The 115343-nt window shown below is 59.8% G+C and carries 105 protein-coding genes, 1 pseudogene and 1 riboswitch (2 of these 107 only partly in view); of the genes and pseudogenes, 49 read left to right on the top strand and 57 right to left on the bottom strand.

The features are described from left to right. The 12 genes from ACOI7Z_RS02150 to ACOI7Z_RS02095 all read right to left on the bottom strand — a co-directional run. Positions 1-982, bottom strand: partial view of a sensor histidine kinase gene (locus ACOI7Z_RS02150; protein WP_048334568.1) — the 5' portion only. The gene continues 491 nt to the left of window position 1, outside the view; the window shows 982 of its 1473 coding nt (coding positions 1-982); its start codon is at positions 980-982; its stop codon lies beyond the left edge, outside the window. Further along, positions 979-1695 carry a response regulator transcription factor gene (locus ACOI7Z_RS02145; RefSeq protein WP_023288987.1) on the bottom strand — a complete coding sequence of 239 codons (717 nt, stop codon included), beginning with the start codon at positions 1693-1695 and terminating at the stop codon, positions 979-981. Before ACOI7Z_RS02145 ends, ACOI7Z_RS02150 begins: the two co-directional genes overlap by 4 nt. A 78-nt stretch (positions 1696-1773) precedes the next feature. Continuing rightward, positions 1774-2901 (bottom strand): 23S rRNA (uracil(747)-C(5))-methyltransferase RlmC, encoded by a 1128-nt coding sequence (rlmC, locus tag ACOI7Z_RS02140; protein ID WP_048297139.1) that lies wholly within the window; start codon positions 2899-2901, stop codon positions 1774-1776. A gap of 41 nt (positions 2902-2942) precedes the next feature. Further along, positions 2943-3431: a YbjO family protein gene (locus ACOI7Z_RS02135; protein ID WP_023288985.1), complete on the bottom strand. Its 489-nt coding sequence runs from the start codon at positions 3429-3431 to the stop codon at positions 2943-2945. Between the two features lie 57 nt (positions 3432-3488). Continuing rightward, positions 3489-4334, bottom strand: coding sequence for a putrescine ABC transporter permease PotI (gene potI, locus ACOI7Z_RS02130; protein WP_023288984.1), 846 nt, complete (start codon positions 4332-4334; stop codon positions 3489-3491). Further along, positions 4331-5284 carry a putrescine ABC transporter permease PotH gene (gene potH, locus ACOI7Z_RS02125; RefSeq protein ID WP_004201331.1) on the bottom strand — a complete coding sequence of 318 codons (954 nt, stop codon included), beginning with the start codon at positions 5282-5284 and terminating at the stop codon, positions 4331-4333. The genes potI and potH overlap by 4 nt, the downstream gene beginning before the upstream one ends. A gap of 10 nt (positions 5285-5294) precedes the next feature. Beyond that, the gene (potG, locus tag ACOI7Z_RS02120; RefSeq protein ID WP_044521950.1) at positions 5295-6428 is read right to left on the bottom strand and encodes a putrescine ABC transporter ATP-binding subunit PotG; all 1134 of its coding nucleotides are present in this window, start codon (positions 6426-6428) and stop codon (positions 5295-5297) included. A 161-nt stretch (positions 6429-6589) separates the two neighbouring features. Then, positions 6590-7702, bottom strand: coding sequence for a spermidine/putrescine ABC transporter substrate-binding protein PotF (gene potF / locus ACOI7Z_RS02115; protein ID WP_023288982.1), 1113 nt, complete (start codon positions 7700-7702; stop codon positions 6590-6592). A 348-nt stretch (positions 7703-8050) separates the two neighbouring features. After that, entirely contained in the window at positions 8051-8530 is a 480-nt protein-coding gene (locus ACOI7Z_RS02110) for a YbjN domain-containing protein (RefSeq protein WP_002896365.1), read from the bottom strand. 88 nt (positions 8531-8618) lie between these two features. Continuing rightward, positions 8619-9521, bottom strand: coding sequence for a 30S ribosomal protein S6--L-glutamate ligase (gene rimK / locus ACOI7Z_RS02105; RefSeq protein WP_087849045.1), 903 nt, complete (start codon positions 9519-9521; stop codon positions 8619-8621). 114 nt (positions 9522-9635) lie between these two features. Then, the gene (gene nfsA, locus ACOI7Z_RS02100) at positions 9636-10358 is read right to left on the bottom strand and encodes a nitroreductase NfsA (RefSeq protein WP_032455244.1); all 723 of its coding nucleotides are present in this window, start codon (positions 10356-10358) and stop codon (positions 9636-9638) included. Continuing rightward, positions 10342-10629 carry a YbjC family protein gene (locus ACOI7Z_RS02095; RefSeq protein ID WP_004201326.1) on the bottom strand — a complete coding sequence of 96 codons (288 nt, stop codon included), beginning with the start codon at positions 10627-10629 and terminating at the stop codon, positions 10342-10344. Before ACOI7Z_RS02095 ends, nfsA begins: the two co-directional genes overlap by 17 nt. Positions 10630-10831: 202 nt before the next feature. On the opposite strand from ACOI7Z_RS02095, the gene ACOI7Z_RS02090 reads away from it, so the two are divergent. Next, positions 10832-11095, top strand: coding sequence for a GrxA family glutaredoxin (locus ACOI7Z_RS02090; protein ID WP_002896352.1), 264 nt, complete (start codon positions 10832-10834; stop codon positions 11093-11095). A gap of 6 nt (positions 11096-11101) precedes the next feature. Here ACOI7Z_RS02090 and ybjM read toward each other — a convergent pair whose 3' ends face one another. Next, on the bottom strand, positions 11102-11485 hold the full coding sequence (gene ybjM, locus ACOI7Z_RS02085) for an inner membrane protein YbjM (protein WP_002896351.1): 384 nt from the start codon (positions 11483-11485) through the stop codon (positions 11102-11104). A 267-nt stretch (positions 11486-11752) separates the two neighbouring features. On the opposite strand from ybjM, the gene ACOI7Z_RS02080 reads away from it, so the two are divergent. Then, positions 11753-13438, top strand: coding sequence for an aspartate:alanine antiporter (locus ACOI7Z_RS02080; protein ID WP_004179131.1), 1686 nt, complete (start codon positions 11753-11755; stop codon positions 13436-13438). A gap of 178 nt (positions 13439-13616) precedes the next feature. Here the strand turns inward: ACOI7Z_RS02080 and ACOI7Z_RS02075 are convergent, their stop codons facing one another. Then, positions 13617-14180 carry a TetR/AcrR family transcriptional regulator gene (locus ACOI7Z_RS02075; protein ID WP_048334559.1) on the bottom strand — a complete coding sequence of 188 codons (564 nt, stop codon included), beginning with the start codon at positions 14178-14180 and terminating at the stop codon, positions 13617-13619. An 82-nt stretch (positions 14181-14262) separates the two neighbouring features. On the opposite strand from ACOI7Z_RS02075, the gene ACOI7Z_RS02070 reads away from it, so the two are divergent. Together ACOI7Z_RS02070 and ACOI7Z_RS02065 are read left to right on the top strand one after the other, a co-directional pair. Beyond that, on the top strand, positions 14263-15465 hold the full coding sequence (locus ACOI7Z_RS02070; RefSeq protein ID WP_044521889.1) for an MFS transporter: 1203 nt from the start codon (positions 14263-14265) through the stop codon (positions 15463-15465). After that, entirely contained in the window at positions 15465-16277 is an 813-nt protein-coding gene (locus ACOI7Z_RS02065; protein ID WP_023288977.1) for a Cof-type HAD-IIB family hydrolase, read from the top strand. Before ACOI7Z_RS02070 ends, ACOI7Z_RS02065 begins: the two co-directional genes overlap by 1 nt. A gap of 38 nt (positions 16278-16315) precedes the next feature. On the opposite strand, the gene kdeA is transcribed toward ACOI7Z_RS02065, so the two are convergent. Further along, complete coding sequence (kdeA, locus tag ACOI7Z_RS02060) at positions 16316-17548, bottom strand: multidrug efflux MFS transporter KdeA (protein WP_004201293.1); 1233 nt, start codon at positions 17546-17548, stop codon at positions 16316-16318. A gap of 326 nt (positions 17549-17874) precedes the next feature. Here kdeA and ybjG point away from each other — a divergent pair, with 326 nt between their 5' ends. Continuing rightward, positions 17875-18468 (top strand): undecaprenyl-diphosphate phosphatase, encoded by a 594-nt coding sequence (ybjG, locus tag ACOI7Z_RS02055; RefSeq protein WP_032455240.1) that lies wholly within the window; start codon positions 17875-17877, stop codon positions 18466-18468. A gap of 102 nt (positions 18469-18570) precedes the next feature. Beyond that, positions 18571-19329: a DNA-binding transcriptional repressor DeoR gene (deoR, locus tag ACOI7Z_RS02050; RefSeq protein WP_023288975.1), complete on the top strand. Its 759-nt coding sequence runs from the start codon at positions 18571-18573 to the stop codon at positions 19327-19329. Between the two features lie 53 nt (positions 19330-19382). Here the strand turns inward: deoR and dacC are convergent, their stop codons facing one another. After that, on the bottom strand, positions 19383-20585 hold the full coding sequence (dacC, locus tag ACOI7Z_RS02045; protein WP_004201290.1) for a serine-type D-Ala-D-Ala carboxypeptidase: 1203 nt from the start codon (positions 20583-20585) through the stop codon (positions 19383-19385). Positions 20586-20840: 255 nt separating this feature from the next. Between dacC and ACOI7Z_RS02040 the strand changes: the two genes are divergently transcribed. Then, a complete protein-coding gene (locus ACOI7Z_RS02040) occupies positions 20841-21467 on the top strand; it encodes a glutathione S-transferase family protein (protein ID WP_087849210.1) in 627 nt (208 codons plus the stop codon). A gap of 2 nt (positions 21468-21469) precedes the next feature. Here the strand turns inward: ACOI7Z_RS02040 and ACOI7Z_RS02035 are convergent, their stop codons facing one another. After that, on the bottom strand, positions 21470-22579 hold the full coding sequence (locus ACOI7Z_RS02035; protein ID WP_065881877.1) for a PQQ-dependent sugar dehydrogenase: 1110 nt from the start codon (positions 22577-22579) through the stop codon (positions 21470-21472). A gap of 115 nt (positions 22580-22694) precedes the next feature. Next, a complete protein-coding gene (bssR, locus tag ACOI7Z_RS02030) occupies positions 22695-23078 on the bottom strand; it encodes a biofilm formation regulator BssR (protein WP_065881878.1) in 384 nt (127 codons plus the stop codon). 371 nt (positions 23079-23449) lie between these two features. Between bssR and ACOI7Z_RS02025 the strand changes: the two genes are divergently transcribed. Together ACOI7Z_RS02025 and rimO are read left to right on the top strand one after the other, a co-directional pair. Further along, positions 23450-24691, top strand: a complete 1242-nt coding sequence (locus tag ACOI7Z_RS02025; RefSeq protein ID WP_087849209.1) for an oligosaccharide MFS transporter — start codon at positions 23450-23452, stop codon at positions 24689-24691. Between the two features lie 235 nt (positions 24692-24926). Beyond that, entirely contained in the window at positions 24927-26252 is a 1326-nt protein-coding gene (gene rimO, locus ACOI7Z_RS02020) for a 30S ribosomal protein S12 methylthiotransferase RimO (RefSeq protein ID WP_023288970.1), read from the top strand. Positions 26253-27018: 766 nt separating this feature from the next. On the opposite strand, the gene gsiD is transcribed toward rimO, so the two are convergent. The 5 genes from gsiD to iaaA all read right to left on the bottom strand — a co-directional run bounded on the left by gsiD (position 27019) and on the right by iaaA (position 33316). Continuing rightward, complete coding sequence (gene gsiD, locus ACOI7Z_RS02015; protein ID WP_023288969.1) at positions 27019-27930, bottom strand: glutathione ABC transporter permease GsiD; 912 nt, start codon at positions 27928-27930, stop codon at positions 27019-27021. Position 27931: 1 nt separating this feature from the next. Then, positions 27932-28852 (bottom strand): glutathione ABC transporter permease GsiC, encoded by a 921-nt coding sequence (gene gsiC / locus ACOI7Z_RS02010; protein ID WP_004886274.1) that lies wholly within the window; start codon positions 28850-28852, stop codon positions 27932-27934. Positions 28853-28924: 72 nt separating this feature from the next. Continuing rightward, positions 28925-30466 carry a glutathione ABC transporter substrate-binding protein GsiB gene (gene gsiB, locus ACOI7Z_RS02005; RefSeq protein ID WP_137916354.1) on the bottom strand — a complete coding sequence of 514 codons (1542 nt, stop codon included), beginning with the start codon at positions 30464-30466 and terminating at the stop codon, positions 28925-28927. A 32-nt stretch (positions 30467-30498) separates the two neighbouring features. Beyond that, the gene (gene gsiA, locus ACOI7Z_RS02000; protein ID WP_023288967.1) at positions 30499-32358 is read right to left on the bottom strand and encodes a glutathione ABC transporter ATP-binding protein GsiA; all 1860 of its coding nucleotides are present in this window, start codon (positions 32356-32358) and stop codon (positions 30499-30501) included. A 16-nt stretch (positions 32359-32374) separates the two neighbouring features. Further along, on the bottom strand, positions 32375-33316 hold the full coding sequence (iaaA, locus tag ACOI7Z_RS01995; protein WP_023288966.1) for a beta-aspartyl-peptidase: 942 nt from the start codon (positions 33314-33316) through the stop codon (positions 32375-32377). 234 nt (positions 33317-33550) lie between these two features. On the opposite strand from iaaA, the gene moeA reads away from it, so the two are divergent. From moeA to ACOI7Z_RS01965, 6 genes are all read left to right on the top strand, one after another. After that, positions 33551-34786: a molybdopterin molybdotransferase MoeA gene (gene moeA, locus ACOI7Z_RS01990; protein WP_023288965.1), complete on the top strand. Its 1236-nt coding sequence runs from the start codon at positions 33551-33553 to the stop codon at positions 34784-34786. Continuing rightward, a complete protein-coding gene (gene moeB / locus ACOI7Z_RS01985) occupies positions 34786-35541 on the top strand; it encodes a molybdopterin-synthase adenylyltransferase MoeB (RefSeq protein WP_086075811.1) in 756 nt (251 codons plus the stop codon). Before moeA ends, moeB begins: the two co-directional genes overlap by 1 nt. A gap of 156 nt (positions 35542-35697) precedes the next feature. Further along, positions 35698-36597 carry a glycyl-radical enzyme activating protein gene (locus ACOI7Z_RS01980; protein ID WP_032455231.1) on the top strand — a complete coding sequence of 300 codons (900 nt, stop codon included), beginning with the start codon at positions 35698-35700 and terminating at the stop codon, positions 36595-36597. A gap of 5 nt (positions 36598-36602) precedes the next feature. Then, the gene (locus ACOI7Z_RS01975) at positions 36603-39035 is read left to right on the top strand and encodes a formate C-acetyltransferase/glycerol dehydratase family glycyl radical enzyme (RefSeq protein ID WP_064155149.1); all 2433 of its coding nucleotides are present in this window, start codon (positions 36603-36605) and stop codon (positions 39033-39035) included. A gap of 179 nt (positions 39036-39214) precedes the next feature. Next, on the top strand, positions 39215-40030 hold the full coding sequence (locus ACOI7Z_RS01970; RefSeq protein WP_087849207.1) for a Cof-type HAD-IIB family hydrolase: 816 nt from the start codon (positions 39215-39217) through the stop codon (positions 40028-40030). Positions 40031-40170: 140 nt separating this feature from the next. Then, complete coding sequence (locus ACOI7Z_RS01965) at positions 40171-41436, top strand: DUF1479 domain-containing protein (protein ID WP_087849206.1); 1266 nt, start codon at positions 40171-40173, stop codon at positions 41434-41436. Here the strand turns inward: ACOI7Z_RS01965 and ACOI7Z_RS01960 are convergent. Beyond that, positions 41433-42506 (bottom strand): LacI family DNA-binding transcriptional regulator, encoded by a 1074-nt coding sequence (locus tag ACOI7Z_RS01960; RefSeq protein WP_087849220.1) that lies wholly within the window; start codon positions 42504-42506, stop codon positions 41433-41435. The genes ACOI7Z_RS01965 and ACOI7Z_RS01960 overlap by 4 nt on opposite strands. Before the next feature lie 300 nt (positions 42507-42806). Between ACOI7Z_RS01960 and ACOI7Z_RS01955 the strand changes: the two genes are divergently transcribed. After that, a complete protein-coding gene (locus ACOI7Z_RS01955; protein ID WP_004886240.1) occupies positions 42807-44108 on the top strand; it encodes an MFS transporter in 1302 nt (433 codons plus the stop codon). A 15-nt stretch (positions 44109-44123) separates the two neighbouring features. After that, entirely contained in the window at positions 44124-46487 is a 2364-nt protein-coding gene (locus ACOI7Z_RS01950) for a glycoside hydrolase family 31 protein (protein ID WP_087849205.1), read from the top strand. 375 nt (positions 46488-46862) lie between these two features. On the opposite strand, the gene ACOI7Z_RS01945 is transcribed toward ACOI7Z_RS01950, so the two are convergent. Then, entirely contained in the window at positions 46863-48455 is a 1593-nt protein-coding gene (locus tag ACOI7Z_RS01945) for an ABC-F family ATPase (protein WP_023288955.1), read from the bottom strand. A 48-nt stretch (positions 48456-48503) separates the two neighbouring features. Here ACOI7Z_RS01945 and ACOI7Z_RS01940 point away from each other — a divergent pair. Beyond that, positions 48504-49419: pseudogene (locus ACOI7Z_RS01940) on the top strand (tyrosine-protein phosphatase). Positions 49420-49596: 177 nt separating this feature from the next. Continuing rightward, the gene (ldtB, locus tag ACOI7Z_RS01935; protein WP_032428696.1) at positions 49597-50511 is read left to right on the top strand and encodes a L,D-transpeptidase; all 915 of its coding nucleotides are present in this window, start codon (positions 49597-49599) and stop codon (positions 50509-50511) included. Positions 50512-50657: 146 nt separating this feature from the next. Here the strand turns inward: ldtB and ACOI7Z_RS01930 are convergent, their stop codons facing one another. From ACOI7Z_RS01930 to mntR, 4 genes are all read right to left on the bottom strand, one after another. After that, a complete protein-coding gene (locus ACOI7Z_RS01930) occupies positions 50658-51374 on the bottom strand; it encodes a GntR family transcriptional regulator (protein WP_044521840.1) in 717 nt (238 codons plus the stop codon). A gap of 68 nt (positions 51375-51442) precedes the next feature. Continuing rightward, positions 51443-52819, bottom strand: a complete 1377-nt coding sequence (locus ACOI7Z_RS01925) for a glycoside hydrolase family 1 protein (RefSeq protein ID WP_044521837.1) — start codon at positions 52817-52819, stop codon at positions 51443-51445. A 170-nt stretch (positions 52820-52989) separates the two neighbouring features. Continuing rightward, the gene (locus tag ACOI7Z_RS01920; RefSeq protein WP_032455222.1) at positions 52990-54102 is read right to left on the bottom strand and encodes an anion transporter; all 1113 of its coding nucleotides are present in this window, start codon (positions 54100-54102) and stop codon (positions 52990-52992) included. Continuing rightward, positions 54099-54572, bottom strand: coding sequence for a manganese-binding transcriptional regulator MntR (gene mntR, locus ACOI7Z_RS01915; protein ID WP_004886216.1), 474 nt, complete (start codon positions 54570-54572; stop codon positions 54099-54101). The genes ACOI7Z_RS01920 and mntR overlap by 4 nt, the downstream gene beginning before the upstream one ends. A gap of 185 nt (positions 54573-54757) precedes the next feature. Between mntR and mntS the strand changes: the two genes are divergently transcribed. Together mntS and ACOI7Z_RS01905 are read left to right on the top strand one after the other, a co-directional pair. Further along, positions 54758-54883, top strand: a complete 126-nt coding sequence (mntS, locus tag ACOI7Z_RS01910; RefSeq protein ID WP_023288948.1) for a manganase accumulation protein MntS — start codon at positions 54758-54760, stop codon at positions 54881-54883. A 268-nt stretch (positions 54884-55151) separates the two neighbouring features. Then, positions 55152-56732 (top strand): phosphoethanolamine transferase, encoded by a 1581-nt coding sequence (locus ACOI7Z_RS01905; RefSeq protein ID WP_023288947.1) that lies wholly within the window; start codon positions 55152-55154, stop codon positions 56730-56732. Positions 56733-56828: 96 nt separating this feature from the next. Here the strand turns inward: ACOI7Z_RS01905 and ompX are convergent, their stop codons facing one another. Then, positions 56829-57341, bottom strand: a complete 513-nt coding sequence (gene ompX, locus ACOI7Z_RS01900; protein WP_004886207.1) for an outer membrane protein OmpX — start codon at positions 57339-57341, stop codon at positions 56829-56831. Between the two features lie 351 nt (positions 57342-57692). Here ompX and rhtA point away from each other — a divergent pair, with 351 nt between their 5' ends. The 6 genes from rhtA (at position 57693) to ybiO (ending at position 64294) form a co-directional block, all read left to right on the top strand. Beyond that, positions 57693-58580: a threonine/homoserine exporter RhtA gene (rhtA, locus tag ACOI7Z_RS01895; protein WP_023288946.1), complete on the top strand. Its 888-nt coding sequence runs from the start codon at positions 57693-57695 to the stop codon at positions 58578-58580. A 237-nt stretch (positions 58581-58817) separates the two neighbouring features. Continuing rightward, positions 58818-59321, top strand: a complete 504-nt coding sequence (gene dps / locus ACOI7Z_RS01890; protein ID WP_004886200.1) for a DNA starvation/stationary phase protection protein Dps — start codon at positions 58818-58820, stop codon at positions 59319-59321. Between the two features lie 416 nt (positions 59322-59737). Further along, complete coding sequence (gene glnH, locus ACOI7Z_RS01885; RefSeq protein WP_004886198.1) at positions 59738-60484, top strand: glutamine ABC transporter substrate-binding protein GlnH; 747 nt, start codon at positions 59738-59740, stop codon at positions 60482-60484. Between the two features lie 125 nt (positions 60485-60609). After that, entirely contained in the window at positions 60610-61269 is a 660-nt protein-coding gene (gene glnP, locus ACOI7Z_RS01880) for a glutamine ABC transporter permease GlnP (RefSeq protein ID WP_002895837.1), read from the top strand. Then, positions 61266-61988, top strand: a complete 723-nt coding sequence (gene glnQ / locus ACOI7Z_RS01875) for a glutamine ABC transporter ATP-binding protein GlnQ (RefSeq protein ID WP_004212183.1) — start codon at positions 61266-61268, stop codon at positions 61986-61988. The genes glnP and glnQ overlap by 4 nt, the downstream gene beginning before the upstream one ends. 110 nt (positions 61989-62098) lie before the next feature. Further along, entirely contained in the window at positions 62099-64294 is a 2196-nt protein-coding gene (gene ybiO / locus ACOI7Z_RS01870; RefSeq protein ID WP_087849203.1) for a mechanosensitive channel protein, read from the top strand. Between the two features lie 2 nt (positions 64295-64296). On the opposite strand, the gene rlmF is transcribed toward ybiO, so the two are convergent. Next, positions 64297-65211 (bottom strand): 23S rRNA (adenine(1618)-N(6))-methyltransferase RlmF, encoded by a 915-nt coding sequence (gene rlmF / locus ACOI7Z_RS01865; protein ID WP_044521825.1) that lies wholly within the window; start codon positions 65209-65211, stop codon positions 64297-64299. 96 nt (positions 65212-65307) lie between these two features. Here rlmF and ACOI7Z_RS01860 point away from each other — a divergent pair, with 96 nt between their 5' ends. From ACOI7Z_RS01860 to ybiJ, 4 genes are all read left to right on the top strand, one after another. Next, entirely contained in the window at positions 65308-65922 is a 615-nt protein-coding gene (locus ACOI7Z_RS01860) for a flavin reductase family protein (protein WP_023288943.1), read from the top strand. A 141-nt stretch (positions 65923-66063) separates the two neighbouring features. After that, positions 66064-66324 (top strand): DUF1471 domain-containing protein, encoded by a 261-nt coding sequence (locus tag ACOI7Z_RS01855; protein ID WP_032455234.1) that lies wholly within the window; start codon positions 66064-66066, stop codon positions 66322-66324. Positions 66325-66347: 23 nt separating this feature from the next. Continuing rightward, positions 66348-66614: a DksA/TraR family C4-type zinc finger protein gene (locus ACOI7Z_RS01850; RefSeq protein ID WP_087849202.1), complete on the top strand. Its 267-nt coding sequence runs from the start codon at positions 66348-66350 to the stop codon at positions 66612-66614. Positions 66615-66899: 285 nt separating this feature from the next. Continuing rightward, positions 66900-67160, top strand: coding sequence for a DUF1471 family protein YbiJ (gene ybiJ / locus ACOI7Z_RS01845; protein ID WP_004176772.1), 261 nt, complete (start codon positions 66900-66902; stop codon positions 67158-67160). 110 nt (positions 67161-67270) lie between these two features. Here ybiJ and ybiB read toward each other — a convergent pair whose 3' ends face one another. From ybiB to ACOI7Z_RS01805, 8 genes are all read right to left on the bottom strand, one after another. After that, positions 67271-68239 (bottom strand): DNA-binding protein YbiB, encoded by a 969-nt coding sequence (gene ybiB / locus ACOI7Z_RS01840; RefSeq protein ID WP_048334492.1) that lies wholly within the window; start codon positions 68237-68239, stop codon positions 67271-67273. A gap of 29 nt (positions 68240-68268) precedes the next feature. Beyond that, positions 68269-70425, bottom strand: coding sequence for an ATP-dependent DNA helicase DinG (gene dinG, locus ACOI7Z_RS01835; protein ID WP_072421345.1), 2157 nt, complete (start codon positions 70423-70425; stop codon positions 68269-68271). Positions 70426-70617: 192 nt separating this feature from the next. Continuing rightward, positions 70618-71973: an ATP-dependent RNA helicase RhlE gene (rhlE, locus tag ACOI7Z_RS01830; protein ID WP_044521817.1), complete on the bottom strand. Its 1356-nt coding sequence runs from the start codon at positions 71971-71973 to the stop codon at positions 70618-70620. Positions 71974-72188: 215 nt separating this feature from the next. Beyond that, positions 72189-73181: a transketolase family protein gene (locus tag ACOI7Z_RS01825; protein WP_420701918.1), complete on the bottom strand. Its 993-nt coding sequence runs from the start codon at positions 73179-73181 to the stop codon at positions 72189-72191. Next, positions 73181-74026: a transketolase gene (locus tag ACOI7Z_RS01820; RefSeq protein ID WP_087849201.1), complete on the bottom strand. Its 846-nt coding sequence runs from the start codon at positions 74024-74026 to the stop codon at positions 73181-73183. Before ACOI7Z_RS01820 ends, ACOI7Z_RS01825 begins: the two co-directional genes overlap by 1 nt. A 13-nt stretch (positions 74027-74039) precedes the next feature. Beyond that, positions 74040-74789, bottom strand: a complete 750-nt coding sequence (locus tag ACOI7Z_RS01815; protein WP_072421942.1) for an SDR family NAD(P)-dependent oxidoreductase — start codon at positions 74787-74789, stop codon at positions 74040-74042. Positions 74790-74839: 50 nt separating this feature from the next. Then, positions 74840-76174: an MFS transporter gene (locus ACOI7Z_RS01810; RefSeq protein WP_087849200.1), complete on the bottom strand. Its 1335-nt coding sequence runs from the start codon at positions 76172-76174 to the stop codon at positions 74840-74842. Positions 76175-76462: 288 nt separating this feature from the next. Further along, positions 76463-76600, bottom strand: a complete 138-nt coding sequence (locus ACOI7Z_RS01805) for a hypothetical protein (RefSeq protein WP_170927835.1) — start codon at positions 76598-76600, stop codon at positions 76463-76465. Between ACOI7Z_RS01805 and ACOI7Z_RS01800 the strand changes: the two genes are divergently transcribed. From ACOI7Z_RS01800 to ACOI7Z_RS01775, 6 genes are all read left to right on the top strand, one after another. Further along, positions 76592-77515 (top strand): LysR substrate-binding domain-containing protein, encoded by a 924-nt coding sequence (locus tag ACOI7Z_RS01800; RefSeq protein WP_044521808.1) that lies wholly within the window; start codon positions 76592-76594, stop codon positions 77513-77515. The two genes, ACOI7Z_RS01805 and ACOI7Z_RS01800, sit on opposite strands and share 9 nt — an antisense overlap. A 73-nt stretch (positions 77516-77588) precedes the next feature. Beyond that, positions 77589-78248 (top strand): transcriptional regulator CecR, encoded by a 660-nt coding sequence (cecR, locus tag ACOI7Z_RS01795; protein ID WP_086075802.1) that lies wholly within the window; start codon positions 77589-77591, stop codon positions 78246-78248. Then, a complete protein-coding gene (gene hlyD / locus ACOI7Z_RS01790; RefSeq protein ID WP_023288931.1) occupies positions 78248-79243 on the top strand; it encodes a secretion protein HlyD in 996 nt (331 codons plus the stop codon). Before cecR ends, hlyD begins: the two co-directional genes overlap by 1 nt. After that, positions 79236-80975, top strand: coding sequence for an ATP-binding cassette domain-containing protein (locus ACOI7Z_RS01785; protein WP_086075801.1), 1740 nt, complete (start codon positions 79236-79238; stop codon positions 80973-80975). Before hlyD ends, ACOI7Z_RS01785 begins: the two co-directional genes overlap by 8 nt. Further along, positions 80965-82098 carry an ABC transporter permease gene (locus ACOI7Z_RS01780; protein ID WP_023288929.1) on the top strand — a complete coding sequence of 378 codons (1134 nt, stop codon included), beginning with the start codon at positions 80965-80967 and terminating at the stop codon, positions 82096-82098. The genes ACOI7Z_RS01785 and ACOI7Z_RS01780 overlap by 11 nt, the downstream gene beginning before the upstream one ends. 129 nt (positions 82099-82227) lie before the next feature. Beyond that, entirely contained in the window at positions 82228-83334 is a 1107-nt protein-coding gene (locus ACOI7Z_RS01775; protein WP_023288928.1) for an ABC transporter permease, read from the top strand. On the opposite strand, the gene ACOI7Z_RS01770 is transcribed toward ACOI7Z_RS01775, so the two are convergent. Further along, on the bottom strand, positions 83296-83706 hold the full coding sequence (locus ACOI7Z_RS01770) for a YbhQ family protein (protein ID WP_012542390.1): 411 nt from the start codon (positions 83704-83706) through the stop codon (positions 83296-83298). The genes ACOI7Z_RS01775 and ACOI7Z_RS01770 overlap by 39 nt on opposite strands. A 131-nt stretch (positions 83707-83837) precedes the next feature. On the opposite strand from ACOI7Z_RS01770, the gene ACOI7Z_RS01765 reads away from it, so the two are divergent. The 3 genes from ACOI7Z_RS01765 to ACOI7Z_RS01755 are packed head-to-tail and all read left to right on the top strand — an operon-like array spanning position 83838 to position 86802. Then, the gene (locus ACOI7Z_RS01765) at positions 83838-84599 is read left to right on the top strand and encodes an endonuclease/exonuclease/phosphatase family protein (protein ID WP_023288927.1); all 762 of its coding nucleotides are present in this window, start codon (positions 83838-83840) and stop codon (positions 84597-84599) included. Next, the gene (gene clsB / locus ACOI7Z_RS01760) at positions 84596-85840 is read left to right on the top strand and encodes a cardiolipin synthase ClsB (RefSeq protein ID WP_023288926.1); all 1245 of its coding nucleotides are present in this window, start codon (positions 84596-84598) and stop codon (positions 85838-85840) included. Before ACOI7Z_RS01765 ends, clsB begins: the two co-directional genes overlap by 4 nt. After that, positions 85837-86802 carry a lysylphosphatidylglycerol synthase domain-containing protein gene (locus ACOI7Z_RS01755; protein ID WP_023288925.1) on the top strand — a complete coding sequence of 322 codons (966 nt, stop codon included), beginning with the start codon at positions 85837-85839 and terminating at the stop codon, positions 86800-86802. The genes clsB and ACOI7Z_RS01755 overlap by 4 nt, the downstream gene beginning before the upstream one ends. Positions 86803-87196: 394 nt before the next feature. On the opposite strand, the gene ACOI7Z_RS01750 is transcribed toward ACOI7Z_RS01755, so the two are convergent. The 6 genes from ACOI7Z_RS01750 to moaA form a co-directional block, all read right to left on the bottom strand. Beyond that, on the bottom strand, positions 87197-87901 hold the full coding sequence (locus tag ACOI7Z_RS01750; RefSeq protein ID WP_032455204.1) for a Bax inhibitor-1 family protein: 705 nt from the start codon (positions 87899-87901) through the stop codon (positions 87197-87199). A gap of 45 nt (positions 87902-87946) precedes the next feature. Beyond that, the gene (gene moaE / locus ACOI7Z_RS01745; RefSeq protein ID WP_087849172.1) at positions 87947-88399 is read right to left on the bottom strand and encodes a molybdopterin synthase catalytic subunit MoaE; all 453 of its coding nucleotides are present in this window, start codon (positions 88397-88399) and stop codon (positions 87947-87949) included. 1 nt (position 88400) lies between these two features. Next, entirely contained in the window at positions 88401-88649 is a 249-nt protein-coding gene (moaD, locus tag ACOI7Z_RS01740) for a molybdopterin synthase sulfur carrier subunit (protein ID WP_023288922.1), read from the bottom strand. Next, positions 88642-89130: a cyclic pyranopterin monophosphate synthase MoaC gene (gene moaC, locus ACOI7Z_RS01735; RefSeq protein ID WP_004886142.1), complete on the bottom strand. Its 489-nt coding sequence runs from the start codon at positions 89128-89130 to the stop codon at positions 88642-88644. Before moaC ends, moaD begins: the two co-directional genes overlap by 8 nt. Before the next feature lie 3 nt (positions 89131-89133). Next, positions 89134-89646 carry a molybdenum cofactor biosynthesis protein B gene (gene moaB / locus ACOI7Z_RS01730; RefSeq protein ID WP_065881914.1) on the bottom strand — a complete coding sequence of 171 codons (513 nt, stop codon included), beginning with the start codon at positions 89644-89646 and terminating at the stop codon, positions 89134-89136. A gap of 23 nt (positions 89647-89669) precedes the next feature. After that, positions 89670-90659: a GTP 3',8-cyclase MoaA gene (gene moaA, locus ACOI7Z_RS01725; RefSeq protein ID WP_017900173.1), complete on the bottom strand. Its 990-nt coding sequence runs from the start codon at positions 90657-90659 to the stop codon at positions 89670-89672. Then, positions 90647-90785: riboswitch (molybdenum cofactor riboswitch) on the bottom strand. Its footprint overlaps the gene before it by 13 nt. 208 nt (positions 90786-90993) lie before the next feature. On the opposite strand from moaA, the gene yvcK reads away from it, so the two are divergent. The 4 genes from yvcK (at position 90994) to pmrB (ending at position 95415) form a co-directional block, all read left to right on the top strand. Continuing rightward, a complete protein-coding gene (yvcK, locus tag ACOI7Z_RS01720) occupies positions 90994-91899 on the top strand; it encodes a uridine diphosphate-N-acetylglucosamine-binding protein YvcK (RefSeq protein WP_086075797.1) in 906 nt (301 codons plus the stop codon). Positions 91900-92002: 103 nt separating this feature from the next. Further along, the gene (gene eptA, locus ACOI7Z_RS01715; RefSeq protein WP_087849171.1) at positions 92003-93643 is read left to right on the top strand and encodes a phosphoethanolamine transferase EptA; all 1641 of its coding nucleotides are present in this window, start codon (positions 92003-92005) and stop codon (positions 93641-93643) included. Continuing rightward, a complete protein-coding gene (gene pmrA / locus ACOI7Z_RS01710) occupies positions 93643-94314 on the top strand; it encodes a two-component system response regulator PmrA (RefSeq protein ID WP_087776108.1) in 672 nt (223 codons plus the stop codon). Before eptA ends, pmrA begins: the two co-directional genes overlap by 1 nt. Positions 94315-94317: 3 nt before the next feature. After that, the gene (gene pmrB, locus ACOI7Z_RS01705) at positions 94318-95415 is read left to right on the top strand and encodes a two-component system sensor histidine kinase PmrB (RefSeq protein WP_023288917.1); all 1098 of its coding nucleotides are present in this window, start codon (positions 94318-94320) and stop codon (positions 95413-95415) included. Between the two features lie 252 nt (positions 95416-95667). Here pmrB and uvrB read toward each other — a convergent pair whose 3' ends face one another. After that, positions 95668-97689, bottom strand: coding sequence for an excinuclease ABC subunit UvrB (gene uvrB / locus ACOI7Z_RS01700; protein ID WP_087849170.1), 2022 nt, complete (start codon positions 97687-97689; stop codon positions 95668-95670). Between the two features lie 410 nt (positions 97690-98099). Between uvrB and ACOI7Z_RS01695 the strand changes: the two genes are divergently transcribed. Together ACOI7Z_RS01695 and ACOI7Z_RS01690 are read left to right on the top strand one after the other, a co-directional pair. Further along, on the top strand, positions 98100-98312 hold the full coding sequence (locus ACOI7Z_RS01695) for a dTDP-4-dehydrorhamnose reductase (protein WP_087849169.1): 213 nt from the start codon (positions 98100-98102) through the stop codon (positions 98310-98312). Between the two features lie 86 nt (positions 98313-98398). Further along, positions 98399-99121, top strand: a complete 723-nt coding sequence (locus ACOI7Z_RS01690) for an ABC transporter ATP-binding protein (protein WP_017900923.1) — start codon at positions 98399-98401, stop codon at positions 99119-99121. Here the strand turns inward: ACOI7Z_RS01690 and bioD are convergent. Genes bioD through bioB form a run of 4 tightly spaced genes read right to left on the bottom strand, consistent with a single transcriptional unit; the run spans position 99063 to position 102711 of the window. Next, positions 99063-99785, bottom strand: coding sequence for a dethiobiotin synthase (gene bioD / locus ACOI7Z_RS01685; protein ID WP_087849168.1), 723 nt, complete (start codon positions 99783-99785; stop codon positions 99063-99065). The two genes, ACOI7Z_RS01690 and bioD, sit on opposite strands and share 59 nt — an antisense overlap. Further along, on the bottom strand, positions 99778-100533 hold the full coding sequence (gene bioC, locus ACOI7Z_RS01680) for a malonyl-ACP O-methyltransferase BioC (RefSeq protein ID WP_087849167.1): 756 nt from the start codon (positions 100531-100533) through the stop codon (positions 99778-99780). Before bioC ends, bioD begins: the two co-directional genes overlap by 8 nt. Next, entirely contained in the window at positions 100517-101674 is a 1158-nt protein-coding gene (gene bioF, locus ACOI7Z_RS01675; protein WP_087849166.1) for an 8-amino-7-oxononanoate synthase, read from the bottom strand. The genes bioC and bioF overlap by 17 nt, the downstream gene beginning before the upstream one ends. Beyond that, complete coding sequence (gene bioB, locus ACOI7Z_RS01670) at positions 101671-102711, bottom strand: biotin synthase BioB (protein ID WP_049014538.1); 1041 nt, start codon at positions 102709-102711, stop codon at positions 101671-101673. The genes bioF and bioB overlap by 4 nt, the downstream gene beginning before the upstream one ends. 213 nt (positions 102712-102924) lie before the next feature. Here bioB and bioA point away from each other — a divergent pair, with 213 nt between their 5' ends. Together bioA and ACOI7Z_RS01660 are read left to right on the top strand one after the other, a co-directional pair. Continuing rightward, positions 102925-104214, top strand: coding sequence for an adenosylmethionine--8-amino-7-oxononanoate transaminase (bioA, locus tag ACOI7Z_RS01665; RefSeq protein WP_087849174.1), 1290 nt, complete (start codon positions 102925-102927; stop codon positions 104212-104214). Between the two features lie 70 nt (positions 104215-104284). Beyond that, positions 104285-104761, top strand: coding sequence for a kinase inhibitor (locus tag ACOI7Z_RS01660; RefSeq protein ID WP_002895575.1), 477 nt, complete (start codon positions 104285-104287; stop codon positions 104759-104761). A gap of 1363 nt (positions 104762-106124) precedes the next feature. On the opposite strand, the gene ACOI7Z_RS01655 is transcribed toward ACOI7Z_RS01660, so the two are convergent. The 6 genes from ACOI7Z_RS01655 to hutI all read right to left on the bottom strand — a co-directional run bounded on the left by ACOI7Z_RS01655 (position 106125) and on the right by hutI (position 113964). Then, positions 106125-107507: an amino acid permease gene (locus ACOI7Z_RS01655; RefSeq protein ID WP_023288910.1), complete on the bottom strand. Its 1383-nt coding sequence runs from the start codon at positions 107505-107507 to the stop codon at positions 106125-106127. 98 nt (positions 107508-107605) lie between these two features. Next, on the bottom strand, positions 107606-109141 hold the full coding sequence (hutH, locus tag ACOI7Z_RS01650) for a histidine ammonia-lyase (protein WP_023288909.1): 1536 nt from the start codon (positions 109139-109141) through the stop codon (positions 107606-107608). After that, positions 109138-110826, bottom strand: coding sequence for a urocanate hydratase (gene hutU / locus ACOI7Z_RS01645; protein ID WP_023288908.1), 1689 nt, complete (start codon positions 110824-110826; stop codon positions 109138-109140). The genes hutH and hutU overlap by 4 nt, the downstream gene beginning before the upstream one ends. 142 nt (positions 110827-110968) lie before the next feature. After that, positions 110969-111694: a histidine utilization repressor gene (locus ACOI7Z_RS01640; protein WP_023288907.1), complete on the bottom strand. Its 726-nt coding sequence runs from the start codon at positions 111692-111694 to the stop codon at positions 110969-110971. 57 nt (positions 111695-111751) lie between these two features. Beyond that, on the bottom strand, positions 111752-112708 hold the full coding sequence (hutG, locus tag ACOI7Z_RS01635) for a formimidoylglutamase (protein ID WP_023288906.1): 957 nt from the start codon (positions 112706-112708) through the stop codon (positions 111752-111754). After that, positions 112705-113964, bottom strand: a complete 1260-nt coding sequence (hutI, locus tag ACOI7Z_RS01630) for an imidazolonepropionase (protein WP_170927834.1) — start codon at positions 113962-113964, stop codon at positions 112705-112707. The genes hutG and hutI overlap by 4 nt, the downstream gene beginning before the upstream one ends. A 214-nt stretch (positions 113965-114178) precedes the next feature. Here hutI and ACOI7Z_RS01625 point away from each other — a divergent pair, with 214 nt between their 5' ends. Beyond that, positions 114179-115343 carry the 5' portion of a putative acyl-CoA thioester hydrolase gene (locus tag ACOI7Z_RS01625; RefSeq protein ID WP_048334461.1) on the top strand. 119 nt of this gene lie beyond the right edge of the window, so only the first 1165 of its 1284 coding nucleotides appear in the window; it begins with the start codon at positions 114179-114181; its stop codon lies beyond the right edge, outside the window.

Here is a 115343-nt window from a genome sequence, read left to right as displayed (position 1 = left end):
ACAGCTGCTGTGAAAGATGGCGCACCTTGTTGCCCTGGCGCAGGGCGATGGTGAGATACTGCCTGCGCTCCTCGGCGGTCAGCCGTTCGTCCTTCAGGGTCAGCGTTTCCAGATACCCCAGCAGCGAAGTCAGCGGTGTGCGCAAATCGTGGGAAATATTGGCCACAAATTCGCGGCGCTGGCGGTCGCTGTCGGCCAGCCGATCCCACTGACCGGCTATCTGCCGGGCAAGGTCAATAAAGCGGTTCTCAAGGACCGCTACCTCGTTACCGGGCTGTGGCTCCGGCGTGCGGGCCGCCAGGGTTTTGATGGCGCTGATGCTGTCCCGATCGTTCGCCGCCACCTGGGCGGTGAGCTGGCGGACAGGCCGGGTAACCCAGAACCATGCCAGGCCTCCCGCCAGCAGACCAAACAGGGCCACCAGCAGCAGGGTCCACAGAACAATGCTCCACAGCGTTTTTTGCCAGGCGTCGGCCGCCAGCTGATTAAAGGTCTCCCCCTGCAAAATGATATACAGGTAGCCGCGCAGCTGGCCGTCGACGCGCAGCGGGGCGGCGCTGAAGACTTTTCGCCCGTCAAGGCTGCGGGGATCGTCGCCATACACCGGCGACGTACTGCCGGTGAGAAAAACCTGTACCGGCGCCATGTCGATCCGCTGGCGCTGGATATGGCCCGGCGGCGCCGCATCGGCCAGCAGGTCGCCATCAGGCGACAGCAGATAGAGCTCCACGCTGGGATTAAAGGTCATCAGGCGGTCAAACAGCGACTTCAGGGTTTGCCGGTTGACCTCGCCGTGGGCGTCCAGCAGCGGTTCGCGGGCCACAATTTGCTGAGCCAGTCCGGCGGAGAGGCGCTGCACCATGGCGTTGCCATACTGCGCGCTGCTGTGTAACTGAACGGCGCACACCGCCGCCGCGCACAGCATCAGCAGGGAGACCACCACCAGCGCCAGCCGCTGGCTGAGGCTCAGGCGGCGGATCACGGGGCGGCCTCCTGGGTCACCGGGGCGAACTTATAGCCTTTTCCCCAGACGGTCAGAATGATGTCCGGCTCGGCCGGGTCACGTTCGATTTTACTGCGCAGGCGGTTGATATGGGTATTGACCGTGTGCTCATAGCCCTCATGCTGATATCCCCAGACCTGCTCCAGCAGCGCCAGCCGGGAAAACACCTCCCCGGGATGGCGGGCAAAGTAATACAGAAGCTCGAATTCGCGCGGCGTGAGGTCCACCATCTCGCCGCGCAGCCTCACTTCGCGGGACAGCGGATCGATGCTCAGACCATGGCAGGACAGGCGCCCGGCGTCCATCAGCAGGTTCTGCCCCATCGCCTCCTGGCGACGAAACAGCGCTTTAACGCGGGCGATAAGCTCCAGTAACGAAAAGGGTTTCGCCAGATAGTCGTCGGCGCCCATCTCCAGGCCCAGCACACGGTGCATTTCGCTGGTGCGAGCGCTGATGATGATCACCGGCAGATAGCGGGTCATCTGGCGGATGCGCCGGCAGATCTCCAGGCCATCGACGCCGGGCAGCATCAAATCGAGGATCACCGCATCCCAGACCCGCGTTTCCAGTCGGGCGAGGGCCTGGCCGCCATCGGCCTCATGCACAATCTGATAGCCCTCATCCTGCAGATTGAGCCGCAGCAGCGTGGCTATATCCTCATCATCTTCCACCAGCAGAATGGTTTTGGCCATTAGATTCCCCCCACCAATAACAAAACATGCTGCGTCAAGCTTACCCGATTTCGGCGGCGCAAAGCCTTCACATTTTGTTTAAACTTCGCGGACCAGCAGGGTCAGCACTTCGTAGTGGGCGGTATGAGGGAACATATCAAACAGCTGGACCCGCTCGACGCGATAGCCGCTAAGACGGGCAATGTCGGTCGCCATGGTGCGGGCGTTACAGCTGGAATAGATAATGTAGGGCGGCGCCATGCGGCTTAAATAGTCGCACAGTTCAGCGCCAATGCCGCGTCGCGGCGGGTTGACCAGCACCAGCTGCGGGATATCCGCTTCATGCGTGGCGAACCGCGTGGAGTCCAGCGCCTGAAAATGCAGATTGCCGAGCCCCAGCTGCGCGGCAGACTGCCTGGCGCAGGCGATCGCTTCCGGGGCTATCTCTATCCCGGTCAGGCGCATCGCCGGCGTCGCGCAGTGCAGGCCAAAACCGCCGACGCCGCAAAACAGATCCCACATATGCTGGACCGGCAGCGCGCGCACCCAGTCGCGGGCGGTGGCGTACAGCCGGCTGGCTACCGTCGGGTTAGTCTGAAAGAAGCTTTGCGGACGGATCCACAGCGGCACCTCATTAAAGACCTCGCCCAGCGCCTGCTGTTCGGTGAAGAAGATCTCCTGCTCGCCTTCCATGATTGCCATATGCACCGGCTGGATATTCGCCGTGATCACCTTGAGCTGTGGGAGCTGTGCCTGCAGCCAGGGCAGCGCGGCGCGCAGCTGGGCCACCTTGGCCTCTGAGCGCAGCACGAAGCGCAGCATCATCTCCCCCTGCTGGCTGGCGGTCAGCAGCAGATATTTCAGCTCCCCGCGCTTGCGCGCGACGTTGTAGGGAGTTAACCCGGCGCGGGCGATAAAGGGCTTCAGGCCGGCAAACACCGGCGCAAACTCGGCGGGATAGAGCGGGCAGTCGGTGAGGTCCACCGGGGTGCCATCGCGGTGCAGCATCCCCAGCAGCGGACGCTCCACGCTGCCGCTGACCACCATTTTGGCCTTGTTACGGAAAGCCGCCTCCGGCCCGCTGACCGGCTCGCCCCAGTCGGCGACGGGGATTGCCGCCAGCAGCGTGCGCAGGTCGGCCATTTTATCGGCGAGCTGTTGCGGAACCGACCGTTCCAGCCATTGACAGGAACGGCAGCGGCCGGCGTCGTAGAGTGCGCAATGCATAATTGACCTTCAAAATTCCAGGGGCGGGGATTGTATCACCGTTATTGCAGGCGGAAAAACCGACGGCAGGTCGCTGGCACAAACAGCAGCGTCAGGACCAGTAGATCCGGCAGTTTTTGCATCACCAGCGAGTGGAAGATCTCCCGTTTGGATTCGCCGGGAATACTGAACAGCTCCGGATACCCGTAGCCCAGCGACGCCGCCCACAGGTAGCCGGCGGCTATCATCTGCGTCAGCAGATAAACCCAGCGCGCCCAGTTGCGCCCTTTCACCAGCGAGAAGGCGCACCAGATTTCGATAAACACCAGCGCCAGGCTGCCGAGGAAGACCAGCGTCAGGTTCCAGGTCTGGACGCTACGGTGTATGAATTCGTTCAGCCCCTGCAGGCCCAACAGATTGAGGATCATCAGCAGATCCAGACCGCGAATCAAAATAATCGCAAAGGCCGCCACCTGCACCAGCGCAGGGACGTTAAGGCGGGCATGCGATGAGCGAGTTTTCGTAAACAATCCCAACGTAATGTCTTCCATGAAAACGGCGCCACAGAGTGGCGCCGACCGGAGGCTGCTGTACCGATTTTAGGTGGTTCAGCCTTGTCTTGCACGCTGGATATCGCGCACTCGCTGCTTTTCTGCGCGGGCCATCAAATACCAGGCGATAAAACCAACAACGCCGACCACGCCGAGGATGAGCGTCGCCAGTGCGTTAATCTCCGGGTTGACCCCCATGCGCACGCTGGAGAAGACCAGCATCGGCAAGGTCGTGGCCCCGGGACCGGAGACAAAGCTGGCGATCACCAGGTCATCCAGCGACAGCGTGAAGGCCAGCAGCCAGCCGGAGATCACCGCTGGCATAATCATCGGCAGCGTGATGACGAAGAAGACCTTCAGCGGCGCGGCGCCCAGATCCATCGCCGCCTCTTCGATCGAGTGGTCCAGCTCACGCAGGCGCGAGGAGATCACCACCGCCACGTAGGCGGTACAGAAGGTGACGTGCGCCAGCCAGATGGTCAGCATCCCGCGATCCGACGGCCAGCCGATGGCATGTCCCAGCGCCACGAACAGCAGCAGCAGCGAGAGCCCGGTGATCACGTCCGGCATGACCAGCGGCGCGGTGATCATGAACGCGAAGCCGTTGGAGCCGCGAAAACGTCCAAAGCGCACCATCACCACCGCGGCGATGGTGCCAAGGATCGCCGCCGCCGTCGCCGCGCAGGCGGCGATAGTCAGGCTGAGCCCCACCGCGCTCATCATCGCGTCATCGTGGAACAGCTCGCTATACCAGCGCGTTGACCACCCGGCCCAGACCGTCACCAGCTTTGAGCTATTGAAGGAGTAGATCACCAGCATCAGCATCGGGGCATAGAGGAAGGTGAACCCGAGCACGAGGATCAGAATGCGCCACGGCGAGCGTACTACCGGCAAGTCGTTCATCCCTGCTCTCCCATCTGTTTTTGCTGGTGCTTATGGAACCACATGATCGGCACGATCAGCAGCAGCAGCATGACAATCGCCACCGCCGAAGCCACCGGCCAGTCACGGTTGTTAAAGAACTCCTGCCACAGCACGCGGCCAATCATAATGCTGTCCGGCCCGCCCAGCAGCTCCGGGATCACGAACTCCCCCACCGCCGGGATAAACACCAGCATGGAGCCAGCGATAATCCCCCCTTTGGTGAGCGGAACGATCACCTGAAAGAAGGTCTTCAGCGGCCGGGCGCCGAGATCCAGCGAGGCCTCCACCAGCGAATAGTCGATGCGGGTCAGCGCGGTGTAGATAGGCAGCACCATAAACGGCAGATAGGCATAGACGATACCGATATATACCGCCAGGTTGGTGTGCAGGATCTCCAGCGGCTGATCGATAACCCCTAGCCACAGCAGGAAGTTATTCAACACCCCGTTGCTTTTCAGCAGTCCCATCCAGGCATAGACGCGGATCAAAAACGACGTCCACGACGGGAGGATCACCAGCAACAGCAGAATATTGCGCGTCGACGGCTTGCTGTGCGCCACCGCCCAGGCCAGCGGATAGCCCAGCAGCAGGCAGCAGAGCGTCGAGATGCCCGCCACCTGCAGCGACTGCAGATAAGCCTCAAAATAGAGCGGATCGTCGGTCAGCTGCAGGAAGTTGGCAAAGTTAAGGGTCAGCGTCAGCTGACCATCCGCCCACTCCATCAGATCGGTGTAGGGAGGGATCGCCCGCGCCATCTCGGCAAGACTTATCTTGAACACGATCAGGAACGGCAGCATAAACAACAGGATCAGCCACAGATAGGGCAGCGCGATCACCAGCTTGCGGCCATGCGCCATCTGCAGGCGCGCCGCCCACAGCGCGAAGCCGCCCGGTTTTTTCGCCCCTGACGGGGATTCAACGGTACTCATCGCCCTCTCCTTACACCGTCAGTACAACGCAGCTGTCCGCATCCCAGCATAAACGCACCTCGTCACCCCAGGTGGGCGTCCCTTTCCGATGGCGGTGCTCATTCTGCAGCTGGGCGCTGATCATCTGCCCGCTTTGCAGGCGCACATGGTAGATGGAGAGATCCCCCAGATAGGCGATATGAATCACCTCGCCGACGGCAAAATTGTAGCCATCCGCCGGCGGCTCATCGCACAGCATGATCTTCTCCGGACGCAGCGCCACCCACACCGGCACGTTGTCCACCACCGAGGCGTCGGGGTCGACCTTCAGCGGATGCACCAGTCCCGGCGAGCGCAGCACCAGGCCATCTTCCAGACGCTCTTTCACCAGCCCTTCAAAGACGTTCACCGAGCCGATGAACTCGGCGCTGTAGCGGGTGGTCGGGTGCTCGTAAATCTCTTCCGGTTCGCCAATCTGCACAAACTTGCCGCGGTTCATGATGGCGATACGGCCCGCCATGGTCATGGCCTCTTCCTGATCGTGAGTCACCATCACGCAGGTCACGCCAACGCGCTCAAGAATATCCACCACCTCCAGCTGCATGCGATCGCGCAGCTTTTTATCCAGCGCCCCCATCGGCTCGTCGAGCAGCAGCAGCTTTGGTCGTTTCGCCAGGCTGCGCGCCAACGCGACGCGCTGGCGCTGACCGCCAGAGAGCTGGTGCGGCTTACGTTTAGCGAACTCCTGCATGTGCACCAGAGCCAGCATCTCCTGCACCCGGGCGGTGATTTCCGCCTTAGGCAGACGATCCTGCTTCAGACCGAAAGCGATATTCTGCTCAACGGTCATATGGGGAAATAGGGCGTAGGACTGGAACATCATATTGATAGGCCGCTGATAGGGCGGTACGCGCGCCAGATCCACGCCGTCGAGCATAATCTGTCCGGCGGTCGGTTGCTCAAAGCCCGCCAGCATGCGCAGCAGGGTCGATTTCCCGCAGCCTGATGCGCCGAGCAGAGCAAAAATTTCGCCTTTATAAATAGTGAGACTGACATCGTCGACAGCGTGCTGGCCATCAAACGACTTGGTTAAGTTACGGATTTCCAGCAGCGGGGTCAGCGCTTTGGGGGCTTTCGCCTGTGGGCGGGGCATTACGTCGTTCAATCGGGTGCTCTCCGGCAAAAAAACGATCACCATATGGTCCGGTGCCATACTTCGTGCTTAACAGTGCAGGTGCACCATCCTGGTGCTTCTGCTCGCCGGGCGCGCTGCCATTTCCCGGCGAGTGCCGTTCTGATACGGCCCGCTTACCGGGCCGTCAGAGTTTATTTACCGCTCTTCACTTTGGTCCACGCGCGGGTCCGCACGCGGTCGATCTTCGGATCCTGCACCTTCAGCGTGAACAGTTTGGCGAACACATCCGCTGGCGGATAAATCGCCGGGTTGTTACGGATAGTCTCGCTGACCAGCGGCGTAGAGGCCTTGTTGCCGTTGGCGTAGAACACCTGGTCGCTGATTTTGGCGATCACATCCGGGCGCATCAGATAGTTAAGGAACTGATAGGCCTCATCTTTATTCTTAGCGTCGGCCGGCATCGCAAAGACGTCAAAGAACGCCAGGGCGCCTTCCTTCGGAATAAAGTAGGAGACGTTGACGCCGTTCTTCGCCTCTTTCGCGCGGTTCGCCGCCTGCCAGACGTCCCCTGCCCAGCCGATCGCCACGCAGATGTCGCCATTGGCGAGGTCGTTAATATATTGCGAAGAGTGGAAGTAGCGGATGTTCGGCCGCAGCTTCAGCAGCAGATCGGTGGCCGGACCGGTGTAATCATTCGCTTTGCTGCTGTTCGGATCCTTGCCAAGGTAGTTCAGCACGGTGGCGAAAATCTCTTCCGGCGCGTCGAGGAAGGAGACGCCGCAGCTTTTCAGTTTTTCAAGGTTCTCCGGCTTCAGCACCAGATCCCAGCTGTCCACCGGCGCATCTTTGCCGAGGACGGCTTTCACCTTATCCACGTTGTAGCCAATGCCCGTCGTCGCCCACAGGTAAGGCATGGCGTATTTATTCTCCGGGTCATGCTTGGCGACCAGCTTCAGCACTTCGGGGTCGAGATTCTTCCAGTTAGGCAGTTTGCTCTTATCCAGCGGCTGGAACACGCCCGCCGCCAGCTGGCGCTCAAGGAAGCTGGCCGATGGCACCACCAGATCGAAACCGGTGCTGCCGGCCATTAATTTACCTTCCAGCACTTCATTGGAATCAAAAACGTCATACACGACTTTAATCCCGGTCTCTTTTTCGAAATTGGCCACGGTGTCCGGCGCAATATAATCAGACCAGTTATAGACATGCAGGGTTTTTTGTTCGGCGGCGAGCGAACCGGCAGAGACGGCCATCAGCGCACCCGTAACCAGACCTGTTAACCATTTTTTACCAAAGGCGGTCATATCTCTTTTCCTTCTCAACGCCCGTTAACTTACGGGCTCAAATATACGCATTTCTACGCATGCAAAAATCATGCATATTTTTTCATTGCCTGAGAAAAGGAGAGCGGATCTCTCCCGGAGTGGTTGCTCGCAACTGGAAGCATCGCCAGAATAACTGTAGCCAGAATAAGAGGCTATAGCCCAGGTAAAAAAACGCCTTTTATCAAATTTTTATGCAATAACGGTCTACGTGATAAGCCAAAACGGCCTGAATGGCGGTGAATAATGCTTTAAAGAAAGGTTAAATGCAGAATAAAAGCGGGTAATACGCAGCCGCTGCGGTAGTGGCTGCGCTAATTTTAGGCAGGTTTAGTGAAGAAAATGGTATTGCACGTTTTCCGCGGCCGGCTCTTCTTCTTCGCCTTTGTACAGCAGCTGATTGGCGCCGGCTTCGAGGATCACCATCGAGATCTGCTCCTCGCTTTGGCGGAAGAACCAGGCGAACTGCTCCATCGTCACCCCGGGGCCGATAGACAGCGACTGGCAGACCACCAGCTTGGGCAAATTATCGTCCTGAATGTCGATAAACGCCTTCACGGTTAACGAACTGGCGTTGATGGCCGAGAGATCCGCCGACAGCGCCAGTAAAGCAGACGGCTTCACCTCCGCCAGGGCGGAAAAGAGCACCACGTTATCCACCAGGTCAATTTTGGCATCAAAAATACCGTCGAAATTCTGCATATGCGGCAGGTGCAATGCCTGACAGGAATCGCACTCAAAAAAGCTGATGCCGATCTCATCCAGCCAGCGACGTAGCGTATCCAGACCTGGAACGACCAGTGAATCCATAGTGCCTGTGACCTCTTACAGTGGAAAAACGACGCCATAGCTTACGCAAAAAAAGCGCCGCATACCATGACAGTCTTGCATCCGGCGGTTAGCCGCCTATTTTCAAACAGAATTCCGGTGTCGCCTGGCGCTCGATCCAGGCGATCATCCTGCTGGCGATGTCCACGCCGGAGGTGGTTTCCACGCCTTCCAGTCCGGGCGAGGCATTCACCTCCATCACCAGCGGCCCGCGGCTGGCGCGTAAAATATCGACACCGGCGACGTCCAGGCCCAGGGTTTGCGTCGCCTTGATGGCAATGGCGCGCTCCTCATCGCTAATCTGCGCCACCGTCGCCATGCCGCCACGGTGCAGGTTAGAGCGAAAATCGCCCTCTTTCGCCCGCCGTTCGATCGCCGCCACCACCTCATTGCCGACCACCAGGCAGCGAATATCGCAGCCTTTCGCCTCGGCAATGTACTCCTGCACCAGGATGTGGGCGTTCAGCCCGCGAAAGGCGTCGATCACGCTCTCCGCCGCCTGGCGGGTCTCCGCCAGCACCACGCCGATCCCCTGGCTGCCCTCCACCAGCTTCACCACCAGCGGCGCGCCGCCGACCATGGCGATCAGATCGCTGGTGTCATCGGGGGAATGAGCGATGCCGGTCAGCGGCAGATCGATGCCCTGGCGCGCCAGCAGCTGCAGCGAGCGCAGCTTATCGCGAGCGCGGGTGATGGCGACCGATTCGTTCAGCGGATAGCTTCCCAGGAGCTCAAACTGACGCAGGGCCGCGGTGCCATAGTAGGTAATCGCCGAGCCAATGCGCGGGATCACCGCATCAAAGTGCGGCAGCTGGCGCCCTTTATAGTGGATCGAAGAGGCCACCGGGCTGACGTTCATATAACAGGAAAGCGGATCGAGGATCTCGACCTGATGCCCGCGCTGTTGCGCCGCTTCGCGCAGGCGTCGACATGAATAAAGCGTTCCATCCCGGGATAATATGGCAATTTTCATCCTGCACCTCTGCAAAAAGACCCGCACTGGCGGGCCTCAGCTATCGAACACACTTCCACCTTTCCTGCCGCCAGCGTCGGATACCGCCTGGCCGGAGCAGCAGTGTACACGTAATCAGCGCGTTGCCCACCCCTGCTTATGCAGATAGTCGAGAATAAACGGACGACTCTCTTTCACGATAGTGCGACGGATATGATCGCTCCAGGTATCGCGGCGGGCGTTGCTGCCGCGCGACAGATAATAGTGCGCCAGCTGTTCGTCATACTCCGCCAGCAGCGCGTTATCCAGCGGCTGATAGCGGTTCTCATGCACCAGCATGGCGGCCGGCATCCGCGGCTTGATGTCCGGGTTATCCGCCGGCCAGCCAAGGCAAAGACCGAACAGCGGCAGGACGTGCTGCGGCAGCTCCAGCAGCTCGGTCACCGCCTCGATGCTGTTGCGCAACCCGCCGATATAGACGCCACCCAGCCCGAGGGACTCGGCGGCGGTCAGCGCGTTTTGCGCCAGCAGCGCCGTATCGACAACGCCGATCAGCAGCTGTTCCGCCAGCCCCAGCTCCGCCTGCGGGCAGATCTGCAGGTGGCGGTTAAAGTCGGCGCAGAAGACCCAAAACTCCGCCGCCTGGGCGACGTGCTGCTGGCCGCCGGTCAGCGGGACCAGACGTTCACGCAGGGCCGGGTCGGTAATACGGATGATGGAGGTGCACTGTAAAAAACTCGAGGTAGATGCCGCTTGCGCGCTGGCGATAATCGCCGCGCGCTGTTCGTCGCTCACGGGCGCATCGGTGAAGTGGCGGATAGAACGGTGGCTGCGCAGCAGCTCAATGGTCGGCGTCATTTCGTTTTTCTCTGTCAGACAAGGATTCAGGCTCAGGAGAGTGAGTTAACTGCGGGGCCACGATCTGCGCCATCCGCCACATCACGACGATGGCGGCGGGGATCATCAGCACGATCCCGGCAAAGAGCATCACCAGCGCCGCGGTCGGGCTGGCAATGGGCGCAGGCAGCTGGACATACTGGTTAAGCGAGAGCCAGGCGAGGGTTAACAGCCCCATCCCGAGGATCTCAACCAGCAGTATGCTTTTTGGCAACGGGGCAAATTTTCGCATCACGCCTCTCCGGTTGATAAACGCGGCGCGCCAGCCAATGCCACCGCGCCGCCGGGTCAGTATACGGGTTTTGATAGTACGACATTTATCAAACATAGCCGTAAACCATCGAAGCAAAAGGCAGAACCTTCTTTCCCTCACCGGCCAATGCAGGCATCATAAGCGCCATTCGCCATCCGGCTGAGGTTTAAGGAGAGAAGCAATGTTTACCGTTATTTTTGGTCGTCCAGGCTGCCCTTACTGCGTTCGCGCCAAAGAGCTGGCAGAAAAACTGACCAACGAGCGTGATGACTTTAACTACCGTTACGTGGATATTCACGCCGAAGGCATCAGCAAAGCTGATCTGGAAAAAACCGTCGGCAAACCGGTTGAAACCGTACCGCAGATTTTCGTCGACCAGAAACACATCGGCGGTTGCACCGATTTCGAAGCCTGGGCGAAAGAGAACCTTGGCCTGTTTGCCTGAGTAAATTTATTTACTCGATGAATGACTGCGCCAGGTATCAAGCCAGGCGCAGATAAACAAAAAGCACAACGCCCCGAGCGCACACCAGAACACCGCGCTCAGTACCCACGCCATCTCCTGCCAGAACGTCCGGTGCGTGACGAAAAACAGCCGCATCGTCACCATACAGACCGGCGCCGCCAGTATCGCGCCGAGCAAAGGACGCAGCACCCGCCGTCCGGGAGAGAGACAGCTCGCCGCCGCCCCTGGCAGCAAAAAGAAGAGCAGGCCCAGCTCCGGGTTGCCGCTGGCGCGAAAGGCCCCTTTCATATGTAACAACAACGATAAGCACACCACAATGAACAGAACGAAGCCACAGATAATGCCGGCCCAACTACGCTCAGATTTCACCGTATCCTCCTGATGTTGCCTCTAACTCACGTCCACGTCGCCCAGTCAGATAAAGCATTTCGGCAATCCATGCCAATAACTCCCCTACCAGCCTAAAAACGATTGTCACTAGCCGCCGCATCCAGGAAGGATTAAACTAGCGGGTATATTTTTGCTGGTTATAACAGGGTGCCAGAATAGGTTCGCGACAACGCGAACGCCTGAGCAACCTTAGACCAAATAACCATTTCCTTCAACAACTTACTAGTAAACGAGAAGTTGGCTTTCGTGAATATAAACGTCGCAGATTTGTTAAACGGGAATTACATCCTGTTATTATTCGTTGTACTTGCATTAGGACTATGCTTGGGAAAACTGCGTCTCGGCTCAGTACAACTTGGTAATTCCATTGGCGTTTTAGTCGTTTCTCTATTATTAGGTCAGCAGCATTTCGCGATTAACACCGATGCCCTTAATCTCGGCTTTATGTTGTTTATTTTTTGCGTCGGCGTGGAAGCCGGTCCTAACTTTTTTTCGATTTTTTTCCGCGACGGGAAAAACTATCTGATGCTGGCCCTGGTGATGGTCGGCAGCGCGATGCTGATCGCCATGGTGCTGGGTAAAGTGTTCGGCTGGGATATCGGGCTCACCGCCGGTATGCTGGCGGGGGCGATGACCTCCACCCCGGTGCTGGTGGGCGCGGGGGACACCCTGCGCCATTTCGGCCTGCCCAGCGATCAGCTGGCGCAGTCGCTTGACCACCTGAGCCTCGGCTATGCCCTGACCTACCTGGTTGGTCTGGTGAGCCTGATCGTCGGCGCCCGCTATATGCCCAAGCTGCAGCATCAGGATCTGCAGACCAGCGCCCAGCAAATCGCCCGCGAGCGCGGCCTCGATACCGATTCCAAACGTAAAGTCTACCTGCCGGTGATCCGCGCCTATCGCGTCGGCCCGGAGCTGGTGGCATGGGCGGATGGCAAAAATCTGCGCGAGCTGGGCATTTATCGCCAGACCGGCTGCTATATCGAACGCATCCGCCGCAACGGCATTCTGGCCAACCCGGACGGCGACGCGGTGCTGCAGATGGGCGACGATATTGCGCTGGTGGGCTACCCGGACGCGCACGCCCGCCTCGACCCGAGCTTCCGCAACGGTAAAGAGGTTTTCGACCGCGACCTGCTCGACATGCGCATCGTCACCGAAGAGATTGTGGTCAAAAACCACAACGCCGTCGGCCGCCGCCTGGCGCAGCTCAAGCTTACCGATCACGGCTGCTTCCTGAACCGGGTCATTCGCAGCCAGATCGAGATGCCTATCGACGACAACGTGGTGCTGAACAAAGGCGACGTGCTGCAGGTCAGCGGCGACGCCCGCCGCGTGAAGACCGTAGCCGACCGCATCGGCTTTATCTCCATTCACAGCCAGGTGACCGACCTCCTCGCCTTCTGCGCCTTCTTTATCGTCGGCCTGATGATCGGCATGATCACCTTCCAGTTCAGCTCCTTCAGCTTCGGCATCGGCAACGCCGCCGGCCTGCTGTTCGCCGGCATCATGCTTGGCTTCCTACGCGCCAACCACCCAACCTTCGGCTATATCCCGCAGGGGGCGCTGAACATGGTGAAAGAGTTTGGCCTGATGGTGTTTATGGCCGGGGTCGGGCTCAGCGCCGGGGCCGGGATCAATAACGGGCTGGGCGCCGTCGGCGGCCAGATGCTGGCGGCCGGGCTTATCGTCAGCCTGGTGCCGGTGGTGATCTGCTTCCTGTTCGGCGCCTACGTGCTGCGCATGAACCGGGCGATGCTGTTCGGCGCCATGATGGGGGCCCGCACCTGCGCCCCGGCGATGGAGATCATCAGCGATACCGCGCGCAGCAACATCCCGGCGCTCGGCTATGCGGGCACCTACGCCATCGCCAACGTGCTGCTCACCCTCGCCGGGACGCTCATCGTGATCATCTGGCCAGGGCTACAATAAATTTTTTGCGAAAAAAGCCGCCACAGGCAGAACTTTTTCTCAGGGCATCAGTCATAAGTAATGCCACTGCTTTTCTTTGATGTCCCCATTTTGTGGAGCCCATCAACCCCGCCACTTCGGTTCAAGGTTGATGGGTTTTTTGTTGCCTGCGTTTAGCCATTCCGGCTGAAACGCCGCCTCAGCGCCCCTCTTCCTGCGCCCTCTCCCCTGCCAGCTGCCCGACCAACATGCGGATCGCCGCCTTCGACAGCGGCGCGCGGTCGGTGACAAAGTGCAGGGTCATCCCTTCAATAAAGGCGTCAAGGCCGCGGGCGGTGTCGGGGGCAAACCACTGCTCCAGCGTCTGCTGGCTGCGCCGCATCCAGTTCTGCATCACCGCCTTCAGCGCTGGCTGGCTGCTGCAGAACGCGTACAGCTGGTACATCAGCTCCATATTGCGCGCCGTGGTCACCTGGGCGCTGAAGATCAGCTCCGCGATGGCATCGCAGGCTTGTTGCCGGTTCGTTACTCCGGCGAAGCTTTGCTGATACTGCGCCGACATCTCGGCGGTAAACAGGTTGAACGCCTCCGCGATCAGCGCCTCGATGCCGCTGAAATAGTAGGTCAGCGACCCCAGCGGCACATTCGCGCAGGTGGCGATTTTACGGTGCGTCACCGCATGGACGCCGTGCGCCGCGATGGTGTCCAGCGTCGCCTGCAGGATGCGCTCGCGGCGCTGCGGATCGTTCGGTCTACGGGCCATGATTTTCCTCTTCCGGTTTATGTACAAATGTACACATGCTTGCTACTGTTGTCTTCACTCTTCTCCTTTAAGGCGTTTACGGATGACGACGCAATCTTCGCGCAGAGCGCTCCAGCTTCGACTGTGGGCGCTGTTTATGTTCTTTTTCATCCCCGGCTTATTAATGGCTTCCTGGGCCACCCGCACGCCGGCGATCCGCGATCTGCTGGCGCTTTCTACCGCAGAGATGGGCGTCGTGCTGTTTGGCCTGTCGGTGGGATCGATGAGCGGTATTCTCTGCTCGGCGTGGCTGGTGAAGCGCTTTGGCACCCGCAAGGTCATCCGCACCACCATGTCCTTCGCCGTACTCGGCATGCTGGTGCTCAGCCTGGCGCTGTGGGTCACCTCCGCCCCGCTGTTCGCCTTCGGTCTGGCCATCTTTGGCGCCAGCTTTGGCTCGGCAGAGGTCGCCATTAACGTCGAGGGCGCGGCGGTTGAGCGGGAGATGAATAAAACGGTGCTGCCGATGATGCACGGCTTCTACAGCTTTGGCACCCTGTTCGGCGCCGGGGTGGGCATGGCGGTGACCGGGTTCGGCCTGCCCGCCGCTCCGCATATTCTGGCGGCCGCGCTGGTGGCCATTCTGCCCATCGCCATTGCCATCCGCGCCATTCCGGAGGGTACCGGTAAAAATGCCGCCGAAGCCGCCCACGGCGAGGCGAAAGGTCTGCCGGTATGGCGCGACGCGCAGTTGCTGCTTATCGGGGTCATCGTCCTGGCGATGGCCTTTGCCGAAGGCTCGGCCAATGACTGGCTGCCGCTGCTGATGGTGGACGGCCACGGCTTTAGCCCCACCTCCGGCTCGCTGATCTATGCCGGCTTCACCCTCGGCATGACGCTGGGCCGCTTTACCGGCGGCTGGTTTATCGATCGCTACAGCCGGGTGACGGTGGTTCGCGGCAGCGCGGTGATGGGCGCCCTGGGTATCGGCCTGATTATCTTCGTCGATAACCCCTGGGTGGCGGGCATCTCGGTGCTGCTGTGGGGCATCGGCGCCTCGCTCGGCTTCCCGCTGACTATTTCCGCCGCCAGCGATACCGGTCCGGATGCCCCTAAGCGCGTCAGCGTGGTGGCGATTACCGGGTATCTTGCTTTCCTCGTCGGGCCGCCGCTGTTGGGCTTCCTCGGCGAGCACTTCGGCCTGCGCAGCGCGATGCTGGTGGTGCTGGGCCTGGTGATGGTGGCGGCGCTGGTCGCCCGCGCGGTGGCTAAGCCACAGTCTGAACCCGTTATGGAGAACAGCTAATGAGCATCAAACTGATTGCGGTGGATATGGACGGCACCTTTTTAAGCGATGCCAAAACCTACAACCGGCCGCGCTTCCTCGCCCAGTATCAACGAATGCGCGAGCAGAACATTCGCTTCGTGGTCGCCAGCGGCAACCAGTACTACCAGTTGATCTCCTTCTTTCCGGAGATCGCCCACCAGATCGCCTTCGTGGCGGAAAACGGCGGCTGGGTAGTGAGCGGCAATGAAGATGTCTTCAACTGCCAGCTGCCGGTTCACCATTTCAACGCCGTGGTCGATCATCTGCAGACGCTGCCGAATATCGAAATCATCGCCTGCGGGAAGCGCAGCGCCTACACCCTCAACCGCTACAACGACGCGCTGAAGACGGTGGCGGCGAAGTATTATCACCGCCTTGAACTGGTGGATGATTTTAACCATCTCGATGACACCATCCTCAAATTTGGTCTCAACGTGCCGGACCGCCTGATCCCGGAAATTCAGCCGAGGCTGCACGCGGCGCTGGGGGACATGGTGACCGCAGTGGCCACCGGCTACGGCAGCATCGACTTAATTATCCCGGGGGTGCACAAAGCCAACGGCCTGCGTATTTTGCAGCAGCGCTGGGGCATCGAGGATCATGAGGTGGTGGCGTTCGGCGACAGCGGCAACGATATCGAAATGCTGCAGCACGCCGGGTTTGGCTTCGCCATGGCCAACGCCCGGGAAGACGTCAAAGCCGTCGCCCGCTATCATGCGCCGCACAACAACGAAGAGGGGGTTCTGCAGATTATCGATAAGGTGTTGGATCGCGAAGCGCCGTTCGCCTGATAAGACCCGGATGCAAGCGCATCCGGGTTGAAAACCGGTTACCCCTGCTGCGAATTGCCGACGCTTTTATCTTTCAGGAAGTAGATCATCAGCCCCAGCCACAGCACCCCGCCCAGCAGGTTAAACAGGCTGAACAGCCCATTGCCGCCCAGCTCGTAAGCATGTTTGCTGAGCTCGATGCCGACGGTGAAGATCAGCATCTGCAGCATTCCCATCGCCGCCGAAACCGTGCCTTTGCTCATCTCGCTGGCGAACAGGGTTAAGCGCACCAGGCCGGCGTTCGCCAGGCCAATCCCGAAGGCGTAGAAGCTCAGGCCGGCGGTCATCCACAGATAGGCGTGGGAAGAGACCACCGTCGCCGCCGCGGAGAGGAGCAGGCCAAACACGATCGGCCAGCCGCCCATGATAATCAGCGAGCGCACGGTACGGCGCGAAGTCAGGCGCGCCAGCACCAGGTTGCCGGCAATCAGCGCGCCGAAAATCGGCACCTGCAGCATGCCATACTCATAGCTGGTGGCTTGTTCGCCGCTGATAATAATGACCGGCGACTGGGCAATCCACGCCAGCAGCGGCAGGCTGACAAAGCCGGTGGCCAGCGCGCCGGCGACGAAGCGCAGGTTTTTCAGCACCAGGCGATAATCGCGGCCCAGCTCTTTGACCGACAGCTTTTCACCCAGCCGCGTCGCGGTCTCCGGCATCGCCCGCTGCAGGCCGACAAACGAGATGGCCGCCAGCACGGCGAACAGCACGAACATCATCTCCCACGGCAGGATATGCACCCAGGCGGCGCCCACCAGCGGCCCCAGCAGCGGAGCAATCAGCGCCACGTTGGCCATCAGGGCAGTGATTTTAATACACACCGCCTCCTCAAAGGACTCCTGGATCGCCGCGTAGCCGACCGCGCCGATAAAGCACAGGCTGATCCCCTGCAGGAAGCGCAGCAGGGTGAACTGCTCAATGGTCTGCGCCAGCAGCGTCGCCAGGCAGGTGACGATAAACCACACCACCCCGGTCAACATCACCGGACGGCGGCCAATACGGTCCGACAGCGGCCCCAGCAGCCACTGTAAAAACATGCCGCCGGCCAGATAGGCGGTCATCGAGGTGGGTACCCACTCGTTGCCCACCTGGAATTCCTGAACCACGGCCAGCATACCCGGCTGGATCATATCGTTGCCGATATAGGTGGAAAACTCGTACAGCACCAGACATAGCGGGAACAGCAGCGCCTGCCTTCCGAGGCGGCGGCCTGAAAGCGAATAATTTTGCATGAAATCTCTTATCTATCAAAAATCGCGCAAAGTGTAATGAAACTCCCGGCGCGGAGATAGTGAATTGTGGGTGACACCGCACAATATTGCGAGTTGCGCGCCACCGTCAGGCTTCTTCTTTGCAATTCACTCGGCGTATATATTCCGTTTATGTTTCAGCAATGTGACAAAGGATATACTGACGCTTTTCAGGGGGTTAGCGCCGCGCCTCAGGAGTCGACATTTCATAACAACCTGATCTTTAAGACAATACTGCTTTATCTCCGCACCGCTTTTATTTAGGGTAGGCGGCTTATTTGCTATCGGACCAACGAGCCTGGAAGTCTATGCTGGAAAATATTAACTACGCGCTGTTCGCCCTGCTCAACGCAACCCCGGCCTCGCCGCAGTGGGCCATTGAGGTGGCGATTTTCATCGCTAAAGATCTGATTCTGATCGTGCCCCTGCTGGTGGTGGCCTTGTGGCTGTGGGGGCCTGCCCAGCGGCAGATGGTGTTTAAGCTGATGCTGGCGCTGACGATCAGCCTGACCGTCTCATGGGCGATCGGCCACCTCTATCCGCACGATCGGCCATTTGTCGCCGGCGTGGGCTATAACTTCCTGCACCATGCGGCGGACGACTCCTTCCCCAGCGACCATGGCACCGTCAGTTTTACCTTTGCCCTGGCCTTCCTGTTCTGGCATCGCCTGTGGTCCGGCGCCCTGCTGATGGCCCTTGCCGCCGCCATCGCCTGGTCCCGCGTCTATCTCGGCGTCCACTGGCCGCTGGACATGGTTGGCGGCCTGCTGGCCGGGATGTGCGGCTGCCTTGGCGCGGCGCTAATCTGGCATACTGTCGGCCCGGCGCTGTACCGTCAGCTGCAGCGCCTCTATCGCCTCTGCTTCTCCCTGCCGATCCGCAAAGGCTGGGTGCGAGGCTAAACGCCGACCGTCGCGGCGGCCACCGCGTGACTAACCCGCAAGCGACAGGTAAAATCCCGCTAACGCCCTGCCTCCGCAGGGCGATTTTAGCGCAGAGGGAATATGGAAACTCGCCGTGACGAACGCATCAGTCAGCTCATTCAGGCACTCAAGCGCAGCGATAAGCTGCATCTGAAAGAAGCGGCCTCCCTGCTTGGGGTGTCGGAAATGACCATTCGTCGCGACCTCAACGGCCACAGCGGTCCGGTCGTGCTGCTCGGCGGATACATTGTGCTGGAGCCGCGCAGCGCCACCCATTACCTGCTCAGCGACCAAAAGACCCGGCTGGTCGAGGAGAAACGCCGCGCCGCCCGCCATGCGGCCGCGCTGCTGGAGCCCCATCAGATGGCCTTCTTCGACTGCGGGACCACCACCCCGTGGATCATCGACGCCATTGACGATGCCCTGCCCTTCACCGGCGTCTGCTACTCCCTGAACACCTTTCTGGCCCTGCAGGAAAAGCCCCAGTGCCGCGCGGTCCTGTGTGGTGGAGAATTTCATGCCAGCAACGCGATTTTTATGCCGCTGAGCCTTGAGGATACCCTCAGCCATCTGAGCCCTGACATCGCCTTTTACTCGGCGGCGGGCATTGACTGCGAACAGGGGGCGACCTGCTATAACCTGGAGGAGCTGCCGGTCAAACACTGGGCGATGCGACACGCGCGCTACCACGTGCTGGTGGTCGACCACAGCAAGTTTGGCAAAGTGCGTCCGGCGCGCATGGGGGCGTTAGCGAAGTTTGACGTGATCGCCAGCGATATCTGCCCGGATGATGAGCTGGTGGCGCTGGCGAAGGCACAGCAGATCTCCCTGCTGTATTGAAGCGTCACTATTGAAGCGTAACTGACCGCGCCCCGCCGGGCGCGGTCATGGCATCAGGAGAACCAGCTGCCGAACCAGCCGTGCAGTTTCATCAGTACGAAGTCGATCATCCGGCTGAAGAAGCCGCCCTCTTTAACCGGCTCCATGACGATCAGCGGGCGCTGCTCGATGGTTTTATCATTCAGCTTAAAGTCGATAGTCCCGACCACCTGCCCCTTCTCCAGCGGCGCGGTAAGCTGCGGCTGGTTTAAGGTGTAGCTGGCTTTCAGGTTTTTCAGCTGGCCCTTCGGCAGGGTGATAGAGCCCGCTTCGCCGGCCCCCAGTTTCGCTTCGCTGCTATCGCCAAACCACACGCGCTGGGTGACGAAGGTGGCATCCGGTTTAATCGGCGTCACGGTTTCATAGAAGCGGAAGCCCCAGGTCAGCAGTTTTTCCGACTCGTTAAAGCGAATGCGGTCGGTTTTGGTCCCCAGCACCACGGCAATCAGACGCATATCGCCCTGAGTAGCCGAAGAAACCAGGTTATAGCCGGCCCCGGCGGTGGTCCCGGTTTTCACGCCATCGGCGTTGAGGTTGGTGCTCCACAGCAGGCGGTTACGGTTTGGCTGGCGAATTTTATTAAAGGTAAACTCTTTCTCTTTATGTACCGCGTACTCTTCCGGTACGTCGTGGATCATCGCTTTGGTCAGTAACGCCATATCGCGGGCGGTACTGAACTGCCCCGGCGCATCGAGGCCGTGGACGGTCATAAAGGTGGTGTTGGTCAGCCCCATTTTTTTGGCGTAGCCGTTCATCAGGCTGACGAAAGCGTCCTGGCTGCCCGCCACGTAGTCCGCAATGGCAATGCTGGCGTCGTTACCGGACTGAATGATGACCCCTTTGTTCAGATCTTCTACTGAAACCTGCATGCCGGGCTTGAGGAACATCACCGATGAACCGCGCAGCGCCGGGTTGCCGGTCGCCCAGGCATCGCGCCCGACGGTCACCATATCGGTCAGTTTAATTTTTCCCGCTTTTATCGCCTGCCCCACCACGTAGCTGGTCATAATCTTCGTCAGACTGGCCGGGTCGAGTTTTTCATCGGCATTGCCTTCGCTCAGCACCTTCCCGCTGGCGTAGTCCATCAGGATCCAGGCGCGAGCGTCAATCGAAGGGGCGTCGGGGAGTTGTTCTGCAGCCTGCACCGCAGGTGCGACAAGAAATAACAGCGCGCAACCTGCCGCGAGGCCGCGAAGGGAAAAAGCGTCATGCATCATAAGAGCCACCCAAGTATCCTTTCCAAACAAAATATGCCGCGCCACTCTGACCGCGCCGCAGCAACCGGTGAGTAAAGCGTACAAATGACCTTAAAGAAACAGCGAGTTGGTAAAGTTTTTAAAGTTTACGCAATAACATGCCGCTGTGCTTTAATCAGAACAATTTTTTTGATCGTGATTGCCTAAATATTAACTTTATCCCAACATGATCGCCGATCGCGCTGCAACGGCAGTGAAACAAACTCAGGAGCGAAAATGATTACACTGTGGGGACGTAATAACTCGACCAACGTGAAGAAAGTGCGCTGGGTGCTGGAGGAGCTGGATCTGCCGTATGAGCAGATCCTCGCCGGGCTGGAGTTTGGTCTCAATCGTGACCCGGAATATCTGGCGATGAACCCCAACGGGCTGGTGCCGCTGTTAAAGGACGATGCCGCCGGGGTGGTGTTGTGGGAATCAAATACGATTATTCGCTACCTTGCCGCCCAGTATGGCGCTGACCGTCTGTGGCTGGCCGCGCCGGCGCAGCGCGCGCAAGGCGATAAGTGGATGGACTGGTCCAACGGCACGCTCTCTCCCGCCCATCGCCCGGTGTTAATGGGTCTGGTGAGGACGCCGCCGGAGCAACGCGACCCGGCGGCCATCGCCGCGGGGATCAGCGCCTGCGAAGCGCTGTTCGCCATGCTGGATGACGAGCTGGCGAAAACGCCGTGGCTCTCCGGCGAGCAGTTCGGCCTTGGCGATATTGCCGTCGCCCCCTTCGTCTACAACCTGCTGTCGATCCTCGACAGCTGGCAACCGCGTCCCCATCTGCAGCGCTGGTATCAGCAGATTAGCCAGCGTCCGGCCTGGCGCGAAGTGGTGCAGATCCCGGTCACCTGAAATTAACTCTCCGGACTCAGCCGCAATAGCTCGCCGTTAGACTCGTCGGTTAACACATACAGATAGCCGTCGGGTCCCACGCGGACGTCGCGGATCCGTTTCCCGCGCGCCTCCAGCAGGCGCCCCTCCTCATGGACCTGATTGCCGTCCACCGCCAGAACAATCAGCGATGTCTCCTTCAGCGCGCCGATAAACAGCTTATGTTGCCACTGGGGAAAGGTCTGCGCCGCGTAAAAGGCCATCCCGCTCACTCCCGGTGAGACCGGCCAGACATACAGGGGAGGCTCGGTCCCCGGCACCGTCTTGCCCCTGGCCTCCGGAATGGGCAGGCCGCTGTAGTTAATGCCGTGCGTCGCCAGCGGCCAGCCGTAGTTTTTTCCCGCCTGCGGGATATTAATTTCATCCCCGCCGCGCGGGCCATGCTCGTTCAGCCACAGCGCCCCGCTCCACGGATTCATCGCCATACCCTGCGGATTGCGGATGCCGTATGCCCAGATCTCCGGCCTCACGTCGGCCCGGCCAACAAAGGGATTATCCGGCGGAACGCCCCCGGTCTCCGTCAGACGGACCACTTTTCCCTGCAGCTTGCCGAGATCCTGAGCGGTGGGACGCTGATTGTTCTCCCCGAGGCCGATAAACAGATGCCCTTTGCCGTCGAACACCAGCCGGCCGCCAAAATGATTGCCGACGGAGAGTTTCGGCTGCTGGCGAAACACCACGGTGAAGTTCGTCAGCTGCGTGGCATCCTGGCTCAACTGCCCGTAGCCCACCGCAGTGCCCGCTTTGCCGCTGGCGTCGCTCTCCGCATAGCTTAGCCACACCCGCCGAGACTGCGCGAAATCCGGGGCCAGCGCCACGTCCAGTAAGCCTCCCTGGCCGTTGGCCCACACCTGCGGCACGCCGGCTATCGGCGCCGACAAGCCTTTACCCGGCTGCCAGCGCTTGAGCTCGCCGCCGCGCAGAGTAATCAACATGCCCTGGTCGCCGGGGAGAAACGCCAGGCTCCACGGATGGGCCAGCCGGTTCTGCAATACTTCCACCCGCACCGCGGCCTGGCTCAGGGCCGGCAGCGACAGGGCGCTTAATAGCAACAGCAGCGGGATCGGACGCATGGCATTCTCCTTTCGTCAGCTCTGCGCTAAAGGGTAGCCAGCGGGGAAATTTGCGCGGGGATTTTTACATAACCTTTAACAGGGGAAGCGTCCACTTCCCCTGGGTTTCAGCCGATCAGGCATGAGGGATTGGCGACAATTTATTCAATTTATGAATATTTGAAGTCAATCCTGTCAGACAGCGTTCTAGCTTCTCTACGTTAACAGCGATGTACAGCGGACAATCATGATGTCCGCTCATCAGGCATACTGCAGCGGCGGCGACGGACTCGCCGGCCAAACGAAGGGCATCCCTCTCCTCCGGTGAAATGACATTCTGCAGGCGCGGCGCCTGGGCACGCATTTCACGGCAAAGCTCAAACAAGTTTTCACGCAGATGGTCATTTTCGCTGACTGACATGTAGCCTTTGGCCTTTCGCAGCTGCAGATAGGCGTCAATATCGATATTGGCGTTAATGAGCTTCTGCAAAAGGTGGCGGTATAGTCTGTCAACGCTCATCACGGTTCCTCCTCTGTCGTCCTTTACCTCATTCATAATACGGTTATTTTTTGTACAAAATGATGCGCCAGGTCAATTATTCCCAAGCCTTTAACACCCTTTACAATGTAACAACCTTGCCGCTTTGTCAGGTATATAACAAAGATAATGTTATACGATCACATTTGATTTCATAAAGAAATCAATTCGCATTCGCCGCTATAAAAAGGCCAAAATAGTGCTGCAATGATCACATTATATTGCTGGCGCTATTGCGCGATCGCCAGTCAGGATGCCATAACAAATCATTAATGTAATACGTATAACATTTAATAAAAACAGCGACCGCGGTTCGCTGATAATCTCTCTGCCCATTTGCAAGGAACTGAACCATGACGCCCGGTAAAAGAAACTACCTTCTGTTGAGTCTTTTCGATTTCCTCTACCTGTTCGCCTGGTCGTCGACCATGGCTTTCTTTGTCATCTGGACCACCCAGCACCTTGGCATCAGCGCCACGAAAACCGGCCTGCTCTATTCGGTCAACGCCTTTATCGCCCTGCTGATGCAGCCTTTCTTCGGCTTTATCTCCGACAAGTTCGGCCTGAAAAAACGCCTTATCTGGCTGCTGGTGGCGCTGCTCCTGCCGGTAGGCCCCTTCTTTATCTACGTTTACGCGCCGCTGCTGATGCACAGCTTCTGGATTGGCGCGCTGCTGGGGGGGATCTATCTGGGGATCATCTTTAACTCCGGCTGCGGGGTAATCGACTCTTATATCGATAAGATTTCCCGCCGCTACCAGTTCGAATACGGTCGGGTGCGGATGTGGGGCTCGTTAGGCTGGGCGGCCGCGGCCTGGATCGTCGGTAAATATATCGACAGCAATCCCAATCTGGCCTTCTGGCTCGCCAGCCTCGCCATCGTCATCGCCGCCGTCTGCTTTATGCTGACCAAAATCGAATTAACTGACGCCGATGTGGCGCGAAGCGAATCGCTGAAGGTCTCCCATGCCCTTGAGCTGGCGAAGAACCGCCAGTTCTGGATGCTGCTGATCTTTACCCTGTTCGTCACGCAGATTTATGACACCTACGATCAGCAGTTTGCCCAGTATTTCTCGCTGCAGTTCCCGACGCCGGAGGAAGGCAACCGCTGGTATGGGATCCTCGCCTCCATTCAGGTGTGCGGCGAAACGCTGTTCTTATGCCTGATGCCGTGGTTTGTTAACCGGACCGGCGCCAAGTGGGCGCTGATCATTGCCGGGCTGATCATGTCGGTACGTATTGTTGGTTCGGCGGTGCCTCTCGGACCGGTGTGGATTGGCGCAGTAAAAATGATGCATGCCCTGGAGAAACCGTTAATTCTGGTGTCGGTCTTTAAATTCATCGCCGCCAACTTCGACCACAAGCTCTCTTCAACAGTCTATTTACTGGTGCTGTTTGTCGCCTCGATCGCCACCGCCATCTACTCGCCGCTGGCAGGCTATCTGTACGATACCATTGGCTTCGCCGACACCTATCTGATCCTCGGCGGCATCGCCGGGCTCTTTACTCTGATCTCTGTCTTCACGCTGCAGGATAAGCGCGAGCCGAAAAAGCCCGGCGTCGCCCCCTCCGGAGCCGTCACCCCGGCGCAATAAGTCTCTGCCCGGCAGCAACGCCGGGCATGAGTCGCCGCCCGCGCGCACGGCGTGCCGGAAGCGTTTCCCGCCCCTCTGCCCCGGGGCGTGCGGGATCCGCTGTAGCGGCAGGGTCGTGAAAGGTAGGGTTGGGTGCGCTTTTTCACCATTAACCGTGACGGAGCTATACTCTTTTTCGCAAAGATCTGTAGAATTCCTGCCCTGACCATTCCAATAATTGAACACTTTTTAAGCTATGAGCAATGTCACGCACCAGCCGAAAATCGGCTTCGTCTCCCTGGGCTGCCCGAAAAACCTCGTGGACTCAGAGCGTATCCTGACCGAACTGCGCACCGAAGGTTATGACGTCGTACCTACCTACGACAACGCCGATATGGTGATCGTTAACACCTGCGGCTTTATCGACAGCGCTGTGCAGGAATCGCTGGAAGCGATCGGCGAAGCGTTGAAAGAGAACGGTAAGGTGATCGTCACCGGCTGTCTCGGCGCAAAAGAGGATCAGATCCGCGAAGTGCACCCGAAGGTGCTGGAGATCACTGGTCCGCACAGCTATGAGCAGGTGCTGGAGCACGTCCACCACTATACGCCAAAGCCGAAGCACAACCCGTTCCTGAGCCTGGTGCCGGAACAGGGCGTTAAGCTGACGCCGCGCCACTACGCCTACTTAAAAATTTCCGAAGGCTGCAACCATCGCTGCACCTTCTGCATTATTCCGTCCATGCGCGGCGATCTGGTGAGCCGTCCGATTGGCGAAGTGCTGGCGGAAGCCAAACGCCTCGCTGACGCTGGCGTGAAAGAGCTGCTGGTGATTTCGCAGGACACCTCCGCCTACGGCGTCGACGTCAAGCACCGCACCGGTTTCCACAACGGTATGCCGGTGAAGACCAGCATGGTCAGCCTGTGCGAAGAGCTGGCGAAGCTCGGCATCTGGGTGCGCCTGCACTATGTCTACCCGTACCCGCACGTCGACGATGTGATCCCGCTGATGGCGGAAGGCAAAATTCTGCCGTACCTCGATATTCCGCTGCAGCACGCCAGCCCGCGTATCCTGAAGCTGATGAAGCGTCCAGGATCCGCGGACCGTCAGCTGGCGCGCATCAAGCAGTGGCGTGAAATCTGCCCGGATCTGACCCTGCGCTCCACCTTTATCGTGGGCTTCCCGGGCGAAACGGAAGAAGATTTCCAGATGCTGCTCGACTTCCTGAAAGAGGCGCGTCTCGACCGCGTCGGCTGCTTCAAGTACAGCCCGGTTGAAGGCGCCACCGCCAATGAGCTGGCGGACCAGGTGCCGGAAGAGGTGAAAGAGGAGCGCTGGAACCGCTTTATGCAGCTTCAGCAGCAGATCTCTGCCGAGCGTCTGCAGGAAAAAGTGGGCCGCGAAATCCTGGTGCTGGTGGATGAAGTGGATGAAGAAGGCGCCATTGGCCGCAGCATGGCCGACGCCCCGGAAATCGACGGCGCGGTCTACCTGAACGGCGAAACCCGCGTTAAGCCGGGCGACGTGGTGCGGGTGAAAGTCGAGCACGCCGACGAATACGATCTGTGGGGAACCCGGATCTAGTCCAGCTTCCCGCATTCCCCTGCCTGGGGGGGCCTCCCGTAGGCTCCCCCCCAGGCCCGGCAAGCGCAGCGCCGATTACCTTCCAGGCAATCCTGTTGCGCCGTTATTTTGCCGGGTGGCGGCTACGCCTTACCCGGCCTGGAGGGTCCTCTCACAGGCTGACACATCGTAGGCCCGGCGATGACAGCAGGCACGGAGCCACTTTTATGCCGGGTGGCGGCTCCGCCTTACCCGGCCTACAGTTCCCTCTCACAGGCTCATACCTCGTAGGCCCGGTAAGCGCAGCGCCACCGGGCGATGACATCAGGCACGGAGCCACTTTTATGCCGGGTGGCGGCTACGCCTGACCCGGCCTACGTTCTTACGACCTGTCGTTAATTTATTCACCAGCCTTGCTGAAACTGCCGGTGCTGGCGGCCTCAAAATCGCTGAGACGTTCCCGGAAGGCCGGGGCAGCCCGCATGGATGCGGGCTGAGGGCCGTGTTTTGCACGGACGCTGCCTCGGCCCGACCCGAAGCCTGCAGGGATAAGTCGAAGGCACCACGCAGTGGCGATTTTGCTGGCCGGAGCCCGGGGGTACAGGGGGCGGCGGCGACTGGCCGCCCCCTGTGCACTCCCTGCGCCGTAAGAGACATAACGCAGAAAATTAACCGGGAGCGCAATATGCGCTGACGCCACACGTGATAAACGCTTTTCCCGGATGAGAAAGTGGCAACCGATGCAGCTTATCCCCCCGTCGTGCGCCAGACCGTCCCCCGACGTCCCCTACCCCTTTAACTTCGGATCCAGCGCATCGCGCAGGCCATCTCCCAGCAGATTAAACGCCAGCACGGTCAAGAAAATCGCCACCGCCGGAAACAGCGCCACGTGCGGAGACATCACCATATCCGCCCGCGCCTCGTTGAGCATGGCACCCCACTCCGGCGTGGGCGGCTGCGCGCCGAGGCCGAGAAACGACAGACTGGCCGCCGAAATAATCGATACCCCAATGCGCATGGTGAAATAAACCACGATTGACGACACCGTCCCCGGCAGGATGTGGTGGAAGAGGATGGTGGCATCGCTGGCGCCAATACTGCGCGCCGATTCAATAAAAGTCTGCTGCTTTAATACCAGAGTATTGCCGCGCACCAGCCGGGCGAACGCCGGGATCGAGAAGATCGCCACGGCGATAATCACGTTGGCCATCCCGCTGCCCATGACGGCGACCACCGCGATCGCCAGCAGGATCCCCGGAAAGGCGAACAGCACGTCGCACAGACGCATAATCAGCCGGTCCCACCAGCCCTCATAGTACCCGGCCAGCAGCCCAAGCACCGTGCCGATGGCCGCGCCAATCAGCACCGCCAGCACCCCGGCAGCCAGCGAGATCTGCGCGCCCACCAGCACCCGGCTGAAAATATCGCGCCCCAGCGAGTCGACGCCGAACCAGTGCACCAGCGAAGGCCCCTCGTTAAGCCGGTCATAGTCAAAATAATTTTCCGCATCGTACGGCGCTATCCATGGGGCGACGATGGCCACCGCAATCAGCAACAGCACAAAAATACCGGCGCCCATGGCCACCGGCTGACGCCGAAAGCGCCGCCAGAACTCATGCCAGGGGGTATGGATCTCACCGGGCCTGATGCCCGGCATGGCGTTCAGCGCCGCCTGCCTTCTCCAGTTAAGCAATCGCACCTTACTTATACCTGATAGCCGGGTTTATGGCCGCGTACAGCACATCCACCACTAAATTGATAAGAATAAACTCCAGCGAAAAGAGCAGCACTTCCGCCTGAATCACCGGGTAATCGCGCATTTCTACCGAATCGACCAGCAGTCGCCCCAGCCCCGGCCAGTTGAAGACCTTCTCCACGACGATCGAGCCGCCGAGCAGAAAACCGAACTGCAGCCCCATCATGGTGACGACCGGGATCATCGCATTGCGCAGACCATGCTTGAGCACCACCCGCGTTTCGCTCACCCCTTTCGCCCGGGCGGTACGCATATAGTCTTCATGCAGCACATCGACGAACGACGCGCGGGTAAAGCGCGCCATCACCGCCGCCACCGCCGCGCCAAGGGTCAGCGAAGGCAAAATATAGTGCCGCCAGCTGTCGGCGCCCACCGTCGGCAACCAGCCCAGCTCAACCGAAAACACCTGCATCAGCAGCATGCCGAGGGCAAAGGCCGGAAACGAAATGCCGCTCACCGCCAGCGCCATTCCCAGACGGTCAGGCCAGCGATTGCGCCACACCGCCGCCGCGATCCCCGCCGCCATGCCAAACAGCACCGCCCAGCTCATGCTGGCCAGCGTCAGCCACAGGGTGGGCATAAAGCGGCTGGCTATCTCACTGGCAACGGGACGCCGCGAGGCCATGGACATGCCAAAATCGCCGCGCAGCACGTTGGTGATGTAGTGCCAAAACTGGACATGCAGCGGCTGGTCAAGCCCCAGCTGCTGGCGCACCATCGCCACCACCTGGGCGTCGGCTTCCGGTCCGGCAATCAGCCGCGCCGGATCGCCGGGCAGCATATGGACGAAGAGAAACACCAGCACCGCGACGATTAGCAGGGTGGGGATCAGCCCCAGCAGGCGCTTAATCACATAGTTGAGCATCGTACCTCCACCACCCGCCCCGCGGAAAAACCGCCCCCCTCCCACCCGTGCCGGAGGGCATCATCTCGACCTTCACGGTGTTAAATCTGCCTGTTCGAAGCTGAAGCCGGTGTCCGGCTGGATATAGAAGCCGGTGAGATTCTTGCTGTGGGCAGAGACCAGTTTCTCCACCACCAGCGGCACCCACGGCGACTCTTTCCAGATAATATCCTGCGCCGCTTTATAGAGTTTGGTTTTCTCTTGCGGATCGGTGGTTTTCAGCGCCTCGCTCAGCGCGCTATCCACCTGCGGGTTGCTGTAAAAGGCGGTGTTGAACAGGGTCGGCGGCCAGTTTTGGGAAGCAAACAGCGGCGACAGCGCCCAGTCGGCTTCGCCAGTGGAGGCGGACCAGCCGGTATAGAACATCCGTACCCCGCTCTCTTTCTGCCCTTTACCTTCCACTTCCGCCGCCCGCTGACCGGCGTCCATCGCCGTCACCTGCGCCTTAATGCCCACCTGCGCCAGCTGCTGCTGGGTAAACTGCAGCACTTTCTGCGCGGTGCTGTGGTTATGTGACGACCACAGCGTCGTGCTAAACCCGTTGGGGTAGCCGGCCTCTTTCAGCAGCTGGCGCGCTTTCGCCGGATCGTAAGGCCACGCGGGGTAGCTCTGGGCGTAGGCAATCGACGGCGGCACCACGCCGGTCGCCGGGGTGGCATAGCCGGCAAACGCCACCTTGACCAGCGCCTGGCGGTTGATGGCGTAGTTGATCGCTTCGCGCACCTTCGGATTATCGAACGGCTTCTGCGTCACGTTCATGCTGATGTAACGCTGCATGATCGACGGACTGGCCACCAGCTCCAGTTTGCTGTTTTTCGCCAGCAGCGGCGCCTGCTCATAGGGGATCGGGAAGGCGAACTGCGCCTCGCCGGTCTGCAGCATCGCCGCCCGGGTATTGTTATCGACCACCGGTCGCCAGGTAATGGAATCCAGCTTCGGCAGCCCCGGCTGCCAGTAGCCATCGAACTTGCTGACCTTCACGAAGTCGGTCTGGTTCCAGGTATCGAGCTTATACGGCCCGGTGCCCACCGGGTGGAAGCCGATATCTTTGCCATATTTTTTCAGCGCCGCCGGCGAAATCATCGCCGTCGCCGGATGGGCGAGAATATTAATAAACGCCGAGAACGGCTGCTTGAGGGTAATTTTCACCGTGGTTGGATCGACCGCCTCGATGCTGGCGATATTTTTATACAGGTTATAGCGCTTAAGATGGTTTTCCGGGTTGCTGGCGCGGTCGAGGTTAGCCTTGACCGCCTCGGCGTTAAAGTCGGTGCCATCCTGGAATTTCACCCCGCTGTGCAGCTTGATGGTGTACACCAGGCCATCCGGCGACACGGTGTAGCTCTCGGCAAGGACATTTTGCAGCTTCATCTCTTTATCAAGGCCGAACAGGCCTTGATAAAAGGACTTCGCCACCGCCTGCGACAGGGTATCGTTGGCATCATAGGGGTCGAGCGTCGTGAAGTTAGACCCGACCGCCACCACCACATCTTTGGCGGCAAAAGCGGGGGCGCTCGCCAGGGCCGCCGCGATACTCAGCGCCAGCCACCATTTGCGTGAAACAGGTTGTGTCATCGTGTTCTCCTGAAAAGGTGCGTTATGTGTTGTTATGCTCTGCCCAGCACATCGGCGGCGTCGCGGGCGACGAAGTGGCCCGGCCCAACCTGCTGCAATGGCGGGCTGGCGATCTCCTCGCCCCGCTTATAAATATTGCCCGGAACGTCATCTGACAGCAGGACCCGTTGCGGATGACGGTAGGCCGGGTCGGCCACCGGTACGGCGGCCATGAGCTTACGGGTATAGGGGTGCTGCGGGTTTTCAAACACCGCGCGGCGCGGGCCGATTTCGACAATCCGGCCGCGATACATCACCGCCACGCGGTGGCTGATGCGCTCCACCACCGCCATATCATGGGAAATAAACAGAAACGCGATGCCCATTTCGCGCTGCAGGTCGAGCATCAGATTGATAATCTGCGCCCGAATGGAGACATCCAGGGCCGACACCGACTCATCGGCAATCACCACCTTCGGATTAAGCGCCAGCGCGCGGGCAATGCAGATCCGCTGCCGTTGGCCGCCGGAAAAGGCGTGGGGGTAGCGCCAGGCATGCTCCGGCTGCAGCCCCACGCGCTTTAGCAGCCAGGCGACCCGCTCGCGCGCCGCCTCCCTGTCCAGCAGGCCATGCACCCGCAGCGGCTCCATAATCGAATCGCCGACCGTCTGGCGCGGATCGAGCGAGGCGTAAGGGTCCTGAAAAATAAACTGAATATTGCGCCGCAGGGACTGCAGCTTGCTGCCGGAGAGGGTATCGATCCGCTGACCATCGAAGGTAATGGTCCCCCCCTGGGTCTCAACCAGCCTCAGCAGCGCCCGGCCGGTAGTCGACTTGCCGCAGCCGGACTCCCCCACCAGCGACAGGGTCTCTCCCGGCCAGAGATCAAAACTCACCTTCTCCACCGCATGCACTTCGCGCGTCACGCGATTGAGCAGTCCGCCGCGCACCGGGAAACGGGCCACCAGATCGCGCACCTGCAGAATAGGCTCCCCCGCCACCACCGTGTCTGGCGTGTCTGTCTCCGCCAGCGGCTGCCCCGGTAGCGGAAAGCGGCGCGGCAGATCCTGACCGCGCATCTCCCCCAGCCGGGGGACCGCCGCCAACAGCGACTGCGTATAAGGATGCTGCGGGGAACGGAAAATCTCCTCGACGCTGCCGGTCTCCACCGCCTCGCCGCGATACATGACCAGCACCCGATCGGCGATATCGGCCACCACCCCCATGTCGTGGGTGATAAAGATCACCCCCATCGCCATCTCCTTTTGCAGGACGGCGATAAGTTGCAAAATTTGCGCCTGAATGGTGACATCCAGCGCCGTGGTCGGCTCGTCGGCAATCAGCACCGCCGGCCGACAGGAGAGCGCCATGGCGATCATCACCCGCTGGCGCATGCCGCCGGAGAGCTGGTGCGGATAGCGTGAGAGCATCTCTTCCGCCTGAGGAATACGCACCTGGTCGAGCATCTTTTTCGCCGCGCGCAGCGCCTCTTCGCGCCCCAGCCCCTGGTGCAGGCGCAGGGATTCGGCGATCTGCTCGCCGATGGTGAATACCGGGTTCAGCGAGGTCATCGGCTCCTGAAAAATCATCGCCAGATCCGCGCCGCGTACCCGGCGCATTTCGGCCTCCGATTGCTCATTGAGCGCGATCACCTGCCGGTTGCGCCGTCGCAGCCACAGCCCCTCGCTGCTCACCTCGCTGCTGGCGGCGTCAAGCAGACGCATCAGCGCCAGCGCGGTGACCGATTTTCCCGAACCGGACTCCCCGACAATCGCCAGCGTCTCGCCGCGGCGCAGGCTGAAGGAAAGCTGACGCACGGCCTGCACCTCTGGCGCATCCTGCTGGCGGAACGCCACGTTCAGGTTGCGCACCACCAGTACTTCGCAGGTATCCGTTTCGTGAGTTTGCGGCACTCTCCTCTCCCTTGTTCTATTCGCGATAAATGCCAATGGTCGGCGTATCGCCGGCATAGCACCAGGCGCGGTACATGCCTTCGCTGTTAAACGGTAAAACGACGTTGCCTTCGCGATCGACGGCAATCAGCCCGCCGCTGCCGCCGAGGGCCGGCAGCTTCTCCATCACCACCCGCTCGCAGGCGGAATAGAGACTGAGCTGACCGTACTCCATCAGGGCGGCGATATCGTAGGCCGCCAGGGTACGCATAAAGACTTCGCCGGTGCCGGTGCAGGAGACCGCCACGCTGGCGTTGTTGGCGTAGCACCCCGCGCCCGGCAGCGGGCTGTCGCCGACGCGTCCGGGCAGTTTGTTGGTCATGCCGCCGGTGGAGGTCGCCGCCGCCAGATTGCCGGCCAGATCGAGCGCCACCGCCCCGACGGTGCCCATTTTCTGCCGTTCGTCGAGCGGAGCGGCGTGATGGTCAAGGATGATCTCCCCGCCCGCTTTCGCCTCCTGCAGCTGCAACAGACGCTCGGGGGTGGAAAAGAGATCGTTATCGACGCGCGCCATTCCGTGGGAGAAGGCGAAATTTTCCGCCCCCTCGCCGATCAGCAGCACGTGCGGGCTCTCCTCCAGCACCAGACGCGCCGCCAGCACCGGATTACGTAGATGTTTGACCCCGGCCACCGCCCCCGCCTGCAGGCTGTAGCCGTCCATCACGCAGGCGTCCAGCTCGTGGGTTTGATCGTGGGTAAATACCGAGCCCATCCCGGCGTTAAACAGCGGACACTCCTCCAGCAGACGGACGGCCTCGGTCACGGCATCCAGCGCACTGGCGCCCGCAGCCAACATTTTCTGCCCGCTTTCGACGATAGCCGACAGCGCCGCCACGTACTCCCGCTCCCGCTCCGGCGTCATCTGCGCGCGAGAAATCGCCCCTGCGCCGCCGTGAATTGCTATAACCGCCTTGCCCATTTCGCCAGTCCTTAACGATGAAGTGGATAGCCCCCGCCCTGTCGTACCGCGTCGCGGCGCCGGTCACGTCAGGAATAAGGGTATTGATATCATTATATTGCTGAATGTCTTATACAATTTTTGAATATAGAAAGAGCGGCGGGCGATGTAAAGCTCGTACCCAGGTGGCATACAGCCCGCGCCGCTTTTCTGCCATAATAGGCGTTTTCGCCGTTTTGCCCGCAGGAGTGACCCATGGATTTTACCGCCGGACTGATGCCGCTCGACACAGCCCTCACCCAGATGCTCGATCGTATTACGCCGCTGAGCGCGACGGAAACTGTACCGCTGTTGCAGGCCTTCGCGCGCGTCACCGCCCATGACATTATCTCCCCGCTGGATGTCCCCGGCTTTGATAACGCGGCGATGGATGGCTATGCCGTCCGGTTGAGCGACCTCAACGACGGCGCGGCCCTGCCGGTCGCCGGGAAGGCCTTTGCCGGCCAGCCGTTTCACGACGCCTGGCCCACCGGCACCTGTATCCGCATCATGACCGGCGCGCCGGTGCCTGCGGGCTGCGACGCGGTGGTCATGCAGGAAGAGACCGAACAGACCGACGCCGGCGTGCGCTTTACCGCGCCGGTTAAAGCCGGGCAGCATATTCGCCGCCGCGGGGAAGATATCGCCCACGGCGCGGTGGTCTTCCCGGCGGGAACGCCGCTGACGGTAGCCGAGCTGCCGGTGCTGGCCTCGCTGGGCATTGCTGACGTCGAGGTGGTGCGCAAGGTTCGCGTCGCGGTCTTCTCGACCGGCGATGAGCTGCAGCTGCCGGGTCAACCGCTCGGCGACGGCCAGATTTACGATACCAACCGCCTGGCGGTGCATCTGATGCTCGAACAGCTGGGCTGCGAGGTCATTAACCTCGGCATTATTCCTGACGATCCGACGCAACTGCGTGAGGCCTTTATCGCCGCCGACCAGCAGGCCGACGTGGTCATCAGCTCCGGTGGCGTCTCGGTGGGCGAAGCCGACTACACCAAAACCATTCTTGAAGAGCTGGGGGAGATCGGCTTCTGGAAGCTGGCGATCAAGCCGGGCAAACCCTTCGCCTTCGGCAAGCTCAGCAGCAGCTGGTTCTGCGGCCTGCCGGGCAACCCGGTTTCCGCCACCGTCACCTTCTGTCAGCTGGTACAGCCGCTGCTGGCGAAGCTCTCCGGTAAGCACGGTCCGCTTCAGGCGACCCGCCTGCGGGTGCGGGCCGCCGCGCGGCTGAAAAAGTCCCCGGGCCGCCTCGATTTTCAGCGCGGTATTCTGCAGCGCAACCCGGACGGCGAGCTGGTGGTGACCACCACCGGTCATCAGGGCTCGCACATTTTCAGCTCTTTCAGCCTCGGCAACTGCTTTATCGTGCTGGAGCGCGAGCGCGGTCACGTTGAAGCGGGCGAATGGGTCGACGTCGAACCGTTCAGCCATCTGTTTGGGGGGCTGTAATGGCCGTGGAGCTGAGCGATGAAGAGATGCTGCGCTATAACCGGCAGATTGTTTTGCGCGGTTTTGATTTTGACGGCCAGGAGCGGCTAAAGGCCGCTCGCGTGCTGGTGGTCGGCCTCGGCGGACTTGGCTGCGCCGCCGCGCAGTATCTGGCCGCCGCCGGGGTGGGACAGCTCACCCTGCTCGATTTCGACACCGTCTCGCTCTCTAATCTGCAGCGCCAGACGCTGCACAGCGACGCCGCCATCGGCCAGCCGAAGGTGGACTCCGCCCGCGAGGCGCTGGCGCGCATTAATCCGCACGTTCATCTGACGCCGCTCAATGCCTTACTGGACGAAGCGGCGCTGGCGGGGCAGATTGCCGGGCACGATCTGGTGCTCGACTGCACCGACAACGTCGCCATTCGTAACCAGCTCAACGCCGGCTGCTTCCGCCACCAAACCCCGCTGGTTTCCGGGGCGGCGATCCGTATGGAGGGGCAGATCAGCGTCTTCACGTATCAGGAGGGCGAACCCTGCTACCGCTGCCTGAGCCGCCTGTTTGGCGAAAACGCCCTCACCTGCGTCGAAGCCGGCGTGATGGCCCCGCTGGTGGGCACTATCGGTTCCCTGCAGGCGATGGAGGCCATTAAGCTGTTGACCGGCTACGGCACGCCCGCCAGCGGGAAAATCGTGATGTACGACGCCATGACCTGCCAGTTTCGTGAAATGAAGCTGATGCGCCACCCGCAGTGCGAGGTATGCGGTAGGCGCTAACGTTCAGCCGCCGGCGAGGGTCGTCGCCGGTGAAGTTGTGACCTCTGCCGTTATTCTATCCCCTGGCGATTATCGCCATCCCGCTTGTTGATTTGCGTCAATATAACTTTCATTCGAAAGTGTTTTTATATTCATACGCAAACAAGAGGGTAAGCCATGATCTTCAATATCCAGCGCTATTCCACCCATGACGGCCCAGGGATCCGCACCGTCGTCTTCCTGAAAGGCTGCTCGCTGGGCTGCCGCTGGTGCCAGAACCCGGAGAGCCGCGCCCGCAGCGAAGACCTGCTGTATGACCCGCGCCTGTGCCTGGCCGGCTGCGAGCTGTGCCAGCAGGCGGCGCCGGCGGTTATCACCCGCACCCTCGAAGGTCTGATCATTCACCGGCAACACGTTAACGACAGCCATATCGCCGCGCTGCGCGACTGCTGCCCCACCACCGCGCTCACGGTGTGCGGCGAGGAGAAGAGCGTCGAGGAGATCATGGCGACGGTGCTGCGCGACAAACCCTTTTACGATCGCAGCGGCGGCGGCATCACCCTTTCCGGCGGCGAACCCTTTATGAACCCGGCCCTGGCGCAGGCGCTGTTGGAGGCCAGCCATCAGGCGGGTATCCATACCGCGGTGGAAACCTGCCTGCACGTCCCGTGGAAATACATTGAGCCGGCTTTACCCTTCATCGATCTGTTTCTCGCCGACCTGAAGCACGTCGACGAGGCCGTTTTCCGGCAGTGGACCGACGGCAGCGCCCGCCGGGTGCTGGACAACCTGCAGCGCCTGGCGCAGGCGGGGAAAAACATCATTATTCGCGTGCCGTTAATCCAGGGATTCAACGCCAGCGAAGCCGACATTACCGCCATCACTGATTTTGCCGCCGACCGCCTGCGGGTCAGCGAAATCCATTTCCTGCCCTACCACACGCTGGGAATGAATAAATACCAGTTACTCAGTCAGCCCTACACCGCACCGGACAAACCGCTGGATGCTCCCGAGCTGCTCGCCTTTGCGCAGGATTATGCGCGGAGCAAGGGGCTAACGGCGATCTTACGAGGATAACCCCTATGACTACCCTGAAACTCAACACCCTCAGCGCCCGTATCCAGGCCCATAAAATGGCGCTGGTGCATATCGTCAAGCCGCCGGTCTGTACCGAACGCGCCCGCCACTATACCGAGATGTATCAGCAGCATCTTGATAAGCCGATCCCGGTGCGCCGCGCCCTGGCCCTCGCTCACCACCTGGCCGAGCGCACCATCTGGATCAAGCACGATGAGCTGATCGTCGGCAACCAGGCCAGCGAAGTGCGCGCCGCGCCAATCTTCCCGGAATACACCGTCAGCTGGATCGAGAAAGAGATCGACGATCTCGCCGACCGCCCCGGCGCCGGCTTCGCGGTCAGCGAAGAGAACAAGCGCGTACTGCACGAAGTGTGCCCGTGGTGGCGCGGCCAGACCGTGCAGGACCGCTGCTACGGCATGTTTACCGATGAGCAGAAAGCGCTCCTCGCCACCGGCATTATTAAGGCCGAGGGCAACATGACCTCCGGCGACGCCCACCTGGCGGTCAACTACCCGCTGCTGCTGGAGAAAGGACTGGACGGCATGCGCGCGAAAGTCGCCGAACGCCGGTCGCGCATCAACCTGACGGTGCTGGAAGACCTGCACGGCGAACAGTTCCTGAAAGCGATTGATATTGTGCTGGCGGCGGTCAGCGACCACAGCAAACGCTTTGCCGCGCTGGCGCGCGAGATGGCGACGGCAGAATCCCGTGACGCACGCCGCGATGAGCTGCTGGCGATTGCCGAAAACTGCGACATCATCGCCCATGAGCCGCCGAAGACCTTCTGGCAGGCGCTGCAGCTGTGCTACTTCATTCAGCTGATCCTGCAGATTGAATCCAATGGCCACTCGGTCTCCTTTGGCCGCATGGACCAGTACCTCTATCCGTACTACCGCCGCGACGTTGAGCTGCAGCAATCGTTGGATCGCGAACAGGCCATTGAGCTGCTGCACAGCTGCTGGCTGAAGCTGCTCGAGGTCAACAAGATCCGCTCCGGCTCGCACTCCAAGGCCTCGGCCGGCAGCCCGCTGTACCAGAACGTCACCATCGGCGGCCAGAACCTGGTGGACGGCCAGCCGCAGGACGCGGTCAACCCGCTGTCGTACGCCATTCTGGAATCCTGCGGTCGTCTGCGCTCCACCCAGCCGAACCTCAGCGTGCGCTACCACGCCGGAATGAGCAACGACTTCCTCGACGCCTGCGTCCAGGTGATCCGCTGCGGCTTCGGCATGCCGGCGTTTAATAACGACGAGATCGTGATCCCGGAATTTATCAAGCTGGGAATCGAGCCGCAGGATGCCTACGATTATGCGGCCATCGGCTGCATCGAAACCGCGGTCGGCGGCAAATGGGGTTATCGCTGCACCGGCATGAGCTTTATCAACTTCGCGCGGGTGATGCTGGCGACGCTGGAAGGCGGCCGCGATGCCACCAGCGGCCAGGTGTTCCTGCCGCAGGAGCACGCCCTGTCGAAAGGCAACTTCACTAACTTCGACGAGGTGCTGGCCGACTGGGACCGCCAGATCCGCTACTACACCCGTAAGTCGATTGAGATTGAGTATGTGGTCGATACTATGCTGGAAGAGAACGTCCACGATATTCTCTGTTCGGCGCTGGTGGACGACTGCATCGAACGGGCGAAGAGCATTAAGCAGGGCGGCGCTAAGTATGACTGGGTGTCCGGCCTGCAGGTGGGCATCGCCAACCTCGGCAACAGCCTGGCGGCGGTGAAAAAGCTGGTCTTCGATCAGGGCGTTATCGGCCAGCAGGAACTGGCGAAGGCGCTGGCGGAAGATTTTGACGGCCTGACCCACGAGCAGCTGCGCCAGCGGTTGATCAATGGCGCGCCGAAGTACGGTAACGATGATGACAGCGTGGACGCGTTGCTGGCGCGGGCCTACCAGACCTATATCGACGAGCTGAAGCAGTATCACAACCCGCGCTATGGCCGCGGCCCGATCGGCGGCAACTATTACGCCGGCACGTCCTCTATCTCCGCCAACGTTCCGTTCGGCGCGCAGACCATGGCGACGCCGGATGGCCGTAAAGCGCACACTCCGCTGGCGGAAGGGGCCAGCCCGGCCTCCGGAACCGACCATCTGGGGCCGACGGCGGTCATCAGTTCGGTAGGTAAACTGCCCACCGGGGCGATCCTCGGCGGCGTGCTGCTAAACCAGAAGCTGAATCCGTCCACCCTAGAAAACGCGTCCGACAAGCAGAAGCTGATGGTGCTGCTGCGCACCTTCTTCGAGGTGCATAAAGGCTGGCATATCCAGTACAACATTGTCTCGCGCGACACGCTGCTGGAGGCGAAGAAACATCCTGATCAGTACCGCGATTTGGTGGTGCGCGTCGCCGGGTACTCGGCGTTCTTTACCGCTCTGTCGCCGGATACCCAGGACGATATCATCGCCCGTACCGAGCATACGCTGTAGCCCTTCAGGCCCGCTGGCGCGACGCTTAGCGGGCCTCCCCTGTCCTGCTGGCCGGGAAAGGCAAGGCCGCCTCCCGGCATTTTCTGAATGCGTGAACTTTCATTCGAAATAAATTTGTGCTCCCCATCACATTGTAATTAGAATGTTACTGGTCGAAGTTAAGCCAGGAGCATCCCCTTATGACCGTTAAAGTTATCGTCACCGATATGGACGGAACTTTTCTCAATGACGCCAAAACCTACGACCGCTCGCGGTTTCTGGCGCAATTCGCCCAGCTGCAGCAGCGCGGCATTGAATTCGTTGTCGCCAGCGGCAACCAGTACTATCAGCTGATCTCCTTCTTCCCGGAGATCCGCGAGCAAATCTCGTTCGTCGCCGAAAACGGCGCGCTGGTCTTTGAGCATGGTAAGCAGCTGTTCCACGGCGAACTGACCCGCCACGAATCGCAGGTAGTGATTGGCGAATTACTCAAAGATCCGCAGCTGAACTTCGTCGCCTGCGGCCTGCACAGCGCCTACGTGAGCGATAACGCCCCGGACGCCTTCGTCGACCTGATGTCAAAGCACTACCACCGTCTGCAGCGGGTAAGCGACTATCACGCCATCGACGATACGCTGTTCAAATTTTCTCTGAACCTGCCGGACAGCGAGATCCCGCAGCTGATCGATAAACTGCACGTCTCGCTCGACGGCATTATGAAGCCGGTCACCAGCGGCTTTGGCTTTGTCGATTTGATTATTCCCGGTCTGCATAAAGCCAACGGCATCAGCCGCCTGCTCAAGCGCTGGAACCTGTCGCCGCAGCAGTGCGTGGCCATCGGCGACAGCGGCAACGACGCTGAAATGCTGAAGCTGGTGAAATACGCTTTCGCCATGGGTAACGCCGCCGACAGCATCAAAGATATCGCCGGATACGCGACCGACGATAATAATCATGACGGCGCGCTGAACGTCATTCAGGCCGTCCTCGATAACCGCGCTCCCTTCAACGCCTGACCGCTCTCCGGGGCTGCGCGCCCCGGCTTGTCCATTTTGTGCGCCGCAGCAAGATTTTAAACTTGCATTAACTCCATTTTAACTTAAATTAACGTTTGTAAGATTTAACACTTTCGAATGAAAGATACAGCGAGGTTATTATGGCTGCTCTCCCGACCCACGAAACACTCCCCGCCGACCACAAAGCGGCGATTCGCCAGATGAAGCAGGCGCTGCGGGCGCAAATCGGCGACGTCCAGACGGTGTTCGATAAGCTCTCAGCGCGCATCAGCGAGCGCCTGCAGGAGATTGAGACGCTGAAAGCCGCAGGCCAGGAGGTCTGGCCAACCATTCCGTTCCGCGATATCGCCGAGGGAACCGTGAGCGATGCCCAGCGCGCGGCCATTAAGCGCCGGGGCTGCGCGGTGATCAAAGGCCACTTTCCGCGCGAACAGGCGCTGGCCTGGGATACCGCGATGCTGGAATATCTGGATCTGAACCATTTCGACGAGGTCTACAAAGGGCCAGGCGACAGCTTCTTCGGTACGCTTGAGGCTTCGCGGCCGGAAATCTATCCCATCTACTGGTCGCCCTCGCAAATGCAGGCCCGCCAGAGCGATGAAATGGCGGCGACGCAGTCCTTCCTTAACCGCCTGTGGCGCTTTGAGCAGGACGGCAAGCGCTGGTTCGATCCGGACGTCAGCGTCATTTACCCCGACCGCATTCGCCGCCGTCCGCCGGGAACCACCTCGAAAGGGCTGGGCGCGCATACCGATTCCGGTGCGCTGGAGCGCTGGCTGCTCCCCGCCTACCAGCAGGTCTTCGCCAACGTCTTTAACGGTCATGTCGACGCTTACGATCCGTGGGACGCCGCGCACCGTACTGAAGTGGAAGAATACACTGTCGACAACACCACCAAGTGCTCGGTGTTCCGCACTTTCCAGGGCTGGACCGCGCTGTCGGATATGATCCCGGGTCAGGGACTGCTGCACGTGGTGCCAATCCCCGAGGCGATGGCCTATGTGCTGCTGCGCCCGCTGCTTGACGATGTGCCGGAGGATGAGCTGTGCGGCGTCGCGCCGGGCAGAGTGCTGCCGATCTCTGAGCAGTGGCACCCGCTGCTGATCAAAGCCCTCAGTTCGATCCCGGCGCTGAACGCTGGCGATTCCGTCTGGTGGCACTGCGACGTCATTCACTCGGTGGCGCCGGTGGAAAATCAGCAGGGCTGGGGCAATGTGATGTACATTCCGGCGGCGCCGATGTGCGAGAAGAACCTCGCCTACGCGCAGAAAGTGAAAATCGCTCTGGAAAAAGGGGCCTCGCCGGGTGATTTCCCGCGCGAGGACTATGAGGCCAGCTGGCAGGGGCGCTTCACCCTGGAGGATCTGAACATCCACGGCAAACGGGCGCTGGGTATCCCGGTTTAATCGTCATACAGCCCCTGCGGCTCCACGGCGGTATGGCCTTTGCCCGGCCGGATCCGCCGTACCGAATCGCGCACCACCAGCGTGCCGTGCAGCAGCAGCGAACCGTGCGGCGCCTCCGGGCGCAGCAGGCGCTGCTGCAGGAGGTGCACCGCCTCGCTGCCCAGCTCATCCCGCGGCACATGCACTGCGGTCAGCGGCACCTCCTGGATCGCCGCCAGATTAAACCCGTCGATGCTCATCACCGAGACATCCTGCGGCACCCGCAGGCCGCGCTTTTGCAATGCGCTGACCGTGCCGGCGGCCATAAAATCGCCGCCCACCAGGAAAGCGGTGGGCAACGGCCTGCCCTGTAAGCCATCAAGCCAGGCCCCCACCTGCTCTTCGGTCTCTCTGGCGCTAAAGTTGGCGACGCTGATGAGATCCCGGCTGGCGGTAAAGCGCAAATTGCGCGCGCGCCACGCCTCCTGGATCCCCCCCAGCCGCAGCTCCATGGTATAGCGGCGCAGGCACATGACGTTCATCACCACGCGATGCCCCATATCAAACAGATAGCGGGCGGCGCACAGGCCAATCAGACGATGATCGGGGGCAATGGACGGCAGCCGCATCCCTTCATCCCGACAGTTGATCAATACGCAGGGTTTGCCCAGGTCCGCCGCCAGGCCATGAATATGCGGATCGTCGATCCCCAGCAGCACCGCGGCCTGGGTCTCCGCTTCGTTCATGCGGGCAAGAAACAGATTGGCGTCGCTGTCGTTCTCGTCCAGCGCGCAGTAGCGCAGGCGCACTTCATGCGCCGCCAGCGCGTTATTGATGCTCAGGATCACCCGGTAGTAGAAGATATCCGACCGCTCATCGAAGGCGCGCTGTGGGGCAAACACCAGCAGATTATTGAGCAACAGACGTCCGGCGGCCAGTCCCTGCATGACCCCCAGCTCGCGGGCGCACTCCAGCACCGCCCGGCGCGCCTTGTCGCTGGTATTCGCCTTCCCGGCCAGGACGCGCGAAACGGTACTGGCCGACAGCCCGGTGCGGGCGGCGATTTCGGCGACGCGCAGCTTTTTATCCATTTTGTGATCCAGCTCCGATTGGAAAATGAAAGAATTTTCATAATCGCCAAAGTGCTCCCAGTAAGCAAATGACAGCGCAAAATTTGAGATCCCGGTCATTTCATGAAAAAACTTGCATAAATAGCGCTTTGCCCGACGTTTTTTCTCCCTTAGCCTGAATTGGTCCAACATCTCCCATACTAGTTATACCAATGGTGTTGAGATAAAAAAATAGACTATTCAAATAGTTAACAACACTACGTGACCGCTCACGGATTGAGATCGTCACTTTCCCCCTACTAACGTCATGTGGAGTGTGCTATGAGTCAAGGCCTCAACAATGATATCGCGGTCAGCAAAACGCGCCGGGTGGTAAAAAACCTGCGCTGGTGGGTGCTGGTCCTGTTTTTACTTGGCGTCACCGTCAACTACATCACACGCAACTCGCTGGGGATTATCGCCCCGGAACTGAAAGCGACGCTCGGTATCACCACCGAACAATATTCCTGGATCGTCGGCGCGTTTCAGTTGGCTTACACGATTTTCCAACCGCTCTGTGGCTGGCTTATCGACGTCATCGGCCTGAAGCTCGGGTTTATGATCTGCGCCACCCTGTGGGCGCTGGCCTGCATCGCCCACGCCGGGGCCGGCAGCTGGCTGCACCTGGCTATATTGCGCTTCTTTATGGGCGGGGCCGAGGCGGCCGCCACCCCGGCCAACGCCAAGACCATCGGCGAGTGGTTCCCGAAGTCTGAACGGCCAATCGCCGCCGGCTGGGCTGGCGTCGGGTTCTCCATCGGCGCCATGCTCGCTCCGCCGATCATCTACTTCGCCCATGCCTCCTTCGGCTGGCAGGGGGCGTTTATGTTTACCGGCGCGCTGGCCCTGCTGTGGGTGGTGCTGTGGTGGGCCTTCTATCAGAACCCGGAAAAGCACCCCAATCTCAGCAAAAGCGAGCTCGAGTACATCAAGCAGGATAACGAAGCGCCGCCGGTGAAACAGCCCTTCTTTACCGCACTCAAAACCGTCTCGAAGAATAAACGTTTCTACGGGATCGCCATTCCCGCATTTATGGCCGAGCCCGCCTGGGCGGTGCTGAGCTTCTGGGTACCGCTGTACCTGGCCAAAGAGCACGGCATGGATCTCAAGCAGATTGCCATGTTCGCCTGGCTGCCGTTCCTTGCCGCCGACCTCGGCAGCGTGGTCAGCGGCTACCTCACCCGCCTGTACGTTCGCTGGTTCGGCTGTACGCGAGTCAACTCGGTGATCGCCAGCTCGGTGACCGGCGCGTTTCTGATGATCTCCCTGGCCCTCGTCGCTATCACCCGCGATCCCTATATCACCATCGTCCTGATCTCCATTGGCGGCTTCGGGCATCAGATCATCTCCTGCATGCTCAGCGCGCTGGTGGTGGAGTCGTTCGACAAGGGACAAATGGCGACGGTGAACGGTATGCGCGGATCCGCGGCGTGGATCGCCAGCTTCCTGTTCTCGTTATTAATCGGGGTGACCGCCGACAAAATTGGCTTCAACCCGTTGTTCATCGCCATGGGTTTCTTTGACCTGATTGGCGCCGTTTTCCTGGTGGCATTTATTGCTGAACGTCGCGCCAAGCGCGCCTGAGAGTGGATGTAAGATATGAAGACGTTGAAACACTGGAGTTTGCATCAACAGCTGGAGCATCACGTTGAACTGACGGTCGATGGCCAGCACACCCTGTGCCTGTACGTACTGGAAGAGAATCTATTCCGCGTGCTGCTGAAACGCCAGGGCCAGCTGGCGCTGGATCGCACCTGGAGCATCGCTCCGCAGCAGGATGTGCCGTGGGAAGGCCGCGCCCGGGATGACCTCAGCGGTTTTAGTCTCCCGGCCTGGCAGCTGACCCAGGAGGGCGATACGCTAACCATCGCCACCCGCCAGCTGCGCGTCACCGTCCATCAGCCGCTGTGGCTGGAGTGGAGCTATCGCGACGATGCCGGGGAATGGCAGCAACTTGCCAACGACCGCCCCACCAGCGCCTATCTGGCCAATGCCCACGGCGACGGCGTCGCCCACTATCTGAGCCGCCGCAAAGACGAGCGTTTCTATGGCCTGGGCGAAAAGGCCGGCGACCTGCAGCGCACCGGTAAGCGTTATGAAATGCGCAACCTTGATGCCATGGGCTACAACGCCGCCAGCACCGACCCGCTGTATAAACATATTCCGTTCACCATCACGCAACGCAGCGACGTTAGCTATGGCCTGTTTTACGACAACCTGAGCAGCTGCTGGCTGGATTTGGGTAACGAAATCGACAACTATCATACCGCCTATCGCCGCTGGCAGGCGGAAGCCGGCGATATCGATTATTACCTGTTCACCGGTAAACAGGTGCTGGATGTGACCAAATCCTTCGTCCGTCTGACCGGTAAAACCCTGTTCGGGCCCAAATGGAGCCTCGGCTACAGCGGCTCGACCATGCACTATACCGACGCGCCGGATGCGCAAAATCAGCTGATGAACTTCATCCGCCTGTGCGATGAGCACGCTATTCCGTGCGATTCGTTCCAGCTCTCTTCCGGCTATACGTCGATTAACGGCAAGCGCTACGTCTTTAACTGGAACCACGACAAGGTGCCGCAGCCGAAAGCGATGAGCCAGTCGTTCCACGACGCCGGGCTGAAGCTGGCCGCCAATATCAAACCCTGCCTGCTGCAGGACCATCCGCGCTATGGCGAGGTGGCGGAGCGCGGTCTCTTCGTTCGCGATTCGCAAACCGACGCTCCGGAGCGCTCCAGCTTCTGGGACGATGAAGGATCGCATCTAGACTTTACCAATCCGCAAACCGTGGCCTGGTGGCAGGAAGGGGTCACCAGCCAGCTGCTGGAGATGGGCATTGATTCGACCTGGAACGATAATAACGAGTATGAGGTGTGGGACGGCGAAGCGCGCTGCTACGGCTTTGGCCGTGAAATCGCCATCAAGCATATTCGCCCGGTGATGCCGCTGCTGATGATGCGCGCCTCGATGGAGGCCCAGCAGCGCTTTGCGCCGCAAAAGCGTCCGTATCTCATCTCCCGCTCCGGCTGCGCCGGGATGCAGCGCTACGTCCAGACCTGGAGCGGCGATAACCGCACCAACTGGGATACGCTGCGCTATAACATCCGCATGGGGCTGGGCATGAGCCTTTCCGGGCTGTTTAACGTCGGCCACGACGTCGGCGGTTTCTCCGGCGATAAACCTGAGCCGGAGCTGTTCGTGCGCTGGGTACAAAACGGCGTGATGCACCCGCGCTTTACTATTCATTCGTGGAATGACGACCAGACGGTCAACGAAGCCTGGATGTATCCGGCCGTCACCCCGGCCATTCGTTCCGCTATTGAGCTGCGCTACCGCCTGCTGCCCTATCTGTACACCCTGCTGTGGCAGGCGCATGCTGACGACGAGCCGATGCTGCGCCCGACCTTCCTCGATCATCAGCACGACGCGCAGACCTTCGCCGAATGCGATGACTTCCTGCTGGGCCGCGATCTGCTGGTGGCCAGCGTGGTCGAGCCTGGCGCCCGCCAGCGTGAGGTGTGGCTGCCGGATAATCAGGCCGGATGGTACGATTTCTACAGCCACCAGTGGTTCACCGGCGGCCAGTGGGTCACCCTCGACGCGCCGCTGGAAACACTGCCGCTGCTGGTGCGCGCCGGGGCCGGACTGCCGCTTAGCGAGCGCATCCGCCATGTTGCTGCGCAACAGGACGATCGCCGCGAACTGCAGCTGTTCCCGCTGAAAGGCGTCGGAACCACTTCGGGTCTGCTGTTTGAGGATGACGGCGAAAGCTGGGGCTATAAACAGGGCGATGCGCTGTGGCTGGAGTGGGAAATGGCGTGCGACAGCAGCACTATCAACCTGAAGGTCAACGCCCGCGGCAATTATCGCCCGGTGTGGAAAGCGCTGAAGCTGTCATTACCGGCGGGAGAAAAACGCAAACTGCTGGTGAATGGCGTCGAAGGAACGGAGTGGAGGCTCTGAGCATATGCCGGGCGGCGGCTTACGCCTCGCCCGGCCTGGATTTAATAATGTTCCCGGATGGCGCTACGCTAATCCGGGCTACAAACTGGTGGCCTCAAAATCCCCGGTGGCGCTACCGCTTACCGGGGCTACAACACTGTGCGGTTTGGTAGCCCGGGTAACGGACAGTTTCAGTAACCATGGGTACAAGATAGAGCTCTTAAGCTCACAATGGCACGGACCGTAGGCCGGATAAGGCGCAGCCACCATCCGGCGCGAAAGTGGCTCTTTACACGCGGTTATTGCCCGGCGGCGCTACGCTTGCGCGGGCCTACAGGTCACATGCCAGGCGTAGCCCGGGTAAGGCGTAGCCGCAACCCGGGTAACGAAGCGGGATTACTCGATACCTTTACTGCGCAGGTAGTCTTCGTAGTTGCCGCTGAAGTCGATCACCCGTTCCGGGGTAATCTCCAGCACGCGGGTGGCCAGCGAGCTGACGAACTCACGGTCGTGGGAGACGAAGATCAGGGTACCCTGATACATCTCCAGCGCCATGTTCAGCGATTCGATGGATTCCATATCCAGGTGGTTGGTCGGTTCATCCATTATCAGGATGTTTGGCTTCTGCATCATCAGCTTACCAAACAGCATGCGGCCCTTCTCACCACCGGACAATACTTTCGCCGGCTTCTTGATGTCATCCTGGCTAAACAGCAGTCGACCAAGGATACTGCGCACAGCCTGCTCGTCGTCGCCTTCCTGTTTCCACTGGCTCATCCACTCGAAGACCGTCAGGTCGTTTTCGAACTCGTACTCATGATCCTGCGCATAGTAGCCGAGTTGCGCGTTTTCAGACCATTTCACGGTGCCGTTGTCCGGCTGCAGTTCACCCACCAGGGTTTTCAGCATCGTGGATTTACCCACGCCGTTGGCGCCCAGAATGGCAATCTTCTCGCCCACTTCCAGCAGCAGGTTGACGTTTTTGAACAGCGGACCGTCTTCAAAGCCTTTGGTGAGGGCTTCCACTTCCAGCGCGTTACGGAACAGTTTCTTATCCTGCTCGAAGCGGATAAACGGGTTCTGACGGCTGGAGGCTTTAACCTCTTCCAGCTTGATTTTGTCAATCTGACGCGCGCGCGAGGTGGCCTGACGCGATTTAGAGGCGTTGGCGCTGAAGCGGCTAACGAAGGACTGCAGGTCGGCAATCTGCGCTTTTTTCTTGGCGTTGTCCGCCAGCAGACGTTCACGCGCCTGGGTGGCCGCCGTCATGTATTCGTCGTAGTTGCCCGGATAGACGCGCAGCTCGCCGTAGTCCAGATCCGCCATGTGGGTGCAAACCATGTTCAGGAAGTGACGGTCGTGCGAGATGATAATCATGGTGCTGTCGCGGTCGTTCAGCGTCTGCTCCAGCCAGCGAATGGTGTCGATGTCCAGGTTGTTGGTCGGTTCATCGAGCAGCAGAATGTCCGGGTTAGAGAACAGCGCCTGCGCCAGCAGGACGCGCAGCTTCCAGCCTGGGGCGACTTCGCTCATCGGGCCGTAATGCTGTTCAACCGGAATGCCCACGCCCAGCAGCAGTTCGCCCGCGCGCGCTTCAGCAGAGTAGCCATCCATTTCGCCATATTTCACTTCCAGGTCGGCCACTTTATAGCCATCTTCTTCGCTCATCTCGGCGAGGGAGTAGATGCGATCGCGCTCCTGCTTCACTTCCCACAGCTCGCCGTGGCCCATAATGACCGTATCCAGCACGGTGAACGCTTCAAAGGCGAACTGATCCTGACGCAGCTTACCGATGCGCTCGTTCGGGTCGAGAGAAACGTTGCCCAGCGTCGGTTCGAGATCGCCGCCGAGGATCTTCATAAAGGTCGATTTACCGCTGCCGTTGGCGCCGATCAGACCATAACGGTTGCCGCCGCCAAATTTAACGGAGATATTTTCGAACAGCGGCTTACTGCCAAACTGCATGGTAACGTTGCTGGATACTAGCACGGGGATATCCTGAAAAAAGAGTATGAGGGGTGTGATACAGCAGACATTATGCCAGTAAATGACGCACTTTTCACGGTCTGCGGTAAATTCCGCCGCGGCGCTTGTGCTAAGGTCTTTGTCAGATGCGCCAGAGACCTGCGCGCAAACCGTTATTCTGTACGTGATGATGAGGAGCCCCATGACCACCAGCCAACCGCGACATCCGGCCTTTTTATCCCTGCAGGGCGGCATTAATTTTCGCGACCTGGGCGGCCAGCGCGCCGCCGACGGACGCCGGGTACGCAGCGGCAAGCTGCTACGCTCCGGTGCGCTAAACCGGCTAACGGCAGAGGATCTCGACCACCTGGATACCCTGCCGCTCAGCCGGGTGCTCGACTACCGCGACCCCGGTGAAGTACAGCGCACGCCGGACAAACTGAGCCCGCTCACCCACTATCTCAACGCGCCGGCCAATCCGCCGATCGGCGAGGTCAACGCGAAGGTCACCGAGCTGAATGCCGCCACCCTTAATGCGCTGAACGGCGAGCAGTTTATGCTGCAACTCTATCGCCAGCTGCCGTTTAACAATCCGGCCTATCGCCAGCTCGCCGCATGGCTGACGACCCCTTTCGACGGCGCCTTGCTGCAACACTGCGCGGTCGGTAAAGATCGCACCGGCGTCGGCTGCGCGTTAACCCTGTTCGCCGTCGGATGCGACAGCGAGACGGTGATGGAGGAGTATCTCCTTACCCATGGCATGCTGACGCAGGTGGAGGCCTGGATGCTGGAGATGCTCGGCAACGACCTGACGGCCCAGGGGCGCCAGAGCCTGGCGGACATCCTGACGGTGAAAGAGTCCTATCTCGCCGCCGCGCTGTCGGCTATTCAGCAGCGCTATGGCAATGTCGACGCCTGGCTGGCAGAAGAGTACCAGCTTACCGCCCCGGTCCGCGCGGCGCTGCAGGCCCGGCTGCTGGAAGACTAACCCTCGTCGCCCCGAACGCCAGGGCGCGGCAGCCGAGGCGACAGGGAAAAAAATGTGATTTCGTACACATCTGATTTACCTGTTCAGCGGAATGCACATATAATGCGCTCCCATCTACTGTCTCAATCATTAACAAAGGCCTGTGTGGCGTTGATTTCGCACACGACATTAAAAACTATGAAATTATCTACACTCTTAGCGGCAGCCTTCGCCATCGTAGGCTTTTGCAATACAGCGTCTGCTGTCACCTATCCTTTGCCAACCGATGGCAGCCGTTTGGTTGGTCAGAACCAGGTCATCACCATTCCGGATGATAACAAGCAGCCGCTGGAATACTTCGCGGCGAAATATCAGATGGGGCTTTCCAACATGCTGGAAGCCAACCCGGGGGTGGATACCTATCTGCCGAAGGGCGGTAGCGTCCTGAACATCCCTCAGCAGCTGATCCTGCCGGATACCGTCCATGAAGGGATCATCATCAACAGCGCCGAAATGCGTCTGTACTACTACCCGAAAGGCACTAACACCGTGATTGTTCTGCCGATCGGTATCGGCCAGTTAGGCAAAGACACGCCAATCAACTGGACCACCAAAGTCGAACGTAAGAAGGCTGGCCCGACCTGGACGCCGACCGCCAAGATGCATGCAGAATACGCTGCCGCCGGCAACCCGCTGCCAGCCGTCGTACCGGCCGGTCCGGATAACCCGATGGGCCTGTACGCGCTGTATATCGGCCGTCTGTACGCCATCCACGGTACCAACGCTAACTTCGGTATCGGCCTGCGCGTGAGCCATGGCTGCGTACGTCTGCGCAACGATGACATCAAATTCCTGTTTGAGAACGTGCCGGTCGGCACCCGCGTGCAGTTTATCGATGAGCCGGTAAAAGCCACCACCGAGCCGGACGGCAGCCGTTACATCGAGGTTCACAACCCGCTGTCGACCACCGAAGCGCAGTTCCAGGGCGGCGAGATCGTGCCGATCACCCTGACTCAGCCGGTACAGGCGATCACCAGCCAGTCTGATGTCGATCAGAACGTGGTCGAGCAGGCTATCCAGAACCGCTCCGGTATGCCGGTGCGTCTGAACTAAGTTCTGCATGACAAGAAAAACGGCGGGCCTGATGCCCGCCGTTTTTTTATCGGTGTTGTGCCGGGCTGCGGCTGACGCCTTGCCTGGCGACTGAACCTGACAACACCCTGGCCCTGCTAAGCGCTGCGCCAACCGGGGCCCCCGGTCTAGCCGTTATTCACCAGAATAATCCCGCCGTGGTCGTAGCGATAGTGGCAGTGGGCGTACTCCAGCGGCGTGCCGTCTTCCAGATAGATAACCTGCTCCACCTCCAGCACCGGATCGGTGGGCTCGCAGTGAAGATGCTGTTTATCCAGTTCATCCGGCTTCATCGCCCGCACCACGCGGTAAGATCCCATCAGCTTCAGCCCCAGCGTCTCCTGGATATAGCGAAACACCGAGCTTTCCAGATGGCTTTTATTGAGCCCCGGCACCAGCCCCACCGGCATGACCGTCAGATCCAGCGACACCGGTTCCCCGTTGAGCAACCGCAGGCGAACAAAGTCATACACCGGGGCATCAGCGTCGATCAGCAGCGAACTCTGCTCCTTGTCAGTGGGAAAACGCACCTCAAAGCGCACCACTTCGCTTTGTACCTCGCCAAGATGCTCCCAGGTTTTGGTGGCACCGAAATAGTCGCTGCCGGGCAGCTCCCACTGCGACAGCTGAAGGAAATTTTTCCGCACAAAGGTGCCCTGCCCTTTGCGGGTATAGATCAGCCCTTCGACGATTAACTGGCGCATCGCCTGCTGGATGGTCATCCGGCTGGTGCTGAACTCTGCCGCCAGCGCAAACTGGTCAGGTAACGGCGCGCTGGCAGGATACTGCTGGCTGATGATCCGTTTTTTTATTTCCCGCGCGATTTGCAGATACTTCGCCGTCATTCCCCGGTCCTTATACATTCAGTGAGTGGCTGGCGGGCAGGATCCACGGTCTGACCGCCAGAACACCATTACATCACGTCGCCATTGCTGTGGATCACCTGCTTCAGCCACGCATAGCTCTTCTTCGGCACCCGCCGCAGATCCTTGAGGTCATGGTTCTCGCGATTGACGTAGACCACGCCGTAGCGCTTACGCATATCGCCCTGCGAGCTGAGGATGTCGATTAATCCCCACCCGAGATAGCCGATCACCTGCGCCCCATCCTCAAACATGGCCGCTTTCATGGCGTTGATATGGTCGCGATGGTAGGCGATGCGGTAATCGTCGGCAACCGGATGTTCACCGTCCCACGACTCAATCACCCCGATGCCGTTTTCAATCGGGAAAACCGGCAGGCGCCAGTCGTTATAATAGCGGGTGATGATGGTCCGGAAGCCCAGCGGATCGATCTGCCAGTTCCATTCTGTCGCGTTCAGGAACGGGTTATCCTGATTGCCAAACAGCATATAGTTGTTGACCGCCGTTCCCGGCGGGATCGCGTCGCTGTTCAGCGTCCGGCTGGCGTAATAGCTGAACGCCAGATAATCGACCTTCACCGTCGCCATCAGCGCGAGATCCTCCGGACGATAGATATCATCGAACCCTTCTGTGGCGACAAAATGCATCACCTCCGGGCTGTAGCCCTCCCCGGCGTAAGCCCGCAGCAGGTTCTGGTTTAAAAACTCGTCCAGCTGCTGGGCGCACAGGATATCGCGTGGTTTGCAGGTCGCCGGATAAACCAGGGCGTGGGCCAGCATCCCGCCCATCAGACACTGCGGCTTCGTCTGATGCAGGTGATCGGTCAGATGGACGTGCGCCATCATCACATGATGCTGGATCAGGTACAGCTCGCGCAGGGTCTTCTCCCCCTGCAGGTAGCCGGAAATCAGAAACGCTTCCGGCGAATGGTACAGATTCTGTTCATTAAAGGTGAGCCAGTATTTCACCTTGTCGCCATAGCAGGCGATCATCTTCTGGCCATAGCGAATAAAGGCGTCCATCACCCGGCGGTCGGTAAATCCGTTGTAGCGCTCCGCCAGCGAGAGCGGCATATCGAAGTGGTACAGGCAGATCATCGGCTCGATGCCGCGGGCGATCAGTTCATCAATAAACTGATGGTAGAAGGCGATGCCCTCTTCATTGAACTCGCCGTCTCCCTCAGGGCACACCCGGCTCCAGGCGATCTGAAAACGGTAGCAGTTCATGCCCAGATCCTGCATCAGATCGAAATCTTCCCTAAAGCGATGATAGGAGTCGGTCGCCACCTTCCAGTCGGAAGCGAATTCTGCCGGTTGCCGGATATCGTACACCGACATCCCCTTGCCGCCCTCGTTCCACGCCCCCTCCGTCTGCATGCTGGAGACGGAATTACCCCATAAGAAATCTGCCGGTAGTCTGTTGTTCATCCTGCGCCTCGATATATGACTAGTCATTTAAATTTCATGACTAGTCATATATCGAAAAGCGAACGGATGCGCAAAGCCAGGGATCGTTTTCTGTGAGCCGGGCAAAAAAAAGATCGCCCCGGAGGGCGATCCTGTCGAACGACGTGGAGGGCGGCAGACTGCTGCGGAAATCAGGCGCAGAGTTTGAAGAGCCAATAGCCGGTGAGAGCCGCCCACAGCAGCATGGGAATGGAGTAGAGATGGAAACGCCACCAGATCCGCCGATCGCCAGCCATGCGCAGGGCGATGATATTGGCCAGCGAGCCCGGCAGCAGACCAAAGCCCCCCACGTTAACCGCCCAGGCGAGCAGGATCGACGGTGGGACATAGTTGAGCAGGAGAATGGTCGAGGGCACATTGCTGATCACCTGCGACAGGCCGATGGCGGTCAGCCACAGCCCACCGCCGGAGAGCGTCCCGACCCCGCTCAGCACCTGGTGCAGCGCCGGAAGCTGGGTCAGCAGATGGACGTCGATAAACATCACCATAAACACCAGCAGCAGCGACCAGTCAACATGGACGATCACCGCCCGGGCCAGCGCCAGAAAGCCCAGCAGCACCAGCGCCAGTCCCCACAGCGCCTGATCCATCTCCAGCGCCGTCAGGAACACCAGATAGAGCCCCAGACAGCTCCAGACGAGCTTAGGCTGCCACGATGGTGCCATATCGCTGCTCTGGTAGGTAAGCCGCTTTGCCGGGAAACAGAACCAGCACAGCGCCAGCAGGGTCAGCATCATTGCCGCCGCCAGGGGCAGCATCTGGCCGATAAACCCAGGGAAAGAGAGACCGGAGCGTCCCCACAGCAAGATGTTCTGCGGGTTGCCGATCGGCGTCAGCAGCGACCCGGCGTTCACCGCCAGCGCTTCGAAAATAATCAGCCGGTTTACCGGGATGGCGCACCACTTCTTCAGGGTCAGGGTCAGGGGCACCACAATAAACAGCGCGACGTCGTTGGTGAGGAAGGTGGACAGCAGCGCCGCCGCCAGCACCATAAACATAGCCAGCTGACGCTCGGTGACAAAGCGGCGGGCCATTTTACGCCCCAGCACGTCAAAATAGCCGCTCAGTTCAATCCCCTTGGTCAACAGCATCAGGCCGCTGAGGGTAATGATGGTATGCCAGTCAATGGCCGCCGGCCAGCTTGCCGGGACAAACGGCACCATCACGCTGAGCACGCAGGCGATAATCAGCAGCAGATGGAGAAAACGATCGCGCAGCAGCGACTGGACGAAGGGAAGAGTCATGCTTCCTGAGATCCCTGTGTTTGGGTAAATTTCAGGAACATCGCCAGCGTCTCTTCGCTCACGTGATGCTCCATCCCTTCGGCATCACGACGGGCGATCTCCGGACTGACGCCGATCGCCAGCAGGAAGTTCTCCACGATTTGATGGCGCTCGCGGCTCTCCTGGGCCAGCTTCTCACCCTCCGCGGTTAAGAATATGCCGCGCCACGGGATCTGTTCGATAAGGCCGACGCTGGCCAGCCGTTTGAGCATCTTGGCGACGGTGGGCTGCGAGACCCCCAGCCGGGCGGCCATATCCACCTGACGCGCCTCGCCCACCTCGCGGATGAGGTCGGAAATCAGTTCAACATAGTCGTCAATCAGCTCGCGCCGATGCGCTTCCCGCACCTGGCGGAACCCTTCAACGTGCTCTTCAACATTTACTAACTGCGTCACTTTTTTTGTTATTGGCTTACCTGCGCGACGGTTCATTGTGCTTCCTCATTCGTGTGACGCGTCAAGCATCATATAAAAAGATCCACATTGTAATGGATTGCGCCAAGAGCACAAAAATTTAACGTTTTAGCCATAGCTATAAAATATAGCCTGTGCTATATCTGTATATAATGCAAACATCCATCAGGGAATGATGGAGCGAACAGGCAGGAGGAGAGCAGATGAACGAATTCAAGAGGTGCTTAAACGTGTTCAGCCATTCACCCTTTAAAGTACGCTTAATGCTGCTCGGTATGCTGTGCGAGATGATCAACGGTAAACCGCAGCAGGACAAACCCCATCGCTAAGGCGGCGTCGCGGTACGCCGCTTCATTTTTCCGTCATCATCTGCCGCTAAACTGACCGGTTTATCCCGTTTCCCCCACCTTTTTTCAAGTTTTGTAAGCGTCCTCGCAAAACAATCTGTTATGTCTGGTTGACCTTACCATTTACAAGCCCTATCTTTGCACAGCCCTGCCACATTCGCGGCTCGCAGAGACCCTCTTCACGCACTGTCCAGCAGGTTTTACCCCTTGAAGCCAGGGGATGCGCATGGCCTCTTTTTGATTGTTTACTATGAATGTCACCACTCTGAAAGATACGCTGGTCGCCCGCCGACTGGCACTGAACCCATGGACAGGATTCTACTTTTTACAATCGCTGTTGATTAACCTGGCGCTGGGCTATGAATTTAGCCTGCTCTATACCGTGGCATTTACCTGCGTATTACATCTTCTGTGGCGTGCCTTTCCGCGCGTGCAGAAAGGAGTGGTCGGCGCTTATTCTCTGTTGGCGGCCCTCTACTACCCGTTTGGCCAGGCTTACGGCGCGCCCAACTTCAATACCTTGCTGGCGCTGCACGCCACCAACGTGGAAGAGTCCACGGAAATCCTCACCATTTTCCCGTGGTACAACTATCTGCTGGCGGTATTTATCTTCGCGCTGGGGATCATCGCGGTCCGCCGCAGGATCGTCGAGCAGACCCGCTGGGGAAAAATGGAGACCCTGGGCCTGCTGTTCAGCATCGGGATCTTCTTTCTTCAGCCGGTGCAAAATCTCGCCTGGGGCGGTGTATTCAAGGTGATCGATACTGGATACCCGGCCTTCCGTTTTGTCAAAGACGTGGTGGTGAATAATAACGAGGTGCTGGACGAGCAGGCGCGGATGGCGCAGCTGGCCGGCATGAAAGATAGCTGGCACGTGCTGGCGGTGAAGCCGAAGTACCATCTCTATGTGGTGGTGATCGGTGAAAGCGCCCGCCGCGACGCCCTCGGCGCCTTCGGTGGCCACTGGGACAACACGCCGTTTGCCAGCTCGGTGAACGGGTATCTGTTTAACAACTACGTCGCCGCCAGCGGCTCGACGCAAAAATCCCTCGGCCTGACCCTTAACCGGGTGGTCGATGGCAAACCGCAGTTTCAGGATAACTTTGTCACCCTCGCCAACCGCGCCGGTTTCCAGACCTGGTGGTTCTCCAACCAGGGGCAGATCGGCGAGTACGACACCGCTATCGCCAGTATCGCCAAACGGGCGGATGAAGTGCAGTTCCTGAAAAACGGCGATTTCGAAGCCAATAAAAACACCCAGGACGAGCAGTTACTGAAGCTGACCGAGCAGGTGCTCTCCACCCAGCGCACCCAGCCGCAGCTGATTGTTCTGCATCTGATGGGCTCGCACCCGCAGGCCTGCGACCGGACCAAAGGCAAATATACGGTTTTCGTCCAGTCGAAAGAGACCTCCTGCTATCTCTACAGCATGACGCAAACCGATACCCTGCTGGCTAAGCTCTACAGCCAGTTGCAAAATTCCGGCGACACCTTTTCCCTGACCTACTTTTCCGATCATGGTCTGGCGTTCAAGGAGCGAGGCAAAGAGGTGCAGTATCTGGCGCACGACGATAAGTTCCAGCAGAACTTCCAGGTGCCGTTTATGGTGCTCTCCAGCGATGACAAAGCGCATAAAGTCATTAAGGCGCAGCGCTCGGCGAATGATTTCCTCAGCTTCTTCTCGCAATGGACCGGCATCAAGGCGGCGGAAATCGCCCCGCGCTATCGGTTTATCTCTGAGCAGAAGGCCGGCCCGGTGTATATCACCAACTTCCAGCTGCAGAAGGTGGACTATTCACACCTCGGCAGCGATGAGTTCACCATCAACTAAAACGACGCGGTCAGCGCCGGCCAACCGGCCGGGCTGGCGGTCAGCAGGCAAAAAAAATCCGCCCCAGGAGGCGGATTTTTTATATCACCGGAGTGATTAGAAGCGGTAACCCACGCCAGCGATCCAGGTGCCGACGTCAACGTTACGAATACGAGACTGCTCGTAGGAGAAGTCCAGGGCAACGTTTTCGATCGGGTTGAACTGCAGACCAGCACCGTAGGAGAAACCGTAGTCGCTCATATCGGATTTATTAGGGAAGTTGTTGTTCTGGAATTTACCGTAACCAACACCCACTACGCCGTAGATGCTTGCCCAGTCGTTCAGACGGTAAGCCGGACCAGCGGTGATGCCGTAGTACTGACCTTTGTTGTAAGTACCGTTGCTGTTATTATCCTTTTCGGTGTAGGTGAAGGAACCGATAACGCCCAGCGGGTTGTTATCTTGCTCGTAACGGTATTTCAGGTTGAAACCGCCAGCTTTGTTCGCTTTACCCTGCATGTCGCTCTGCGCGTAACCGCCGGTTACGGTAGAAGTTGCAGCAAATGCAGTGGTACCTACGGATGCAGCCAGAACAACGGCCAGTGCTGAAAGACGTGCAATTTTATTCATAACCACCTCAAATGTGTTTCTAATAAGTCCTAAGCCTTAAATATATCAAAAACTTTTGGGAAACTCTTTGGAGTTTACATTGTCTAACATACTTTTTCATGTAACCAAAAGTTTCCATATTTCTATAACAATATGGAAAACAAGAGTTTTTGGCGTTAACTTACAGTTTAACGCTCATTAAGAAATTCGCAAGCATCCAGATTAATCCTAATCACCTGGTGAATTTCTCAGCAACTTTCGCCATTGTACTGTTTTTGCCCCTGTTTTTTTCAACATTAGCTCAACCGCCAGCAGCTAATTCCAGTACACTGGAACTTTTACCCCTTTTGACAAAAATTGACAGGAGAAAGGATGCCCGGTCCATCCCGAAAAGCGGCGGCATGGTTGCCGATAGTGGTGATTTTAATCGCTATGACCTCGATTCAGAGCGGCGCATCGCTCGCCAAATCGCTGTTCCCGGTGGTCGGCGCCCCGGGGGTTACCGCCCTGCGCCTGGCGCTCGGGACGCTGATCCTGGTGGTGGTGTTCAAGCCCTGGCGGCTACGTTTCTCTCCGGCGCAGCGCGTGCCGCTGCTGCTGTACGGCCTGGCGCTCGGGGCGATGAACTATCTGTTTTATTTATCCCTGCAGCGTATTCCGCTCGGCGTGGCGGTGGCCCTCGAGTTTACCGGCCCGCTGGCGGTGGCGCTTTTCGGCTCGCGCCGCCCCCTGGATTTTGTCTGGGTGGCGCTGGCGATCCTCGGGCTGTGGTATCTCCTGCCGCTGGGGCAGAACGTGGCGCAGGTGGATTTAACCGGCGCGCTGTTCGCTCTCGGCGCCGGGGCCTGTTGGGCGGTCTATATTCTGACCGGCCAGCGCGCGGGCGAGGAGCATGGTCCAGCCACGGTGGCGATGGGGTCGCTTATCGCCTCGCTGGTCTTTGTCCCGTTAGGTATGGCGCAAGCCACCGATACGCTGTGGCAATGGTCGCTGCTGCCCCTGGGGCTGGGGATTGCCATTCTCTCCACCGCACTCCCCTACTCTCTGGAGATGATGGCCCTGACGCGCCTGCCGACGCGCACCTTCGGTACGCTGATGAGCCTCGAGCCGGCGCTAGCCGCCCTGTCCGGTATGATCTTCCTTGGCGAAACCCTGAACCTCTCCCAGACCCTGGCGCTGGGCGCCATTATCATCGCCTCAATGGGCGCCACGCTGACCATGCAGCGGCAGAGCAAAATCAAGCAAGTCGATATCAATTAACATTCTGTTACGGCGGCGGCCCGCGCCAGTTGCGGGCCTGCCAGCCTTCGCTAACCTTCTGATTGGACTTGTTTTTTCAAATAGCCAACCACTTTGCGCTATCGGAGTGATATGGCTTGCCGATGCCTCATACTTTAAAACCCTTGCTATACTTAGTCCCGAAGTTACCTGGGACAACGCTCCACATCATTCAGTTTTGAAGTGTGACGAGCATCAATATCAAGAGGATATGAAACGATGAGTACCGCTAAACTGGTTAAATCAAAAGCATCTAATCTGGTCTATACCCGCAACGATGTCGCTGACAGCGAAAAGAAAGCGACCATTGAGCTGTTGAATCGCCAGGTGATCCAGTTCATTGACCTGTCCCTTATCACCAAGCAGGCACACTGGAATATGCGCGGTGCGAACTTTATCGCCGTGCACGAAATGCTGGACGGTTTCCGTACTGCGCTCACTGAGCATCTGGATACCATGGCGGAGCGCGCCGTGCAGCTGGGCGGCGTCGCCCTGGGCACCACTCAGGTGATCAACAGCAAAACCCCGCTGCAGAGCTACCCACTGGATATCCATCATGTTCAGGATCACCTGAAAGCGCTGGCTGACCGCTACGCAGTAGTGGCTAACGATGTGCGCAAAGCGATCGGCGAAGCTAAAGACGAAGATACCGCAGATATCTTCACCGCCGCTTCCCGCGACCTGGATAAATTCCTGTGGTTTATTGAAGCGAATATCGAGTAAGGCTTTGCCGTCGGCCGCAGCGCGGTCGACGGCGCCTTTGCTTTCCCCACCCAGCCCTTGTTGTTTTTCCCTCCTCCTTTTTCCCTCACCCGCTGGCCTTGCACCATTTCAGGGCGTCAAATTGATGAAAATGCGCACAAAAGTAAAACAATTGTAATAATCACCTCACACAATCGTTACGGCGAGATTGTTTTCCCATCAGGGTTTGCGCTAAAAATGGGCTCGTAATTCAGCGACCTCAGGATGCACCAAAATAACGCCCCGTTATGGTGCACTCTTTGCCTGAAACGATCGATATTGTGCAACGGCTACCGCTTCGTTTGTTGAAAAACAACAGCTTGTAAAAGTGGCACGATTTTTTCATTAGGCTAGTCGTTCTCGCAGGGGATCGTCCCGTGGATATAAAAGGAAATGCTATGAAGTCTGTATTTAAAGTTTCACTGGCTGCACTGACCCTGGCTTTTGCGGTTTCTTCCCATGCCGCCAATAAGACCCTGGTTGTCGCCACCGATACGGCGTTCGTCCCGTTCGAATTTAAGCAAGGCGATAAGTATGTGGGTTTTGACGTTGACCTGTGGGCGGCCATCGCCAAAGAGCTGAAGCTCGACTACACCCTGAAGCCAATGGACTTCAGCGGCATTATCCCGGCGCTGCAAACCAAAAATATCGATCTGGCGCTGGCGGGGATCACCATTACCGACGAGCGTAAAAAAGCCATCGACTTCTCTGACGGCTACTACAAGAGCGGCCTGCTGGTGATGGTCAACGCCAATAATAACGACATCAAAGATGTGAAAGATCTGAACGGCAAAGTGGTCGCGGTGAAGAGCGGCACCGGCTCCGTTGACTACGCGAAAGCCAATATCAAAACCAAAGATCTGCGTCAGTTCCCGAATATCGATAACGCCTACATGGAGCTGGGTACCGGCCGCGCGGATGCCGTCCTGCACGATACGCCGAACATCCTCTACTTCATCAAAACCGCGGGCAACGGCAAATTCAAAGCGGTAGGTGAATCACTGGAAGCGCAAAACTACGGTATCGCCTTCCCGAAAGGCAGCGACGAGCTGCGTGAGAAAGTGAACGGTGCGCTGAAAACGCTGCGCGAGAACGGCACCTACAACGAAATTTATAAAAAATGGTTCGGCACTGAACCAAAATAATAAAAACGTACATCGCCGGGCGCAGTCCCGGCGACTTCACAACGGTCTTCCGGCACAGACGTTGCGGGAGACAGTATTTTGGCGGAGGCTTTCCTCTGCTCTCGACACGGTAACAGGAACGTATTATGCAGTTTGACTGGAGTGCCATCTGGCCTGCCATTCCGATTTTGTTGGAAGGCGCCAAAATGACGCTGTGGATTTCCGTCCTCGGCCTGGCCGGCGGCCTGATCATCGGTCTGGTGGCCGGTTTCGCCCGCTGCTTCGGCGGCTGGATCGCCAACCACATCGCGCTGGTGTTTATTGAAATCATTCGCGGCACCCCGATTGTGGTGCAGGTTATGTTCATCTACTTTGCGCTGCCGATGGCCTTTAGCGATCTGCGCATTGACCCCTTCTCCGCGGCGGTAGTGACCATCATGATTAACTCGGGCGCCTATATCGCGGAAATTACCCGCGGCGCGGTGCTCTCCATTCATAAAGGCTTCCGCGAAGCGGGCCTGGCGCTGGGCCTGTCGCGTCGCGAAACCATTCGCCACGTGATCCTGCCGCTGGCGCTGCGCCGCATGCTGCCGCCGCTGGGCAACCAGTGGATCATCAGCATCAAGGACACTTCGCTGTTCATCGTCATCGGCGTCGCCGAACTGACCCGTCAGGGACAGGAGATCATCGCCGGCAACTTCCGCGCACTGGAAATCTGGAGCGCCGTTGCCGTGATCTACCTGATCATCACCCTGGTCCTGAGCTTTATTCTGCGTCGTCTTGAAAGAAGGATGAAAATCCTGTGATTGAATTTAAAAACGTCTCCAAGCACTTTGGCCCGACCCAGGTACTGCACGATATCTCTCTGAAAATCAATCAGGGTGAAGTGGTGGTCATTATCGGCCCGTCCGGCTCCGGTAAATCGACGATGCTGCGCTGCATCAATAAACTGGAAGAGATCACCAGCGGCGATCTGATTGTCGATGGCCTGAAGGTCAACGATCCGAAGGTGGACGAACGTCTGATTCGTCAGGAAGCCGGGATGGTGTTCCAGCAGTTTTACCTGTTCCCGCACCTCACGGCGCTGGAAAACGTGATGTTTGGCCCGCTGCGGGTACGCGGCGCCAGCAAGCAGGCGGCGGAAAAGCTGGCGAAAGATCTGCTGGCGAAAGTCGGTCTGGCAGAGCGCGCGCATCACTATCCGTCTGAACTCTCCGGCGGCCAGCAGCAGCGTGTGGCCATCGCCCGCGCGCTGGCGGTGAAGCCGAAGATGATGCTGTTTGATGAGCCCACCTCCGCGCTCGACCCGGAACTGCGTCATGAAGTGCTCAAGGTGATGCAGGATCTGGCGGAAGAGGGCATGACGATGGTGATTGTGACCCACGAAATCGGCTTTGCCGAAAAAGTGGCCTCGCGACTGATCTTTATCGACAAGGGACGAATTGCCGAAGACGGCAACCCACAGGAGCTGGTGAACAACCCGCCAAGCCCGCGTCTGCGGGAATTCCTGCAGCACGTCGCCTGACCCACAACGGCTCTCTCCGTCGCGGAGAGAGCCGCTTTCCAGATTCCTCTTCCCTCCCCTTCCGCCATCGGCTTCTATACTTACCCGTTTACGTTGCAACGGAGGTGCCCATGCCGTGGATCCTGCTTTTGCTCGCTGCGCTGTTTACTCCCCCGCTTTCCGCCGCCGCCCTGCCCGGCGTGCCGACCGCTAATGCCGATAAAACCAGCGCCAGCGAACCCGATGTAGAACAGAAAAGAGCGGCCTATGCCGCGCTGGCCGACGTGCTGGCCAACGACTCCGCCCGCCAGGAGCTCATTGACCAGCTGCGTAAAGCGGCCGCCACGCCGCCGCCCGACAGCACCCCGACGCTAACGCCGCCGGCGGTGAAAGAAGAGACCACGGTGCTGGAGAACGTCACGCAGATCAGCCGGGAATATGGCGATGCGCTCTCATCGCGCTTCTCCCAGCTGTGGCGCAATATTACCGGCTCGCCGCATAAGCCCTTTAATCCGCAAACCTTTACCAACGCCGCCTGGCATTTTTTACTGCTGGCCGGGCTGGTGTTTGCCTTCTGGTGGCTGGTACGCCTCGCGGCGCTGCCGCTGTATCGTAAAATGGGCGAATGGGGACGGCATAAAAACCGCGATCGCGGAAACTGGCTCCAGCTGCCGTTGACCATCGCCGGGGCGTTTATCATCGATCTGCTGCTGCTGGCGCTGACCCTGTTTGTCGGTCAGCTGTTGAGCGATCGCCTGAATGGCGACAACCCTACTATCGCCTTCCAGCAGAGTCTTTTCCTCAACGCCTTCGCGCTGATCGAATTCTTTAAAGCCATCCTGCGGCTCATTTTCTGCCCGCGCATCCCGGCGCTCAGGCCCTTTAACCTCAGCGACGCGGCCGCCTCCTACTGGAGCCTGCGCCTGAGCGCCCTCAGCAGCCTGATCGGCTACGGCCTGATCGTCGCGGTGCCGATTATCTCCAACCAGGTGAATGTTCAGGTCGGCGCGCTGGCTAACGTCGTCATCATGTTGTGCATTACGCTGTGGGCGCTGTATCTGATTTTCCATAATAAAGCGGTGATTACGCAGGGGCTGATCCATCTGGCTGACCGCTCGCTCTCCTTCTTTAGCCTGTTTATCCGCGCCTTCGCTCTGATCTGGCACTGGCTGGCCTGCGCCTACTTTGTAGTGCTCTTTTTCTTTTCCCTGTTCGACCCGGGCAACAGCCTGAAATTTATGATGGGCGCCACCCTGCGCAGCCTGGCGATTATCGGCGGCGCGGCGCTGGTGTCCGGCATCCTGTCGCGCTGGATAGCCAAAACCATCACCCTCTCCCCTGCCACTCAGCGCAACTATCCTGAGCTGCAAAAGCGGTTGAACGGCTGGATCTCCGCGTCGCTGAAGGCAGCGCGTATTCTCACCGTCTGCGTCGCCATCATGCTGCTCCTGAGCGCCTGGGGGCTGTTTGACTTCCGCGAATGGCTGCACAACGATGCCGGGCAAAAAACGGTGGATGTGCTGATCCGTATCGCCCTTATCCTCTTCTTCTCCGCTATCGGCTGGACGGTGCTGGCCAGCCTGATCGAAAACCGGCTGGCCTCGGATATCCATGGCCGCCCGCTGCCCAGCGCACGGGCCCGGACGCTGCTGACGCTGTTTCGCAACGCGCTGGCGGTGGTGATCAGCACCATCACGGTGATGATTTTGCTCTCGGAGATTGGGGTCAATATCGCGCCGCTGCTGGCCGGCGCCGGGGCGTTGGGGCTGGCCATCTCGTTTGGCGCGCAAACCCTGGTTAAAGACATTATCACCGGCATTTTTATCCAGTTTGAGAACGGGATGAATACCGGCGACCTGGTCACCATCGGTCCCTTGACCGGCACGGTGGAACGGATGTCGATTCGCTCAGTGGGGGTGCGCCAGGATACCGGCGCTTATCACATTATCCCCTGGTCCTCGATCACCACCTTTGCCAACTTCGTGCGCGGCATTGGCTCGGTGGTGGCCAACTATGACGTCGACCGCCATGAGGATCTGGATAAAGCCAGTCAGGCGCTGAAGGCGGCGGTGGACGATCTGCTGGCCCAGGAGGAGATCCGCGGCCTGATCATTGGCGAACCGTCGTTCGCCGGGCTGGTGGGGCTGAGCAATACCGCCTTTACGCTGCGCGTCAACTTCACCACCCTGCCGCTGAAGCAGTGGACGGTGCGTTTTGCCCTCGACACCCAGGTGAAAAAGCACTTCGACCGCGCCGGGGTTCGCGCCCCGGTACAAACCTGGCAGCAGCTGCCGATGCCGGGCGCCGACAGCCCGGCCGCGGAGTAGCGTTAGAACGGACGGCGGCGTTTGGCGTCGTCCATAAAGCTCCAGGCGATAAAGCGGCTCTGCTTTTGCCCCTGGGCCATCTCTTTTTTCACCACTTTCACGGCCCCAACCTCGGTCAGCAGGCGGTAGAGCGGCGGCAGATTGTCGCCGCGCGACACCAGCGAGGTAAACCATTTCACCTGACGGGCGAAGGCCTGACTTTCGCGGATCATCTGCGAGATAAAGGCCACTTCGCCTCCTTCGCACCACAGCTCCTGCTGCTGACCGCCAAAGTTAAGCCCGCTGTCGGCGCCGAGTCCGAGATTGCGGCGCTTGCGCTCACCGCCCGCCCGGGCGCTCTCTGCGGAGTCATGGAACGGCGGATTACACAGCGTGGCGTCATAGGTCTCGTTTTTGTGGATCACGCCGTGGAAGATAGCCTGGCTCTCTTTTTGCCGACGCAGACGGATCTGCCGGGTCAACCCCGGGTTGCCATTGACAATCGCCTGCGCGCTGGCGAAGGCTTCCGGACTGATTTCGCTGCCGGTAAAGCGCCAGCCGTACTCGTGAACGCCGATCAGGGGATAAATGAGGTTGGCGCCGGTGCCAATATCAAGGATCGTGGCTTGCTTCGGCACTTCGCCGCTATCCCCGGCCAGCAGATCCGCCAGATGATGAATATAATCGGCCCGCCCGGGCACCGGCGGACAGAGAAAACCATCAGGAATGTCCCAGTGTTTGACCGCGTAGAAATGCGCCAGCAGCGCTTTATTCAACGCCTTTACCGCCTGCGGATTGGCAAAATCAATGGTCTGCTCACCCAGCGGATTGAGCGTAATGTATCCCTGCAGGTCAGGATGCGCCTGGCAGAGCGCGGGCAGGTCGTAGCGTTGATGGTGGCGGTTACGCGGATGTAACCCCGGTTTCTGGGCTTTCATGACAATCTCCTTTGAACAGCCGCGTAAGATACCCGTTGACGGCCGCTCGGTAAATAAGGGAGTCTGGATATCTCCTTTATCCGTGACAGGTGCAGCATGTACTTTTATCAACCTTCGCAGGGCCACGGCCTGCCGCATGACCCGCTCAACGCAATAATCGGGCCTCGCCCGATTGGCTGGATCGCCTCGCAGGACGCCGAGGGCCAGCGTAATCTGGCGCCATACAGCTTTTTTAACTGCTTTAACTATCGCCCGCCGATCATTGGTTTCGCCAGTAGCGGCTGGAAAGACAGCGTGCGAAATATCGTCGAAACGAAGGAGTTCGTCTGGAACCTGGCGACGCGCCCGCTGGCCGCCGCGATGAACGAAACCTCCGCCTCGATCCCGCACCATGAGGATGAATTCGTGCGCGCCGGACTCACCGCCGCCGCCAGCCGCCTGGTCAAGGCCCCCCGGGTGGCGGAGAGCCCGGTGAACTTTGAGTGCCGCCTGTCGCAATGTATTCAGCTCACCACCGCCGACGGCAACCTTGTCGATACATGGCTGGTGCTCGGCGAAGTGGTCGCCGTGCATATCGATGAATCACTGCTGGAGAACGGCATCTATCAAACCGCCCGCGCTCAGCCGATCCTGCGTGCCGGGGGGCCGAGCGCCTATTACAGTATTGATGACAGCCTGCGTTTTGACATGATCCGCCCGGATGCCCGCTAAATAATATCCCTGGCGCGGGGACCGCTACCCTGCGCCGGTTGCGGGCGAAACGCCTTGTTTTTGCATAAAAAATTCCCTACCGCGCGGGCTGGAAAGGCCTACACTTAAGCTATGTCCCATGCTGTTTATGAGGATATGCTGATGAAAATCACCTCGCTGCTGTTCGCCGCTGCGCTTGCCGCTCAGGCCGACGCGGCCTCTTCCCTGCCGCCGCCCCCCGTACTGCCCTATGACGGGCCGCTGCGTCCTGTCGGCACCGTCTCCGCCTCCGGCGCCCGTACCCTTGACGACCTGGTGGCCGCCCTCGCGGATAAGGCCCACCGTCGTGGGGCGATAGCCTGGCGGGTCAATGCCGCCAGCAGCGGTAACCGGCTGTACGGTTCAGCTATAATTTATCAATAACCCTTTTTTACAGGAGGCAGACAATGGCATCAGGTTGGGCAGGCGACGGAGCCGTACAGGATCAGATCGACAGCACCATTGACGATGCGGTGGCGCGCGCCCGCCGCGAGCTTCCGCACGGCGAAAGCAACAAATTATGTGATGAATGCGGAGAGCCGATTCCGGAGGCGCGTCGACAGGCGATACCCGGGGTGAGATACTGCGTGAAGTGCCAGCAGGAGAAAGATTTACATAACAATACATTTTCAGGATATAATCGCCGTGGTTCCAAGGATAGCCAGCTACGCTGACTTTCCTTTACCGTTCATGACAGCCTTTCGCATTATCTTTTCGCGCACACTTTTTGGCGATAAATGTCGCAATATGTGCCCTTAAGCGTGCCGGTCCCCCTCGCTCCGCCATCAGACGAAAAGAATGAGAAATAATTTATTAATAATCAGTAAATTATTAATCATTCAAAAAATTAGATGAAGACTGTGAATTTCCTTCGATTTTATCTCCCGCAAAAAAGCGTGATACTTATCACATCGACGGAACATCGTCCCCTGAACAGAACAACCTGCGAGAGATTAACTATGAAAAACATCAAATATGCTGCCGCTGCCATCGCTCTGACCGCCCTTTCCTTCGGCGCCTTTGCCGCCGAGCCGGTTACCCCCGCTCAGGCTGAAAGCATGAATAAGATCGGCGTGGTGTCTGCGCAAGGCGCAACCACGTTAGATGGTCTGGAAGCGAAACTGGCTGCTAAAGCCGAAGCTGCTGGCGCAACCGGCTATAGCATCACTTCCGCTAACACCAACAACAAACTGAGCGGTACCGCGGTTATCTATAAATAATCGCAGCTCAACCCTGTAAGCCACTGAATTAACCCTGAAAAGACCTTTAATACCCTTGCCTTGCCCGTCCGAGCCACCGGACGGGCTTTTTTTTTATCCTGCCGATCCGATCACCAGCAGTCGTTGACGCGGCTGAGCCCCTGCTCCAGGGTTGAGACCTCCCCGCAGGCCAGCAGACAGCAGGCAAGCTGGATCTTCAGCGAGTGGGGTACCGGTTCGACGCCGGCGACGCAGCGCTCGATCCAGCGCGCGGTCACTTCGGGATCTTTCGAGGCCGGCAGAATGACTTCCTCCGCCGCTGCCTCGGTCTGACGGTCGCACAGCGCCCGCACGCCCTGGTCATCGATCAGGCTGATCTGCGGGCAGCGCTGCGGGTTGGCGTACACTTCGCCTTCGGTACCGTGCATCAGCAGCGCGCGGCCACCGGTCTCGCGAAAGAAACCCGCCACCCTGGGAACATATTCCGGATGCGATACGCTGGAGAGACGTAACGCCTCCCCTTCGCCAAACGGCGTGGCCAGTTTGGCCAACGTATGGGCGCTGTTGCGCACGCCCATCCGCCAGCGCATCGCCAGCTGTTTCTCCAGCGGCGGGCAGAAGGCCCCCACCGGGATATACACCGGTTCATGCCCCTCCAGCTGCGCCTGAGCCTGGCCGGCATGCCGGGTAGCCGGAATGTCCAGCAGGGTAAAAATGGTCTCGGTCAGCACCCGGGTCGGATCGTGACTGACGCCGTGAACCACGACCGGAAACCCCAGCTTGTGCAGGAGCATCGCCAGCAGCGGCGTCAGGTTCGCCTGCTTGCGCGCGCCGTTGTAGCTGGGGATAACGATCGGCATCGGCTTGCCTGCCGGCGGGGTCAGGCGCAGAGTATGCTGCTGCATCGCGGCGTAAAAGCCTTTCATCTCCGCTTCGCCTTCGCCTTTGATGCGCAGGGCGATTAATATTCCCCCCAGCTCCAGCTCCGGCACCTCGCCGTTCAGCATCCGCGCGTAGAGCGCACGGGCGGTCTCTTCATCCAGGTCGCGGGCATGATTCTTACCGCGGCCCACCTCTTTTATAATTTTGCTGTACTCCATGGCTCCCCCTGTTGCGTCACGCGCCGGCGTCAACGACGTTTGCGGCCTGTCTGTTTTGCTGTCTGTTTTGCTTTACGTTTTACTATAACCTCCGGGACGCCCGGCTGCTCTATGGGAAAAACAGGTAACGCGTTCAGTAGACGCGCGCCGTAGTTTTTGGTCAACAGACGCTTATCGTAAATCACCACCTCTCCCCAGCAGTGATGGCTACGGATCAGACGCCCCACCTGCTGAATAAGATTAAAGGAGGCGCTGGGCAAACTCTGTACCTCGAAGGGATAACGATTGAGGCTTTTCAGCCATTCGCCTTCGGTGATCACTACCGGGCTGTCGATGGGCGGAAAGGCGATTTTATGGATATGCACCTGGCTTAACAGATCGCCTTTTAAATCGAGACCTTCGGCAAAGGACTGCAGGCCCACCAGCACGCTGCGCTCGCCGCTTTCCACCCGTTTGCGATGCAGCTCCACCAGCCGGTAGCGCGGCTGGTCGCCCTGCACCAGCAGCATCAGGCGCAGATCGGTCACATGCTCCAGGAAGCGATTCATCGCTCGCCCGCTGGCGAACAGCACCAGCATCCCGAGATGTTTCTTGCTCTCCACCTGCTGGCGAAAATAGGCCGCCATCTCGGCGATGTGCTGCTCTTCGTTATCCATCAGCGGTTCATAGCGCATTTGAGGAATAATAATTTTCCCCTGCTCTACGTGGTTGAACGGCGAATCCAGCGCCACGAAGCGGTCGCCCGCTTTCTCCTTCAGGCCGCTCATCTCCTGCAGGCGCGAGAAGCTGTTTAGAGAGCGCAGCGTCGCTGACGTCACCACGATATGCGGCACGCTGCGCCACAGCAGTCGTTCAAGCTGATCGCTGACGCGGATGCCGACGCAGTGGAACCAGACGTGGATCTGGCCGTCGCGCACCACCCGCGTCGCCCATTTGGTCACCGGCGCGCCAGAGGACTGCGCCAGCGACGCCAGACGCCACAGCTTACTTTGGCTTTCAAACATGCCGAGGGCGCGGTTCATCTGCAGCAGCACCCGATGCAGGCGCACCACGTCATGGCTGCCGGTCTTTTCGCTGAGATCGTTAAGGAACAGCTCCGCCAGCCCGCGCAGCGTCTCGGTGAGCTTCGCCAGCCGCTGGCAGATCTCCATCACCTCCTGCGGCAGTTCGCCCATCGGGAAGCGATGCTCCGCGTCCTGACCGGCGGGCATATAGAGATTGAGAATATTATTCAACGACGCAATCAGCTCGAACAGCTCTTCGCAATGGCCGGCGAGCCGCTCCGCATTGGCCAGCGGCGGCGTGGTTTTCGGGCGGAACTGCTCCATGCAGGTAGCCACCAGCTTGCAGAACAGATCCAGCTGCAGGCGAAACCAGGGGGCGGTGATCTCGGCGCTCATCTCCAGCGCATCGCGGGCGACGTCCGGCAGATGATGGCCTTCATCGAGGACCAGCAGCAGGTTTTTCGGCTCCGGCAGCACCGACTCGCTCTCCATCGCCGCCATCACCAGCGCATGGTTGGCCACCACCACTTCCGCCTCCTGAATTTCCCGCCGCGCCACAAAGAACGGACACTCCCGATAGTAGTGGCAGTTGCGGTTCAGGCAGCTGGCCTTATCGGTGCTCAGCCGGCTCCACAGCCCATCGTCGATGGCTTTGTCGGTATGGTCGCGCAGGCCGTCCCAGCGGTAGCTGTCGAGATCCTGCTTCAGCGTCGCGCACAGCTTCTGCTCGGCCTGGTTGTTCGGGGTGAGATCGTCGTCGAGGAAGGCCAGCAGATCCTGCTGCGTCGGCTCGGTGCTGGCCAGCGCCGTCAGATTGCGCGGGCAGACGTAGCGTCCGCGACCGAAGGCGGCGGTGAAGCGCAGGTCGGGGATAATCTTGCGCAGCAGCGGCAGGTCTTTACTGTAGATTTGATCCTGCAGGGCGACGTTGGCGGTGCTGACCACCAGCGTTTTTTGTTCCTCACGGGCGATGGCAATGCCGGGGATCAGATATGACAGCGTTTTACCCACGCCGGTCGGCGCTTCGATAGCCAGATGCCGGCCCTCATCCCCGGCGAGGGTTTTCGCCACATCAGCGATCATCTGCCGCTGCGGGGGGCGGGGAATAAAGTCCGGGATCTGTTCCTGAAGCGCCTTATACCAGGCGGCGATTTGCGCTTTCAGCGCAGCGGTCAAAGCCATGAGAAAACCTGAATACTGTATAAACAGCCACTATTGTGCCATTTTTGCCCGCCCGGAGGTATTGCTTTCTGCTCAGTGTGGAAGCGTGCTCGACAAATAGTGTAATGGAAAGAAAAAGGCCCGCCGCCGCGTAGCGGACAGACGGGCCTGAGCCGTACTTAACCGCATTCTCGCGGTCCGGGCATCAGCCTGTTATTCGCCAGCCGGTTTACGCGGGCGACGGCGGCGCGGCGGTTTGCCGTCCTGAGTGCGCGCTTTCGGCGCCTCGCCGTCCTGACGACGCGGGGCGCTGCTCTGGCTGCGCGGCTGTCCGCTGCGCCCCTGGCCCTGGCCGCCGCGTCCCTGACCCTGACCACGACCGCCGCCGCGCTGCTGGCGACCGTTCTGGATAGGCTCGGCTTTAATGGACGGATCCGGCTCATAGCCGGCAATCGCGATGCGCGGGATCTCTTTCTTCAGCAGGCGCTCGATATCGCGCAGCAGCTTGTGCTCATCCACACACACCAGCGACAAGGCTTCGCCGGTGGCCGCGGCGCGACCGGTACGGCCGATACGGTGGACATAATCTTCCGGCACGTTCGGCAGCTCGTAGTTCACCACGTGCGGCAGCTCTTCGATATCCAGACCGCGGGCGGCGATATCGGTCGCCACCAGCACGCGAATGCCGCCGGATTTAAAGTCGGCCAGCGCGCGGGTACGCGCCCCCTGGCTCTTGTTGCCATGGATCGCCGCGCTGCGGATGCCGTCTTTGTTGAGCTGCTCCGCGAGGTGGTTGGCGCCATGCTTGGTGCGGGTAAAGACCAGCACCTGCTGCCAGTTGCCTTCGCCGATAAGCTGCGACAGCAGCTCGCGCTTACGGTTTTTGTCAACAAAATGGACGTGCTGGGTGATCTGCTCGGAGGCCGTGTTGCGACGCGCCACTTCCACTTCCAGCGGGTTGTGCAGCAGTTTCTCAGCCAGGCCTTTGATCTCGTCGGAGAAGGTCGCCGAGAACAGCAGGTTCTGCCGACGCGGCGGCAGTTTAGCCAGTACGCGGCGGATGTCATGGATAAAGCCCATATCCAGCATGCGGTCCGCTTCATCCAGTACGAGGATTTCCACTTTATCGAGGCTGACGGCGTTCTGGTGTTCCAGGTCCAGCAGACGGCCCGGGGTGGCGACGAGGATATCGACGCCGCCGCGCAGCTTCATCATCTGCGGGTTGATGCTCACGCCGCCGAACACCACCAGCGAGCGAACATTCAGATATTTACTGTAATCCCGCACGTTCTCGCCCACCTGCGCCGCCAGCTCGCGGGTCGGGGTCAGGATCAGCGCGCGCACCGGGCGACGACCCTTCGCGTGCGGCTCGTTCTGGATCAGGCGCTGCAGCAGCGGCAGAGTAAAGCCCGCCGTTTTACCGGTGCCGGTCTGGGCGCTGGCCATCAGGTCGCGGCCCTGCAGTACCGCCGGGATCGCCTGCTGCTGGATAGGGGTCGGCTCAACGTAGCCCTGCTCAGCGACAGCGCGCAGGATATCGGGATTCAGGCCAAGGGAATCAAAAGACATAACAACTCCGAACCGCCCCGGCCCGGTGAAGGGCGTAGTTTTCAGGGAGATTATTGCGATAAGAGATGGCAAAAACCACAATGCCATGAAGGGGCGCAGTCTAGCAGATTTTGTGACAGGCCGCATAAAATCTGCAAAAGAATGCCGCCCCTGGCTGGCGGGAGGAAGAAGGCCGCTGAGGGCGCTCAGCGGCCAGGCGGGTCGCCGCAGCGCGGTTAACGCAGACGATACTTAATTTTTTCAACGATCTTCGCGGTGGAGATGCCGTAGCGATCGTGGAGGGTCGGCAGCGCGCCGGCTAACAGGAACGCGTCAGGCAGCCCTACGGTATCCAGCTCGCAGCGAACCCCTTTGCGCATCAGCAGGGCGGCCACCGCCTCTCCTAACCCGCCGACCGCGGTGTGGTTTTCGGCGGTGACCACCAGGCGACCCGGCTTCGACGCCTGTTCAATAATCGCTTGTTCATCCAGCGGTTTGATGGTCGGCACGTGCAGGACCGCCACGCTGATATTATCGTCCCGCAGCTTTTCAACCGCCTCCAGCGCGCGCATGGTCATTAGCCCGGAGGAGATAATCAACACGTCGTTGCCGTCCTCCAGCAGCTTCGCTTTGCCCAGTTCGAACTGATAGTCGTATTTATCCAGCACCAGCGGCACTTTCCCGCGCAGCAGGCGCATATAAACCGGGCCATGGTGATCGGCAATGGCCGGTACCGCCTGCTCAATCTCCAGCGCATCGCAGGGATCGACGATGACCATTCCGGGGATACCACGCATGATCGCCAGATCTTCGGTGGCCTGATGACTGGGGCCATAGCCGGTCGTCAGGCCCGGTAGCGCCGCGCAAATCTTGACGTTCAGATGCTCTTCAGCGATCACCTGATGAATAAAATCATAGGCGCGACGGGTCGCAAAGGCGGCATAGGTGGTGGCGAAGGGAATAAATCCCTCCTTCGCCATGCCTCCCGCCGCCGCCATCAGCAGTTGCTCCGCCATTCCCATCTGGAAAAAGCAATCCGGGAAGGCCTGGGCGAAAATATGCAGGTCAGTATATTTTGACAGGTCCGCTGTCATACCGACGATCGCCGGGCGCTCCGCCGCGAGTTTCGACAGCGCGACGCCGAAGGGCGCAGAGACGGTGACCTGGCCTTCATCGGCAATCGAGGCGATCATCGCCGACGTTTTTAAACGAGGTTTACTCTGGCTCATTACAGCACTCCTTCCGGTTTGTTAGCGTCCAGCACCGCAATCGCTTTTTGCCATTCGTCGGCATCGACGCGAATAAAATGGTTCTTATCGCGGGTTTCGAGGAACGGCACCCCTTTGCCCATCAGCGTGTCGCACAAAATGACCCGCGGCTGGTTGCCGGAATAACTTTTCGCGTTGTCAAAGGCGGCCATCACCGCCGGCAGATCGTTACCGTCTACGCGCTGCACGTACCAGCCGAAGGCGGCCCATTTATCCTGCAGCGGCTCAAAGCCGAGGATTTTGCGTGAATCGCCGTCGGCCTGCTGTTTGTTGACGTCGACAAGGTTAATCAGGTTGGTCAGGCCATAGTGAGCCGCCGACATCGCCGCTTCCCAGGTCGAACCTTCATCCAGCTCCCCATCGGACATCGAGTTATAGACCCAGGCCTTGCTCTGTTTCTGCCGCAGGCCGAGCGCCATGCCGACGGCGATAGACAGCCCCTGCCCCAGTGAGCCGCCGGACATCTCCATCCCCGGGGTGTAGGTCGCCATGCCGGACATCGGCAGGCGGCTGTCGTCGGAGCCGTAGGTTTCCAGTTCCGCTTCCGGAATAATGCCCGCCTCCAGCAACGCGGCATAATAAGCGATAGCGTAATGGCCATGAGAAAGCAGGAAGCGATCGCGCCCCTCCCACTCAGGATCTTCCGGGCGATAGGTCATGGCGTAACTGAAGGCGGTAGCCAGCACATCGGCATACCCCAGCGCCTGGCCAATATAACCCTGCCCCTGAACCTCTCCCATTTTCAGGGCATAGCGGCGGATACGCCACGCCGCCGCGGCGACTTTTTGTGATTCGGTGATGTTCATCTCTGTGCCTCGCTTAGTGAATTAACATGCCGCCGTTAACGTCCAGGGTGATACCGGTGGAGTAGGAAGAGAGGTCGCTGCCGAGGAACAGCGCGGCGCGGGCGATGTCCACCGCGTCGCCGAGGCGGTTCATCGGAATGCCGGCAAGAATATTGGCCGTCATGTCGTCCGTCAGCTTGCCGGCGGTAATGTCGGTCTGAATGAGCCCCGGGGTGATGCAGTTAACGCGGACGTTGTCCGGGCCAAGCTCGCGCGCCATCGCCCGCGCCAGGCCGAGCACGCCGGCTTTTGCCGCGCTGTAGTGCGGACCGCCGAAGATACCGCCGCCGCGCTGGGCGGAAACGGACGAGATGCAGACGATGCTGCCGGATTTTTGCGACCGCATCGTGGGGATCACCGCCTGTGACATCAGCAGCGTGCCGCGCAGGCTGACATCGAGCACCGCGTCATAGTTGGCGCGCTTGATGTCCATTAGCTTCAGCGGCTGGGTGATGCCGGCGTTATTGACCAGCACATCGACCCGGCCGTATTTCGCCAGAATCTGTTCGATGGCCGCCTGCACCTGCACTTCGTCGGCGACGTTCGCCGCCAGGCCGAGATGGCCTTCGCCCAGCGCCGCCGCGGCGGTTTTACTGGCTTCGCCATTGAGATCGATAATGACCACTTTCGCGCCGTTTTCGGCGAATAATTTCGCGGTCGCAAAACCCAAACCGCGTGCGGAGGCCGCGCCAGTAATAATGGCGACTTTATCTTTTAATAACATAGTTTCACTCCATGACATTACGTCATATTAATTAACAGGATCTATTTTCGTTATTGTGGCTCATCGAGGAAAAGAATCACCACCAAACCGATTGCGGCGCAGATACCAAAATAGGTAAATACAGAATTAAAGCTCCCCGTTTTATCCAGTAAGAAACCGGCCACCATCGGCGCCACAAATCCGCCGAGGTTGCCGCCGCTATTAATAATGGAAGAGGCGATCGGATAGGTTTTGCTGTCCGAAACGGCCATACCGTAGGCGGTAAAAGCCGGCCAGCCGATATTCAAACAGAAACCGACAAAGAATAAACCAATACAGACCGCCAGGGTGCTTGCCGGTATATTCAGCATAATTAACATCATGACTACGGTTGATACCGCTGTGAATATCATGGTTGGTTTACGCCGGCGGCCTAATAATTTATCCGAAATCCATCCGCCGCCAATCGCGCCAATAAAGCCGCCGATGCACGGCATACTGGCCACGAACCCCATACTCATCACATCGAAACCGCGCTCTTTCACTAAATACAGCGGGATCCAGGTTAATAATCCATATAACACGCTGACCATCATAAAATATGCGAGGCAGTCTCCGAGAATATTTTTTGAGGTGAATAATCCCTTCGCCGTATCCACAGGCGGCATTTTTTTCACCCGGATAATTTTATCCAGCCAGGTGAAGCGATCGGCGATTAATATATTTTCACGTACACCGTCATTATGATGGCTGTCCCGCCCAGCATTAATCTCTGCCAGTTCGCTTGGAGATACGTATCCGCTTTCCGCGGGCTTTGACTTCACCAACAGGTACCACGCTATCGCTGCTACGATCCCGGGAATAGCAAAGGAGAAAAAGACCCACCGCCAGCCCCAGGTCACCGCAATCCACACCGCCAGCGGCGGCACGATAATCGGGGCAAACATGGTCGCCGCGATGTAAACGCCGGTTGCCGTGGCTTTCTCTTTCGGCGGAAACCAGTTGTTTATCGTCGACGCCAGCCCCACCGGGCAGGGACCTTCGCTTAGTCCCAAGCCCAGCCGCACCAGCTTCAGGCCAAATACGGAGCTCACCGTGCCCATCAGCCAGGTAAAAGCGGAGAAGCCGAAAATAGATAGCGAAACCAGCCCTCGAGTGCCGCGTCTGGCGATGAAAAAGCCGGCCGGGATCTGGCTGACCGCATAGCCGAGGAAAAACATACTGGCAATCGCTCCGGCCTCAAAATTATTGATATGAAATTCATCAATGATAAACGGCAGTACCGCGCCGATATTCGTTCTGTCGGCGTAATTGATGGCATACACCAGGAAAATCATCGTCAAAACTACAAAACGATATTTTGTTTTCCTGGCGTCAGTACAGACCAGCGTATCTATACGTGACATAGGGTTTCCTCATCTTATACCTCATCCACTTCGCCGTAGGTTGCCGCCTGGGTTCGCCGCGTTTCACGCGCCCTGGCGCAACAAGAGAGACATGTCTTTTCGCACAGCGAAACAGGTGGTTAGGTGTTTTATTATTGCGACCCAAGCGCATCGCAGTTTGTGATCAGGCCTGTGAGGGGAATATAACAACCCAAAAATGAAAAGGTATTCAAAAAAGCTCAATTATGATTGAGAAAAATTGAGTTAGTGACTCCCCGCAAATTTTAGCGTTTACTGAGAGGGGCGATTTTAACGAGAGAAATTGTTAAGCCCATCACAAATTAAAAGGTTATTTTCGCTTTTCCCTATGCTGTTCATCACGGCTGCGCCACGCTGTTCGCCATTTTCTTTTATTCGCGCCCCGCGCAGGATGCCGCCATGAGTCAACCGCTGCCCAATAAAAATCTGCCGATGCCCTCTTTACGCAATATCCAGGCTTTTATTGAAGTCGCCGCAACCGGCAGCCTCAACCTGGCCGCAGAGAACCTCAACATTACCGCCTCGGCGGTCAGCCACCAGATAGCCAGTCTGGAGCACTTGCTGGGAAAAAAACTGTTCTCCCGCAGCAGCAAAGGCGTGATGTTAACCGCAGTGGGAGAAAAATATCTCAAAGAGGTCTCCGGAGCGCTGAATATGATTGGCCAGGCCACCAGCCAGGTGATCAACGATATTCATCAGGATTATTTACGCATTCACTCAGCGCCGAGCTTCGGCCTGCTGTGGCTGATGCCGCGGCTGGATAAATTCCGTCAGGCGTGGCCGGAGCTAAAAATTAGCCTGACCTGCTCTTACGAAAGCATTCAGTTCTCCCGGGATAATATTGATATCGATATTCGCCACGGGCTGTCGCAGTGGCCGACGCTGCTGGTCAGGACCATTAAAAATGAGTGCGTCCTGCCCTACAGCGCCTCCTCTTATTTAGCCCGCCATGCGGTTCGCGCCCCGGAAGATCTGCTGGCCTGCGATCTGATCCATTCCGACAGCACCTTAATTAACTGGAGCAACTGGCTGTCGTGGCACAAGGTCCGCGGCTGGCACAAAAACTTTATCTTTAATTTCGACCGGTCGTACATGAGCATCGAGGCGGCCCGGATGGGGATGGGGGTGATCCTGGAAAGCAATCTGCTGGCCGGCGGCCACGTGCGTCAGGGGCAGCTGACGCCGGTGTTTGCCGACGAGCGGAGTATGCCGGTCGGCGCGCACCACTTCGTCCTTCCCCACGCCAATGAACAGAAGGAAAAGGTCCAGCGCTTCTTCGCCTGGGTCGCCGGGGAGCTACAGGAAGACGGTTTTCATATTTAGTCCTGGCAGGTGGACAAACCGCCAGTCGGCGCCTAAAGTTAATCAATCGATTGATTAATTTTTTCAGAGCACGATGACCAGTAAAGGCGAACAGGCAAAAAGCCAGCTTATCGCGGCCGCTATCGCCCAGTTTGGCGAGTACGGCCAGCATGCCACCACCCGCGATATTGCCGCCCAGGCCGGGCAGAATATCGCGGCTATCACCTACTATTTTGGCTCGAAAGACGACCTGTATCTCGCCTGCGGCCAGTGGATCGCCGATTTTATCGGTGACAATTTTCGCCCGCACGCCGAAGCGGCGGAGGCCCTGCTCGCCGGAGAGTCACCGGATCGTCAGGCGATCCGCGCCCTCATCCTCAGCGCCTGCCATAACATGATCCTGCTGCTGACCCAGGATGATACGGTCAACTTGAGCAAATTTATTTCCCGGGAACAGCTGGCGCCCACCGCCGCGTACCATCTGATCCACCAGCAGGTGATCGCCCCCCTGCACCACTATCTCACCCGGCTGATCGCCGCCTGGACGGGTCGCGATTCCGATGATACGCAAATGATCCTCCATACCCACGCCCTGCTGGGCGAGGTGCTCGCTTTCCGTCTCGGGCGTGAAACCATCCTGCTGCGCACCGGCTGGACGCAGTTTGACGCGCAAAAAACCGAACAGATTTTTGAGGTCATTACCTGTCATATCGATTTCATCCTGCATGGGTTATCGCAAAGGAGTTTGGGCTGATGAAAAAACCCGTCGTTGTCATTCTGCTGATCGTGATTCTTCTCGCCGCGCTGGGCGGCGGCTGGTGGTGGTACCAGAGCAGCCGGCAGCAGCCGCTGACTCTGTATGGCAATGTCGATATCCGCACCGTCAATATGAGCTTCCGCGTCGGCGGCAGACTGGCCTCGCTGACCGTCGACGAAGGCGACAGCATCCGCGCCGGGCAAACCCTCGGCGAGCTTGACCGTGCCCCCTATGAAAACGCCCTGCTGCAGGCGCAGGCCAACGTCTCCACCGCCCAGGCGCAGTATGACCTGATGATGGCCGGCTACCGCTCGGAAGAGATTGCCCAGGCCGCGGCGGCTGTGAATCAGGCGCAGGCCGCTTACGACTACGCGCAAAACTTTTATCAGCGCCAGCTGGGTTTACGCGCCAGCAGCGCCATTTCCGCCAACGATCTGGAGAACGCCCGCTCCTCGCGCGACCAGGCGCAGGCAACGCTGAAGTCAGCGCAGGATAAACTGCGTCAATACCGCGCCGGCAATCGTCCGCAGGAGATAGCCCAGGCCAAAGCCAGCCTCGAACAGGCGCAGGCGGCGCTGGCCCAGGCTAAACTGGACCTGCACGATACCGTGCTGACCGCCCCTTCCGACGGCACGCTGATGACCCGCGCCGTCGAGCCCGGCACTATGCTCAACGCCGGCGGCACCGTGCTAACCCTCTCCCTGACCCATCCAGTATGGGTCCGCGCCTACGTTGACGAGAAAAACCTCGGCCAGGCGCAGCCGGGACAAGCAGTGCTGCTCTATACCGACAGCCGGCCGGATAAGCCCTATCACGGCAAAATCGGCTTTGTCTCGCCGAGCGCTGAGTTCACGCCGAAGACTGTCGAGACGCCGGACCTGCGCACCGATCTGGTCTACCGTCTGCGCATCGTGGTAACCGACGCCGACGGCGCGCTGCGCCAGGGGATGCCGGTGACCGTCTCCTTTGACAACGGGAACGGACATGAGTGAGGCCGTCATCGCCTTAAACGGCCTGAGCCGCCGTTTCCCCGGGATGGACAGGCCAGCGGTGGCCCCGCTGACCTGTACGATCCGCGCCGGCTACGTCACGGGGCTGGTAGGCCCCGACGGCGCAGGGAAAACCACTCTGATGCGGATGCTCGCCGGGTTGCTCAAGCCTGATGAAGGCAGCGCCAGGGTGATTGGCTTTGACCCGCTGAAAGACGACAGCGCTCTGCACGCGGTGCTCGGCTATATGCCGCAGAAGTTCGGCCTGTATGAAGATCTGACGGTGATGGAAAACCTCACCCTGTACGCCGATCTGCGCAGCGTCACCGGCGAGGCGCGGAAAAAAATTTTCGACCGCCTGCTGGAATTCACCGCCCTTGGCCCGTTCACCGAGCGGCTGGCGGGCAAGCTCTCCGGGGGCATGAAGCAAAAGCTGGGGCTCGCCTGTACCCTGGTGGGTGACCCGAAGGTGCTGCTGCTGGATGAGCCCGGCGTCGGCGTCGACCCGATCTCCCGCCGCGAGCTATGGCAGATGGTGCACGAGCTGGCCGGCGACGGCATGCTGATCCTGTGGAGCACCTCTTATCTCGATGAAGCCGAGCAGTGTCGCGATGTGCTGCTGATGAACGAAGGCAAACTGCTCTATCAAGGGGAGCCGACGGCCCTGACGCAAACCATGGCCGGGCGCAGCTTTCTGGTCTCCAGCCCGCAGGAGAACAACCGCCGCCTGCTGCAGCGGGCGCTGAAGCTGCCGCAGGTTAGCGACGGCGTGATTCAGGGCAAATCGGTGCGTCTGATCCTGAAAAAGGAGGCGCTCATCGATGAGGTTCAGCAACATGACGATATGCCGTCGCTGCAGGTGACCGACACCGCGCCACGCTTTGAAGACGCCTTTATCGACCTGCTCGGCGGCGCCGGGACCGCCGAATCGCCGCTGGGTGCGATTATCCATCGCGTTGACGGCAGCAAAGACGAAACGGTGATTGAGGCGCAGTCGCTGACTAAAAAATTTGGCGATTTCGCCGCCACCGACCACGTCGATTTCCAGGTCAAGCGCGGCGAGATCTTCGGCCTGCTCGGCCCCAACGGCGCTGGGAAATCCACCACCTTCAAAATGATGTGCGGCCTGCTGGTGCCCACCTCCGGCAAAGCGCTGGTGCTGGGGATGGATCTCAAGGTCAGCTCCGGCAAAGCGCGTCAGCATCTGGGCTATATGGCGCAAAAATTTTCGCTGTACGGCAACCTCAGCGTCGAGCAGAACCTGCGCTTTTTCTCCGGGGTCTACGGCCTGCGCGGCCGGGCGCAAAATGACAAAATTGCCCGCATGAGCGCTGCCTTCGGTCTGAACAGCATCGCCCGCCACGCCGCCGACGAGCTGCCGCTCGGCTATAAGCAGCGGCTGGCGCTGGCCTGCTCCTTGATGCATGAACCCGACATTCTTTTTCTCGACGAACCCACCTCCGGGGTCGATCCCCTCACCCGTCGCGAGTTCTGGTTGCATATCAACAGCATGGTGGATAAAGGGGTGACGGTGATGGTCACCACTCACTTTATGGATGAAGCGGAGTATTGCGACCGCATTGGGCTGGTCTATCACGGTAAGCTTATCGCCAGCGGCACCCCGGATGCGCTGAAGGCCCAGGCGGCGGATGACAACCAGACGGACCCGACCATGGAGCAGGCGTTTATTACCCTGATTAACCGTTGGGATAAGGAGAATGGCCATGAGCAGTAATCTCCTCTCCTGGCGGCGGGTCCGCGCCCTGTGCGTCAAAGAGACCCGGCAGATCGTCCGCGATCCCAGCAGCTGGCTGATTGCGGTGGTGATCCCTCTGCTGCTGCTGTTTATCTTCGGCTACGGCATTAATCTCGACTCCAGCAAGCTGCGGGTGGGGGTTCTGCTGGAGCAGCAGAGCGAAGAGGCGCTGGACTTCGTCCATACCATGACCGGCTCGCCCTATATCGACGCCACCGTCAGTGACAATCGCCAGCGGCTAATTGAGCTGATGCAGGCCGGTCGCATCCGCGCGATGGTGGTCATTCCGGTGGACTTCGACCGCCAGATGGCCCGCCCCGGCGCCACTGCGCCGCTCCAGCTCATCACCGACGGCAGCGAGCCCAATACCGCTAACTTCGCCCAGGGCTACGTGGAGGGTATCTGGCAGATCTGGCAGCAGCAGCGGGCGGAAGACCGCGGCGAGACCTTTGAACCGCTGATCGACGTGCAGATGCGCTACTGGTTTAACCCGGCGGCCATCAGCCAGCACTTTATTATCCCCGGAGCGATCACCATTATCATGACCGTGGTCGGCGCGATACTGACCTCGCTGGTGGTGGCCCGCGAATGGGAGCGCGGCACCATGGAGGCGCTGCTGTCGACAGAGATCACCCGCGCTGAACTGCTGCTGTGCAAGCTCATCCCCTACTACTTCCTCGGCATGCTGGCGATGCTGCTGTGTATGCTGGTGTCGGTGTTTATTCTCGGCGTGCCCTATCGCGGTTCGCTGCCGATCCTGTTTGTCATCACCAGTCTGTTTTTGCTCAGCACCCTGGGGATGGGACTGCTGATCTCGACGATCACCCGCAACCAGTTTAACGCCGCGCAGGTGGCGCTGAACGCCGCCTTTTTACCGTCGATAATGCTGTCCGGGTTTATTTTCCAGATAGACAGCATGCCGGCGGTGATCCGCGCGGTGACCTATGTGATCCCGGCGCGCTATTTCGTCAACACCCTGCAAAGCCTGTTTCTGGCGGGCAATATTCCGGTGGTGCTGCTGGTGAATGTGCTGTTTTTGATTGCTTCGGCGGTGATGTTTATCGGCCTGACGTGGCTGAAAACCAAACGGCGTCTGGATTAGGTTTTGCCCGGTGGCGCTGCGCTGACCGGGCCTACGGTTTAACCAACATCGATTATACGGTTCGCCGATCCCGTGGGCCGGGCAAACGCAGTACCGCCCGGCGTTGTTGAATGGGCCAAAGGAGCCATTATGTTTCACCGTTTATGGACATTGATCCGCAAAGAGCTGCAGTCGCTGCTGCGCGAACCGCAGACGCGGGCGATTTTAATCATGCCGGTGCTGATTCAGGTGCTGCTGTTTCCCTTTGCCGCGACGCTGGAGGTGACCAACGCCACCATCGCCATCTATAACGAGGACAGCGGTCGCCACGCGGTGGAACTCACTCAGCGCTTTGCCCGCGCCAAAGCCTTTACCCACGTCCTGCTGCTGAAAAGTCCGCAGGCGATCCAGCCGACCATCGATGAACAAAAAGCCCTGCTGGTGGTGCGCTTCCCGGCGGATTTCTCACGCAACCTCGACAACTATCAAACCGCCCCGCTGCAGCTCCTGCTCGACGGACGCAACTCCAACAGTGCGCAAATCGCCGCCAACTATCTGCAGCAGGTCGTGAAAAATTACCAGCAGGAACTGCTGGAGGACAAAGCGAAGCCGAACAATAGCGAACTGGTGGTGCGCAACTGGTATAACCCGAATCTCGACTACAAGTGGTTCGTGGTGCCGTCGCTCATCGCCATGATCACCACCATCGGGGTGATGATCGTCACCTCGCTGTCGGTGGCCCGCGAGCGCGAGCAGGGCACCCTCGATCAGCTGCTGGTCTCGCCTCTCGCCACCTGGCAAATCTTTGTCGGTAAAGCGGTGCCGGCGCTGATCGTCGCCACCCTGCAGGCGACTATCGTGCTGGCGATTGGTATCTGGGCCTATCAGATCCCGTTTGCCGGCTCGCTGCTGCTGTTCTATTTCACCATGGTGATTTACGGTCTATCGCTGGTGGGCTTTGGCTTATTAATCTCATCGCTGTGCGCCACGCAGCAGCAGGCGTTTATCGGCGTGTTCGTCTTTATGATGCCGGCGATTCTTCTCTCCGGCTACGTTTCACCGGTGGAAAACATGCCGCAGTGGCTGCAGGATCTGACGTGGATAAACCCGATCCGCCACTTTACCGATATCACCAAGCAAATTTATCTGAAGGATGCGAGTCTGGAGATTGTGTGGGGAAGTTTGTGGCCGCTACTGGTCATAGCGGCCACCACCGGCTCAGCGGCGTATGCGATGTTCCGAAGAAAGATTGCGTAATTTTTTATCTTTCGCCAGCAGCGAGACCACCGCCGGGCCTGCCAGTATCACCAGCCCGGCGAGGGCCAGCAGCAGGTTGTTGTGCAGCACGCGCGACAGCAGCCACAGCGCTATCATGGCGGCGCCGAAGTACCAGGTGGTGGTGAGCTCCTCAAGGAAGTCTCCCACATCGCGCCAGCGCGCCTCGTGATGACGCTGCAGAAACAGCATCGCCAGCAGCGTGACGCTGTAGAGGACGCACAGCCCTAATCCGACGCGCACCAGCGCGCCGCTCATCCATCCCATCACCAGCACTGCCACGACCAGTAGATGCAACATAATCTGCCAGCAACTAAGACCTGTTGCGACGCGTACACGTTGTTGCCACTTCATGGCTTCTCTCCTGAAGGATTTTTCTCTGCTACTCAGAGTACCGCACTTTACGGAAAATTCCGTAACACCGCATCTTTTTGTGACGTCTACTACACTATTTTATTCAGGAAAGTGACATTTACTGGAGAATTATGGCTGAGCCAACGTCGGGATTTTCGTTGAACGTGCTGACAATTAACACCCATAAAGGCTTTACGGCGTTTAATCGGCGTTTTATTTTGCCCGAGCTGCGCGAAGCCGTTCGCAGCGTCAGCGCTGACATAGTTTGCCTGCAGGAAGTGATGGGCGCTCACGAAGTTCACCCGCTGCATATCGAAAACTGGCCAGATACGACCCATTACGAATTTCTCGCCGACACCATGTGGAGCGACTACGCCTATGGGCGCAACGCGGTCTATCCGGAAGGTCACCATGGCAATGCCGTGCTGTCGCGCTTCCCGATTGAATACTATGAGAATCGCGATATCTCGGTCGGCAACGGGGAGAAACGCGGCCTGCTGTACTGCCGCATCGTGCCGCCTCAGAGCGGCGTCACGATTCACGTCATTTGCGTCCATCTCGGACTGCGTGCCGACCAGCGGCAGGCGCAGCTGGGGATGCTGACGGAATGGGTCAACACCCTGCCCGCCGGCGAGCCGGTGGTGGTGGCCGGGGATTTTAACGACTGGCGTCAGCAGGCTAACCAGCCGTTAAAAGCCCAGGCGGGGCTGGAAGAGATTTTTACCCGCGCCCGCGGACGCCCGGCGCGCACCTTTCCGGTCAGTTTTCCGCTGCTGCGCCTCGATCGCATTTACGTCAAGAACGCCCACGCCAGCCGCCCGAAGGCGCTGGCCCTCAAACAGTGGCGGCATCTGTCCGATCATGCACCCCTTAGCGTGGAGATTCATTTGTGAAATGTCGTTGGCAGGAAGGCAACCGCATTACGCTACTGGAGAACGGCGACCAGTACTATCCGGCGCTGTTTGCGGCCATCGGTCGCGCCAGCCGGCGGGTGATCCTCGAATCCTTTATCTGGTTTGAAGATGAGGTCGGCCGACAGCTGCACGCGGTTCTGCTGAAGGCCGCCCGCCGCGGCATCCAGGTGGAAGTGCTGCTTGACGGCTACGGCTCGCCGGATCTTAGCGATGAGTTTGTCGGCGAACTGACCGCCGCCGGGGTGATTTTCCGCTATTACGACCCGCGCCCTAAGCTGATGGGAATGCGCACTAACCTGTTCCGTCGCATGCACCGTAAAATCGTGGTGATCGACGACACCACCGCCTTTGTCGGCGGCATCAACTACTCCGCAGAACATATGAGCGACTATGGCCCGGAGGCGAAGCAGGATTACACGGTGCAGGTCGAGGGGCCGGTGGTGCTGGATATTCTGCAGTTCGAACTGGAGAATCTGCCCAACAGCGAAACCGCCCGCCGCTGGTGGCGCCGTCGTCGCCATCAGCCGGAGATCAACCAGACCCCCGGCGAGGCGCAGGCGCTGTTCGTCTGGCGCGATAATCAGGATCACCGCGACGATATCGAACGCCACTACCTGAAGATGCTGACCAGCGCCCGCCGGGAGGTGATAATCGCGAACGCCTATTTTTTCCCCGGCTATCGTCTGCTGCATGCGATGCGCAATGCCGCGCGGCGCGGGGTGCGGGTGAAGCTGATCGTCCAGGGCGAACCGGATATTCCAATTGTGAAATTTGGCGCCCACCTGCTCTATCACTACCTCGTCAAAGGCGGCGTGCAGATCTACGAATATCGCCGCCGTCCGCTGCATGGCAAAGTCGCCCTGGCGGACGACCACTGGGCCACCGTCGGGTCGAGCAACCTGGACCCGCTCAGCCTGTCGCTGAATCTGGAAGCCAATCTGATCATCCACGACAGGGTGTTTAACCAGACGCTGCGCGATAACCTTAACGGGCTTATCGCCCGGGATTGCCAGCGGATCGATAAAGCAATGCTGCCGAAACGCAACTGGTGGCGGCTGGGGGTGAGCGTGATGGCCTTCCACTTTCTGCGCCACTTTCCGGCGTGGGTCGGCTGGCTGCCGGCCCATACTCCGCGGCTGGCCAGGGTTAGCCCGCCGGTGCAACCGGAAATTGAAACGCAGGATCGCGTCGAGTCACCTACCAGGGATAATCCACTATGAGCAAATCGCACCCGCGCTGGCGGATGGCAAAAAGAGTGCTGACCGTGCTCTTTTTTATCGCCGTGATCGTCCTGCTGGTGATTTACGCGCAGAAGGTCGACTGGCAGGAAGTGTGGAAGGTGATCCGCGGCTACGATCGGCTGGCCTTGTTCAGCGCCATTGCGCTGGTCATCGTCAGCTATCTGATCTACGGCTGCTACGATCTGCTTGGCCGCGCCTGGTGCGGACACAAGCTGGCGAAACGCCAGGTAATGCTGGTGTCGTTTATCTGCTATGCCTTCAACCTGACCCTCAGCACCTGGGTCGGCGGCATCGGCATGCGCTACCGACTGTACTCCCGGCTGGGGCTGAACAATAGCACCATCACCCGTATTTTTTCCTTAAGCATCACCACCAACTGGCTGGGCTATATCCTGCTCGGTGGGGTGATCTTTACGGCGGATCTGGTGAAGCTGCCGTCGCACTGGTACATCAGCCAGACCACCCTGCGGATTATCGGCGGAGCGATGCTATTTCTCACGCTGTGCTATCTCTTCGGCTGCGCGTTCGCCAAACGCCGTCACCTGACGATCAAAGGCCAGCGGCTGGTGCTGCCCTCCTGGCGATTCGCGCTGCTGCAGATGGGGGTCTCGGCGGCGAACTGGATGGCGATGGGGGCGATCATCTGGCTGCTGTTGGGCAGCGAGATTAACTATTTCCTGGTATTGGGAGTACTGCTGGTGAGCAGTATCGCCGGGGTGATTATCCACATCCCGGCCGGGATTGGCGTGCTGGAGGCGGTGTTTATCGCCATGCTCTCCGGGGAAGAGATTTCGAAGGGGGCGATCATCGCCGCCCTCCTCGCCTGGCGCGCGCTCTATTATTTCCTGCCGCTGCTGCTGGCGACGGTGGCCTATCTGCTGCTGGAGAGTCGGGCGAAAAAGCTGCGGCAAAAGAACCAGCGCAAGCTGGCCCGCGAGTGAAATCGCCCGGCGGCGCTGCGCTTGCGCGGGCCTACGAGGTTTGAGCCTGTGAGAGGGTCCTCCAGGCCGGGTAAGGCACAGCCGTCATCCGGCAACTTCACGGGTACTGCGCCTGGCGTCTCGCCCGGCGGCGCTGCGCTTGCATGGGCCTGAACATGCGGGCTGCCCCGGCCTTCCGGGAACGTCTCAGCGATTTTGAGGCCGTCAGCACCGGCAGTTTCAGCAACAATGGTGAATAAATTAACGACAGGTCGTAAGAACGTAGGCCGGGTCAGGCGCAGCCGCCACCCGGCAAAAAAACGGCGCAACAGGGTTGCCTGGAAGGTAATCAAGCTTGCCCGGCGGCGCTGCGCTTGCCGGGCGTTCGGAGATGCAACCTCTTGATATAAAGAGGTTAGCGGCGATTGCCCATAATACGCAGCAGCATCAGGAACAGGTTGATGAAATCCAGATACAGCGTTAAGGCGCCGAGGATCGAGTATTTACGCAGCGTGGCGCTGTCGCGGGTATCAATCTGCTCGCCGATATTTTTCAGCTTCTGGGTGTCGTAGGCGGTCAAGCCGACAAACAGCACCACCCCAATGTAGGTCACGGCCCACATCAGCGCCTCGCTCTTCAGCCACAGGTTTACCAGCGACGCCAGCACGATGCCAATCAGCCCCATAAACAGCATGCTGCCGAAGCCGCTCAGGTCGCGTTTAGTGGTGTAGCCGTAAAGGCTCATCGCCCCGAACATCCCGCCAGTGACCACAAAGGTGCTGGCGATAGAGGAGTAGGTATAGGCGATAAAAATGCTCGACAGCGTCAGCCCGGTGAGCGCCGAATAGAGCATAAACAGGGTGGTCGCCATGCCGGCGCTCAGCCGCTGTACCATCCCCGAAAGCACAAACACCAGCGCCAGCTGGGCGATGATCAGCCCGAAGAAGGTGATTTTGCTCGAAAAGACGAACATCATCACCGCCGGGGTGTTAGCCGCAAACCACGCGATAAACGCCGTCAGCAGCAGGCCAACCGTCATCCAGCCGTACACCTGCGCCATATAAGTCTGCAGGCCGCTGCGGCCCTGCACTATTGAATCGGAACGCGGATATCTGTCCATGACTCTCTCCTGATTAACAAAGTTTCACTCTGTAAGCGTATCACACTACCAGCGCTCTGCCGCCTGGCGATCGCTGTCGCGGGCGTCGACCCAGCGCTCGCCCTCCGGCGTCGCCTCGCGTTTCCAGAACGGCGCGCGGGTTTTCAGGTAGTCCATCATAAACTCGCCGGCGGCGAAGGCGCTGCCGCGGTGGGCGCTGGTGACGCCGACAAACACAATCTCTTCCCCCGGCCACATTTCGCCGATGCGATGGATAATGGTCACCCGGCCCAGCGGCCAGCGCTCGCGCGCCTGGTCGACGATCTCCGCCAGCGATTTCTCGGTCATCCCCGGATAGTGCTCGAGGGTCAGCGCTTTCACGCTGTCGCCGAGGTTGTGATTGCGCACTTTGCCGGTGAAGGTGACCACCGCGCCGTCTTCATCGCGTTCGGCCAGCCAGGGATACTCCTCGCCGACGATAAAGCGCGCCGGGCTAACGACGATACGAGTTTGCGTCATGTCAGCCTCCGGTGACCGGCGGGAAGAACGCCACTTCATCCCCGCTGGCGACAGGATGGTCAAAGGCGGTCAGCGTCTGGTTAACCGCCGCCAGCAGTTTGCCCTCCTCCAGGGCCAGCGCCCAGCGATCGCCGCGAGCGGCAAGCTGCTGACGCACAGCCTCAACGGTGGCCAGGTCGCTGGCGTCGAGAGTCAGCGAATCAGTACCCACCAGCTCGCGCACCTGGGCAAAAAACAGAACCTTAATCATGGCGTTCGTCCACCTTAAAATCGCCGGACTTGCCGCCGCTTTTCGCCAGCAGACGCACCGGGCCAATCACCATATCCTTCTGCACCGCTTTGCACATATCGTAAATGGTCAGCGCGGCAACCGAGGCGGCGGTAAGGGCTTCCATCTCGACGCCGGTTTTGCCGGTCAGGCGGCAGAGCGATTCGATGCGCACCCGGTTATGTTCCGGCTGCGCCTGCAGATTGACTTCCACTTTGCTGAGCATCAGCGGATGGCACAGCGGGATCAGCTCCCAGGTGCGCTTGGCCGCCTGGATCCCGGCGATACGCGCGGTGGCGAAAACGTCGCCTTTATGGTGGCTGCCGTCGATAATCATCGCCAGGGTCGTCGCCTGCATCTCGACATAAGCCTCAGCGCGCGCTTCGCGCACCGTTTCCGCTTTGCCGGAGACATCCACCATATGGGCTTCGCCCGCGGCGTTAATATGGGTCAGTTGTGACATAAATTATTTCTTCAGGTGAGGAATAAAATTACAAGGACGGGTGCGGGCATCCAGCTGCGGGGCAATAATGTTGTCCCACGCGGTGCGGCAGGCTTTCGTCGAGCCCGGCATGGCGAAGATCAGCGTGTGGTTGGCGACGCCGGCCACCGCCCGGGACTGCAGCGTCGAGGTACCGATCTCTTCGAACGACAGCATGCGGAACACTTCGCCAAAACCTTCCACCTCACGGTCAAACAGCGGCAGCAGCGCTTCCGGCGCCTGGTCCCCTTCGGTGAACCCGGTCCCGCCGGTGATCAACACCACCTGCACCTCATCGCTGGCGATCCACACCGATACCTGGGCGCGGATGGCGTAGCGGTTCTCTTTGACTATCGCCTTATCGACGACATGGTGCCCCGCCTCCTGCGCCGCCTCACGCAGCCAGTGGCCGGAAGTGTCGTCCTCTTCGCCGCGACGACTGGAAACGGTAAGAATAGCAATACGGGTCGGAATAAACTCAGCGCTAGCCTGGCTCATCTGAATGCTCCTTTCGAATACGATTATCCGCCAATATAGGACAGGTTCTGCGTAATGCCGGTGTTGCCCTGATGCAGGAAATGGGTCTGCTTTTTGTGGGTTAAGGCTTCGGCGATCCGCGCTTCCAGCGCCGCCTGCTGCCGATCATCGGCCATCAGGTCGCGCAGGTCGACGCCGCCTTCGCCAAACAGGCACAGGTGCAGTTTGCCGACGGAGGAGACGCGCAGACGGTTGCAGGTGGCGCAGAAGTCTTTTTCGTACGGCATGATGAGGCCGATCTCGCCGGCGTAGTCCGGATGACAAAAGACCTGCGCCGGACCATCGCTGCGCTGGCGGATCTGGTGGATCCAGCCGCGTCGCAGCAGCTCGTCGCGCAGCACCATGCCGGAGAGATGGTGACGGCGGAACAGGTCGCTGCCCTCGCCGGTTTCCATCAGCTCAATAAACCGCAGCTGAATTCGACGCGGCTGGATCCACGCGAGGAAGGTATCAAGCTGGTGATGGTTAACATCGCGCATCAGCACGGTATTCACCTTCACCTTGTCAAAGCCCGCGGCGAAAGCGGCGTCAATCCCGTCCATCACCTGGTGGAATTTGTCCTGGCCCGTGATGGCATGGAACTGGCGGGCGTCGAGGCTATCGACGCTGACGTTGATCGCCGTCAGCCCGGCATCGCGCCAGCGTTCGACATCGCGCGCCAGGCGGTAACCGTTGGTGGTGACGGCAATCTGACGGATCGCCGGGTTTTCACGCACGGCGGCGATGATCTCGGTGAAGTCACGGCGCAGGGAGGGTTCCCCACCGGTGAGGCGAACTTTTTCAGTGCCCAGCGCGGAGAAAGCGCGCGTAACCCGGCGCACTTCGTCTACGCTGAGAAAGCCGTTGTTATTGACGGCGCCGGGCTTGTAGCCATCCGGCAGGCAGTAGGTGCAACGGAAATTGCACACATCGGTAATCGACAGACGCAGGTAATAAAACTTACGCGCGAATGCATCGGTAAGCTGTGAGGCCATATACACCTTTCCAAATACGGGAGACGCGGTCATTTCTTCCCACGCCCTGGCGACAACCGGCGGCGTCGCGGCCAAACCGCCATATCTTTTGACACAGGCGAAGAGGCTAGAGTGTTAACAGGTTATGCCGATAGTAGCGCGTTCCAGGCGGTTTCGCCATTTGCGATTTCGCTATATATTCTTGTATATATCGCTACCTTCGTGCATTTTCGTTACAGAATAGCCATAAATCATCTTTTTGCCTTGATATCGGTCAGTTTGTCGGGCTCCTCCCATCGTCTTTTAGGGGTAGATCGGGTAGTGTGTGGCCGTTTATGTGAAATAAGGAATTTCTATGCGCAATCGTACATTCGCTGACCTGGATCGGGTGGTGGCGCTCGGCGGCGGGCATGGTCTGGGTCGGGTGATGTCCTCCCTCTCCTCGCTGGGCTCACGGCTGACCGGCATTGTGACCACCACCGACAACGGGGGATCCACCGGGCGGATCCGCCGCTCTGAAGGCGGCATTGCCTGGGGCGATATGCGCAACTGCATCAATCAGTTAATCGCCGAGCCGAGCGTGGCGTCGGCGATGTTTGAGTACCGTTTTAGCGGCAATGGCGAGCTTTCCGGCCATAACCTGGGAAATCTGATGTTAAAGGCGCTGGATCACCTCAGCGTGCGGCCGTTAGAAGCGATCAATTTGATCAGAAACCTGCTCAAAGTGGACGCTTTTCTTATTCCGATGTCGGAACAACCGGTGGATTTAATGGCGCTCGATGATGAAGGCCATGAAGTATACGGTGAAGTGAATATCGATCAGCTGGATAGCGTGCCGCAGGAGCTGATGCTCACCCCGCCGGTACCGGCCACCCGCGAGGCGGTAGAGGCCATCGCCGAAGCCGATCTGATCCTCATCGGCCCGGGCAGTTTCTATACCAGCCTGCTGCCGATCCTGCTGCTTGACGAGATGGCCCAGGCGCTGCGCCGCACTCCGGCGCCGATGGTGTTTATTGATAACCTCGGCAAAGAGCACAGCCCGGCCGCGAGGCTGTCGCTGGCGGAGCGCATCGCGATTATGGAGCGCTACGTGGGCAAGCGGGTGGTGGATGCAGTCATCGCCGGCCCAAAAGCCGATATCAGCGGCATCGACGACCGGCTGGTGATCCAGACGCCGCTGGAAGCCAGCGACGTTCCCTATCGCCATGACCGGGCGCTGCTTCGCGGGGCGCTGGAGAAAGCGCTCCAGCTGCCGGGCTGATCCTGCGCGCCGAAGGCTCGGCTTTCGGCGCACCTTAAAATCTTAAGGTTGTCTTAAAACAGAGCTGGCACTATACCCTTATCTCTTCCTGTGGGTATGTACTATGTCGTTATTGCCTCTGCGTCGGCCGGTCGTCAGCCGCACGACTTATCTGATTATTTTCGCGGTCTATATCGGGCTTTTTCTTAACCTCGCCTTCTACCGCCAGGCGTATACGCTGCTGCCGGTGAACAACCTGCACACCGCGCTGGTGTTTCTGAGTATGCCGCTGGTGGCATTCAGCGTGATGAATATCCTCACCACCCTCGCCTCGTTCCTCAAGCTTGACCGGCTGGTGATTAGCCTTTTTATTCTGCTCAGCGCATCGGCGCAGTACTTCATCTGGAGCTTCGGCGTGGTGATCGACCGCAGCATGATCACCAACATCCTCGACACCACCCCAGCGGAGAGCTTTGCCCTGCTCTCCGGCGAAATGATCGTTGTCCTTGGACTCTCCGGGGTGCTGGCGGTGCTGGTCGTCTGGTGGGTTAAAATTCGTAAACCGGCCACGCTATGGCGCGGCGTGGCCTGGCGCCTGGTGAATATGGTGGCCTCCGCGCTGCTGATCGTCCTGATTGCCGTCCTCTTTTATAAAGACTATGCCTCGCTGTTTCGCAACAACAAGGAGCTGGTGAAATCCCTGAGCCCTTCCAACAGCATTGTGGCGGTAAACTCCTGGTATGCGCACCATCGCATGGACAACCTGCCGCTGGTGAAGATTGGCGAAGATGCCAAACAGAACCCGGTGATGCATAACGGTCCCCGTAAGAACCTGACGATTGTGGTGCTGGGCGAAACTTCCCGGGCGGACAACTTCTCGCTGGGCGGATATCCGCGCGACACCAACCCGCTGATGCAACAGGACGGGGTGATCTACTTCCCGCACACCACCTCCTGCGGAACTGCCACGGCGGTCTCGGTGCCGTGCATGTTCTCCAATATGCCGCGCGCGCACTATGACGAAGAGCTGGCCCACCATCAGGAAGGGGTGCTGGATATTCTGCAGCGCGCCGGCATTCAGGTGCTGTGGAACGACAACGATGGCGGCTGCAAGGGGGCCTGCGATCGGGTACCGCACCAGAACGTGACCGATCTGAAGCTAACCGGGCAGTGCATCGACGGCGAGTGCTACGATGACGTGCTGTTCCATCATCTCGACAGCTATATCGATAACCTGCAACAGGATGGCATTATTGTGCTGCATACCATCGGCAGCCATGGGCCGACGTACTACAATCGCTATCCGGCTGAATTCAAAAAATTCACCCCAACCTGCGACACCAATGAGATCCAGGGCTGTACCCGGGAGCAGTTGACCAACACGTATGACAACACCATCCTGTACGTCGACCACGTGGTGGATAAAGCGATAAAACTCCTGCAGGCGAAACAGGACAAATTCACTACCAGCCTGGTGTATCTTTCCGACCACGGCGAGTCGTTAGGGGAAGATGGGGTCTATTTGCATGGTCTGCCGTACTCTATCGCGCCGGATACGCAGAAACACGTGCCGATGGTGATGTGGCTCTCTGCCGACTACCAGCAACGCTACGGCATTTCCGCGCAGTGTCTGCAGCAGCGAGCGAAAAAAGAGAATTACTCGCAGGATAATCTGTTCTCCACCCTGCTCGGCCTGCTCGGCGTCAGCACCCACGAGTACCAGGCGGCAGATGATATTTTAACGCCATGTAGAGAGGCTGGTTGATGAAAATCTTAGTCATTGAAGACGATGCGCTGCTGTTGCAGGGGTTAATCCTGGCGATGCAAAGTGAAGGATACGTGTGCGACGGCGTCTCCACAGCGCACGAAGCGGCGCTGTCGCTGGCCAGCAATCACTATAGCCTGATCGTGCTCGATCTTGGCCTGCCGGACGAAGACGGCCTGCATTTTCTCGCCCGCATGCGACGGGAGAAAATGACCCAGCCGGTGCTGATCCTCACCGCCCGTGATACCCTTGAGGATCGCATTAGCGGTCTCGACACCGGCGCGGATGACTATCTGGTGAAACCCTTTGCCCTGGAAGAGCTGAACGCGCGCATTCGCGCCCTGCTCCGTCGGCATAATAATCAGGGCGATAACGAAATCAGCGTCGGCGATCTGCGCCTCAACGTCACCCGTCGCCAGGTGTGGCTCGGTGAGACGACGCTGGATCTGACGCCGAAGGAGTATGCCCTGCTTTCGCGACTGATGATGAAAGCCGGCAGCCCGGTACATCGCGAGATCCTCTACAACGATATCTACAGCTGGGACAATGAGCCAGCGACCAATACCCTGGAAGTGCATATCCACAACCTGCGCGATAAGATTGGCAAATCGCGGATCCGCACCGTCAGGGGCTTCGGCTATATGCTGGCTAACCACAACGAGACGGAATAGACCATGGCTCTGTTTGCAACCGAAAACTGGACCATGCGCCACCGGCTGCTGTTGACCATCGGCGCCATTCTGGTGGTCTGTCAGCTGATCAGCGTCTTCTGGCTATGGCATGAGAGCAAAGAGCAGATCCAGTTGCTGGTGGCCAGCGCCATCGAAGGGCACAACAATCAGAAGCATGTGGAGCATGAGGTAAGGGAAGCGGTCGCCAGCCTGCTGGTGCCGAGCCTGTTGATCGTGGGTCTGGCGCTGTACATCAGCATGCTGGCGGTACGCAAAATCACCCGCCCGCTTTCACGTCTGCAAAGCGAGTTGGAGAGTCGCACGCCGGACAACCTCACCCCCATCGTGCTCAGCGAATCGGTACCCGAGGTGACGGCGGTGACCACCGCCCTGAATCAGCTGGTTTCCCGCCTCAATCTGACCCTTGACCGCGAACGGCTGTTTACCGCCGACGTGGCGCACGAGCTGCGCACCCCACTGGCCGGGCTGCGGCTGCACCTTGAGCTGCTGGCGAAAGTGCATGGCATGGGCGTCGACCCGCTGATCCAGCGCCTCGACCAGATGACCACCAGCATTTCGCAGCTGCTGCAGCTGGCGCGCGTCGGTCAGTCCTTTTCCGCCGGCAGCTATCAGCAGGTGCTGCTGCTGGATGACGTGGTCAAACCGCTGCAGGATGAGCTGGAGACCATGCTGGCCGAGCGCCAGCAACGGCTGCTGCTGACGGATGTCGAAAGCGAGGCCGTCGTCTCTGGCGACGCGACGCTCATCCGCGTCATTCTGCGCAATCTGGTGGAGAATGCCCATCGCTACAGCCCGCAAGGGTCGACGATCCGCGTGTCGGTGAAAGCGGGTCTGATGCCGGTGATGGCAGTGGAAGATGAAGGACCGGGAATTGATGAGGCGAAAAGCGGCGAACTCAGTAAGGCCTTTGTACGCATGGACAGTCGCTACGGCGGCATAGGGCTCGGACTGAGCATCGTCACGCGCATCGCTCAGCTGCATGACGCCCAGTTCTTTTTGCATAACCGCCAGCCGGGGCCAGGGGTCCGCGCGTGGGTGTTATTCCCGCGGCGTGCGGGTCAGAACGTCAGCACCCACTGATGGAAGAAGGCAACAATAATGACCAGGGCGGTGGCGACCGCCAGATATTCACGGAAGTTGATTTTTTGCATGGGCGCTATCCTCATCAGGTTGAGGATAGTGTCGCCTGGCGAGATTAAGCAAACATTAAGAAGGCCGCTTTGCGGCCTTTTTTCTTCTCCGCCGTGGGTTATCTGGCTGCGGAACGGTCAGCGCAGCGCCGTACCTTCACTGCCCCCTCGCCTATCCCCGTCCGGCGGTATGCGCCAACACTCAGGAGGCAGCAATAAACAGTTCACGCAGCTGATGCAGCTGGTCGCGAATTTGCGCCGCCTCTTCGAACTCGAGGTTCTGCGCGTGCTGCATCATCTGCCCTTCCAGCTCGTGGATTTTCTGCTGCAGCGCTTTTGGCGTCATATCCACGCCGCTGAGCCCGGCAGGCTCGACGACCTTCGCTTTACCGCGCCCTTTGGCTTTGGTTTTCGCCAGGCTCTGGCCCAGCTGCAGGATATCCACCACTTTCTTGTTGAGCCCCTGCGGCACGATGCCATGCTCTTCGTTGTAGCGCTGCTGTTTCTCCCGTCGCCGCTCCGTCTCGCCGATGGCTTTCGCCATCGAGGGAGTGATCTTATCGCCGTACAGAATAGCCTTGCCGTTGACGTTGCGCGCCGCGCGGCCGATGGTCTGGATCAGCGAGCGTTCGGAGCGCAGGAAGCCCTCTTTGTCCGCATCGAGGATCGCCACCAGCGACACCTCCGGCATATCCAGCCCCTCACGCAGCAGGTTGATCCCCACCAGCACGTCAAACTCGCCAAGACGCAGGTCGCGGATAATCTCCATACGTTCGACGGTGTCGATATCCGAGTGCAGATAGCGCACCCGCTCGCCGTGCTCCTCAAGGTACTCGGTTAAGTCTTCCGCCATCCGCTTGGTGAGGGTGGTGACCAGCACGCGCTCGTTGATGGCCGTGCGCAGGCGGATCTCCGACAGCAGGTCGTCGACCTGGGTGGCCACCGGCCGCACTTCGATGATCGGGTCCAGCAGACCGGTCGGACGCACCACCTGATCCACCACCTCGCCGCCGGATTTATCCAGCTCGTAGGCGCCGGGGGTCGCCGACACGTAGATGGTTTGCGGCGCCAGCGCTTCGAATTCTTCAAACTTCATCGGCCGGTTATCCAGCGCCGACGGCAGGCGGAAGCCGTACTCCACCAGCGTCTCTTTGCGCGCCCGGTCGCCGCGGTACATGCCGCCGATCTGCGGCACCGTGACGTGGGATTCGTCGATCACCAGCAGGCCGTCTGCCGGCAGGTAGTCGAACAGGGTGGGCGGCGGCTCGCCGGGCCCGCGCCCGGAGAGGAAGCGCGAGTAGTTTTCAATGCCCGAGCAGTAACCCAGCTCGTTCATCATTTCGAGGTCGAACTGGGTGCGCTGGGTTAAGCGCTGCTCTTCCAGCAGCTTGTTGTTGGCCAGCAGCACCTTGCGCCGCTCCGCCAGCTCCAGCTTAATCTCTTCCATCGCCTGGACGATGCGTTCCCGCGGCGTCACGTAGTGCGTCTTGGGATAAATGGTGTAGCGCGGCACCGTCGATTCCACATGGCCGGTAAGCGGGTCGAACAGCGACAGGCGCTCAACCTCTTCGTCAAACAGCTCAATGCGCAGGGCGATATCGTCGGATTCCGCCGGGAAGACGTCGATCACCTCGCCGCGCACACGGAAGGTGCCGCGCTGGAAGGCCTGATCGTTGCGGGTATACTGCAGCTCGGCCAGGCGGCGCAGGATCGCCCGCTGGTCAATCAGCATCCCCACCGTCAGATGCAACATCATTTTCAGATACAGGTCCGGGTCGCCGAGGCCGTAGATAGCCGAGACCGAGGCCACCACCACCACATCGCGCCGCTCAAGCAGCGCTTTAGTGGCCGACAGGCGCATCTGCTCGATATGTTCGTTTACCGAGGCGTCCTTCTCAATGAAGGTATCTGAGCTGGGGACGTAGGCTTCCGGCTGGTAGTAATCGTAGTAGGAGACGAAATACTCGACGGCATTCTCGGGGAAAAATTCTTTCATCTCGCCGTAGAGCTGGGCCGCCAGGGTTTTGTTTGGCGCCAGCACCATCGTCGGCCGCTGCAGATCGGCAATCACGTTGGCGATGGTAAAGGTTTTACCGGAGCCGGTGACCCCCAGCAGCGTTTGATGCGCGAGCCCATCCTCCAGCCCCTCTTCCAGGCGGCGGATGGCTTCCGGTTGGTCTCCGGAGGGGCGAAAGGCGGAATGCAGAACAAACGATTTACTCATCAATCAGAACCTGAAAAAGATTTAGCGGCCGGTGTTTAATTCTACCCCTCGGGCCGTTTTTTGCCAACAAAATATACTGGATATTTAAACAGTACGTGATTATGATAGCGCCACGATTTGGCCTTTTTTGCTGGCAAGCGGGATATAAAACGCGCGCCGGGCGGAATAATCCTCCGGCCGTCAGGGTTATCCCCAGAAATTTTTACCTTTTAACATTTGTCAAGCGGACGGGTGAAAGTTTTATGGCAGAAGATGACGCTTTTCTTACACCCATTGATTTTATCTAACAAGCTGATATTTAATGCTTTTAAAGAAAAGATGCCTTTCGCGCCAATTCAGCCGCAAGCCGCGTACGCTCTAGCTTACCGCAGGTTTTCTAACTCTAATACACAAGGTTATCCACAGGAATAGTGGATAACTGTCTGCAGCCCAAGACCGCCGCCGCCCGGCGCAAATCGTCTGGCGGCCTAAACCGCGCGGCGAAAAATTTTTATCGAACTATTTTTGATAACTATCCGCTTAAAGCCGCTCGATTTTTGCTGCTTTTTGCACCACCCTTTAGCGTCGGGCACTGGAAAAGTGCAGCCCCGGCGCTGGCTGTGCCTGATGGTATCGGCGTTTAGCGTTTTTTTCCGAGCGTTCTTTTTCCTGGCAAGAGTTTTGCAGCATCTTTCTGTCGCCCTGACGCCAGGATAAGGAGAAAACGTCCATGTTGAATTTACAGGCAGTAAATCACTTTTACGGCAACCAGCATTCGCTGTGGAATGTCGATCTTGAACTACGCCCGGGGGAGTGCATTGGCGTACTGGGACGCGAGGGCATGGGAAAAACCACCCTGGTTAACTGCATTGCCGGGCATCTGCCGGTGGCCAGCGGCCGGATGACCTGGCATGACATTGGCGCCCCGCCGCAGGATCTCACCCCCCTGTCGGCCCAGTCGCGCAGTGCCATCGGTATCGGCTATGTGCCGCAGGATAAACGCATCTTCTCCCAGCTCAGCGTGGAAGAGAATCTACATATTGCCCTCGCGGCCGGGAAACCCGGGGCTAACGCCAGCGGCGGCGAAATCTATGAACATTTTCCCGAACTCTATGCCCTACGGCAGCGCAAAGGCGCCTCGCTGAGCGACGACGATCAGTACCAGCTGGCGCTGGCCAGGGCGCTGATTGTCCAGCCGCGGCTGCTGATCCTTGATGAACCCTCGCGCGGCAGAGGGCCGCGCTGTCTGCAAAAGCTGGCGGATCTGCTGCTGCGGTTGAATCGCGATATCGGCCTGACGGTGCTGCTCGCCGAGCAGCACCTGCCCTTTATCCGCCGGGTGGCGGATCGTTTCTGTGTTTTGCACCGGGGCCGTAACGTCGCCGAAGGCGATATTATGGCGCTGGATGAACCGCTGCTTGCGCAGTGGATGACGCCGGATCCAGCGCCCTGAGGTCCAGATACTGGCCGAGATCGTCGCGCTGCGCGATATCGGCAAGCCACGGTATTTCACCGAGGAACGGTGCGGCCAGCCGGTTTTTCAGCGTCGCCAGATACTCGGCGTGGCGCTTGCCCGGCGGCAGCACGTCATTGGCGATCCACCCCGCGAGCGGCAGCCCCGCCTGGCGTACCGCCTGGGCGGTAAGCATCGCGTGGTTGATGCAGCCGAGCTTGACGCCCACCACCAGAATCACCGGCAGCTGCTCCGCCTGCGCCCAGTCGGCGAAGGTCAGGGTTTCCGAAAGCGGCGTAAACCAGCCGCCGGCCCCTTCCACCAGCACCCAGTCGGCGAGGCGTTCTAACTCGCGCAGCCCGCTGGAGAGCTTCGCCGAGGCGATCGGCCGTCCTTCGTCGGCGCTGATGATATGCGGTGAGGTCGGCTCGGCGAAGGTATACGGGTTAACCTGCTCATAGCGCAGCGCGACCCGGCTATGACGCTGCAGCGCCAGCGCGTCTTCATTACGCAGCCCGGCGGCGGTAAGCTCGCTGCCGGAAGCCACCGGCTTGTAGCCGGCGGTGTGAAAACCCAGCTGATTCGCCGCCTGCAGCAGGGCGCTGCTGGCGATGGTTTTCCCGACTTCAGTGTCGGTCCCGGTGACAAAAAAACGTTTAGTCACGCTCAATGACTCCTGTAAAAAGAGAATACGTCAGCGGGCAGACGCCCTGCCGCTGCGGCCAGGCCAGCTGTAGCTCGCGCAGTTTGCCGCGGCTAAGCGGGGCCGATGCCCGCCCCTGGTGCAAATGGGTGGCGCCGATGCCCTTCAGCGATCGCATGGCGCTCAGCGCATCGACGAACGGCAGGCTAATCTGATGCACCTCGCCGGACGCCCGCAGGCCGCTCAGCGCCTCGCGCACCGCCGCTTCGCTGAGAAAACGGTTGGCATGCGGCCGGTCGTCGATGACCTGCCACGCCTGATTGAGCTCCGGCAGCGAGTCGGCCAGCAGCGTGCTAAACGCCACGCTGCCGCCGGGACGTACCACCCGGTACAGCTCGCCAAGGGCTGCGCGCAGATCGTCGCACCACTGCACCGCCAGATTGCTCCACGCCAGATCGACGCAGGCGTCGGGCAGCGGCAGCGCCTCAATGTCGCCCAGCAGGTAATGCTGGGCGGCGTCGTTACGCTGCGCCTGGGCCAGCATCCCGGGGGAGAGATCCAGCGCGGTCACCACGCTGCCCGCCTCACGCCAGCGGCGGCTCATGCTGCCTGGGCCGCAGCCGGCATCCAGCACCCGGGGAAAATCGCGATGCGCCAGCTGGCGCAGCAGCAGTTCCGCGCTGCGCCGCTGCAGTTCATCATGTTGCGAATAGCCGCTGGCCGCCCGGCCAAACGCCGCGGCGACCGCCTGCTTATTCACCGTGGCCATGCAGCACCTCCAGTAAACGGTTAATGTCCTCAGCCTGATGGGCGGCGGTCAGGGTCAGGCGCAGACGAGCGCTGCCGACCGGCACCGTCGGTGGACGGATCGCCGTTGCCCAGCAGCCCGCGTCGCGCAGACGGCTGGCCAGGCTCAGCGCCCGCCCGTTATCGCCGACGATCAGCGGCTGGATCGCGCTGACGGAGTCGGTCAAACCCAGCGACGTCTCGCCCATCCCCGCGCGGAACTGACGGATACGGGCGGCCAGGGTGTCGCGGCGGCGCTGGCCTTCATCACTGCGTATCAGCCGCAGCGCGGCGCTCAGCGCCACCGCCTGGGCGGGCGGCATCGCGGTGCTGTAGATCAGATGACGGGCAAACTGCAGCAGATAATCGGCCATCGCTTCATCGCACAGCACCGCCGCGCCGCTGACGCCGAATGCCTTGCCGAAGGTAACCACCAGCAGCTCAGGGCGCACCGCCTGCGCGGCGCAGCTGCCGCGTCCTTCGTCGCCGACCACGCCGACGCCGTGGGCGTCATCCACCAGCAATAGCGCCCCGGCGGCCTGCGCCGCGGCGTGAATGGCCGCCAGCGGCGCGCTGTCGCCGTCCATGCTGAAAATGCCTTCAGTGACCGCCAACTGTTCGCCCGCCAGCGGCTTAGCCAGCAGTTGAGCGAGCTGTTGCGGATCGTTGTGGCCGAAACGGCGTAGCTGCGCCGGGCTCAGACTGGCCGCCTCCAGCAGGGAGGCGTGGCTCAGGCGGTCGGCCACAATCCGATCCTCTTTATCCGCCAGGGCGGCGATCAGCGCCTGATTGGCGGCAAAGCCGGAGATAAACAGCAATGCGCGCGGGTAGCCCAGCCAGTCGGCAAGTTCCTCTTCCAGCGCGCGGTGGGCCTCGCTATAGCCGCTTACGTGTCCCGAGCCCCCGGAACCGACGCCATAACGTTCCGCCCCCTGCTGCCAGGCGGCGATAATCGCCGGATGCTGGCTCAGGCCGAGATAGTCATTACTGGAGAAGTTAAGCCAGCGCTCCCCTGCCCGCTCCAGCCAGCGCCCGGCGCCGTGCGTCACCGGCAGGCGGCGGCGAAGGGCATCCGCCGCCCGTCGCTCGTCCAGCGCCCGATCGATTCGCTGCTGCCAGGTCATAGCGCCGCCGCGTTGTAATATTCCTCAGTGTCCGGGGTGAGTAAGGCCTGCTCCAGACGCTGCTGCTGCTCATTGTCGCCTTCCAGCACCGCCGTCTGCTGCGGGTTGATCCCCAGCTTGCGGAACAGCTGCAGATCGTTGTCCTCTTCCGGGTTCGGCGTGGTCAGCAGCTTGCAGCCGTAGAAAATGGAGTTCGCCCCGGCCATAAAGCACATCGCCTGGGTCTGCTCGTTCATCTGCTCGCGGCCGGCGGAGAGACGCACGTAAGAGGTGGGCATCATGATGCGCGCGATGGCGATAGTGCGAATAAAATCGAAAGCGTCGACGTCGTCGTTATCCGCCAGCGGCGTGCCTTTGACTTTTACCAGCATGTTGATGGGCACGCTTTCCGGCGGCGTGGGCAGGTTGGCCAACTGCAGCAGCAGGCCGGCGCGGTCTTTCACGGTCTCCCCCAGCCCGACGATACCGCCGGAGCAGACTTTGATCCCGGCGTCACGCACTTTGTCCAGGGTATCCAGGCGCTCCTGGTAGGTGCGGGTGGTGATGATGTTGCCGTAAAATTCCGGCGAGGTATCGAGGTTGTGGTTGTAGTAATCGAGGCCCGCCTCGGCCAGGCGCTGCGCCTGGCTGTCGGTCAGGGTGCCGAGCGTCATGCACGACTCCAGCCCCAGAGCCTTCACCCCTTTCACCATCTGCTCCAGATAGGGCATGTCGCGGTCATTGGGGTTCTTCCACGCCGCGCCCATGCAGAAACGGGTGGAGCCGGCGTTTTTCGCCTGGCGGGCGGACTCCAGCACCTGCTCGACTTCCATCAGGCGCTCGGTTTCGAGCCCGGTTTTATAGCGTGCGCTCTGCGGACAATATTTACAATCTTCCGGGCAGGCGCCGGTTTTGATCGACAGCAGGGTGCTGACCTGCACCTGGCGCGGATCAAAGTGTTGACGGTGGATTTGCTGCGCTTCGAATAGCAGGTCGATCAGCGGTTTATTAAATAATTCCGTTACTTGCGACATTGTCCAGCGGGGGTGGTGAGCCATTTTCCTCTCCAAAGGTCGTACACTACCTGTTTCACACAGCCTCTTTGTTGGCTGCACTCGCACACCCCTGTCAGATAGTGAACTATGCTGCTGGGGGATGTTCTCACTTGCCGCCTCGATGCTGCGCGAAATATTTTGTGTACGTTTCATTGTAAGTCAGTTCAGTGTAGACTTGTAAACCTAAATGTTTTCAAAATGGTTTACAAGTCGCTTATGACCCTGGACGATCTCGCCTTCGATCGGCGCCACATCTGGCACCCCTACACCTCTATGACTTCCCCCCTGCCGGTCTACCCGGTGGTTTCCGCCCACGGTTGCGAGCTGTCCCTCGCCGGCGGCGAACAGCTGATTGACGGTATGTCCTCCTGGTGGGCGGCGATCCACGGCTACAATCACCCGCGTCTTAATGCGGCGATGAAAGCGCAAATCGACCAGATGTCGCATGTGATGTTCGGCGGGATCACTCACCCTTCGGCGGTGGCCCTGTGTCGTCAGCTGGTGGCAATGACCCCGCAATCGCTGGAGTGCGTTTTCCTCGCCGACTCCGGTTCGGTAGCGGTTGAGGTGGCGATGAAAATGGCCCTGCAGTACTGGCAGGCGAAAGGCCAACCGCGTCGTCGTTTCCTGACCTTCCGCAACGGCTATCACGGCGATACCTTCGGCGCGATGTCGGTCTGCGATCCGCAGAACTCGATGCACAGCCTGTGGCAGGGCTATCTGCCGGATAACCTGTTCGCCCCCGCGCCGCAGAGCCGCTTTGACGGCGAGTGGGATGAAATGGATATGGTGCCCTTTGCCCGCCTGATGGCCGCGCACCGTCACGACATCGCCGCGGTGATCCTCGAACCGATCGTCCAGGGCGCGGGCGGGATGCGGATGTACCATCCGGAGTGGCTGAAGCGGGTGCGTAAAATGTGCGACCGGGAAGGGATACTGCTGATCGCCGATGAGATTGCCACCGGCTTTGGCCGCACCGGCAAGCTGTTCGCCTGCGAGCACGCCGGTATCGCCGCCGATATTCTGTGTCTGGGCAAGGCGCTGACCGGCGGCACCATGACCCTCTCCGCCGCGCTGACCACCCGCGAGGTGGCGGAAACCATCAGCAACGGTGAAGCCGGCTGCTTTATGCACGGCCCAACCTTTATGGGCAACCCGCTGGCCTGCGCGGTGGCCAGCGAAAGCCTGCACCTGCTGGAGAGCGGCGAATGGCAGCGGCAGGTGGCGGCGATTGAAGCCCAGCTGCAGACCGAGCTGGCTCCGGCGCGGGGATCCGCCCTGGTCGCCGACGTCCGCGTGCTGGGCGCTATTGGCGTGGTTGAAACCTGTCGCCCGGTCAATATGGCTGCCCTGCAGCGCTTTTTTGTCGAGCAGGGGGTGTGGATCCGACCGTTTGGCCGCCTGATCTACCTGATGCCGCCGTATATCATCACGCCTGAACAGCTGTCCCGCCTGACCCGCGCCGTTAACCTGGCGGTGCAGGACGAAACATTTTTTAGCGAATAAATAGCGGAATTGCGTCGTGGTGCAGGCTACACTTCCTGGTTAATCAGCGCATTATCAATGAGGATGAAGCATGAAACTGATCAGTCACGATCTCCAGGACGGCGGTAAGCTGCCTAATCGTCACGTCTTCAACGGCATGGGCTACGATGGCGACAATATTTCGCCGCATCTGATGTGGGATGATGTGCCCGCAGGAACCAAAAGCTTTGTGGTGACCTGCTACGATCCGGATGCGCCGACCGGCTCCGGCTGGTGGCACTGGGTGGTGGCTAACCTGCCTGCGGATACGCGCGTCCTGCCGCAGGGGGCCGGTTCCGGTCAGGCGGAGCTGCCGGAAGAGGCCGTTCAGACCCGCACCGATTTTGGCAAGGCGGGATACGGCGGCGCGGCGCCGCCGAAGGGCGAGACCCACCGCTATATCTTTACCGTCCACGCCCTGGACGTTGAGAAAATTGAGGTGGATGCCGAGGCCAGCGGCGCAATGGTCGGCTTTAACGTCCATTTCCATTCCCTCGCCAGCGCCTCCATCACCGCCCTGTTCAGTTAATCTTCCCCCGGATAGCGGCTTGCGCCTTATCCGGGCTACCTGCGGCGCCACGTGTTTTTCAGGTGGCGCTACACTCACCTTTACCAGATAACACTTACATATCAAATAAATACACGTAGCTGTAGGTCTGGAAAGCGCCGCGCCGCCGGGAAAGTATTGATTACCTTCCAGGCAACCCTGTTGCATGGTTATTTTGCCGGGTGGCGGCTGCGCCTTACCCGGCCTGGAGGGTCCTCTCACAGGCTCATACCTCGTAGGCCCGGTAAGCGCAGCGCCACCGGGCGATGACAGCAGGCGCAGAGCCGATTTTGTGCCGGGTGGCGGCTGCGCCTGACCCGGCCTGGAGTTCGTGCGATCTGTCGTTAATTTATTCACCATTGTTGCTGAAACTGCCGGTGCTGACGGCCTCAAAATCGCTGAGACGTTCCCGAAAGGCCGGGGCAGCCCGCATGGATGCGGGCTGAGGGCCGTGTTTTGCACGGACGCTGCCTCGGCCCGACCCGAAGCCTGCAGGGATAAGTCGAAGGCACCACGCAGTGGCGATTTTGCTGGCCGGAGCCCGGGGGTACAGGGGGCGGCGGCGACTGGCCGCCCCCTGTGCGCTCCCTGCGCCGTAAGAGACATAACGCAGAAAATTAACCGGGAGCGCAATCTGCCCGGAATTGACATAGAAGTTGTAGCCCTGCCAGGCGCAGTGCGAGCAAGGACATTTCCGCTTGTGCCGTTATTTTGCCGGGTGGCGGCTGCGCCTTACCCGGCCTACAGGGTCCTCTCACTGGCTCATACATCGTAGGCCCGGTAAGCGCAGCGCCACCGGGCGATGACAGCAGGAACAGAGCCGATTTTGTGCCGGGTGGCGGCTGCGCCTGACCCGGCCTGGGGTTCGTGCGACCTGTCGTTCATTTATTCACCAGCCTTGCTGAAACTGCCTGTGCTGGCGGCCTCAAAATCGCTGAGACGTTCCCGGCAGGCCGGGGCAGCCCGCATGGATGCGGGCTGAGGGCCGTGTTTTGCACGGACGCTGCCTCGGCCCGACCCGAAGCCTGCAGGGATAAGTCGAAGGAACCGCGCAGCGGCGATTTTGCTGGCCGGAGCCCGGGGGTACAGGGGGCGGCGGCGACTGGCCGCCCCCTGTGCGCTCCCTTCGCCATGATTGACATAACGCAGACGATTAGCCGGGAGCGCAATCTGCCCGGAATTGACATAGAAGTTGTAGCCCTGCCAGGCGCAGTACGAACAAGACATTTCCGGTTATGCCGTTATTTTGCCGGGTGGCGGCTGCGCCTTACCCGGCCTACAGTTCCCTCTCACAGGCTCATACCTCGTCGCCCCGGCAAGCGCAGCGCCGCCGGGGAGATCTGATTTACTGCTCAGTGACAACCTGCAGCGCGGTTTTACGCACCCGCGCGTACCACACCACCGTCAGCAGCCCGAGCCAGACCAGGCCAGCGATCAGCGCCATCCGCGTCTCGGCAAACATCCCCAGCACAGCGATGACCAGCCCCATAAACAGCAGCGTTAACAGCGGCGCCACCGGCCAGAACGGAACGGGGAAGGCAATCTGGCTGCGCTCTTCGGCAGACAAACTACGGCGCATGGCGAAATGGGACAGCAGGATCATCAGCCATACCCACACCGTGGCGAATGCCGCCAGCGAAGCAATCAGCACAAATACCTGCTCGGGGATCAGATAGTTCAGCACCACCGCCGCCAGCAGCGCGCCGCCCATGACCACCACCGTCATCCAGGGTACGCCGTTGCTGGCGATGCGCTGGAAGCTTTTCGGCGCCAGCCCCTCCTTCGACATGCCATACATCATGCGTCCGGCGCCGAAGATATCGCTGTTAATCGCCGAGATGCTGGCGCTGATCACGATGATGTTAAGGATTGTCGCCGCCGCCGGGATCCCCAGACCGTCGAAAATCAGCACAAACGGACTCCCCTGCTCGCCAAAGCTGTTCCACGGGAAAATCGCCATCAGCACCGCCAGGGTGCAGACGTAGAACAGGATAATGCGCAGCGGAATGGTATTGATGGCCTGCGGGATGACCTTCTTCGGATCCTTCGCTTCCGCGGCGGTGACGCCGATAATCTCCACCCCGCCGAAGGCGAACATCACGATGCCAAGCGAGGCGATAACGCCCTGCCAGCCGTTAGGGGCAAAGCCGCCGTGGCTCCAGAGATTTTCCAGCCCGGTGGCCGGGAAGCTATGGCCGAAGCCAAAGAAGATGATCCCCGCCCCCGCCAGCATCATGGCGATAATCGCCACCACCTTCACCAGCGACAGCCAGAACTCCATCTCGCCGAACACCCGCACGTTGCACAGGTTCATGGCGCCGATAAAGAAGATGATGCTGAGGATCCAGATCCAGCGCGGGACATCGGGATACCACAATCCCATATAGATGCCGAAGGCGGTCACGTCGGCCAGGGCGACGATTACCATTTCAAAAGTGTAGGTCCAGCCGGTAATAAACCCGGCCAGCGGGCCGAGATACTGGCGGGCATAGCTGCCGAAGGAGCCGGAAACCGGGTTGCGCACCGCCATCTCGCCCAGCGCGCGCATGACGATAAACACCGCCGCGCCGCCAATCAAATAGGCCAGCAGCACCGCCGGGCCCGCCGCCTTGATGGCGGAAGCCGAGCCATAGAACAGCCCGGTGCCGATCGCGGAGCCGAGCGCAATAAATCGAATGTGTCGGGCATTGAGCCCGCGCAGCAGATGTGGCTTGTGTTGTTGTTGCATATACAGGTGTCCTGGTTTTTTTATTTGACGACAAATATGCGATGTAGGGCGGTCGGGGGAATGATTTCCCCCGACGCGGGTACAGAGAACAACGGTGATTAGTGCAGGCCTGGCAGTACCGCAGGCAGCAGACGCGTCAGGTGACGGGCCGCCAGAAGCGCAATGGCATTATCGATATCCGGGGCGAAGTAGCGATCCTGCGTATAGTGAGGGACGCGTTCGCGCAGCAGATGGCGCGCCTCTTCCAGCAGCGGGCTGGTGGTCAGCCCTTCGCGCATATCCAGCCCCTGCGCCGCCGCCAGCCACTCGACGGCCAGTACGCCGCGGGTGTTCTCGGCCATCGCCCACAGGCGGCGACCGGCCGCCGGCGCCATCGAGACGTGATCTTCCTGGTTGGCGGAGGTCGGCAGGCTGTCGACGCTGTGCGGGTGCGACAGCGCTTTGTTTTCACTGGCCAGCGCCGCCGCCGTGACCTGGGCAATCATAAACCCGGAGTTCACCCCGCCGTTTTTGACGAGGAACGGCGGCAGCTGCGACATATGGCTGTCCATCATCAACGCGATGCGACGCTCGGAGAGCGAGCCGATTTCGGCAATCGCCAGCGCGATATTATCCGCCGCCATCGCCACCGGCTCGGCGTGGAAGTTACCGCCGGAGATCACGTCATTCTCGGCGGCGAAGACCAGCGGGTTATCGGACACCGCGTTGGCTTCGGCCAGCAGCACCTCAGCCGCCTGGCGGATCTGGGTCAGGCAGGCGCCCATCACCTGCGGCTGACAGCGCAGGGAGTACGGGTCCTGCACCTTGCTGCAGTTATGGTGCGACAGCGAGATCGCGCTGTCGTCGGTCAGCAGATGGCGATACAGCGCCGCCGCGTCAATCTGCCCGCGCTGGCCGCGCACTTCATGGATGCGCGCATCAAACGGACGACGGGAGCCCAGCGCCGCTTCGGTGGTTAACGCCCCGCAGACGACCGCGGAGGCGAACAAATCTTCGGCTTCGAACAGACCGCGCAGGGCAAAAGCGGTCGACGCCTGGGTGCCGTTGAGCAGCGCCAGCCCCTCTTTCGCCGCCAGGGTAATCGGCTCCAGTCCCGCCTGACGCAGCGCTTCGGTGGCCGGCAGCCAGTCGCCGCCGCGTACCCGCGCTTTACCTTCGCCAAGCAGGGTCAGCGACATATGGGCCAGCGGCGCGAGGTCGCCGGAGGCGCCGACGGAGCCTTTCGCCGGGATCCACGGCGTCACGCCGGCATTCACCAGGCCAATCAGCGCCTGGATCACGCTCAGGCGGATCCCGGAGAATCCGCGGGACAGACTGTTAATCTTCAGCACCATAATCAGGCGCGCCAGGTCATCGTCCAGCGGCTCGCCAACGCCCGCCGCATGGGACAGCACCAGCGAACGCTGCAGGTTCTCCAGATCTTCCGTCGAGATACGGGTCTGCGCCAGCAGGCCAAAACCGGTGTTGATGCCGTAGGCGGTCCGCCCTTCGGCAAGGATAGCGTTGACGCAGGCCACGCTCTCGTCAATGGCGGCAAACGCGCCGCTGTCGAGGGTAATATTCACCGGGTGGCTGTAGATGTCGCGGAGCTGCGACAGGCTGAGTTGACCCGGGATCAGAGTTAAAGATTTCATTTCGCGTTCCCCTGCGTTGCCGCCACCATCGGAAGATTCAGACCCTGTTCTGCCGCGCATTCAATGGCAATCTCGTACCCCGCGTCGGCATGACGCATCACGCCGGTGGCCGGGTCGTTGTGCAGGACGCGGGCGATACGCGCTGCCGCTTCATCGGTGCCATCGCAGACGATAACCATCCCGGAGTGTTGCGAGAAGCCCATGCCTACCCCGCCGCCGTGGTGCAGCGACACCCAGGTCGCGCCGCTGGCGGTGTTGAGCAGCGCATTCAGCAGCGGCCAGTCAGAGACCGCGTCAGAGCCGTCGCGCATCGCTTCGGTTTCGCGGTTCGGGCTGGCGACGGAGCCGGAGTCAAGATGATCGCGGCCAATCACGATCGGCGCGGAGACTTCGCCGCTGCGCACCATTTCGTTAAACGCCAGGCCCAGCTTCTGCCGCCATTCCAGACCGACCCAGCAGATACGCGCCGGCAGTCCCTGGAAGCTGATGCGCTCGCGCGCCATATCCAGCCAATGGTGCAGATGCTTATCATCCTTGATGATCTCTTTCACTTTCGCGTCAGTCTTGTAGATATCCTGCGGATCGCCGGAGAGCGCCACCCAGCGGAACGGACCGATACCGCGGCAGAACAGCGGGCGGATATAGGCCGGCACGAAGCCCGGGAAATCGAAGGCGTTGCTGACGCCCACTTCCTGAGCCATCTGGCGAATGTTGTTACCGTAGTCGAAAGTCGGCACCCCCATCTCATGGAAGGCCAGCATCGCCTGCACGTGGTCGGCCATCGAGCGTTTCGCCGCCAGAATGGTGCCCTGCGGATCGGATTCAGCTTTCTGCTGATACGCTTCCCAGCTCCAGCCTTTCGGCAGATAGCCGTGCAGCGGGTCGTGGGCGCTGGTCTGGTCGGTGACCATATCCGGGCGCACGCCGCGTTTCACCAGCTCCGGCACGATCTCCGCGGCGTTGCCGCACAGCGCGATGGAGATAGCCCGGCCTTCGGCGGTGTATTTCTTGATACGCGCCAGGGCGTCATCCAGAGAAGTGGCTTGTTCGTCCACGTAGCGGGTGCGCAGACGGAAATCGATGCGGCTCTGCTGGCATTCAATATTCAGCGAGCAGGCGCCGGCCAGCGTCGCGGCCAGCGGCTGCGCGCCGCCCATGCCGCCCAGCCCGGCGGTTAGCACCCAGCGGCCTTTCAGGCTGCCCTGATAGTGCTGGCGACCGGCTTCGACGAAGGTTTCGTAAGTGCCCTGGACGATGCCCTGGCTGCCAATGTAGATCCAGCTGCCGGCGGTCATCTGGCCGTACATCGCCAGCCCTTTGGCATCCAGCTCGTTAAAGTGTTCCCAGGTCGCCCAGTGCGGAACCAGGTTGGAGTTAGCGATCAGCACGCGCGGCGAGTGTTCATGGGTTTTGAAAACGCCCACTGGCTTGCCGGACTGGACCAGCAGGGTCTCGTCGCTTTCCAGGTTCTTCAGCGCCTTCACGATAGCGTCATAGCATTCCCAGTTGCGCGCTGCGCGACCAATACCGCCATAGACCACCAGTTCGTGCGGGTTTTCGGCGACATCGGGATCGAGGTTATTCATTAACATACGCAGCGGGGCTTCGGTCAACCAGCTCTTCGCGGTCAGCGTCGTGCCTCTTGGCGCACGGACGTCCAGCTGGCGATATTTGCTTTGCGACATCGGGGTTTCTCCTGACAATGAACGTTGTTTACGTAGATACATATACTTGTCTATACAAGCATGCGCAAGCCAGGATTTAACAGAAATGATACAATTTTGTTATATTGCGTCAGCAATCACGTTTTGCTGACGCCAGCGTGGATCAGGAGCCAAAGCGGCCCTGCAGACGATAGCGGCTACCGGGGAACAGCAGGCGCGCGTGGGAGACGATGTGGGTTGTCGACCAGGTGCGGCGGCGGATCAGCAGGCAGGGATCGTGGGCGTGAATATGCAGTAGCGCGCACTCTTCCGCCGTGGCCTGCACCGCTTCAACAATATGTTCACCTTCGGTTAACGGGGCGATCAGCGACAGATAATCATGGGGCGTGGTGGCGGTATAATCCTGCTGAAGATAGTCCGGCACCACCGCGGCATTGACGCAGCGATCTTCGATTTGCACCGGCACCTCGTTTTCGTAATGCACCATCAGCGAGTGAAAGATGCGGGTGCCTTCCGCTACGCTGAGCGCCGCCGCCTGAATATGATCCGCCCGGGTCTCCTCCAGCAGCAGCACCTCGCAGCGGTGCTGATGGTGACGGGCAATAATTTCTTCGGCAATGCTGCGCACCTCAAACAGCGCCGACTGCCCTTTCGGCTCGGCGACAAAGGTCCCCACCCCTTGCAACCTGACCAGCAGGCCTTCATCCGTTAGCTCGCGCAGCGCGCGGTTGATGGTCATCCGGCTGAAGCCGAACTGGGCCACCAGCTCCGCTTCGGAAGGGATACGGTCATGCGGTCGCCAGACGCCGCTGTGAATTTTTTCACCGATAGCCTGCTTCACCTTCTCATAAAAAGGCGCGGGCGCGGAACGGGGTTGCTGTGAAAACATAGCCTGGCTTTCCTTTTGCAAAATGGGCGGCGAAACACCCAGAATATACCGGAATGGCTACTGCCACCAATGGACGATTTGCCATGCCAGACGGGCGGCCGCGCGGGCGCCCTGACCGTCAATGTCAAACTGCGGGTTGAACTCCACCAGATCCACCGCCTGCAGCTTACCGCTGCGGCACAGCGGCTCAACGATGCGCAGCAGGGTCGCCAGCGGCACGCCCAGCGCCGCCGGGGCCGACACCGCCGGCATTTCCCGCGCCGGGAGCACATCCAGATCGATGGTCAGATACAGACGATCGTACTGCGCGATGTTGCGCTCAAGCTCCGCCAGCACCCGGGTTTCGAAGGCCTCCAGCACCTGGAGATCCTCCACGATAGCCACCTCGCGCCGCGCCGCTTCCTCCCAGAGCGCCTGGGTGTTGGCCGCCCGACTGACGCCGATGCAGGTATAGTGAAAAGCGCGCTGCTGCGCGTCACACTCCAGCGCCAGCTGGCGGAACGGCGTCCCGGAGCTGGCGCGCTCGGCAACGCGCAGATCAAGATGCGCATCGAGATTAATAATGCCCACTTTTTCGCCCGGGAAGGCATCCAGTACCCCCGCGCCATGACCGAAGGCGGTCTCGTGGCCGCCGCCCAGAACCAGCGTGCGTTTCCCGGCGCGCTGGCAGGCGGTCACCGCCTCGCGCAGCGCCTGATGCGCGGCTTCCAGCTGGTCGCCATCGACGCTAATCGTGCCCATATCCACGCAGCGGTCGTGGCCCTGATGGCTGGCCATATTGGCCAGCGCCCGGCGTAGGGTCGCCGGGCCGTCAGCCGCTCCGGTACGCCCTTTGTTGCGCCGGACGCCTTCGTCACAGGCGAAGCCAAGCAGCGCGATATCGCCGGGCAGCGCCTGCGGCGCGAAGCGTTCCGCGCGGGGGATGGTCTGAAACAGGCGCAGCGCATTCGGCGCTTCCGCACTATCATCGCGCCCCTGCCAAAGGTTGGCGGGCGTAGCTTGCCACAGCATCATTGCCATTCTCCTTGTACCACGCGTCCCCAGAGCGGACTGCGCCCCGGCTCATACACCATCTCGACCGGATGCTCGGCATCCCAGATGGCAAAGTTCGCCACAAAGCCCGCCGCCAGCTGACCGTGGCTGTTCTGCCGCCCCAGCGCCCGCGCGGCATGGCGCGTCACGCCGGCCCACGCCTCCTCTGGCGTTAAACCAAACTTGACGCAGGCCATATTCATCGCCAGATGCAGGCTGGCGAAGGGGCTGGTGCCGGGGTTGAAATCGGTCGCCACCGCCATCGGCACCTGGTACTTGCGCAGCAGTTCCACCGGCGGTTTGCGGGTTTCATTGAGGAAGTAAAACGCGCCGGGCAGCAGGGCCGCCACGGTGCCGCTTTCGCGCATCGCCGCCACCCCCTCTTCCGTCAGATATTCAATATGGTCGGCGGACAGTCCGTGATAACGGCTCACCAGCTGGGCGCCACCCAGCGAGGAGAGCTGCTCAACGTGACCTTTAACCGGAATGCCCAACGCCTGCGCCGCCTGAAACACCCGCTCGGTTTGCTGCGGGCTGAAGCCGACGTTTTCGCAGAAGACGTCAACGCTTTCAAACAGTCCCTCCCGCCACAGCGTCGGCAGGATAGTGTCGCAGACCAGCGTAATATAGCCGTCGGCGTCGCCTTGATATTCCGGCGGCGTGGCGTGGGCGGAGAGCAGCGTCGCCGAGAGTTCCACCGCGTTATCACGCGCCAGCTGGCGGGCGACCCGCAGCATTTTGCGTTCGTTTTGCAGATCGAGACCGTAGCCGGATTTGATCTCCAGGGTGGTCACCCCTTCACGCAGAAGGCGGGCCAGACGCGGCTGCGCCAGCGCCAGTAATTCGGCTTCGCTGCTGTCGCGGGTGGCGCGCACGGTGGCATTAATCCCCCCGCCGCTGGCGCTGATGGTCTGATAGGAGACGCCGTTCAGCCGCAGCTCCCACTCCTGCGCCCGGCTGCCGCCGAAGATCAGGTGGGTATGGCAGTCGATTAATCCCGGCGTGACCAGCCGGCCTTCGAGATCGATCCTGCGCCCGCTGGGGAGGTCATCTTCGGGGACGATTGCCGCAATGCGACCGTCGCGCACCAGCAGCGCGTGGCGCTCCAGCAGACCGTACGGTTGGGAAGCATCAGGGTTCAGGGTGGCGAGACGGGCGTTTCGCCAGATAACGCGTTCGGAGGTGGCTTCAGTCATAGCGCTTAACTTGTCATGGGTTGTATAGACATTTATTTTCATAACGCCGGGAATGTCAACAAAAGCGCGAGTAAATGTTATTTATTTGTGACTGGAGACCGTCCGGCGACGCGGCGTATTGCGTAAAGAAGGTAAGTTTTTCAGCCCACGTCTTCCCGTTTCGTTCAAGTTAGTATAAAACAGCAGGTTTTAAAGGACTTATACCCTGGCGTCTCAGCCGGGGTATTTCACTACGCTTAATTTTGCCCGGAGCAACATGAACACATATTCCGTTTCCCGTCTGGCGCTGGCGCTGGCCTTCGGCGTGACGCTGTCCGCCTGTAGCTCGACGCCTGCCGATCAACAGCCCTCAACGCAGACTGCACCGGGCACCACCGCGCGTCCCATTCTGAACGCCGATGAAGCAAAAAACTTTACCCCGGCGGCCTATTTCCAGTCGCTGACCCCCAATGCCGCGGCCTGGACGCCGTCCGCCATCAGCCTGCCGGCGCAGCCTGACTTTATCGTCGGCCCGGCGGGAACCCAGGGCGTGACGCATACCACCGTCCAGGCGGCGGTGGATGCGGCGATTGCCCGCCACTCTAACCGTCGTCTGTTTATCGCCATCATGCCGGGCGAATACCCGGGCACCGTCTACGTTCCGGCGGCGCCGGGCGCCCTGACCCTGTATGGTACCGGCGATAAACCGATCGACGTGAAAATCAGCGAAGCCATTGATTCCGAAATGGATCGCAACACCTGGCGTCGTCTGGTCAATCCGGGTGGCAAATACATGCCGGGCAAACCAGCGTGGTATATGTTCGACAGCTGCCAGAGCAAATCCACCGCCACCGTCGGCGTGATGTGCTCCGCGGTCTTCTGGTCGCAGAATAACGGCCTGCAGCTGCAGAACCTGACCATCGCCAACAACCTGGGCGACAGCGTCGATGCCGGCACCCACCAGGCCGTTGCTCTGCGCAGCGATGGTGACCAGGTGCAGATCGATAAAGTGAACATTCTTGGTCGCCAGAACACCTTCTTCGTGACCAACAGCGGCGTGCAGAACCGTCTGCAGGACAACCGTCAGACCCGCACCCTGGTGACGAACAGCTATATTGAAGGCGACGTGGATATCGTTTCTGGCCGCGGCGCCGTGGTGTTTGATAACACCGACTTCCGCGTGGTGAACTCGCGTACTCAGAAAGAAGCCTACGTCTTCGCGCCGGCCACCCTGAAGAGCGTGACCTACGGCTTCCTGGCGACCAACAGCCGCTTCACCGCCTCCGGGGATAACGTCGCGCAGCTCGGCCGCGCGCTGGACGTTGACGGCAACAGCAACGGCCAGGTCGTGATCCGCGACAGCGCCATCAATGAAGGCTTTAACATCGCCCAGCCGTGGGCGGCGGCGGTAGGCTCCGGCCGTCCGTTCAGCGGCAACACCG

Source organism: Klebsiella sp. C283, assembly GCF_048822555.1.
Taxonomy (GTDB): Bacteria; Pseudomonadota; Gammaproteobacteria; order Enterobacterales; family Enterobacteriaceae; genus Klebsiella; species Klebsiella quasipneumoniae.
This window is presented reverse-complemented; position numbering and strand designations above follow the sequence as displayed.

Excerpts from the sequence above, each read along its gene's own strand:
- ACOI7Z_RS02145 (WP_023288987.1), bottom strand. The coding sequence starts at position 1,695 with ATGGCCAAAACCATTCTGCTGGTGGAAGATGATGAGGATATAGCCACG.
- rlmC (WP_048297139.1), bottom strand. The coding sequence starts at position 2,901 with ATGCATTGCGCACTCTACGACGCCGGCCGCTGCCGTTCCTGTCAATGG.
- ACOI7Z_RS02135 (WP_023288985.1), bottom strand. The coding sequence starts at position 3,431 with ATGGAAGACATTACGTTGGGATTGTTTACGAAAACTCGCTCATCGCAT.
- potI (WP_023288984.1), bottom strand. The coding sequence starts at position 4,334 with ATGAACGACTTGCCGGTAGTACGCTCGCCGTGGCGCATTCTGATCCTC.
- potH (WP_004201331.1), bottom strand. The coding sequence starts at position 5,284 with ATGAGTACCGTTGAATCCCCGTCAGGGGCGAAAAAACCGGGCGGCTTC.
- potF (WP_023288982.1), bottom strand. The coding sequence starts at position 7,702 with ATGACCGCCTTTGGTAAAAAATGGTTAACAGGTCTGGTTACGGGTGCG.
- ACOI7Z_RS02110 (WP_002896365.1), bottom strand. The coding sequence starts at position 8,530 with ATGGATTCACTGGTCGTTCCAGGTCTGGATACGCTACGTCGCTGGCTG.
- rimK (WP_087849045.1), bottom strand. The coding sequence starts at position 9,521 with ATGAAAATTGCCATATTATCCCGGGATGGAACGCTTTATTCATGTCGA.
- nfsA (WP_032455244.1), bottom strand. The coding sequence starts at position 10,358 with ATGACGCCGACCATTGAGCTGCTGCGCAGCCACCGTTCTATCCGCCAC.
- ACOI7Z_RS02095 (WP_004201326.1), bottom strand. The coding sequence starts at position 10,629 with ATGCGAAAATTTGCCCCGTTGCCAAAAAGCATACTGCTGGTTGAGATC.
- ACOI7Z_RS02090 (WP_002896352.1), top strand. The coding sequence starts at position 10,832 with ATGTTTACCGTTATTTTTGGTCGTCCAGGCTGCCCTTACTGCGTTCGC.
- ACOI7Z_RS02075 (WP_048334559.1), bottom strand. The coding sequence starts at position 14,180 with ATGGCCCGTAGACCGAACGATCCGCAGCGCCGCGAGCGCATCCTGCAG.
- ACOI7Z_RS02070 (WP_044521889.1), top strand. The coding sequence starts at position 14,263 with ATGACGACGCAATCTTCGCGCAGAGCGCTCCAGCTTCGACTGTGGGCG.
- ACOI7Z_RS02065 (WP_023288977.1), top strand. The coding sequence starts at position 15,465 with ATGAGCATCAAACTGATTGCGGTGGATATGGACGGCACCTTTTTAAGC.
- kdeA (WP_004201293.1), bottom strand. The coding sequence starts at position 17,548 with ATGCAAAATTATTCGCTTTCAGGCCGCCGCCTCGGAAGGCAGGCGCTG.
- ybjG (WP_032455240.1), top strand. The coding sequence starts at position 17,875 with ATGCTGGAAAATATTAACTACGCGCTGTTCGCCCTGCTCAACGCAACC.
- deoR (WP_023288975.1), top strand. The coding sequence starts at position 18,571 with ATGGAAACTCGCCGTGACGAACGCATCAGTCAGCTCATTCAGGCACTC.
- dacC (WP_004201290.1), bottom strand. The coding sequence starts at position 20,585 with ATGATGCATGACGCTTTTTCCCTTCGCGGCCTCGCGGCAGGTTGCGCG.
- ACOI7Z_RS02040 (WP_087849210.1), top strand. The coding sequence starts at position 20,841 with ATGATTACACTGTGGGGACGTAATAACTCGACCAACGTGAAGAAAGTG.
- ACOI7Z_RS02035 (WP_065881877.1), bottom strand. The coding sequence starts at position 22,579 with ATGCGTCCGATCCCGCTGCTGTTGCTATTAAGCGCCCTGTCGCTGCCG.
- bssR (WP_065881878.1), bottom strand. The coding sequence starts at position 23,078 with ATGAGCGTTGACAGACTATACCGCCACCTTTTGCAGAAGCTCATTAAC.
- ACOI7Z_RS02025 (WP_087849209.1), top strand. The coding sequence starts at position 23,450 with ATGACGCCCGGTAAAAGAAACTACCTTCTGTTGAGTCTTTTCGATTTC.
- rimO (WP_023288970.1), top strand. The coding sequence starts at position 24,927 with ATGAGCAATGTCACGCACCAGCCGAAAATCGGCTTCGTCTCCCTGGGC.
- gsiC (WP_004886274.1), bottom strand. The coding sequence starts at position 28,852 with ATGCTCAACTATGTGATTAAGCGCCTGCTGGGGCTGATCCCCACCCTG.
- gsiB (WP_137916354.1), bottom strand. The coding sequence starts at position 30,466 with ATGACACAACCTGTTTCACGCAAATGGTGGCTGGCGCTGAGTATCGCG.
- iaaA (WP_023288966.1), bottom strand. The coding sequence starts at position 33,316 with ATGGGCAAGGCGGTTATAGCAATTCACGGCGGCGCAGGGGCGATTTCT.
- moeA (WP_023288965.1), top strand. The coding sequence starts at position 33,551 with ATGGATTTTACCGCCGGACTGATGCCGCTCGACACAGCCCTCACCCAG.
- moeB (WP_086075811.1), top strand. The coding sequence starts at position 34,786 with ATGGCCGTGGAGCTGAGCGATGAAGAGATGCTGCGCTATAACCGGCAG.
- ACOI7Z_RS01980 (WP_032455231.1), top strand. The coding sequence starts at position 35,698 with ATGATCTTCAATATCCAGCGCTATTCCACCCATGACGGCCCAGGGATC.
- ACOI7Z_RS01975 (WP_064155149.1), top strand. The coding sequence starts at position 36,603 with ATGACTACCCTGAAACTCAACACCCTCAGCGCCCGTATCCAGGCCCAT.
- ACOI7Z_RS01970 (WP_087849207.1), top strand. The coding sequence starts at position 39,215 with ATGACCGTTAAAGTTATCGTCACCGATATGGACGGAACTTTTCTCAAT.
- ACOI7Z_RS01965 (WP_087849206.1), top strand. The coding sequence starts at position 40,171 with ATGGCTGCTCTCCCGACCCACGAAACACTCCCCGCCGACCACAAAGCG.
- ACOI7Z_RS01960 (WP_087849220.1), bottom strand. The coding sequence starts at position 42,506 with ATGGATAAAAAGCTGCGCGTCGCCGAAATCGCCGCCCGCACCGGGCTG.
- ACOI7Z_RS01955 (WP_004886240.1), top strand. The coding sequence starts at position 42,807 with ATGAGTCAAGGCCTCAACAATGATATCGCGGTCAGCAAAACGCGCCGG.
- ACOI7Z_RS01950 (WP_087849205.1), top strand. The coding sequence starts at position 44,124 with ATGAAGACGTTGAAACACTGGAGTTTGCATCAACAGCTGGAGCATCAC.
- ldtB (WP_032428696.1), top strand. The coding sequence starts at position 49,597 with ATGAAATTATCTACACTCTTAGCGGCAGCCTTCGCCATCGTAGGCTTT.
- ACOI7Z_RS01930 (WP_044521840.1), bottom strand. The coding sequence starts at position 51,374 with ATGACGGCGAAGTATCTGCAAATCGCGCGGGAAATAAAAAAACGGATC.
- ACOI7Z_RS01925 (WP_044521837.1), bottom strand. The coding sequence starts at position 52,819 with ATGAACAACAGACTACCGGCAGATTTCTTATGGGGTAATTCCGTCTCC.
- ACOI7Z_RS01920 (WP_032455222.1), bottom strand. The coding sequence starts at position 54,102 with ATGACTCTTCCCTTCGTCCAGTCGCTGCTGCGCGATCGTTTTCTCCAT.
- mntR (WP_004886216.1), bottom strand. The coding sequence starts at position 54,572 with ATGAACCGTCGCGCAGGTAAGCCAATAACAAAAAAAGTGACGCAGTTA.
- mntS (WP_023288948.1), top strand. The coding sequence starts at position 54,758 with ATGAACGAATTCAAGAGGTGCTTAAACGTGTTCAGCCATTCACCCTTT.
- ACOI7Z_RS01905 (WP_023288947.1), top strand. The coding sequence starts at position 55,152 with ATGAATGTCACCACTCTGAAAGATACGCTGGTCGCCCGCCGACTGGCA.
- ompX (WP_004886207.1), bottom strand. The coding sequence starts at position 57,341 with ATGAATAAAATTGCACGTCTTTCAGCACTGGCCGTTGTTCTGGCTGCA.
- rhtA (WP_023288946.1), top strand. The coding sequence starts at position 57,693 with ATGCCCGGTCCATCCCGAAAAGCGGCGGCATGGTTGCCGATAGTGGTG.
- dps (WP_004886200.1), top strand. The coding sequence starts at position 58,818 with ATGAGTACCGCTAAACTGGTTAAATCAAAAGCATCTAATCTGGTCTAT.
- glnH (WP_004886198.1), top strand. The coding sequence starts at position 59,738 with ATGAAGTCTGTATTTAAAGTTTCACTGGCTGCACTGACCCTGGCTTTT.
- glnP (WP_002895837.1), top strand. The coding sequence starts at position 60,610 with ATGCAGTTTGACTGGAGTGCCATCTGGCCTGCCATTCCGATTTTGTTG.
- ybiO (WP_087849203.1), top strand. The coding sequence starts at position 62,099 with ATGCCGTGGATCCTGCTTTTGCTCGCTGCGCTGTTTACTCCCCCGCTT.
- rlmF (WP_044521825.1), bottom strand. The coding sequence starts at position 65,211 with ATGAAAGCCCAGAAACCGGGGTTACATCCGCGTAACCGCCACCATCAA.
- ACOI7Z_RS01860 (WP_023288943.1), top strand. The coding sequence starts at position 65,308 with ATGTACTTTTATCAACCTTCGCAGGGCCACGGCCTGCCGCATGACCCG.
- ACOI7Z_RS01855 (WP_032455234.1), top strand. The coding sequence starts at position 66,064 with ATGAAAATCACCTCGCTGCTGTTCGCCGCTGCGCTTGCCGCTCAGGCC.
- ACOI7Z_RS01850 (WP_087849202.1), top strand. The coding sequence starts at position 66,348 with ATGGCATCAGGTTGGGCAGGCGACGGAGCCGTACAGGATCAGATCGAC.
- ybiJ (WP_004176772.1), top strand. The coding sequence starts at position 66,900 with ATGAAAAACATCAAATATGCTGCCGCTGCCATCGCTCTGACCGCCCTT.
- ybiB (WP_048334492.1), bottom strand. The coding sequence starts at position 68,239 with ATGGAGTACAGCAAAATTATAAAAGAGGTGGGCCGCGGTAAGAATCAT.
- dinG (WP_072421345.1), bottom strand. The coding sequence starts at position 70,425 with ATGGCTTTGACCGCTGCGCTGAAAGCGCAAATCGCCGCCTGGTATAAG.
- rhlE (WP_044521817.1), bottom strand. The coding sequence starts at position 71,973 with ATGTCTTTTGATTCCCTTGGCCTGAATCCCGATATCCTGCGCGCTGTC.
- ACOI7Z_RS01825 (WP_420701918.1), bottom strand. The coding sequence starts at position 73,181 with ATGAGCCAGAGTAAACCTCGTTTAAAAACGTCGGCGATGATCGCCTCG.
- ACOI7Z_RS01820 (WP_087849201.1), bottom strand. The coding sequence starts at position 74,026 with ATGAACATCACCGAATCACAAAAAGTCGCCGCGGCGGCGTGGCGTATC.
- ACOI7Z_RS01815 (WP_072421942.1), bottom strand. The coding sequence starts at position 74,789 with ATGTTATTAAAAGATAAAGTCGCCATTATTACTGGCGCGGCCTCCGCA.
- ACOI7Z_RS01810 (WP_087849200.1), bottom strand. The coding sequence starts at position 76,174 with ATGTCACGTATAGATACGCTGGTCTGTACTGACGCCAGGAAAACAAAA.
- ACOI7Z_RS01800 (WP_044521808.1), top strand. The coding sequence starts at position 76,592 with ATGAGTCAACCGCTGCCCAATAAAAATCTGCCGATGCCCTCTTTACGC.
- cecR (WP_086075802.1), top strand. The coding sequence starts at position 77,589 with ATGACCAGTAAAGGCGAACAGGCAAAAAGCCAGCTTATCGCGGCCGCT.
- hlyD (WP_023288931.1), top strand. The coding sequence starts at position 78,248 with ATGAAAAAACCCGTCGTTGTCATTCTGCTGATCGTGATTCTTCTCGCC.
- ACOI7Z_RS01785 (WP_086075801.1), top strand. The coding sequence starts at position 79,236 with ATGAGTGAGGCCGTCATCGCCTTAAACGGCCTGAGCCGCCGTTTCCCC.
- ACOI7Z_RS01780 (WP_023288929.1), top strand. The coding sequence starts at position 80,965 with ATGAGCAGTAATCTCCTCTCCTGGCGGCGGGTCCGCGCCCTGTGCGTC.
- ACOI7Z_RS01775 (WP_023288928.1), top strand. The coding sequence starts at position 82,228 with ATGTTTCACCGTTTATGGACATTGATCCGCAAAGAGCTGCAGTCGCTG.
- ACOI7Z_RS01770 (WP_012542390.1), bottom strand. The coding sequence starts at position 83,706 with ATGAAGTGGCAACAACGTGTACGCGTCGCAACAGGTCTTAGTTGCTGG.
- ACOI7Z_RS01765 (WP_023288927.1), top strand. The coding sequence starts at position 83,838 with ATGGCTGAGCCAACGTCGGGATTTTCGTTGAACGTGCTGACAATTAAC.
- ACOI7Z_RS01755 (WP_023288925.1), top strand. The coding sequence starts at position 85,837 with ATGAGCAAATCGCACCCGCGCTGGCGGATGGCAAAAAGAGTGCTGACC.
- ACOI7Z_RS01750 (WP_032455204.1), bottom strand. The coding sequence starts at position 87,901 with ATGGACAGATATCCGCGTTCCGATTCAATAGTGCAGGGCCGCAGCGGC.
- moaE (WP_087849172.1), bottom strand. The coding sequence starts at position 88,399 with ATGACGCAAACTCGTATCGTCGTTAGCCCGGCGCGCTTTATCGTCGGC.
- moaD (WP_023288922.1), bottom strand. The coding sequence starts at position 88,649 with ATGATTAAGGTTCTGTTTTTTGCCCAGGTGCGCGAGCTGGTGGGTACT.
- moaC (WP_004886142.1), bottom strand. The coding sequence starts at position 89,130 with ATGTCACAACTGACCCATATTAACGCCGCGGGCGAAGCCCATATGGTG.
- moaB (WP_065881914.1), bottom strand. The coding sequence starts at position 89,646 with ATGAGCCAGGCTAGCGCTGAGTTTATTCCGACCCGTATTGCTATTCTT.
- moaA (WP_017900173.1), bottom strand. The coding sequence starts at position 90,659 with ATGGCCTCACAGCTTACCGATGCATTCGCGCGTAAGTTTTATTACCTG.
- yvcK (WP_086075797.1), top strand. The coding sequence starts at position 90,994 with ATGCGCAATCGTACATTCGCTGACCTGGATCGGGTGGTGGCGCTCGGC.
- eptA (WP_087849171.1), top strand. The coding sequence starts at position 92,003 with ATGTCGTTATTGCCTCTGCGTCGGCCGGTCGTCAGCCGCACGACTTAT.
- pmrA (WP_087776108.1), top strand. The coding sequence starts at position 93,643 with ATGAAAATCTTAGTCATTGAAGACGATGCGCTGCTGTTGCAGGGGTTA.
- pmrB (WP_023288917.1), top strand. The coding sequence starts at position 94,318 with ATGGCTCTGTTTGCAACCGAAAACTGGACCATGCGCCACCGGCTGCTG.
- uvrB (WP_087849170.1), bottom strand. The coding sequence starts at position 97,689 with ATGAGTAAATCGTTTGTTCTGCATTCCGCCTTTCGCCCCTCCGGAGAC.
- ACOI7Z_RS01690 (WP_017900923.1), top strand. The coding sequence starts at position 98,399 with ATGTTGAATTTACAGGCAGTAAATCACTTTTACGGCAACCAGCATTCG.
- bioC (WP_087849167.1), bottom strand. The coding sequence starts at position 100,533 with ATGGCCACGGTGAATAAGCAGGCGGTCGCCGCGGCGTTTGGCCGGGCG.
- bioF (WP_087849166.1), bottom strand. The coding sequence starts at position 101,674 with ATGACCTGGCAGCAGCGAATCGATCGGGCGCTGGACGAGCGACGGGCG.
- bioB (WP_049014538.1), bottom strand. The coding sequence starts at position 102,711 with ATGGCTCACCACCCCCGCTGGACAATGTCGCAAGTAACGGAATTATTT.
- bioA (WP_087849174.1), top strand. The coding sequence starts at position 102,925 with ATGACCCTGGACGATCTCGCCTTCGATCGGCGCCACATCTGGCACCCC.
- ACOI7Z_RS01660 (WP_002895575.1), top strand. The coding sequence starts at position 104,285 with ATGAAACTGATCAGTCACGATCTCCAGGACGGCGGTAAGCTGCCTAAT.
- ACOI7Z_RS01655 (WP_023288910.1), bottom strand. The coding sequence starts at position 107,507 with ATGCAACAACAACACAAGCCACATCTGCTGCGCGGGCTCAATGCCCGA.
- hutH (WP_023288909.1), bottom strand. The coding sequence starts at position 109,141 with ATGAAATCTTTAACTCTGATCCCGGGTCAACTCAGCCTGTCGCAGCTC.
- hutU (WP_023288908.1), bottom strand. The coding sequence starts at position 110,826 with ATGTCGCAAAGCAAATATCGCCAGCTGGACGTCCGTGCGCCAAGAGGC.
- ACOI7Z_RS01640 (WP_023288907.1), bottom strand. The coding sequence starts at position 111,694 with ATGTTTTCACAGCAACCCCGTTCCGCGCCCGCGCCTTTTTATGAGAAG.
- hutG (WP_023288906.1), bottom strand. The coding sequence starts at position 112,708 with ATGATGCTGTGGCAAGCTACGCCCGCCAACCTTTGGCAGGGGCGCGAT.
- hutI (WP_170927834.1), bottom strand. The coding sequence starts at position 113,964 with ATGAAAATAAATGTCTATACAACCCATGACAAGTTAAGCGCTATGACT.